Source organism: Streptomyces echinatus, from assembly GCF_014203595.1.
Classification (GTDB): Bacteria; Actinomycetota; Actinomycetes; order Streptomycetales; family Streptomycetaceae; genus Streptomyces; species Streptomyces echinatus.
Genome location: NZ_JACHJK010000003.1, coordinates 694,853 through 808,419 on the forward strand (window position 1 = coordinate 694,853; position 113,567 = coordinate 808,419).

Below are 113,567 nucleotides of genomic sequence, written 5' to 3' on the forward strand. Positions count from 1 at the left end.
CGCGGACAGCTCGGCGACGACCGTGAAGATCTGCTCCGACCAGCCCAGCACGACCGCGTGTCCGCGCTCCAGCACCGTCGAGCGGCCCCGCCGCAGCTCCGCCAGCCGGTCGCCGAGGCCCGTGGTGATCACCCCCACCAGGGTCGACACGCACAGCAGGGCGATCAGGCCGAGCAGTACGGAGAGCAGCATCCGCGGCGGGGCACCGGTCGCGACCCCGAGCCGCAGGGTCTCCGCGCTGGTGCGCCACACGGCCGTGAGCCGCCCGGAGAGCGAGCGCGGCGCGTCCGGGTCCATCCACACCAGCAGGGCGCTGACCGGTACGACGACCACGAGACAGCCCAGGGCCAGCCAGCCCAGCAGCGTCCCCGTACTGCGCGCCAGCCGGGTGTCGAACAGATAGCGCGCCCGGTCCCATAACGAAGTCCGCCGCCGTCCCGTCACATCAGCCCCCTGACACCCGCTCACGGTCTCCCGTGTCACAGCGTGTTGGCCGGACGCTCGCGACACGCCGTGCGACCGGGCTATTCATCCGTTCGGGAGGCCGGCCCCGCGGGCTCGACCGACGGAGGAACCGCGTCCGCGCGGCGAGGGTGCCCCTCCGTGGGCCGGCCACCGTGGGGCGGCCCCGATCCGTCCTCGCCACGCTCCTCACCGCCGTCGCCCTGCTGACGGTGTGCACCGGGACGCCTCGGCAGGCGGTCGGCCGGCTGCCGTCACCGGCGGTGAGGTTGCACCAGACGTACGCCTCCCGTACCGGCCCGACGCGGTGCTCACCGTGGTCCTCGTCGGCCGGGGCGTCCACCGCGGCAGTCTCCGGCACCGGCGCCAGTGCGCTGTGGAGCTCACGCTGAAGGGCGGGAGCCCGTGGTGGCGGTCCGGTGGTGGCGACGCCGGGCCCCGACCCGGTGTGCGCGCCTCCGGTTCCGGGGGCCGCGCCGGGCGCCGTCACGGCCGTGTCGTCCGTCCGCCGGGCGGCCCGAACGCCGCGCGACTGTGGCCGGATTAGCCGTCTGACAGGTCGTCGAACGCCGCGATACTCGGGCCTGGGCAATTTCGCCCCCACTCACGACCTCGGAGGCAACCGATGTCTCAGTCCAGTGTGCACACCGCCGCAGTGCTCGAAGCCTGGCTGTCGGGCGCGGAGAGCGCGTACGGCCAGCTGAACCCCGCCGGGCCGCTGTACGTCGGCGGAGCCGCCGCCGAGGCCGCCCTCACCGACCCGAGCGACTCCCTGTACGGCTTCTGTTCCAGCCCGAGCGGGTCCCGCGGCAGCTGGTGCTGCTGACCGCTCGCTCGTCCGCCCGTGCCGCCGAGCGTCGACGGCACCGGCAGGTCCTACCGCGGGGAACCGCGCGCGCTGCCCTGCCCCGGCCGGCTCCGCACACCGGATGCGGCCGCGCCCGGCCGTTCGCGCCGTTCGCGCCGTTGCCTGCGTTTTCCCCGCACGCGCCCGATCGGGTGCGTGTCGCGCCTGGGAGCAGGGAGGGTGGAAGGTGAGCGATTCGGCACCGGACGGAGCGGAGCAGGCGGAGTGGTTCGCCGGGCCCGTACGCGGCATCGCACGGCCGTGGCGGGAGGGCCTGGCCCGGCGTCTGGCGGCCGTGCACGCCCTGGACCGTGAGGAACGGGACGTACTGCTGGAGGCCGGCCACACCGCGCTGCTCACCTCGCTGCACGCCAAACTCACCCGGCTGTTCCTCGTGGAGCTGCACGCGCTGCGCATGGCGCAGGGCGTCGATCCCGCCGGGCCGGGCACGACGGACGCGGACACGGGAGTATGGGCCGCGTTCATCGAACAGGCCGGCGCGGAGGGCTATCTCGACAAGCTGGCCGGCCGCTACCCCGCTGTCGGTCCGCGGGTCGCGACGGTGGCCCGGATGTCGGTCGCGGCCACGGCCGCCTTCGCGGAGCGGTTCGCCGCCGACCGCGAGCTGCTGGCACCGCTGCTCGGCGGGGCCCCGGGCCGGATCCGTGCCGTGACGTTCGGGGCGGGTGACAGCCATGGGGGTGGGCTGACCGTCAGCCGGGTCGACCTCACCGGCGGCATAGTCATGTACAAGCCACGCTCGTCCGAGGCGGACGTCGCGCTCGGCGGGCTGCTGGACGAGCTGTTCGCGGACTTCACCGGGGCCCCGGCGCCGGAGAAGCGGATCCGGGTACCGCGCACCCTCCCGCGCGACGGCTACGGCTGGGCCGAGTTCGTCCGCCACCGCTACTGCGCCGACGAGGCGGAACTCGCCTCCTTCTACCGGAACATGGGGCACTGGCTGGCCGTCCTCCGGTTCACCGGCGGCACCGACATGCACGCCGAGAACATGATCGCGGACGGACCGGTTCCGGTGATCGTGGACGCCGAGACACTCTTCGACGCCCCCGCCCCCTTCCCGACCAGCGGCCGGGGCGACGCGGTGGACGTGGCGGCAGCGGCCATCCGCCGGACGGTACTGCGCACCGGTCTGCTGCCGGTGCGCGGCACCGGGTTCGCGCTGGGCGGCGTGGACATCTCCGGGGCGGGGGCGCTTCCCGGCCAGCAGCCGCTGATCCCCAACCCGGTGATCGCGGACGGCGGCACCGCGGCGGCCCGCTTCGAAGTGGGCATGACGGCGATGCCGACCGCGGGCAACCACCCCAGCCCGACCCCCGTGCTGAGCGCGTACTGGGACCGGATCCTGGCCGGCTTCCGCGAGATGACGGCGCATCTGCGCCGGCCCGGCGTGGACCCCGTCCGGCTGCTCCGTCGCTTCGAGGGGACCCGGGCGCGGCGCATTCTGCGGCCGACCCAGGCGTACGTCGACATCGGCCGGATGCTGTGGCACCCGGCGTCGCTGCACGACGAGGGCGCCGCCGTGGAGCGGGCCCGGGACATCCTGCGGCGCAACGCGGCGGTGCTGCCGGGCGCGCCGACGGACCCGGAGACCATCGACGGCGAGATCGCCGACCTGCTCGCCGGTGACGTGCCGATGTTCGGCTTCACCGTGGACGCGAGCGCCGTACGGACGACGGCCGAGGACTGGCGCACCGCCGACTTCGTGCTGGAGGAGTCGGTGATCCAGGACGCGTTGGTGGGCGCGTACCTGAACGAGCGCTCGCTGCCCGCGCGGGTGCGGACGGCGGCCGAACAGCCGCACGCCCGCGACCGGGAGCGGCGCCGGCGGCGGCTGGCCGCGCGGATGGTGCGCCGGCTGTGCGACGGGGCGGTGCGGGGCGCGGACGGCACGGTCACCTGGATCAGTCCCGTCTTCACCCCGGCGGGCTGGTCCATCAGGGTGCTGCCCGCCGACCTCTACACCGGGCAGGGCGGAGTCGCCCTGGTGCTCGCGGAGTACGTGCGCGAGGTCCGGGCCGGCCGGGCGGACGAGGTGCCGGGTGTCGCCGAGACCCTCGACGGCGCGCTGCGCGTGCTGATCGACACCGAGGAGCGGACGCCCACCCCCTCCGCCGGGGCGTTCAGCGGCGCCGCGTCACAGGTGTGGACGTGGCTGGCGCTGCACCGGGTGCTCGGGGAGGAATGGCCGCTGGTCCGGGCCGCCGAACGGGCCGCGCTGCTCGACGGGCCCCTCGTCGACGGCGACGTCGAGGTGGACCTGCTCAACGGAGCGGCCGGCGGCATCGTGCCCCTCCTCGCCCTCGCCGCCTCGACCGGACAGGACCGCTGGCTGGCCACCGCCGCGCACATCGGCCGCCGGCTGGAAGGACTGGCCACCGTCGACTCCCGTGGGGCGTGCTGGACGACCCGTCTCAACCCCGAGGGCATCGGCGGCTTCGCGCACGGTGCGACCGGCATCGGCTGGGCGCTGGCCCGGCTGGCGCTGACCGAGGCGGGTTCGGCGGCCGAGCGGCGTGCCTGGCACGGCCTGGCCGAGCGGGCGTTCGCCTTCCAGGAGTCGCTGTGGCAGCCCGGCCAGGGCAACTGGCTCGACGTCCGCATCGGTGCCGAGGAGGACTTCTTCACCAGTTGGTGTCACGGGAGCGCCGGGATCGGTGTCGGCATGCTCGACCTCCACCGGCGCGCGGGGGATCCCGCCCACCTGGACATGGCCCGGCGGGCCGCTCGCGCCTGCGCCGCGGAGGGGTTCGGCTGGAGCCACACCCTGTGCCACGGCGACCTCGGTCTCTGGCAGTTCCTCAGCACGCTCGGGTCCGGTGACCCGGACGCTCTCGACGGGGAGATCCTCACCGGTCTGGAACAGCGCGGGCCGGTCGGCGGCCTGGCCCGCGAGGCGTTCTCCCCCAGCCTCATGTCCGGGCTCTCCGGTGTCGTGCACAGCCTGCTGTGCATGCACCGGGAGGCCTCCCTGCCCGATCCCCTGCTCCTCGACTGACCGCGCGCCGGGGGCCGCCCGTGGGCGGTGCAGGTCAGTCGTCCACGGGCACGGCCCTGATCACCTTGCCGGTGCGGTCCGCCTGGAGGTATCCGGTCTGGTTGTAGGCGTTCCCGAGATACACGGACATTCCGGCGGGGGTGCCGAAGGCGTCGTCCTGCAGTCTCAGGAGGAGATAGCGCGTGGTCACCGTGCCGACGTTCAGCTTCTTCCGGGCCTCGCGCAGCAGTCCCGGCACGGCGTCCCAGTCGAACCGGTCGAGGGTGACGGGCTTCGAGCCGCTCGGCAGCGCGCCGCTGATGATGCCCTTCTCCACGCCCTGCCCCGCCCGGTAGGTGTAGGAGTCGTACTTGGTGTCACTGCCCTTCACCATCAGCTCGGCGCTCACGAATTCCGGGTACACGACCAGCTGGCCGAAACGGTCGCGGCCGGTCTCCTTCTCCAGTGCCGCCACGGCGGTGCGGATGCCGGCCGGGGTCAGCAGGTCCGTCCCCTCCTTCACCTCCCCGGCCGGTGAGGCGGAGACGGGGGCCGGTTCACTGGATGGTGCCGCCCCGGTGGTGGCGTCGGTGGAGTGCGAAGGACCGGACGCGCCGTCGGCCGGGCCGCCCCCGTCCGGGCGCAGGGTCCACACGAGGACGCCGGCGACCGCCACGGCGGCGACCGGCACGCTCACCAGCGCCAGGCGGCGCCGGGAACCCTGGCGCACGGGCCGGGTCGTGGACGAGGGACGCGCGTCCTCGGGTCCCGGTGGCGGCGTGTGCGGGGGCCGGGCGTCGTAGGGCCCCGAGGGCATCGCGGGTGCCGGACCGAAGCCCGGCGCCGTCGGTCCGGGGCCCGTGGCCGGACCGGCGGGTGACGCGGTCCGGTCGCCGCCGGCCGGTACGGGGGGCGGTGGTGGCAGCGGGTAGGAGGTGGGCGTCTGCGCCGCACGGGCCGCGGCCTCCAGCATCCGCTCCAGTTCCGGCGCGTCGGGCCGTGCCGCGGGGTCGCGGACGAGGACGCGGAGCAGCACGTCCCGCAGCGCGCCGGCCCGGACCGGCGGCGGGACGTCCTCGCTCAGGACCGCGGCGAGCGTCGCGAGGGTCGTGCCCCGGCGCAGCGGGTGATGGCCCTCCACGGCCGTGTACAGCATCATGCCGAGGGACCACAGGTCCGAGGCGGGACCGCCGTCGTGGCCCGCGGCGCGTTCCGGAGCCATGTAGTCGGGCGTGCCGATCACCGAGCCCGTGGCGGTGAGGGCGGTCGACTCGCGGATCGCAGCGATGCCGAAGTCGGTGAGCACCGGCCGTCCGTCGGGACGCAGCAGGACGTTGGCCGGTTTCACGTCGCGGTGCTGGATGCCGGCCTCGTGCGCCGCGCGCAGGGCGGCCAGCACCTCGCGCCCCATCAGAGCCGCCTCCCGGGGGTCCATCGTTCCGCGGGCCAGCCGGTCGGCCAGGGAGCCGCCGGTGACGAGTTCCATGACGAGCCAGGGGAAGGTTCCCGGGCCGCCGTCCACGATGTGATGGATCGTCACCACATTGGGGTGGTCGACCCGGGCGAGGGCGCGCGCCTCCCGCAGCACCCGCTCCCGGAGCATGCGCGCGGCCTCCGGGTCGTACTCCGCGAGGTCCGGGGCGGGCGGCCGGACCTCCTTGACGGCCACACTCCGGTGCAGCACGAGATCCCGGGCCAGCCAGACCATGCCCATTCCCCCGCCGCCGAGCCGTCTCTCCAGCTCGAACCGCCCGTCGACAATCCGTCTGCCGCTGCCGTCGCTGCCCGCATCGTTCATGCGCCGGAGCTTAGTGGCCCCCGCCGGCAGCCGGCGCACGGGCCTCTTCGCCGGACAATTCCGGCTGCCGCGGACCGGCCGGAAAGGTGCACCGCAGTCTCTTGACGCCCTCGGGCAACTCTCGTACGTTGCGACCGCACCACGCGTTTGAAACGTTTCAAACCATGCTTCGCCCGTCGCCCGACCGAGCCGCCCCGCCTCGCCCGACCCGAGTGAAGGAGTACTCCGTTGGCCCGTCAGACCACTCCCCCCGCCCCCGGCTCCCCCACCCCCGGCGGCCGCTCCGCGATCAGCCGGCGCCACTTCCTCGGCACCGGCTCCGCGCTGACCGCGGGCGCCCTCGCCGCGGGTGTCGGCGCGCTCTCCGGCCGTGCCCAGGCGGCCGACGGCACCCTCCGGGCGGATCCCGCCGACCTCTCCCCGGCCCACTGGATCTGGTACCCGGAGGGGGACCCCGCCGCCGACGCACCGGCGGAACACCGGTACTTCCGCACGGCCTTCACCGTCGCCGAAGGGGAGGTGACCGACGCGGCGCTGGTCGTCACGGGCGACGACACGGTCGACGTGTGGCTCAACGGTGAGTACCTGACGGGCTCCCCCAGAGTGGCGCACTCCTGGCGCGAGGCCCTGTACGTGGACCTGCGGACCGCGGTCCGGCCGGGCGCCAACACCCTCGCGCTGGCGAGCCGCAACCAGGGCGGACCGGCCGGCGTCATCGGCCGGGTGCGCGTCCTGACCTCCGGCGGCACCACCGATGTCGTCACGGACGCCCGCTGGTCGGCGGGCAAGGAGGCACCCGAGGGGTGGGAGCGGCCCGGCTTCGGCGACGCCGGCTGGCCCGCCGCCCGCGACCTCGGCGCCTATGGAACCGCCCCCTGGTACACCTCGGTCGCGGGCCCCGACCTCACGGCGGCGTCCCCGCTGGTGGTGGCCGCCGGCACCGTGGAACACCGTGCCGGTCCGCTGGGCATCGACACCGCGCGCCCCCGGTTCGGCTGGAAACTGGACTCCTCGGCACCGCAGCAGCGGCAGGCCGGGTACCGGATCCAGGTCTCATCCACGGCCGACGGCACCGGCGACCTGTGGGACAGCGGCCGTGTCTCCTCCCACCGGCAGATCGACATCCCCTACGACGGTGCGCACCTCGTCGGCCTGACCCGCTACTTCTGGCGCGTACGGGTCTGGGACACCCAGGGCCGGGCCGGTTCCTGGAGCGCGCCCCGGTGGTTCGAGACCGGACTGCTGCCGGGATCGGACGAGTGGCCGGCCGCGTTCATCGGCCGGCCCCCGGGACCGGATCTGTCGGGGGCCGGATGGATCTGGTACCCCGAGGGCGATCCCGCGGGCGGCCGCCCCGCCGAGACCCGCTGCTTCCGGCGCACGTTCACGCTGACCGGTGCGCCGGCCGCCGCGACCCTGCTCGTCACCGGCGACGACACCGCGGACGTCTGGGTCAACGGAGCCCTGGTGAGCGCCTCGCCGCGGGTCACCGACTCCTGGAAGAGCGCCGCCGTCGTCGATGTCACCGCCCGCCTCACCATCGGCGCCAACACGATCGCCGTCGCGAGCCGGAACACGAGCCAGTCCCCCGCCGGGCTCATCGCCAAGCTCACGGTGACCGGCGGCCCCACCGTGGTCACCGACGCGACGTGGAAGGCGTCCCGGGACGCGCCGGCCGGCTGGCAGACGCCCGGATACGACGACGGGTCCTGGCCGGCGGCGCGCGTGGTCGCGTCCTACGGCGGTGGACCGTGGGGTTCCGGCGTGCGGGTCGTCGGGCCCGCGCCGATGCTGCGCAAGAGCTTCACCGTGCGCGGACCGGTGGTCTCCGCCAGGCTCCTGACCACCGCGCTCGGCCTCCACGAGACCCGGCTCAACGGAGCGAGGGTCGGCGACCAGGTGCTGGCTCCCGGCTGGACGGACTACGCCAAGCGCCTGCAGTACCAGGTCTTCGACGTCACCGCACGGATCCGGCAGGGCGCCAACGCGCTCGGCGCCTGGCTGGGCAACGGCTGGTACTCGGGCAGCCTGGGCTTCGCCGGCAGCCGGCGGTACGGCACCCAGCCGTGGTACTCCGCGCAGTTGGTCATCACCTTCGCCGACGGCACCACCCAGCGGGTGACGACGGACGGCGGCTGGCGAACCAGCACCGGCGCGATCACGGCGGACGACCTGTACGACGGCGAGACCTACGACGCGCGTCTGCACATCACCGGCTGGGACGGTGCCGACTTCGACGACGGCGACTGGACGCCCGTCACCGTCCGCGACGGGGCCGCACCCCGTACGGTCGCCCAGGTCGACAACGGGGTGAGCGTGCGGCAGGAGTTCCGCCCGGTGCGGATCACCCAGCCGACGCCGGGGGTGTGGATCCTCGACCTCGGGCAGAACCTCACCGGCTGGAACCGGATCGCGCTGCGCGGCGAGGAGGGCACGACGGTCACCGTCCGCCACGGCGAGGTGCTCAACCCCGACGGCACGCTCTACACCGCCAATCTGCGTGCCGCCCGGGCCACGGACCGCTTCACCCTCGCCGGCACCGGGGACGTCGAGACGTACGAGCCCCGCTTCACGGTCCACGGCTACCGGTACGTCGAACTCACGGGCCTGCCGGCCGGCTTCACCCCCGACGAGGACACCGTCACCGGTCGCGCGGTATGGACCGACGCCGCGCAGCCGGGCACCTTCCGGTCCTCCGACCCGCTGCTCGACCGGCTCCAGCACAACATCGTGTGGGGCGAACGCGGCAACATGCTCTCCATCCCGACCGACTGCCCCCAGCGGGACGAGCGCCTGGGCTGGACCGGCGACATCGCCGCCTTCTGCGCGACGTCCACGTTCAACCTGGACACCCACGCCTTCCTCGCCAAGTTCACCGACGACCTGACGGACGCCCAGCAGGCCGACGGCGCCTTCACCGACGTCGCCCCCGCGGTCATCGGCGGTTCCGGCACGGCGGGCTGGGGCGACGCGGGCACCATCATCCCCTACACGCTGTGGCAGCGCTACGGCGACCTGACCGTCGTCGACCGGCACTTCGCGGCGATGGCGAAGTGGGTGGACTATCTGCGCGCCACCGCCGGCGGCGACCTCATACGCGACCGGCAGACCTACGGCGACTGGCTCAACGTCAACGACGACACCGCGCAGGACCTCGTCTGCACGGCCTACTTCGCCTGGTCGGCGCGCCTGGTCTCCCGCATGGCCGCGGCCACGGACCGGCCGGCCGAGGCCGCGTCGTACGGACGGCTCGCCGACCAGGTCGCGGCGGCCTTCACCGCGCGCTTCGTCGCCGGCGACGGAACCGTCCGCGGCAACACCCAGACCGGCTACGTACTGGCCCTGGCCTTCGGGCTGCTCCCCGCGTCGCTGGTGCAGCCGGCCGCGGACAAGCTGGCCGCCCGGGTCGCCGCCGCCGGCGGCCACCTCAGCGTGGGCTTCCTCGGCGTGGAGAACCTGCTGCCCGTCCTGGCCGACCACGGCCATGCCGACACCGCCTACCGCGCCCTGCTGCAACGCGGCTTCCCCGGCTGGGGGTACATGATCGATCACGGTGCCACCACGATCTGGGAGCGCTGGGACGGCATACGCGCCGACGGCTCGTTCAACGACCCGGGCATGAACTCGTTCAACCACTACGGGCTCGGCTCGGTCGGCGACTTCCTCTACCGCCAGGTCGGCGGACTGGGCCCCGCCCGCCCCGGCTACGCCGCACTGCGCGTCGCCCCGCGGCCCGGTGGCGGGCTGACCTCCGCCGAGAGCACCTATGAGACGCCGTACGGCGAGGCGGCGAGCGCCTGGTCTGTCTCCGGGAACCGGCTGACCCTGCGCGTGACGGTACCGGTCAACACCTTCGCCACCGTCACGGTCCCCACCTCGCGCCCGCAGTCGGCCGTCGCACCCGCGCAGGCCGTGCCGGCGGGTCCGGCGAGCTACCACCTGCCGGCCGGGACCTACACCTTCACCGCGGCGGTCTGACCGCCGGCGAGGGTGCACCTGCGGACCCCACTACCGGAGGTGCGACGCCGGCCCGGCCACCGCGGGTCGTCCGCTCGGGGCCGGCGAACGGCCCCGGACCCCCGCGGCACCCACCCGGTCCGCGGGACGGTCCGCGGGACGGTCGGGCCGGACGGTCCGCGGGACGGCGTCCGCCGGACGTCAGGGCGCCGGAAGGAGCACTCCCGGGTTGAGGACACCGGCCGGGTCCAGGGCCGTCTTGGCGGCCGACAGCGCCGCCGCGAAGGGGCCCGGGCGCTGCCGGTCGTACCACGGGCGGTGGTCGCGCCCGACCGCGTGGTGGTGGGTGATCGTGCCGCCCGACGTCTCGATCGCCTCGGACACCGCGGCCTTGATGTGGTCCCACTGGGCCACGGCGCTGCCCCAGCGGCCGGGGGCGTACACGCCGAAGTACGGCGCGGGCCCGTCCGGGTAGACGTGGGTGAACCGGCAGGTGACCACGCCTGTTCCGGTGACCTCGCGCATGGCCTGCCGCGCCGCCTCGGTGACCGCCCGGTGGAGCGTCTCGAAGGTGTCCCAGGTGCACGCCGTCTCGAACGTCTCGGCGATCACCGAGTGCCGGGCCAGCGCGTCACGCTGGTAGGGCATCCGCAGGAACGACGAGCGCCATGTGTCCACGGCGGAGCCACCGCCCGCGTCCTCGCCGGGCTCTCCGGCGCGGGCGTCCCCGCCGGTGGCGGCGGACGGCTCCCCGCCGTGGTCCCGGCACAGCTCCAGGGCCCGTTCCAGGCTGTGGTGCACCGGGTGGTCCGCGGACTCGAAACCGAGCACGAGTACGCCGCCGCCGACGCTGACGCCCGCGTTGATCAGTGCCTCGGCCGCGTCCAGCAGCCGGCAGTTCGCCGGGTTCAGGCCGCTCTGCGCGATGGCCCGGGTGGCGGCCACCGCCGCCGCGTAGTCGCCGAACCGCACCGACGCCCGGGCACGCCGGCGGGGGCGTTCCTGAAGGCGCATCCACGCCTCGGTGATGACGCCCAGCGTGCCCTCGCTGCCCAGGAAGAGCCGGTCCGGTGACGGCCCCGCGCCGGAACCCGGCAACCGCCGCGACGCGCTGACCCCGGCCGGCGTGACCACCCGCATCGATTCGACCAGGTCGTCGATGTGGGTGTACAGCGTGGCGTAGTGCCCGCCCGCACGCGTGGCGAGCCAGCCGCCGAGCGTGGAGAACTCGAACGACTGCGGGAAGTGGCGCAGCGTCAGCCCGTGCGGCCGGAGCTGGTTCTCCAGGTGCGGCCCGAACACACCGGCCTGGATGCGCGCGGCCCGGCTCGTCCCGTCGACCTCCAGGACCCGGTCCATGCGCTCCAGGTCCATGGTGACCACGCCGGGGTGGCCCTCGCAGCGCGGCTCCACGCCGCCGACCACCGAACTGCCGCCCCCGAACGGGATCACGGCGATGCCCTCACGGCCGCACCAGTCGAGGAGGTCGGTCACGTCGCGCTCGTCGCGGGGCCGCGCCACCAGGTCCGGCACATGGCGCAGGTCCCCCTGCAGGTTGCGCACGATGTCCCGGAACGCCTTGCCGTGCGCGTGGGCGGCCCGGTCGGCCGGGTCGGCGGAGCACAGGGCGGCGAGTGAGCCGGGTGGGGTGACGCGGGGGGCGGACAGGCCGAGCGAGGCGATGCCGGGCGGCTCGTGATCGGTCAGCTCGCCCGGCATCAACGCCGTCACACGGTCCAGCAGCGCCCGCAGTTCGGCTCCGCCGACCGCGTCCTCGACGTTCCCCCAGCCCCACCACGACCGTGTCATGACGCAGCACTCCCTGAATTGACCCTCGGGTAAATTACTTGCGGGTCACATGGTGGGGTACGCTGGCCCGCATGAGCAAGGCCGGAACCAAAGGCGTCTCCCGGGCGGACCGGGAGCGGCAGATCGTCGACGTGGCCGTGGAGGAGTTCGGGACGCACGGTTACGCGGGGGTGTCGGTCGCCGCCGTCGCAGGGCGCGCGGGCATCTCCAAGCCCCTGGTCTACAGCTACTTCGACTCCAAGGACGGCCTGTACCTCGCCTGCGTCCACCGGGTGGGCGGCCTGCTCGTCGACGCCGTGGCGGCCGCCCGGTCCCGCAGCGGCTCGACCGGCCATGCGCTGGACACCCTCGGCGCCGTCTTCGGCACGGTCGAACAGCAGCCGCACGCCTGGTCCGTCCTCTACGACCCGGCCCTGCCGCCGCTCGGTGAACTGCGCGACGCCGTGGGCCGCTACCGCGGGCAACTCGCGGCCATGGGCGCCGCGGGCGCCGCCCAGCTGCTCGGCCGCGCCGGACACGACGATCCGCTCGACCACCAACTCCTCAACGACGTCTGGCAGTACGCCGTGACCGCCGTCATGCGCTGGTGGTCGGACCACCCGGACCAGAGCGCGGCCGAGATGACGGCCCGCTGCGCACGTCTCCTCGCCGCGCTGGGTGCCGACTGATACGTTTTGCACCCTTGTGCACGGATTGCGGCCTCGCACACCGCCGCGGCAGGAGGTCCGGTCATGACGAGTCCGCCGCCCTCGGGCGGGACGGCCCCGGGAGACGGCCGCTCAGGCGCGCCGGCCCCGGGAGACGGCCACTACGGCGAGGACCTGTTCGCGCCGGAGCACCCCCGGGAGACCGAGCGGATCGACGCGGCCGCGCTGGTCTTCGACCCGGTGACCACCCGCCGCCTGCGGGCGCTGGGCGTCGGTCCCGGCAGCCGGTGCCTGGACGTGGGCGCCGGGACCGGAACGGTGACGCGTTGGCTGCTCGAAGAGGCGGGCGTCGACGAGGTGGTCGCGCTGGACCGGGACACCGCCCAACTGGGCGCCCCGGCGAGCCCGCGGCTGCGGGTGATCACCGCCGATCTCACCGACGAGAGCCTGCGGCCCGGCGGCTTCGACCTCATCCACGCCAGGTTCGTCCTCATGCACCTCCCCCAGCGCCGCCGGCTCATCACCCGGCTCGCCGGATGGCTCGACCCGGGCGGCCTGCTCGTACTGGGAGACGCCCTGGAGGTGCCCGACACCCTGGACTCCTCCTCCGCCTACCGGCGCACCATGGACGCCATGTGGCGGGCGCTGCGGTCGACGATCGGCACCGACATCTCCACCGTCCCGGCGTACCCGCACTTCCTGAGGGAGGAGGGGCTGCGCGACGTCGCCGCGGAACTCTGCTGCCCGCCCCTGGTGGCCGGCGGCCCGCTGGCCCGCTTCTGGTCCGAGACCTGGACCCGGATGCGCCCCGCGCTGGAGGAGACCGGACTGGTGGACGCGGCGGCCGTCGACGAGGCCCTCGCCTACCTGGACTCGCCCCGGCTCGCCGAACTCGGCCCCGGCATGCTGCTGAGCTGGGGGCGACGGGACTGACGCGGCCGGGCGACCGCCCGGAGAACGGCCGGGCCGACGCGCCTCGCGGGCTCTTAGAAGTCTCTTATCCCGCGTGACGACAGTGGCCGGCCATGAGGACGAGGAAGATCAGGAAGACCAGGAAGAAGATCATCGCGCTGAGCGGCGCGCTCACGGTGGTCGCCGTCGTCGGCACGGCCACCGCGTTCGGCACCGGCACCGGCACCGGCACCGGCACCGGCAGCCATGTCGAGGCGCACGGGGGCCGGGTCACCGTGCCCCTCGCCGGCGGGAGCGCGGTGGTCGACACCGCGACGCTGGCCGTACGGGCCCGGGCGGACGACGGCCGCACCTGGCAGCTCTCCGCACCCGCCGCCGGTGGACTCGGCCCCGCCGGAAAGGTCTCGGTGCACGGCGCGCGGGCGACCTGGCGGTACGCGGCGAAGGGGCTCACCGTCACCGCGTCCGCGCGCGACGGACGGCTGGCGGTGTCCGTGCGCTCGGCCCGGCAGGCCACCCTGACCTGGCCGGTGACCGGCACCGACCCGGCCACGAACGACCTGCAGATACCGCGCGGTGAGGGGCTGTCGGTGCCGGTCGCCGACCGGTGGTGGAACTCGGCGCGGGCGGGGCTCGCGGGTTCGGAGGCGGGCATGGCCGACGGTCTGACCATGCCGTTCTGGGGAGCCGGTGTGACGGGACGGCACGGCGCGAGCTACATCGCCGAGTCGGACATCGGGACCACGCTGAAGTTCGTCTCCGCGGGCGGCCGGCTGCACACCGAGGCCGAACACGCCTTCTCGCCGCAGGAGGACACGACGGACTACCGGATCACGTTCGCGCTCACCGACGGCTCACCGGTGGCCGCGGCCCGCGACTACCGCGCCTGGCTGGCCGGCCACGGCGGCATCACCACCCTGCGCGAGAAGATCGCCCGCAACCCCGGGGTCGGCGAGCTGATCGGCGCCTTCCACGCCTACACCTGGGGCCAGGCGCGCACCGCCGAGGGCGTAGGCCGGCTGCGACGGCTCGGCATCGACCGGATGTGGCTCGGCTACGACGCCGACGGCTCCCCCATGGACGCCGGGGCGACGCGGGCGGCCGAGCGGTCCGGCTATCTCGTCGGGCCGTACGACTCCTGGGCCAACGCCCAGGACCCGGACGCCGCCGACACCTCCGTGTCGAAGTGGCCGGCCCCGGTGTGGCAGGACGCCTGCGTGCACACGGCCGACGGCAGGCCCGTCACCGGTTTCGGCGGGCGCGGCTGTTACGTCAGCTCCGAGGCCCTCCGGCGGGCCGAGTCCGCCCGGCACCACCTCGCCGACCGCACCCGGGACATGACCGCGAACGGCGCCGACAGCTACTTCCTCGACGTGGACGCCGCCGGTGAGCTGTTCACCGACCACTCCCCCGCGCACCCGATGACCAAGGCCGGGGACCGCCGCAACCGGCTGGAGCGCATGGCACGGCTGTCCGGCGACCGCCGGCTGGTGCTCGGTTCGGAGAGCGCCGGTTCCTGGGCGAACAGCGTGCTGTCCTTCAGCCACGGATCCGGCACCCCGGTCAGCGACCGGCTGTGGAAACTGGAGAAGGACCGCGCCACGTGGGGCGGCTACGCGCCCGCCGGCGCACCGGCGATCTTCTTCAAGCCGGTCCGCCTCCCGGACGACGTCGCCAAGGCGATGTACGACCCGAGGTACCGGGTGCCGCTCTACCAGACGGTGCTGCACGACTCGGTGATCAGCACCGAGCGCTGGGAGCTGCCGTGGTCGAAGCTGCCGGACCAGAGCCGCACCCGGGCGCTGCTGGCGATGCTCTACAACGTGCCGCTCAATCTCGTGCTCGACGCGGGCGAACTCGACCGTCACGGGAAGCAGATCGCCCGGCTCCAGAAGTACTTCGCGCCCCTGCACAAGGGGGCGGCGACCGAGCCGATGACCGGCTTCCGGCTGCTGACGCCGGACCGCCTCGTGCAGCGGACGACGTTCGGCGACGGCGCGCTGACAGTGACCGCCAACTTCTCCACCGCCGCCCATGACGGCCTGCCCGGCGGGTGCGTCTCCGCGGTGGTCAGGGGCGGCACGGCCCGGCGGCTGTGTCCGGCAGGCCTCTGACGATCCGGCGCCCCGCACCGCGTCCGCCGGGCGGCCCGGACTCATCGGGGGTTCGCACGCGCTCCAGCCACTGCCGGTAGGCCGGGGCGTCACGGGCCACCGACCAGTAGGCCTCCTCCAACCCGGCGTAGGCCTCGTCCAGTTCGGCATCGGTCCGGGCCGCCAGCAACAGCCGTACTCCTATCGGGTCGCCCTCCAAGGGGCGGATCGCGCAGTCGGGCCGGGGATGGGCGGTCGGCTGGCTGATCGTGACCACCTCGCCGATGGCGGCCAGCGAGTACGCGGTGAGGTAGTCGCCGTGCAGGATCTCGGGGTTCAGGCCCGCCGCGCGCAGCACCCGGCACAGGGCGTCCCACTCGCCGTCGACCGTGGAGTCCACCATCCAGCGGTCACCGGCGAGCTCCGCCAGGCTCACCACCTGACGCGACGCCGCCGGATGGTCCGCGGCGAGCGTGACGAACTGCGGTTCACGCTCCACGAGCACACGCCGGCTGAGGCCCGGCGGGAAGCGCAGCGGGCTGCCCTCGACCTCGTGCACGAAGGCCATGTCGAGCCGGCCCGCGGCGACCATGCCCAGCAGGGCGTTGGCGGACACGCTCATGTGCAGCGTCGGTTCGATCCGCGGGACGCGCGCCCTCAGCAGCCTCAGCCAGCCCGGGATGGCCCGGCTCGCCGTGGCGCCGATGCGCAGCCGGAACCCGCCCGCGGCGCGGGCCGCCGCCGCCCTGGTCTCGGTCACGATCGCCGCGAACTCCGCCACCAGCGGCCTGGCCCGGCTGAGCACGGCGAGCCCCAGCGGGGTGGGCCGGCAGCCGGTCCGGGCGCGTACGAAGAGCTGGGCGCCCAGCGCGCGCTCGATGCGCCGCAGCTGGGTGCTCAACGAGGGCTGTGCCAGGCCGAGTTCGCGTGCCGCTTTGTGCAGACTGCCGGTGTCGGCAATGGCACACAGGACGCGCAGGTGCCTCACCTCCAACTCCATGGGGGGAGCGTAGGACGGTGCGGAACACGACACCAGATGTTCAAGTTCCAACGAAAGTGGACGAGTCGGCCGCTGCCGCGCGGCGACCGGCCCCGCGGAGGGCTCCGGTCCGGCCGCAAACGGGCATACGTCGTGTCAGATACGGCCCTGAGTCAGGCGGGTGAGCGGACCGTACGTCCGGCGCTCGGCCCGGCGGCCCCACGCGTACGACGCCGCGCTCAGCGCGGTGAGTCCCGCGCCCATCCCGGCGGCGAGCAGCTTGCGGTGGGCGACCACCGCCCAGGCCGTCTTGGCCGTGGCCGCGACCTGGCCCGAGGCCGTGACGAGCGCCTGGCGGCCCGATTCCACACCCCGGGCCGCCGTGCGGGTGGCCGCGCCCGCCGCCTCGGCCGCACGTCCGGTGCCCGACTTCACGGCCAGTACCACCTCGTCGGAGGTCTCCACCGCCTTCTTCGCCGCGCGACCGGCCGGTGCCGTCGCCTTCTCCGCCGTCCGCCGGGCCTTGGCAGCGGTGTCCCGCTCCGGCGCCGCCTGCCGGCTCGTCTTGCTGTTCGGTTCAGTCATGGGCTTCGCGTTGCCCGTGCCTCCCGGGGCAAACCTGCCGTCCTTCCGTGTCCCGCCGGTATCCGTTCCAGGACGCCGCCCGCGAACACGTCGTACAGCGGGAGGGTTTCGAGATGGACGTAGCCGATGTGGCAGTCGCACACGGCGAGCGGGCAGGGGCGCGGGCGGAGCGCCGCGCGGTAGGAGCCGTCGTAGAGGTTGCCCAGTTCCGTGCGCACGAAGTGGCAGCGGCGGACGGTTCCGTCGCCGTCGACCGAGACGACCGACTCGCCGGTACGGCACGGCAGTCCGGCGCTGGCATGCGGATGCCGGCTGTACGGGAACAGCGGGTCCAGCTCCGTCCAGGCACCGGCTTCCGAGTCGTCGTAGGTGTGGCCCTCGGCGGCGTTCACCCAGAGGTAGACGTGGCCGGGCAGGTCGCCGCGGAGCCGGCGGGCTTCGTCCAGGTGGCCGGGCAGGCCCACGATGCCGACGCTGTGGCGGATGCCACGCTCGGCGAGGTCACGGCACTTGGCCAGGAAGCGGTCGTAGGGGGTCTGCCCGGGGTGGTACGTGCACCACAGGGCCACGGTGTCGGGGTCGGCGTCGGCCAGCCAGTCCGTGCGGCAGCTGAGGTTGGTCTGGATGGCGACCCGCCGTACGTGGGGCAGGCGGGAGAGGTCGACCAGCGCCCGCCGGTACCAGGAGCGGACCAGGCCCTCGCCCCAGGGGGTGAACAGGACCGACAGGCGGTCGCCGGTCCGGGCCGTGGCCCAGGCGGTGAAACGGTCGAGCGCCGCCCGGTCGGCGAGAGCGGGGGTCGCCTGGACGTTCGGGCTGGACGCGTCCGGGTACGCGCCGCTGCGGGAGACCTGATCCGGACCGTGCCCGAGCGGACGGACCGCACCCGGCCACCGGGATGCGCGCCCGGCACCGGCCTGCCGCCCGTGGTGCGCCCCGTCAGTCCCGGTCGACGTGCTCCCGGATGATCTTGCGGTTGGTCGCGTCGATGTCGAAGGTCGTCTTGTTCCAGTCGTCGGTCGTGACGACGTCGACGGACCAGATCGGCGTGCCCCCGTCGGAGTCCTCGAGTTCGACGGCGGTGACGGTGCCCTTGGTCTTGTCCGTCGCGGTCTGCGCGGCCTGCTGCGCGGTCACGGTCGCCTTCTTCAGCCAGTCCGCCAGCTCGCGCTTGTCGTCGGAGTCCTGGTCCGTCTCCGCCCGCGCCTTGCCGGCCTTTCCGCTGACCGCGTCGACGCGGACGGTGTGGGCGGCGCCGTCGGCCGTGGCCACCTCGGCCTTCCAGCGGGGGCGGTCGACCCGGCCCTTGAGCTTGATCGAGACCGGCTCGGACTTCGGCACCGCCCCCACCGCGGCCTGCAGCGCCTTCTCGTAGTCGGTCTTGGCCTTGGGGATGAACACCTTGCGCTCGGCCTGGTCCTCCGAGAGCCTGGGCACGTTCACCGAGCGTGAGGGGGACGCCGCGGCTATCCGGGCGGCCTCCGCCGCACCGGTCTTCGCCGCGGCGCCGTCGGTGTCGGTGCCGCATCCCGTGAGCAGGGCTCCGGCCGTGGCTGCCGCGGAGAGGAGAGCGGCGCCTCGCGAGATGAGCAGACCGCTACGCTTCGAAGCAGTGGTGTTACTTTCAGTTACCATGCGGACAGCTTAAGTGAGATGTCCGTCCGGTGCCTGCGGAAGGACCGGCCGGACGACTCGGCTCCGTGACGCGATGGCGGTCCGCGCCGCCGACAGGCGCGTCCGCGCACCTTGGGCACCCGCCCCGGCGGCTTCGTCGCAGGCTGGGGTATGTGTGCCCGTCCCGGACGGGGGAACTTGTCCGCCCGGGCACGGGCCGGGCAACACCCGGTGCGGGCCGGCAAGACCCTGGCGGGGCCTGGTGGGACCCGGCGGGGCCCGAGTGCGGCCCGGGCGAGAGGAGGCGAGGTGACAGCGTCGACGTCCGCCGCGGGCGGTCGGGAACCGGCCGGACGGGAGGACGGGTTCGATCCGGATCCGAACCGGTGGCGTGCCCTGTGGGTCACCCTGGTGGCCGGGTTCATGAGCCTGCTCGACGTCACGATCGTGGCCGTCGCCCTGCCCACCATCCAGCGCGATCTGCACGCCTCCCCCGCGCAGGTGCAGTGGGTGGTCTCCGGCTACGCCCTCACCTTCGCCCTCGCGCTCGTCACCGCCGGCCGTCTCGGCGACGCCTTGGACCGGCGCCGCATCTTCCTGCTGGCCCTCAGCGGCTTCGTGGTCTTCAGCGCGGCCTGCGGGGCGGCCCCGGACATCACGCTGCTGGTGGTGGCCCGTCTCGCCCAGGGCCTGGCGGCCGGTTTCATGGCTCCGCAGAACTCCGCGCTCATCCAGCAGATGTTCCGTGGCGCCGAGCGCGGACGCGCCTTCGGCTTCTTCGGCGCCACCGTCGGCATCTCCTCCGCCGTCGGCCCCATCACCGGCGGCGCCATCCTCGCCCTCGCCTCCGGCGCCCAGGGCTGGCGCTGGATCTTCTACGTCAACGTCCCCATCGGCATCCTCGCCGTCCTGCTGGGCCGCCGCCTGCTCCCCCGCGTCCGGCGCTCCGGGCGAGGGCGCGTGGACGTGCCCGGCGTGCTGCTGCTCGGGGCCGGCGTCCTCGCGCTCATGTATCCGCTCGTGCAGGCCGAGTCCGGCGGCCTCGGCGGCCTGTGGTGGCTGTTCCTCGCCGGTGCCGCGGTCCTCGCCGCCTTCACCGGGTGGCAGCACCGCCTCGTCGCCCGGGGCGCCGCACCGCTGCTCGACCCCCGGCTGTTCACCACCGTGCGCGGCTATGCCGTCGGCGCCGGCATCGGCACGCTGTACTTCATCGGGTTCAGCGGCGTCTGGCTGCTCTTCGCCCTGTTCTACCAGCGCGGCCTCGGCTTCTCCCCGCTCCGTTCCGGCCTCGCCGTCACTCCCTTCGCCCTCGGCTCGGCGATCGCGGCCGTACTGTCCGGCCGGCTGGTGGAGCGGTACGGCCGCCTGCTCACCGTGTGCGGTCTCACGGGCGTGATCGCCGGCCTGGGCGGTACGGCGCTGCTGCTGCGCTTCGTGCCGCTGCACATCGCTCCCTGGGTCGCCGCCCCGGTGCTCTTCCTAGGAGGCATCGGCAGCGGCTTCGTGGTCGCCCCCAACATCACCATGACCCTCCGGGACGTGCCCGTGCGCATGGCGGGCGCGGCGGGCGGCGCCCTGCAGACCGGGCAGCGGCTGGGCTCGGCGCTGGGGACCGCCGCCCTGCCCGGCCTCTTCTACCTGGTGCTGGACAGGAGCCACGACTACCGAGGCGCCCTCGTGACGGCGCTGACCGCCGGCCTTGTCGGCATGGTGGCGTCCCTGGCTCTCGCGACGTTCGACTGGCAGCGCGACCGGCGGACGAGGAAACCACACCGGAAGTGCCCGGAGGAGGTCGCCAACGACCCCGTACACGCCCGGCAGACCTGAAGCGGGCCGGCGCGGCCAGTGGCTCAGGACGTCGCGTACAGCCGGTCCAGCTCGTCGCTGATCGCCTGCCGCACAGCGTCATGGCGCGGCCCGAGCCTGAACCGCTCCTCGCTCCACCGGCCGGGCGGATACAGCCACACGGGCTTGCCCGCCAGTTCCGCGGGCTCCCATGCGTAGCGCGGCCAGACATGCGCGTGCAGGAACGGATCGGTGTTCCCCAGGATCTCCAGGTTGACCCGGCGGAATTCCGGGTCCAGGCGCCGGCAGGCCCGCTCGACCGCCTCGCCGAGCCTGTCCATGTCGGACAGGAACGCCAGCCGCCCGGCTCTCGGCAGGTCGGACAGCCGTCGGACGGCGGGGTCGTCCACGAGGAGGACCGAGTAGCCGGGCAGGAACTGAACATCCCCGATCACCGCGAATCCCGCCTCGAGCCGTCGCAGCACGGTCGGGTTCTCGCCGCGCAGAGCGGCCCCGATCCGGTCCGTCCGCCAGTCACCGGTCATGGCCCTAACCTAGCCGCAGGTGGCCGGCCCCTGGTTCCCCGCCCCCGGGTAACGGCGGCGGCCCGGGCTCAGCATGGGGGCCGGGGCGGCAGGGCCATCAGGGTGGACCCGGGTCGTGTCGGGCGGTCGGCGCGTGCGCTGTTGGCCATGCTGGGCCGGGACCGGCACCCTTCGCGGCGACAAGGAGCACGGCATGCCGACGGACCCCGTGGAACGATTCCTGGCGGCGCTGGACCCCGATCACCGGGAGGCCGTGGCCGCGAAGTCGCACGAGGAGCAGCGGCAGCTGGCGGCGGCCTGGGAGCGGGAGCTGGAGTCGGACGACGAGCTGGACACCCTCGACGAGCTGTCACCGCCGGCGGCGGAGGCCGAGGCCGCCCGCCGCGTTATGGAACGCGGAACCGACTAGAGCCGAACGAGAGGGCGCTGGGGTGCGCCCGGTGTGCGAGGCACGGGCCGTGGCCGGAGCCGCGCCCTGGGGCCCCTCCCCGGCGACGCGTTAGGGTCGGTCGCGTGACACTCTCCACACGAGAACGAGAGCAATTTCTGGCGGAGCCTCACATCGGCGCGCTGTCGGTGGTCGAACGGCCGGACCGCGCACCGCTGACCGTGCCCATCTGGTACCAGTACACGCCCGGTGGCGAGTTGTGGGTGCGTACGGGGCCCGATTCCCGCAAGGCGCGGGCGATCCGCTCCGCGGGCCGCTTCAGCCTGATGGTGCAGCGCACCGAACCGACCGTGCGCTACGTGTCGGTGGAGGGACCGGTGACCAGAACCGCCCCCGACAGCCACGAGCTGTCCTGGGAGATGGCCGCCCGGTACCTCCCGGAGGACCAGGTCGCCGCCTTCGTGGAATACGACCGGACGCGGCTCGGCGAGCACTTCGTCCTCTACATGCGCCCCGAACACTGGGTCGCCGCCGACCTGGGCTCCTTCTGAGATGTGCGGTATCCCGGGCCCGGGAACACGCCGCTGCCCCACGGCTGCCTCACCAAGCGCGACGGCGGGACGAGCGACTTCCGCTGCCGCCTGACCAGGAAGGCCGGGACGCAAGCGCTCCCCGCTCCCGGGTCCGGCCCCGTCCCCCGCCTTTGGCAGGCTGGGTCCATGAACACCGCAGCCCAGGACCCCGCCCCCACCGCACAGGTGCTCGTCGTGGACGACGACCCGGAGGTACGCGCCGCCCTGGAGGACGGACTGGCCCTGGAGGGCTTCACCGTCCGGGGCGCGGCCGACGGACACACCGCCCTGGCCGCGATGGCGGAGTGGGAGCCGGACGCCCTGGTGCTGGACGTGATGATGCCGGTGATGGACGGGCTGGCCGTGTGCCGGCGGCTGCGGGCGCTGGGCGACCGTACGCCGATCCTGGTGCTGACCGCGCTCGACGCGGTCAGCGACCGGGTGGACGGTCTGGATGCGGGAGCCGACGACTACCTGGTGAAGCCGTTCTCGCTGGACGAGCTGGCGGCGCGGCTGCGCGCCCTGCTGCGCCGCACCGGTCCCGGCGAGCAGCTCCGGCCGGGCGGGCTGCGCTTCGCCGACCTGGTCGCCGCCCCCGAGAGCCGTACGGCGGTGCGGGCGGGACGGCGGCTGGAGTTCACCCGCACCGAGTGGGCGCTGCTGGACCTGTTGCTGCGACACCCCGGGCAGGTCCTGGAACGGGAGACGATCATGCGCTGGGTGTGGGGCCGGGACCTCGGCCCCGACTCCAACTCACTGGCCGTCTACGTCGGATACCTGCGCCGCAAGCTGGAGGCGGGCGGCGCCTCCCGGCTCGTCCACACGGTGCACGGCATCGGCTACAGGCTGGACGAGCGGTGACCCGTCCGCGCCGGTACCGCCGTCCGCCGCTGCGCCGCCGGCTGGCCGTCACCGCGTCGGCCGCGGTGGCGGCCGTGGCGCTGGCCGTGTGCGCGGGCGCCTACGCCGTCACCGTCTACACCCTGCACCGGCAGTTCGACCTCCAGCTGACCCAGGCGGCGACGCTGGCGATCCAGCGTGACCGGGCGGGCGGCCCGGGCGTCCAGGCCGGCGAGTGCCGGTACCTGGCCGCGCCCGCCTGCGCCCAGCTGGTGCCCGAGTCGGCCGCGGACGACCCGCGCGAGGGCTATCTGCTGCCCGTCGGCGACGCGGTGCGGCAGGTGGCCGGCCGCCATCGGGCGCCTTACTACGGCACGGCCTCGGTCGCCGGCCGTCCGGTGCGGGTGCTCACCACTCCCGCCCGTGAGGGGCTGGCCATGCAGGTGGCGCTCCGCTCCGACGGGGTGCGCCGCGCGGAGCGCCAGGCGGCGTGGCTGCTGGGCGTGATCGGCGGGGCCGGGGTGCCGGTGGCCGCGCTGCTGGGCTACTGGGTGTCCCGTTCGGGGCTGGCCCCCGTGACCCGGCTGACCTCGACGGCGGAACGGATCACCGCCACCCGTGACGCCGGGCTGCGCATCGAACTGCCGGCCGTCGAGCGCGGCCGGGAGGACGAGATCACCCGGCTCGCGGTCAGCTTCAACTCCATGCTCGACGCTCTGGAGGAGTCCCTCGCCGCGCAGCGGCGTCTGGTCGCCGACGCCTCGCACGAACTGCGCACCCCGCTGACGGCGCTGCGCACCAACGCGGAGATCCTGCTCCGGGCGGAGCGGCTGACCGCGGGCCAGCGGGAGCGGGCGACGGGCGCCCTGGCCCGCCAGCTGCGGGAGGTGACCACGCTGGTCAACGATCTGATCGACCTGGCCCGCGACGAGGAGCCCCGGCAGGCCCTGGAGCCGGTACGGCCGGCCGCCCTCCTGGAGCACAGCGTGGCCGCCGCCCGCGACCACTGGCCGCACGTCGTCTTCGTGCTGGACACCGCTCCCTCGGCCGCGTCCGCCCTGGCCGCGGCCGTGCCGAGCCGCCTGACGAGGCTGTTCTCCAACCTCCTGGACAACGCGGCCAAGTTCTCCCCGGCCGGCCGGCGGGTCGAGGCCGCCGTGCTCCGGCAGGCCGGGGATGGGCGGCTTGAGATCACCGTCCGCGATCACGGCCCCGGGATCGACCCCGCCGACCTGCCCCATGTCTTCGACCGCTTCTACCGGGCCAGGACCGCTCGTGCCCTGCCGGGCTCCGGCCTGGGCCTGGCCATGGCCCGCCAGATCGCGCACTCCCACGGCGGCGAACTGACGGCTCATCCAGCCCGCGGAGGAGGCGCCCTGTTCCGCCTGGTGCTCCCGGTCGAGGCGGACGCGGACCCGCACGGCTGAGGACCACCGGCGTCCACGCCCTTCTTGGTTCGGGTCTTCGCTCCAGGGTCGGTGCGGCGCCGGGGACGGGGTTCCGCGCGGGTGCGCGGAACCCCTGGTGCGACCGTGTGGGGTCGGTGCGTGCGCGGTCAGCCGGTGTACGTGTGCAGGGTCAGGCCGTAGCGGTTGAGGATCTCGTTGACCGGCTGGAACCAGGTCTCGCCGCCGCCGGCGCAGTTGCCCCAGCCGCCGGAGGTGACGCCCTGCGCCTGGTCGCCGGTGATGAACGAGCCGCCGGAGTCGCCGGGTTCGGCGCAGACGCTGGTCTTGGTCAGCTGGTGCACCGCGCCCTGGCTGTAGTTGACGGTCTCGTTCGTCGCCAGCACCGTTCCGCAGTGCCAGTGCGACGTCGATCCCGAGCGGCAGACGGAGGACCCGACCGGCGCCACCGCCGAGCCGCGTACGAGCTGGTCGGACACCGTGCCCCAGCCGAGTACGACCGGCACGGTCCACCAGCCGCTGCCCACGCCGACCCACGCGTAGTCGTTGTCCGGGAAGGAGGAGCCCTGGAACGTGCCGATGTAGGAGCCGTCCCAGCCGCTGACCCCGGCGCCCGGCCGTCCGCAGTGCCCGGCGGTGACGAAGCCGCCGTACACCGAGAAGCCGATGGAGCAGCGGACGTTGCCTGTGTAGTAGGGATCGCCGCCGACGGTTCCCGCGGCGAAGGTCCGCGGGGCGGAGGCGACGGACCTGACGGTGACGGGGCCCGTCGTGCGGGCCTGGGACACGAAGTGCCGGACACCGTTGTCAGAGCGTTCGCCGCGCACCACGTCGACGACGATCGTGCCGGCCTTCGGGTCGACGTGCCAGCCGCTCACTCCCGTGGGGGCGGAGAGCCGGTCGATGCGCGCCTTGACGGCGTCCAGTCGCCGGGCCGAGTACCTGGCCGTGCGGACCTCGGCTCCCGACGCCTCGATCGCGCGGCGCGTGTGCGTCGAGGCCTCCGGGGTGAGCGCCACCGTCAGGCGTCCTTTCTCGGCGTCGAACCAGGAGCCGCCATAGGCGTTTCCGGCCGTCCGGCGGACCCTCGGGGCGAGGGCGGCGGCGGTGCGCTCGGCCGCGATGCGCGTCTCGGCCTGTTCGCGGGTGAGGCCGAGGTCGCGCCGCATGGCGGTCACGAGTCCGTCGGAGGCGGGCTCGGGGGATTCGGCGGGAAGGCCGGTCGCCGCCGCGGGGAGCGTTCCCGCCGTGCTCGATCCGCCGAGGATCAGGAGTGCGGACAGGACGGCAAGCGCAAGTCTTCTGCGTCGCATGGGAGTTGCCCTTCGTCGTTCCAGGGGTGGGGGTGGAACAGCCGAGATCTGAGAGCGCTCTCATGTATGGCGGAGCAGAGCCTAGACCTCCTGGCACGTCAGGTCCATGCCAATGCGAGAATCGCCGCCCGGGGTGACCGTCTCGCGTCCCGCCGGACGGTCCTCAGGGGTGGTAGAGGGCGTGGGCGCGCTCCAGGTCGGCGGGCCCGTGCCGGCCGAGGTCGAGGAAGTGGCCGACCTGCCATGCCTGGGTGCCGCGGGCCTGCCGGCTGGTCGTGGGCACCCACGGCGGATAGACCCGGAACCCGCGCTTCCCGCCCGAGCCGCCGCGGGAGACGATGTCGCGCTCGCACAACACCTCGCGGGGGAACACGAACTGTCCGAAGCCGTCGTCGGCACGGCTGCTGATGACGAAGAGGTCCACCCCGTCGCGGACGTCGAAGGGCCGGATCGGCCCCTCCTCGGACCGCTGCCACACGGTGACGAACTGGCCCGCCTTCGTCGGGGTGGTCCTGGCCGCGCGGAACCGGACCGAGCGGCCGTCCAGCGTGAACGCGCAGGCCGCGTACTCGGCGCCCTCCGGTTCCGGCACCGGCGGCGAGCAGGTGAAACCGCTCGGATCGTACACCGACGCCTTCGCCGCCAGCAGGTCACCGGGAAGCCCCGTCCACGGCTGATTCAGCACCATGCCGTCATCCTGCCATCGCGCCGGTGCGCACTGCTTCGGCCCCGCATACCGCCCGGCCCGACCGGACGCCGCCGCGAACGGTCGCTCCCCGGGGGCGGTGTCCCCCGGGGAGGCCGTCGGCGTCCCCGGGCCGGTTACAGCGCGCGCTCCAGGCGGTCCGCCATCAGCTTGACGAACCGGGCCGGTTCCTTGGGCTGGCCGCCCTCCGCGAGCACCGCCAGGCCGTGCAGGAGCTCGGCGGTCTCCGCCAGCTCCGTGCGGTCCTCGCGCTCCCGGTACGCCTGGTTCAGGCCCTTCACCAGCTGGTGGTCCGGGTTCAGCTCCAGGATCCGCTTGGCGCGGGGCACCTCCTGGCCCATCGCGCGGTACATGTTCTCCAGCGCCGGGGTCAGGTCGTTCGCGTCGGAGACGACGCAGGCCGGGGAGACGGTGAGACGGGAGGACAGACGGACGTCCTTGATGTCCTCGTCCAACTGCTCCTTCATCCAGCCGAGCAGCCCGGAGTACTCCTCGGTCTGCTTCTCCCGCTCATCGTCGGAGGCGTCCTCCCGCTCGGTGTCGAGGTCGATCTGCCCCTTGGCGACGGACCTCAGCCGCTTGCCCTCGAACTCGCCGACGGCGTCGGTCCACACCTCGTCGACGGGGTCGGTGAGGAGCAGCACCTCGATACCCCGCGCCCGGAACGCCTCCATGTGCGGGGAGTTCTCGATGCTCTGCCGCGACTCGCCGGTGAGGTAGTAGATGTCCTCCTGGCCGTCCTTCATCCGTTCCACGTACTGCTTGAGCGTGGTCGGTTCGGAGTCGTCGTGCGTGCCGGCGAACGACGCCACGGCGAGGATGGCGTCGCGGTTCTCCGAGTCGGTGATCAGCCCCTCCTTCAGGACCGTGCCGAACTCCCGCCAGAACGTGGCGTACCGGTCCTGGTCCTTGGTCATCATGTCCTTGACCGTGGACAGCACCTTCTTCGTCAGCCGGCGCCGCATCAGCTCGATGTGCCGGTCCTGCTGGAGGATCTCGCGGGACACGTTCAGCGAGAGGTCCGCCGCGTCGACGACGCCCTTGACGAAGCGGAGGTACGGCGGCAGCAGCGCCTCGCAGTCGTCCATGATGAACACCCGCTTGACGTACAGCTGCACGCCGCGCTTGAAGTCACGCGTGAACAGGTCGTGGGGTGCGTGCTCGGGGAGGAAGAGCAGGGCCTGGTACTCGAAGGTGCCCTCCGCCTGGAGCCGGATCGTCTCCAGCGGGTCCCGCCAGTCGTGGCCGATGTGCTTGTACAGCTCGTGGTACTCGTCGTCGGACACCTCGTCGCGGGGCCGGGCCCACAGTGCCTTCATCGAGTTGAGCGTCTCGGGCTCGGGCGTCGCGCCGCTGTCGTCGGCCGTGGCGGGGCTCTCCGGCACCATCCGGATGGGCCAGGTGATGAAGTCGGAGTACCGCTTGATGATCTCCCTGATCTTCCAGGGAGAGGTGTAGTCGTGGAGCTGGTTCTCCGGGTCGGCGGGCTTGAGGTGGAGCACCACCGAGGTGCCCTGCGGCGCGTCGTCGACGGTCTCCAGCGTGTACGTGCCCTCGCCGCGTGACGTCCATCGGGTGCCGTGGCTCTCGCCGGCGCGCCGGGTCAGCAGGGTGACCTCGTCCGCCACCATGAAGCCGGAGTAGAAACCGACGCCGAACTGGCCGATGAGTCCCTCCTCCCCGGCCGCGTCCTTGGCTTCCCGCAGCTCCTGGAGGAACTTGGCGGTGCCCGAGTTGGCGATGGTGCCGATCAGCCGCCCGACCTCGTCGTACGACATCCCGATGCCGTTGTCCCGCACGGTGAGCGTGCGGGCGTCCTTGTCGATGTCGATCTCGATGTGCGGGTCCGACACGTCGGCGTCGAGCGAGTCGTCCCAGAGCTTCTCCAGACGCAGCTTGTCCAGCGCGTCGGAGGCGTTGGAGACGAGCTCCCGCAGGAAGACATCCTTGTTCGAGTAGACCGAGTGGATCATCAGCTGGAGCAGCTGACGGGCCTCTACCTGAAACTCAAACGTCTCGGTCGGCATGGTCGCGAGTACCTCACACGTCTGTCGCCGGAACTGGTGGCACACACTGTAAAACACCATGTCAGGGCGGTGGCCGGATTGCGGGGGCCGTGGCTGGATCCGCACCGTCGCGGCCGGATCCCGAGGCCGCCCAGGAACTCTCACCGGACACACTCGTGGTCATGACACCGGGCTCCACGGGTACCCGGCAGGTCCCGACCGGGTCGGTTGCGCAGACCCGCGGGGCTTCGGAAAGCAAGCAGTGAGAACGGAGGCACAGAGATGAGCACGGTCAAGGAAGCGGTGGAAGTCGACGTCCCCCTCCACACCGCCTACAACCAGTGGACGCAGTTCGAGGACTTCCCGAACTTCATGGAAGGGGTCGAGGAGGTCACACAGCTGGACGACCGGCACAATCACTGGACCACGAAGATCGGCGGGATTCGGCGGGAGTTCGACACCGAGATCGTCGACCAGCTGGCCGACGAGCGCATCACGTGGCGCAGCACCAGCGGCGACACCAGCCAGCGGGGTTCGGTCCGCTTCGAGCGCCTGGACGACACCCACACCAAGGTCGAGCTGGTCATGGACATCGAGCCCAGCGGAGCCGCCGAGAAGGTCGGCGACCTGATCGGCTCGATCGACCGGCGGGTCAAGGGGGACATGAAGCGGTTCAAGCGCTACATCGAGGAACGCGGCGCGGAGTCCGGCGCCTGGCGTGGCCGGATCCGGCCCGGAGGCGCGGGCCCGGCGCTCTGACCACCGGTTCCCGGGCCGGTGATCACCGGTTGCCCAGCCGCTGATCACCGGTTCCGGGGGGCCGGGGGCGCGACGGGACCGGCCAGTTCGGCCTCGGACGGGCGCGGGTCGGTCACGGCCGCCGACGCGCGCTCTGGAGGTTCAGGAGTCAACCAGCAGCAGCGGCCGGTGCGAGTCGCCGGTCCGGTTGACGGAGCAACGACCCTTTCGGCTCGCACACTTCCTCCTCGAGGCGCACGATGAACACAGGGGGCGCTCGGCACCGCGGACCCCATCCCGGGCCGCGGGCGGCACGAGGAGGGCACCATGACCCGCGCCGGAACCGTGGCCACCGCCCGGATGCCCGACACCGTCAAACCGGGCGGCATCGAGTCGGAGAACCATCCCTGGAGGATCCGGCTGGTCGAGCATCCGAAGCGCTTCGAGTCGCCGTTCTTCAAGGCCGCCAAACGGACGGCGCGCAAGATCCTCGACTCGCTGGACGACGCGGACCTGCCCTACGGGCCGCGCCCCACCGGATCCGAGCACTGGGAGATGCACCACGGCGGAAGCCTGTGGGTGATGACGCGCAGTGGCTGGCGGATGTACCGGGCCCGTGTGGGCATCGAGTGGAGCATGCAGTTCTGCGCCGACCCGGCGAGGGTCGACCGGCTGCGCCAGGACGCGGCCGAACTGGTGGCGGGCTTCCCCGAGACCCTGGACGCCCTGGCCGACCTGGGCTACGAGGAGGCCGGGGAGCTGCTGCGGACGCCGATCGAGGACGCCGACGGCGTCGAGGCGTGGACCGACTCGCTCTTCAACGCGTGTGTGCCGATGAGCCGCGGCAACCATCAGGGGATCCTGCCGAAGGTGCCCGGTGAGCACCACTACCCGTGGCCGGTGAAGGGCGCGGACTTCGTCCGGTACGACGACTTCCAGCTGTGGGTGACCCTGCCCGACGGCACGCACGGGGCCGTGACACCGGTGGACCGGCGCGGATCCGGCGACGGGCATGTGCGGCTGGTGCTCGCTCCCGAGGGCAGCCAGGCGGCGGGCACGCTGGCCAAGGCGCAGGAGCACGGGCTGATGGCCGTTCTGCCACCCAACAGCTCGGCCGCGCTGCAAGCGTTCGCCGGGCAGATCGAGCCGGGACAGCGCACCGCGTCGGGGCCGCTCCCCACGGCCGGCCCGGGCGGTAACGGCGAAGCGTCCCAGGCCCGTTGAGAGAGGTTCCCATGCCACGCAGGATCGTCCTCTGTCTGGACGGATCGAGCAACCAGGTGGGGGCCCGCTATCCGACCAACGTCGTCCGGCTGTTCGAGATGCTGGAGGCGGACGACCCCGCGCGCCAGCTCCTGTACTACGACCCCGGTGTCGGCACCATGGCCTCGGCCGGCGCGCGCAGCCCGGTCGGCCGCAGGATGTCCCGGCTCGCCGGTCTCGCCCTGGGCACCGGGATGAAGGCCAACCTCGCCGAGGCGTACACCTATCTGATGCAGCACTGGGAGCCGGGCGACCAGGTGTACGTCTTCGGCTTCAGCCGTGGCGCCTACACCGCCCGCGCGCTGGTCGGGATGCTGAACAAGCCCGGACTCATGCGCCCCGGCTCGGAGAATCTCGTCCCCTACGCCGTGGCCAAGTACGCCTTCAATCACGACATCGACAAAAGCGAACAGGAAGTGGCGCGCTTCTCGCACGCGTTCTGCCGGCGGACCGAGCACGAGCCGCTGTGGGCTGAGGTCAAACGGAACTCTCCGCGGCAGGTCTCCCATTACGCGCTGCCCGTCACCTACCTCGGCCTGTGGGACACGGTGAAGGCGGCGGGCATCCTCCGGCTGGGCACGCTGCACTGGCCGTACACGCACCAGCTGCCCAACGCGGCCCGCATCCGGCACGCCGTCTCCCTCGACGAGCGGCGTCGCCCGTATCCCGAGTTCCTGGTGACCCGCCGTCCGGAGCCGCTGCGCGACACGGCACAGGAGGTGTGGTTCGCCGGGGTGCACTCGGACGTCGGCGGCACCTTCCCGCACGCCCGGGGCGCGCCGCTGCTCTCCACGATCACGCTCAAGTGGGTCACGGACGGTGTGGTCCAGGACCTGGACTTCCGCCCCGGCGCGTACGCGGAGGCCTGCGCGGTGACCGAGGACTTCGCCGACGCCGCCCTCCATCCCAACGGCCCGCTGTGGGTGCTGGCCGGCCGGCGCTCGCGCCAGATGCCCCAGGACGCCATGCTGCACGCGAGCGTGCGGCTGCGCCGGGAACGCGACCCGGCCTACCGCCCGGATCTTCCCGGTCCGGCGGAGTCGGCCCGCTGGGCCGACCCGGACTGGACCAAGCCGGCGCACCCCCAGGTCGGTTGACCGGCCTGCGCGTCCGGGGCCTCGGCTGAACCCCGGAGCCCGGATTCCCGGCTCCCTCGCGGACCCGGCCGATAGGGTGCTGGTCATGTCCACAGCACCTCGCAGGACCGTCCTCGGCGCCGCCGCCCTCGGCGTCGTCTGTCTGTCCGGCCTCCTCGGCTGTTCCTCCGGATCCGGCGACGCGGACGGCGACAGCGGCTCCCCCGTGCTGACGGGGCTGGCCACCTTGGCCGAGGACAACGACAAGGGCGTGGTCACGTACCTGGACGCCGCCGCGGCGCGCGGGCTGGGCAGGAGCGGGGACAAGCGGTTCGCCGTCGTCGGACGGCCGGCCGGCAGTCTGCTCAACGCCTACGAGCCCGGCCCTTGGGCCCAGCACCTCAAGGCGGACCAGATCGACACCGCGATCGACGCGCAGGGCGCGGGCCACTGGGAGGGTTCGTTCGACGCGGCCGCCGTCACCAGGTCCCTGAAGGCGAACGGCTACGTCTCCGGCGACGAGGACGGCAGGGAGACCTGGGCACGCCCCGACGGCAAGGGGGTGGCCCTGCAGGTCTCCGGGGACACGGTCTCCTACTCCGCCCCGGGCACCACCCGCATGTCGGCCGTTCACCCCGAGGACGGCGCCTCGCTGGCCGACGTCGAGGAGTACCGGCGCGCGACCGGATGCCTGGGCGCCGTCTACCGGGCCGACTTCAACCGGTTCACCTCCACCGAGCCGGTGCGCCTGTCCGCCCTCGGCCAGCGGGCCGGCTCCACGGGCCGGAACACCGAGGTGCTGTGCGCCGTGGTGAAGGACGAGGCGACCGCCCGGCGCGTGGCGGCCAGGCTGCGCTCGGTCGTCCAGGACAAGGCACCCCGGTACGACGGCACGCGGGTGACCGTGGAGGAGGGTGAACAGCCCGTGGTGCGGACGACCGTTCCGGACACCGCCGCTCAGCGTCCGGGCCGGCTGCTGGTCCTGGACCTCGACCTGTGGATGGCCGTCGTCAAGGTGTGAGCGGGGCCGGCCGCGGGCGGCCGCGGCACGGCATCCCGCGTCGAACCCGTGATGCGGCGGCCGGCCGGTGCCGGTCAGTTCGGGTTGTCCCCGTGCGTCAGGGTCTCCCAGGCGACGAAGAGATTGTTGCTGCCCGCCGGGCGGTTCTGTCCGGTCAGGGTCTGGGTGTTGGTCATGGCGATGCCCAGGCGGTTGTGCAGGGCGTTGTAACCGACCTCGGTGACCGGGCCGAGCCCCCGCTTCACGGTGCCACCGCACAGCCAGCCCGGGACGGCCGCGCCCAGCTCGTACTTGGACTGGAAGCCGAGCGCCTGCCGCAGCCGCTCGCCGACGTCGGTGCCGTACAGGTCCTGTCCCTGGATCCGGCTGGTCTCGGCGACGTGCGAGACGGCGGAGATGCCGTATCCGGTGTGGGTGAGGTCGCGGCAGGTCTCCTGGGTGAGGCCGGTGACGAAGGTGGACTGGCCCTGCCAGTAGGACACGATCTTGTCGCGGGTGTTCAGGTTCTGGCTCGGTACAGTCCTGGGCAGATCGCCGTCCGAGGCGAGGTACACATAGGCGGCCGCGCGGGTGCGGAACTTCGCCATGGCCTTGTCGTACGACGGCTTGTCCTCCAGGAAGACGGAGATGCCGACCGCCGCCTCCGTCATCGACAGCTCCCAGTTGCCGTTGGAGTTGGAGCCGTTGATGACCTCGGGCAGGTAGACGTCGCGGAGCATGGCGGCGAACCGGCCCGAGTTGTTCCATGCGCCCGTGTACGTGTACTTGATGATCTCGGCGGCCTTCGGCCAGGAGGAGCCCGCCCAGCCCGTCTGCAGCGGGGCGTTGCTGTTGGTGTGGTCCCTGAGCACGGCGGACCAGGCGTCCATCAGCTCGATCGCCTTCTTGGCGTACCGCTCGTCACGGGTGACGTACCAGGCGAGCGCGTCCGTGTAGGCCGCGATGGCGTCCTCGCGTTCGTCCGTGCAACCGTAGTCGGGGTTGGAGTACGAGCCGCACTCGACGACGGCGCGGGGCTTGGCTGTACGGCTGAGGCTCGCGTACTTGCTCGCCATCATCTGGTCGTAGGCGCCCTTCCAGGGCTGGGCGCCGGAGAGCACCTCGCCGCGGGCGAAGTCGAGTTGAGCGCGTGAGACGGTCACGCCGGGGTGTGCGAAGGCGGCGGGGGCGGCCTGGGCCCGTGGGGTGCCGGGCCAGGAGAGGAGTCCGCCGGCCAGCAGGGTGGCCGCCGCGGTGAGGGCGAGAGCGGACCGCGGGAAGGCGCGGCGGTGCCGAGCGGGTATGTCCTTGTCCTGCATCTGATCCGTCCTCGTATGTGAACGCCGTGCGGCTTCCTGAACGGCCGAGTTGACGAGACCATAGGTACGGACCAAGCGGCCGTCAAGGGAGAGTGAGGGGACTCGTCGACAACTCCCCCGATGGACAAGGGTGTTGCTCTTCCACAAGCACTGTGCGGTGGTGAAGACTCCGCCCAGCCGGGTGGCGCCGCCGACCGGCCGACCCGCTCCCCCACCGACCCTCAAGGGCTGCCCCCATGCCGATCTCACCAGCCGCGCCACGGCTCGCCTTCGCCGCCGCGGGTTTCCTGCTCGCGGTCACCACGGCCACCACGGCCCTCGCCGCCCCACCGCCGCACCCGGCCCCGGCCCCGGCCCGGATCGCCGCCGCGCCGCCGCACTCCGGCCCCGCCCCCGCCCGGTCCGCCGCCGGCGCCGGCGCCGGCGCCACGGACCAGGCCACCTGGTACGCGCCCCTGTCCACCCGGGGCCGCTACATCGTCGACGCTCACGGCGACCGTTTCCGCCTGAAGGGCGCCAACTGGGACGGGGCCCAGGGCTCGTGGACCGGAAGCGGCAGTGCCGACGACCCGGCGAACCACCACGCCGGGCAGGACTCCCACGGCATACCGCTCGGCCTGGACCGAGCGCCGCTGTCCCGGCTGCTCGCCGACTTCCACGCGCTGGGCGTCAACACCATCCGGCTGCCGTTCTCCAACGAGATGATCCACAGCGCTGCGCCCGTGCCGGACGGCGCCGTGGCGGCCAACCCCCAGCTCCGCGGCCGCACACCGCTGGAGATCTACGACGCCGTGGTCGACGCGCTCAGCGGGAGCGGCTTCGCCGTCGTGCTCAACAACCACACCAACACGTCCCGGTGGTGCTGCGGCATCGACGGCAACGAGCGGTGGAACAGCGGGCAGACCACCGGACGATGGGCGGACGACTGGGTGTTCATGGCCCGCCGCTACGCCTCCGTCCCGGGCGTGGTCGGCGCCGACCTGTACAACGAGGTCCGGCGGGACGTGCTGGACGACCCCAACTGGGGCCTGGGAGACGGCCACGACTGGTACGACGCGGCCCGGCTGGCCGCCGACCGCATCCTCACCGAGGCGAACCCGCGCCTCCTCGTCGTGATCGAGGGGATCAACTGGACCGGGGTGCCCGTGGACGGCCTGCCGCACGGCCGGCCCGTGCTCACCCCCGCCCGCACCCTCTCGCACACCCTCGTGGACTCGCACAAGCTGGTCTACTCCGCCCACTTCTACGGCTACACCGGTCCGCACCACAGCGGCGCCACCGGCATCGGCGAGACCCACGACGCCCGCTACCAGGACCTGTCCCGCACGGATCTGGCCGCCGCCCTCGACGACGAGGCGTTCTTCGTGGAGGAGACCGGCCGGCACTACACCGCCCCCGTCTGGGTGAGCGAGTTCGGCATCGGTTCGAACGAGACGAACGCGGCCGCCCGCACCTGGTTCGGCAACGTCACCGACTACTTCGCCGATCACGACGCCGACTTCGCGTTCTGGCCGCTGGTCGGCTTCGAGGGCCACGACGACTGGGCGCTGCTGCGCTACGACACGGCGGGGCACCGCTTCGGCATCCTGGACGCCGGCGACTGGCGCGCCACCGCCTGGCAGCACCTGACGACCGCGCCCGGCAGCACCGGCGCCGTGGCTTCCGTTCCCGTCTGGCGGATGCTCGCCACCGACCACGGCGACGCGGTGGCCTCACTTCGGGTGCGCGCCACGGGGGACTGGGACCCCGGAGCCCACAAGGCCGCCTGCCCCGACGGTTCCCGGCTGGCCGGGCTGAGCCACACCGGCGGGCGCGGCCTGTGCACCGACACCGGCGCGGGGGACCTCCGGGCCGCCGACGCCCGGCAGACCGTCGTCACCGACGAACGCCACGTACCGGCCGGCGGGGACTGGGCGTCCGGTTACACCAAGTACCAGTGCCCGGCGGACGAGTTCCTCATCGGCTACAGCCTGCGCGGCGCACGGGTGTCGGCCGCCCTGTGCGTCCCGGCACGGACCGCGCTGCCGGGCACCGGGCGTACGGTGTGGTTCGACCGGTCCGACAACCGCCCCGCCGACGCGGCCGGCGGGGACTTCGCGTACGGACAGTACAAGGGCCAGTGCGCGGCCGGCGAGTACGCCGCCGGGATCGCCTTCACCACCCGGGTGGGCGCCCGCCCCGGCCCCGCGGCCCTCCTGTGCCGCACCCTGCCCTGACGCGGCGGCCCTGACGAGCGCGGCGCGCTCGAACCGGCGGGACAGCGGGGAGAGTGGTCCGGCCGGGCTCGCGGACGCGAGATCAGAAGCCCGGCCGGGTCGCTCCTCGCCCGTCGGCGAGGAGCGTGTCGGGGTACCGCCGTCAGGCGGCGCGGCCGGTCAGTCGGTACCCGGCCTCGTCGACGGCCTCGGCGATCAGGGCGTCGTCGGGGCCCTGCGCGGCGACCACGGTGACCCGGCCGGCGTCCACGTCCACGTCGACCGACAGCACACCGTCGACGCCGCTCACGGCTTCCGTGACCGCGGCCTTGCAGTGGCCGCAGGTCATGCCCGACACGGCGTAGACGGTCCTGGTGCCGTCGGTCGCGGTCTCGCCGGCCGCGCCGGAGTGGCAGCTGCCGTCAGAGGTGCAGCAGGACGACATGGGCTTCCTCCTTGGATGGGGACAGGGACTGGGCACCCACGGATACCCCTGGTGGGTTGGGGTATGGGAGGCGCCGACAAGGCACAGGTATACCCCCCTCCCCTATCTGGCGGCAAGTCATCCGGGCACCGGAACGGACCTCGCCCCCAGGCGTCCGGCCCGGTGCAGCCCCGCGACCAGGCCGGCGCAGCCGAGCCCGGTCGCGGCCAGCGCCGCCCACGGCAGCCAGGCGATCCCGGTGTCGAACAGCGCCCCGACGGCCAGGTTGCCCAGCGAGACCGCGATCCCGGAGGCGGTGCTGTAGGCGCCGTAGTACGTCGCGACGAGCCGGTCGCCGGAGAGCCGTACCACGGTGTCCATCTCGAACGGGTAGAGCAGCGCCCCGCCCCAGGCCAGCAGGACCGCGCAGCCCGTCAGGGCGGCCGCGCCGGCCAGGGCGCCGTGCGCCCGCGGCAGCAGGGGCAGGAAGGCGGCGCCCATGACCGCCAGTCCGCAGGCGACGGTCTGCGGCCCGGACAGGACCCGCTGGGCCCACCCGGTCAGCCTCAGCTGTCCCGCCAGCGCGGCCAGCGCCGAGGCGGCGAAGACCGCGCCGGTGGCCGCGCCGGCGTGGCGGCCGAAGAGTGCGCGGGCGTGCAGCGGCAGGGCGAGATACACCTGGAACGCAAGGACGTAGGAGCCGCTCATGGCGGCCGCGAAGAGGAGGAAGGGGCGGTTGGCGGCGACGGCGCGCCAGTCGGCGGCGACCGCCCGCCAGGCGGGTTCGGCACCACGGCCGGCCGGGGGCCGGGCGGGCAGGGCACGGGACTGCAGTACGGCCAAGGCACCGAAGATGGCCGCCGCGACGGTGCACACCGCGCTGAAGTCCCAGTTCAGCAGGGCCAGTCCGGCGAGCGGGCCGATCAGGATGCCCGCCTGGTAGAAGACGTTGAAGGCGGCGAACGCGGCCACCCGCCGCTCCTCCCCCGCATCCGCCGCGAGATACGCCCGTACGGCCGGATTGAACAGCGCGCCCGCCAGACCGGTCAGCGCCGAAGCCGCCACCAGGGCGGGCAGCGAACCCGCCACCGCCAGCAGGCCGAACGCGATGGACCGCAGGGCGCATCCGGTGAGGATCATCGGCTTGCAGCCGTAGCGGTCGGCGAGGGTGCCGCCGACCAGGAACATGCCCTGCTGCGAGAAGTTGCGCACCCCCAGCACCAGGCCGACCGCCCAGGCGGCGAGCCCGAGGCCGTGGGCCAGATGGTCGGCCAGGTAGGGCATCAGCATGTAGAAGCCCAGGTTGATGGCGAACTGGTTCACCATCAACAGCCGGGCCGGACGGTCGAAGGAGGCCGACTGGGCCCACAGACGCCTCACCGGGCCCCCGCCTTCGCCAGATCGCGGGCGAGCGGGTCGCGGACCCGGGCGCACCGGGTCCACCGCGTCACCACGCGCGCGTCCGGCTCGGCGATCTCGTCGGGCCCGGAGGGCGCCGGCTGCCCGAGGAGTCCGTGCTCGCGGCACCAGGCGTCGTCGTAGACCGTCTGGAGATAGCGGTGCGGGCCGTCGGGGAAGACCGCGGCGATCCGGGTTCCGGCGGGATACGTCCGGGCCGCCCACCCGGCCACCAGCGCCACCGCCCCGACGCTCCAGCCGCCGGAGGCGTAGTGGCGTCGGGCGAGTTGCCGGCAGGCCCAGACGGCCTCGGCCGGCCCCACCCAGTGGACCTCGGTGAAGGCCGCGTAGTCGACGTTGTCGGGATGGATGCTGGAACCGAGGCCGCGCATCAGCCGCGGCCCGGCCGGCTGGCCGAAGACGGCCGAGCGGACCGAGTCCACGCCGATGAGTGCCAGCCGCGGGAAGACCTCGCGCAGCGCGGCGGACACTCCGGCGGAGTGTCCGCCGGTGCCGACCGCCGCCACCAGCACGTCGACCCGTCCGAGCTGGGTGATCAGCTCGGCCGCGAGGGGCCGGTAGGCGGTGGCGTTGTCGGGGTTGCGGTACTGGTCGGGGCAGTACGCGTCCGGGGTGCGCGCCAGCAGGCCGGCGACGCGCTCGCGGCGCGCCTCCTGCCAGCCGCCCTCGGGGTGCGGCGCGCCGACCTGGAGGACGCGCGCGCCCAGGGCGGTGAGCAGGCGGAGCACGGGAGGTTCCATGCCGGGGTCGGTCACGACGGTGACCGGGTGGCCATAGGTCAGTCCGGCCAGGGCGAGGCCGAGCCCCAGGGTGCCGCTGGACGACTCGACGATCGGCGCCCCCGGCGCGAGGTCGCCACGCCGACGGGCCTCGCCGATCATGTGCAGGGCCGGCCGGTCCTTGAGGCCCCCCGGGTTGGCGCCTTCCAGCTTGGCGTGGAATCCCCGGCCGGGCGGGGCGAACGGCTCGTCCACCCACAGGACCGGGGTGTTGCCGACGAGTTGGGCGGGGCGCCGGGCGATCGGCGGACGCGGCGTACGCGTCCCGGACGGTTCGGGCAGGGAGGGGTGCATGAGGGAACGGCTCCTTCGCGTCCGGCGGCGGTGCGGCGGACGCCGTGCGAGGGGGGCGGGGCGCTCGGCATGTCCCGGTCCGCGGCGGGCCCGGGGCGTGCGGGCGCCGGCCTACTGCCGCAGCACGCGGACGAGCGCGCGTGCGGAGCGGTGCGCGCGGTGACGCCGGACGCCGGGCCGCCCGCTCCTCCCGGTGTGCGCCTGGCGTCCGCGCGAGACCGCGGGAAGTACCGGCTGGGGTGCCTCGTCCCCGAGTCCGGTGTCGTCCAGGGCGGCGCGCGGCCGGTCCGCCGTGTGATCGAGGTGGCCGTCCGCCGCGTGCCGGTGGCCGGGGTGCGGGCCCTGCGGGCCCGGTTCGCCGGCTGCGTCCGCCGTGTGCGCAACGTCCTGCGCCACCACGGGACTCGGGTCCGCCCCGGCGAGGGAGCAGGCGTGCACCGCGCCGGTGAGATGGGCGGCGATCACCAGGACCAGCCCGACCAACAGGGCGGCACGGCGGGAGCGTCCCGCGCGGCCGCCGCAGCCGACCCATGACCCGATCACATGCGCAGCGTAATCATCAAGTGACGCGGTGTCATATCGACGGCGGCGCGGCGCGCCCTGACTTCGAGGGACCCCCCGCCCGAGCGGGCCCGGCCCAGAGGGATACCCCCGACCCGTATACGCAGGGAGGCTCGGGACCGAGGAATCGCACGCTTGACTCCGTACCCCCCTGGGGTATGTTGAAGGCCTTCGAGCCGCTTGCGGACGGCCAACAGACGAGGAGTCACCATGAACACCGGGCTGCGGATCACCACCTTCGCCGCCGTGCTCGCCGCCGCGTTCGGCATCGCTTACGGTGTCGGCGGCGGTGTCGGCGAGATCTCCCTCCAGGCCGGGAGCACGGCGCACGACGGACACGCGGACGCCGTGCGGGGCGTGGGCCGAGGGCCGGGCCCCGCCGCGGCGCCCGGTGGACTTCAGACGTCCCAGGGCGGCTACACCCTCGACCTGAAGACCCCGGCCGTCACGGCGGGCCGGAGCACCGACCTGCGGTTCGCGGTCGTACGGGACGCCACCGGGCGGGCGCTCACCGCCTACCAGGAGGAGCACACGAAGGAACTCCACCTGATCATCGCCTCACGCGACCTGTCCCTCTTCCGCCACCTGCATCCGACCCGCGCAGCCGACGGGACCTGGTCCACGCCCCTGGAGCTGCCCGAGGCCGGTGCCTACCGGGTCTTCGCCGACTTCACTCCCCGGGGCGGCGAAGGGCTCACTCTCGGCGCCGACCTCACCGCGTCGGGCACCTACCGGCCGGCGCCCCTGCCGGCCCCCGGCACCACGACCGTGGTCGACGGGTACGAGGTGAGTCTCCGCGGCCGTCTCGCCGCCGGCGGGGACAGCGAACTGACCCTGAGCGTGGCCAGGAACGGCGAGCCGGTGCGTGACCTCCAGCCCTATCTCGGCGCCTACGGCCACCTGGTGGCACTGCGCTCCGGGGATCTCGGCTACCTGCACGTGCACCCCCACGGCGAACCCGGGGACGGTACGACCAGGCCCGGGCCGGCCATATCCTTCACCACCTCGGCCCCCAGCCCCGGCAGCTACCGGCTGTTCCTGGACTTCAAGCACGCCGGCGAAGTCCACACCGCCGCGTTCACCGTCCGGGTGGACCGGCCGGCCCAGCAGCCGGACACCTCGGCGACGCCCTCCTCGGCACACCACACCGAGCACGGCCACTGAACAACGCCCGGCGCCAACCGGTGAACACCGCACGTGAGTTGCCGCTGCCCATGGGTCCCTGCAAGGAACCGGCGGTACGGCCCGGCCGAAGCGGCGCCGGTGAGGCTCGTCGGCCGGACCCGTGGCATGGCAGGGTGCGAGGGACCGATGGCAGACGGGAGAGGCATGACCGGCATCCGATCCGACAGCGGCACCGGCACGACGGGCCCCCTATCCGACCCGGACCGGGCACAGCGCCGCGTCCTGCGGGTCCTGGTCGCGTCCCAGCTCCTCAGCGGCTCGGGGCTGGCCGCCGGCATCACCGTCGGCGCCCTCCTCGCCGAGGAGATGCTCGGCTCCACCGGGTTCGCCGGCGTGCCCAGCGCCCTGTTCACCGCCGGGTCCGCGCTGGCGGCCGTCGTCGTCGGCCGGATCTCCCAGACCCACGGCCGTCGCCGCGGCCTGGCCGCCGGCTACCTCACCGGGGCCATCGGCTCGGCGGGCGTCATCACGGCCGCCGCCCTCGACAGTCCCGCCCTGCTCTTCGTCGCCCTGTTCGTCTACGGTGCCGGCAGCGCCACCAACCTCCAGGCCCGGTACGCCGGAGCCGACCTCGCCCGCCCCGGCCACCGCGCCCGGGCCGTGTCCACGGTCCTGGTCGCCACCACCCTCGGCGGGGTGGCGGGACCCAACCTGACGGCCCCCACCGGCACCCTCGCCGAGGCTCTCGCCATCCCCCGGCTGGCCGGGCCCTTCCTCCTCGCCGGTCTCGCCTACGCCCTGGCCGCCCTCGTCCTCGCCCTGCGACTGCGGCCCGATCCGCTGCTCCTCGCCCGCACCCTCGCGAGTCCGGCGCCGGCCGACGCCACCGCCCGCCCCACCGCCGCGGAGAGTCCCGAGGCACCCTCGGGCGGTGGCGGCGTGGTCCTCGGCGCGCTCGTGATGGTCCTCACCCAGCTCGTCATGGTCGCGATCATGACGATGACACCGGTCCACCTGCACGACCACGGTCATGGCACCGCCGCCTCCGGCCTCGTCATCGCCGTCCACATCGGTGCCATGTACCTGCCCTCACCGCTGACGGGCCGGCTGGTCGACCGCTACGGCCACCTGAAGGTGGCCGCCGCCTCCGGTTGCACGCTGCCGGCCGCCGGGGTCGTCGCCGCCACCGCCCCGGGCGACTCCGTCGCTCTGCCGGCCCTGGCGCTCGCCCTGCTCGGCCTCGGCTGGAACTTCGGCCTGGTCGCCGGCACGGCGATCATCACCGAGACCGTGCCGCTCGCCACCCGCGCCAGGACCCAGGGCATGGTCGACGTCTCCATCTCCATCGCGGGCACCACCGGCGGCATGGCGTCCGGCCTCATGGTCGCGGCCACCGGCTACCCCGTCCTCGCCCTCACCGGCGGCGTCCTCGCCCTCTCGCTCCTGCCCGCCATCGCTGTCACCGCCCACCGCCGATGAGCCCTCGGCGCGGCACCGCCCGGCACGCAACCGCCGTTACGGGAGGCGGGTTTCAGCCGGGGACTCACGGAGCATCACATACGACTTCGACGACGCCCCCGTGGTCGTGGCGGGCGGCGGAGACGTCAGCGGTTTCACCACGGCCGCTCTGCCACCGCACTCCCGGGCCGTGGGCGAGCTGGGGGTCCGGCGCGAAGAGGGTTCCCCGCCCTGTTCGCCGTCGTGACCCGCGGCGGGGCAGGACCGTGGGATTGCCGAACTCACTTTGTGGTGTCGGACAGTTGGTCACGCCGGTCGCGCGGAGGATTTCCGCGCGGCCTGATGGTGGCATGGGGCAGGACGGGGGCCGGAAGACGGTCCCCCGGATAGCCTTCGACGGCACCGAAGCGGTCGGAGGAGTTCTGCCAGTCCTCGCGGGCCTTGACGATGTCCTCGTGGCTGCGGCCGATGAAGTTCCACCAGATGACGATCTCCTCTTCGAAGGGGGTTCCGCCGAGGAGGACCGTCCGTGCGGCGGTGTCCGACTCGTTGATCAGGGTCAGCGTGCCGGGGCCCGGCTGGACGTAGCCCAACTCCGCGGGCTTGAGGGGTACTTCGTTCAGGCGGACGGTTCCCTCGTCGACGAGGAGACCGTGCTCGAAGCCGGGGTCCACGGCGAGCGTGACGGACGCCCGCGGACGCAGCACGATCTCGGCGCCGAGCAGAGGCGTGAACGTGGGCACCGGTGACACGGCCCCGGCGAGTGAACCCAGGAAGACCCGGATCTCGGCGCCGTCGGCCGTCACGGGCTCGGGAACGTGGTGCCGGAACTCGCGTGCGGTACGGCGGTGTGCCTCCGGCAGCGCCACCCACAACTGCACGCCGTGCAGGACCGTGGTCCGCGGGGTCGAGACCTCCGAGTGGGCGATGCCGTGTCCGCCGGTCATGAGGTTCAGCTCGCCGGGCCGTACGAAGGCATGGCTGCCCAGGCTGTCCCGGTGTTCGATCTCCCCGCTGAACAGCCAGCTCACCGTCTGCAGACCGGTGTGCGGGTGCGGGGCGACATCCATGCCGCCGGTGTCGCCGACGTCGTCCGGGCCGTAGTGGTCGGCGAAGCACCAGGCGCCGATCAGGGTGCGGGTGCGCTGCGGCAGGGTGCGCCGTACGGTCATGGCGCGCGGGCCGCCCAGGGGAACGTCACGCGGGGTCAGGACATCGACGCGGGCCGTCCCGGCCGGCGCCTCGCCGCCCGCCGTCGTACCGCATCGCACCTCCACGGGTGCCGCCTCGGCATTGCTCATCGTGGATCACCTCTCAGCCCGATAGTTGTTTCACATTCAACCACCATCGGGTCGAGGACGCGCTCGAACCCCGCACCCCGTACGGCCGCCCGGGTCAGGGACGGGCCGACGCCTCCGCCCGGTCGGCACGGGCCAGCAGGCGGGCCCGTCCGCGCGGCCACCACACCAGGTCGGCCACGAGGAGCGCGACCATCAGCCACGAGACGATGATCTCGCCCATGGAGCCCGTCAGCGTGTCATGGACGGCGAGGGCGAGCGCGAGCACGGTGACGAGCAGGACCACTCGGAGGTGCGGCCGGTCCTCCTCCGCGGCCCGCCGCAGGGCACCGGCGTACTCGACGACCGAAGGCGCCAGCCGGGGATCACCGATGGCCTCGCCCCGCCGGGTGGCACGCACCACGGCCGCGCGGTCGGCGCCGCCCATGGTTTCGGCCGCGGGCCAGATCCGGCCCATCCGGCGCGTCACCCGGGCGCCCTGGAACAGGCTCAGCACCACGAAGACGACCACGGCGCCCGCCCAGGACCCCGACTCGAATCAATGACCGCACCGGCACGCCGACCCCGTCACACGCGCCACGGCGCCCCCCGCTGACCGGATCGCCGCGCACCCCGCGTGCCCGGCCCAGCGGACGGAGAGGAGATGTCCCCTCACTTCCGGCGCAGGCCGCTGGTCGTGCGGGTCCAGCGGGTGCGGGTGGCGCCGAAACCCGTCTCGTGGTCCCAGATGTGGGTGCACGAGGGGCACTGCAGATGAAGGAGGCTTCCGGTGTTCGTGAGCAGGTAGCGCCAGTGGTCCGCGCACCTGCGGCCCTGTGCGCACGTGGCGCATCCCCGGTGATCCTCGCAGTTCGGGCAGGTCACCCAGGCCCGGCGGCCGATGTCCGCCTGCGGATCAAGCGGTAGCACGGCCGTCCCCGCGCCGCGGGAGGACACCGGCACGGACGAGGGTGTCGTACACACGCTGCTGTTCCTCGTCGAGGCCCGAGTACAGCATGTCGTACGCCTCCTCCTCCCGGCGCATCATCTCGACGGGGTCCCAGTCGGCACCGAGTGCGGCCATGACGTGAGCTCGCCGGGTCATCTCGTGGTCGGTGAGGTCGACGGCGAAGTCGACCGGCTCGTCGGGGAGGGGGGCGTTCTGGGCGGACATATCACCGAACTTAGGTAGCCCTTCCCGCCACGACAAGAGCACGTGGGAGACATCACAGCAGGCCGGCGCCGTGTCACCGGTCGGCTCCAGACTCCTTCACCAGCGGACGGCCGTGAAGTCGACGGGCCGCGGACGCAGCAGCCGTGTGCGTTCCGTCAGGCCGTGCAGTCGCCGGGACATCTCGTCGGCCGGCAGGCGGCGCCGGTCCCCGTGACCCGGCAGGACCCACTCGAACCGCAGCCTCCCCGCCGTCCTCGCCAGGGAGCCGGCCAGTTCCTCGATGGAGTACCAGGTCACGCTCTCGGCGACCTCCAGATCACCGGTCGTACGCGACCAGTAGAAGCTGTCGCCACTGAAGCAGTAGCGGTCGTCGGCCAGATAGAGGACGCTGCCCCGGGTGTGCCCGGGAAGGGGGTGGACCGTGACGCCCTCGGCGATCTCCAGCGGGTCGAGTCCGCGGATCACCCGGTCCGCGTCCGGAGCGGCGTCGAGGTCGCCTTCGTGGATCCACAGCCGGGCACCGAAGTGGTCGGCGTAGCGGCGGCCGTGCGCGGCGTGGTCGCGATGGGTGAGCAGCACATCGGTGACGGGGCCCGACGCCGTGCAGCGCTCGGCCAGTTCACGGCTCCAGCGGGGCGTGTCGATCATCATCCGGGTGCCGGAGGGCCGCAGCAGGAGGTAGGAGTTGGCGCCCGCGGTGTGCGTCGAGTTGTGCCCGCAGATCAGCACCCCGTCGTCCAGGGCCAGCGGGAACGGGTCGAGCGCCTGGTCCGGGCGGCCGGTCAGCGGCCGGATCGAGCGGGTGGGGCAGGCGAAGACCGCGGCGTGTAAGCGCCGGTTCTCCGCCTCGTCGGCCGGCGGGCGCAGGATCCGCGACCTCCCGTCGACCTCACCGATCAGCCCGGGCGCGAACTGCCGGGCCACGTCGCAGTTCGTGCAGCGGTCGTCCACGTACCATCCGTCCACGGTGGGCTCCTTCCAAGGGAAACGGCCTCGGCGAAGGCCGCGCTTCCAGGCGTATCCCGCGCGGCGTCGAATCGGTAGACCGCGCCGGCCTTGTGTTCGCGGTGCCGGGGCGCTCTCGGCGGGGCCGCCCGGCGGTCATCGAGTCGGCCGGGTCCGGGCAGGACGGGGCGCCGGCGTCCTGGGACGCCCATGGCTCACGTCCGTATCTCGAAGCCGCCCCGCCCGTCGAACCGCACCTCGTGCACCGCGTCGAACCCGTCCGCCGGCGACGGCCTGCGCAGCCGCTTCAGGGTGGCGAGGACGCCGACGTCGGGGACCCGGTGGCGGCCCTCCCGCGCGGCGTTGCGCCGCAGGCAGCCCGCGACGTCCGGCGGGAACCAGTAGGCCGTCGCGGTCGACCCGTGCGCGTGGGCCGCCTCCAGCAGCGGGGCCCACTCCTCGGCCGACGGGTTGGTGTTGTCCACGGCCACGGCCCGTCCGGCCGCCAGGTGTCCTACCACCAGCCGCATCTGCCTGCCCTGCTTGTTCCGGGCACCGCGCGGGAACAGGTCCTTGCCGACCAGCTCGTACCGGTCGGACAGGACTTGCGCGTAGAAGGTGGACTTCCCGGAGGCCTGCAGCCCGACCAGCACCGCCAGGTCCACCGCTGTCGCCATACCCGCCACGATGCCACGCCCCCGGCGGCGCGTAAGCCCACAAGGTGCTCAGCGTGCCCGCGCCACCTCGGCCGTGCCCTGCACCTCGTTCCGCACCCCCGCCTTCGGCCGCGCGGCCCAGGCCACCAGCAGGACGACGACTCCGCAGGCGGCGACCAGGAACCAGCCCGGACGGGAGGCACGGGCGAGTCCCGCCGGGCCGGTGCCGGCGACGAGACCGCCGGCGAGGGCGATGCCGAGGGCGGCGCCGGCCTGGCGTGCGGTGGACGTGATCGCGCCCGCCACGCCGGCCCGGTCGGGCGGCAGCCCGCCGACCGCGGTGTTGGTGATCGGCGCGTTGGCGAAACCGAAACCGACGCCGATGAGCAGGTAGGCGAACAGGAGCAGGAAGAGGCTCGTGTGCGGTCCGAGCCCGGCCAGGCACAGCCCGCCGGCGGTGAGGAAGCCGCCCGCCAGCCACAGTGGCGGCCTCGGGCCCACCCGGCCGACCAGACGGCCCGACCACGGTGCGCAGAGCATCGCCCCGGCCGCCATGGGGAGGGTCGCCGTGCCGGCGGCCAGCGGGCTGAATCCCCGGGTGTGCTGCAGGTAGAACGTGTTGAGCAGGAGTGCCGCGTTCAGCGCGACGAAGACCGCCACGGCGCCCAGCACCGCGCCGCTGAACGCGGGCCCCCGGAAGAGCCGGGGGTCGATCAGCGGCTCCGGGCGGCGGAGCTCCACCCGGACGAATCCCGCTGTCGCCGCGACGGCGACGGCGCAGGCGGTCAGCGCGGCCGGCGACGACCAGCCGACGCGGGGGCCCTCGATCAGGACGCCGACCCAGACGCCGATGGTCACGATCAGCAGCAGCTGCCCGGGGACGTCCGGCCGCCGCGCCTTCGGCGCCCTGGACTCGGGCACGAACACCGCGCTGAGCACGAGGGCGGCCACGACGACCGGAGCGTTGATCCAGAACAGCGACCGCCAGCCGAGGCCCGCGACGAGGGCGCCACCGGTGACCGGGCCCGCCGCCATGCTGAGGCCGAACACCGAGGCCCAGACACCGATCGCCTGGGCCCGTTCCCGCGGATCGGGCATCGCGTTCACCACGATCGCCAGGGCCACCGGGCTCAGCATGGAGGCGCCGGCCCCCTGCACCGCGCGGGCCGCGACCAGCGCGCCCACCGACGGGGCCAGCGCGCAGGCCAGCGAGGCCAGGCCGAACACCGTCAGCCCCCACTGGAACACCCGGCGGCGCCCGAACCGGTCCGCCAGCGCGCCGGAGGAGATCAGCAGGCCGGCCAGGACCACGGTGTACGCGTCCACGGTCCACTCCAGGCTGCGGGTCCCGACATCCAGGCCGCGCCCGATGGCGGGCAGACCGACGTTGACCACGGTGGTGTCCAGGCCGACCAGGAACATGCTCAGACAGCAGACGGCCAGCACCGTCCAGCGTCTGCGTCTGCTCAACACAGTGGGTCGCACAGGGGAATTCGCCGTCACGGTCATCGTCCGCCTCTCCGGTACACGGGTCGTACCGGCTCAGGCTCGGCCAGGAGTACATCCACCGGCCAGCCTCTTTGCGGAGACCGCAAAAAAGCGGGGACCGGATTCGCCCGGACCGCAAAGGCGGAGCCCTTGACGCAGGGAACGCAAGGTCTCCGTCGCGGAGGCCGTTGCGCCGGGAGCGGGGGCGGCGGTTGCTCAGTGGACCGTTCAGGCCGGGGTGCCGTGCTCCAGCAGGCCGAGGACCTGTGGGCGGGCGACGTCCCAGGCGGCGGCCGGCAGGTCGCCGAGGGCCGTGCCGCGCAGGGCGTCGAGGGTGTCCTCGGCGTCGGCGCCGACGGGGACGGTGCCGCTGAGCACGTCGTAGCCGTCCCGTACGGCGACCCGCAGCCGCTGCCGCGTCCCGTCGCCGGCGTGCAGGGCGGAGGCCACGACGAGGGGTGGCGCCCCGCCGGCCTCACCGGGCAGCTTGCGGTACGCCGAGGCGATCGGTGTGTGCCAGCGCAGACCGAGCAACAGGGGACGCTTGGCGATCACCTCGGCCAGGTCCGCCTCGCGGACGCCGTCGGACTCCAGGACGGTGGCGCGGGCGTCCAGCACGAGCGCGGGCGGGAGCAGACAACGCAGCGTGCTGCCGACGAGGTTGCCGCCGACCGTCGCCGTCCGCCGCACGGCGCCGGTGCCGACCGTGGCGGCGGCCAGCCGCAGGGTGTCCGGCACCCGGTCGTCGATGCGGTGCAGGACCACGGCGCTGCCGACGGTCCCCGCGCCTATCGCGTTGGCCTCGGGCAACTCCCGCAGGGATATGGCGAGTTCGGGAAATCCGTCGCGCTGCCAGGTCGCCCAGACGAGCGTGGCCCCGCCGATGGGCACGGCTCCCTCGGCGAGGCACTCCTGGGCTTCCGGCACGGACGTGGGCAGACGCAACAGCACAGCGGCCGACCTGCCTTCCTGGGGCTCGGGACGACGTGCGGGCGGCCCGAGCGCCTGCCCGCCGACAGCGCAGTCTGGTCGCGCGGAAGGGGGCGCGTCCAGGGCTCACACGAGCATGTCACGCGCGCCCGTCGGCCACGGTGCCGGCAACGCGTCGGAGCGCCGGCCGGCACCGGACTCCCGCTCCCGGCACGCCGTACGCTCCCCGCACGCCGGACACCGCGCTCGCCGGCACACCCACGGCCGCGCCGGTGCGCGGATCACTCCCCGCCGCTCACCGCCGTGGGCCCCCGACCGCTGTCGTCGTCCCCCGTCCCGGACGGCGCGAGGACCGCGGCCGCCAGATGGTCGCGGAACCAACGGTGGCCCGGATCGGTGGAGTTGCGCGGGTGCCAGGCCATGCCGAAGTCGAGCGGGGCCAGGTCGAGAGGGATGGGGAAGGTGCGCAGGCCCAGTGCCGCGATGGTGCCGGGGAGCCAGTCGGCCAGGGTGAGCGCGACGAGGTCGGTGTCGCGGGCGAGCAGCATCGCGCTCGTGTGGCTGGGCACGACGACCGCGACACGGCGCCGCAGCCCGCGTTCCGCGAGAGCGCTGTCGATGGGCCCGAGGCGCCTGCCGAGCCGGGAGATGCCGATGTGGTCGGCCGCCGCGAACCGGCGTACGTCGACGCGCCCGTGGAACAGCGGATGACCGACGCGGGCGACGCCGACCAGCGTCGCCCGGGTCAGCTGCCGGGTCCGGACCTCAGGGTCCAGGTGGCCGAGGACGCCCAGTTCGACGTCCACCCAGCCCTGCCTCAGCCCCGGCCCGCCCTCGATCGCCTCCGGCAGGAAGACGACGTCCACCCGCGGGGCCTCCGCGTGGATCCGGTCGGTCAGCGTGCCGGCCAGTCCCGTCAGGAGCAGGTCGGTGGCCTGCACGGTGAAGGTGCGCTGCAGATGCGCGGCGTCGAAACCGGCGCCGGGCCGCAGGACGTCGTCACAGTTGCGCAGCAACGCGGCGACCTCGTCCCGGAGTTCCAGGGCCCGCGGGGTCGGGACCATTCCCTGCCCGGCGCGGACGAGCAGCGGGTCACCGACGGCGCGGCGGAGCCGGGCCAGCGTGCGGCTGACCGCCGCGGCGGACGTGCCCAGGCGCTCCGCGGCGCGGGTCACGCTGTTCTCCTGGAGCAGGGCGTCCAGAACTCGCAGCAGATTGAGGTCCATTCGAGCTCCTGAGCTGCAATTTTGCGTCTGTGTCAATGATTTGATGCCGATCATTGCATTGATACGGCGTTCCCGGGTGCGGAGAGTGGAAGTGGCCGCCGAGGACGCGCGGCCCGCCGACGACTCGTCCGAGGAGCCCTCCTTTCATGCAACAGCCCTCCCGTCTCCCCACGCACCAGTCCGCCCGCGCCGGCCGAGAAGGCGATGTGCTGGCGGTCGTCAGCCAGGGCGGAGCGACGGTCTCGTTCTTCGACGCCGCCTCCGACCGGCTGCTCGGTACGACCGACGTCCTCGCCGAGCCCCATGAGCTGTGCTTCGACCCGACGGAGCGGCTGCTGTGGTGCACCTCGGCGTACCGCTCGGGCTACTACCACGCGAACGGCGGCCGGCGCACCGAGGTGACCGTCATCGACCCCGGCACCCGCCGCGTGGTGGAGGTCGTCGACCTCGCGCCGGAACACGGGCCGCACGGGCTGGCACTGGATCCGGCCCGCCGTCGCCTCTACGTCAGTGTGGAGGGCTCGGCGGACCGGCCGGGCGGTGTGGTCGTGATCGACACGGCGACCCGTCGGCCGGTGGGCCGGATCGACACGGGCGCGCCGGGCCCGCACTGGTTCGCCGTCGATCCGGCGGGCAGGACGGGGTACGCCACCAACAAGGAGGCGCCGTTCGTGTCGGTGGTGGACCTCGAACGGGGCGTCATGACCGCGGAGATCGAGGTGCCGGGCAGCGAGGGACTCGCCGTCTCGGCCGACGGCGGACTGGTGTTCGTCGCCGCGCCCTACGCCGGTGCCTTCTCCGGCCACGGCGAGGAGCGGCCCGCCGAGGGCATCCGGGTCATCGACACCAGGACGGCCTCGGTGGTCGACACGCTGCCCGCGGAGAACGTCGTCATGCCGGTGCATGTGACGTCGACGGGGAAGCTGCTCGCCGGTGAGATGCGGATGGAGCCGGACCCGGTGTACCTGCTCGGCCGGCAGGCGCCGGGGCGTCTGTCGGTGTTCTGCGCGGACAGCCGTCGGCGGCTCGGCGAGCTGGAGACCGGGCTGGGCCCGCTGACCATCACCTCGTCCCCCGACGGCCGGATCGGCTACGTCGCGTGCGTCGTCTCGTCCGTCGTCGACGTCGTCGACCTGGAGACGCTGGAGCGTCTGGCCCGGCTCGACATCGCCAAGTCCGGCGAGCCCGGCGCCCACGGGCTGGCGTATCTCCCGCGCCCGTCCTGACCCCGGCTCAGCCGCTGTCGCGAAACCCGCCGGCCGGCCCCAGGACGCCGGCCGGCCCCCCTTCGGCCCCAAGGAAGAGGAAACACCTCATATGCTCGTGATCACCGCGCCCACCAGCGCCATCGGCCGTCCGCTCGTGGACGACCTGCTCGACCGCGGGGAGCACCTGCGCCTCGTCGCCCGGGACGCCTCGCGGCTCGCTCCCGAGGTCCGCGAGCGCGTCGAACTCGTCGTGGGCTCGCACGGCGACACCGATGTGATCGACCGGGCGTGTGCCGGCGCCGAGGCCGTCTTCTGGCTCGCGCCCGCCGACCCGGCCGCGCCGGACGCCGAGGCCGCCTACACCGGCTTCACCCGCCCGGCGTGCGCGGCCTTCGCCCGCCACGGCGTCGGCAGGGTCGTCGGCATCTCCGCGCTCGGCCGTGGGACGCCGATGGCGGAGCACGCCGGTCCGGTGACCGCTTCGCTGGCGATGGACGACCTGATCGCCGCCTCGGGGGTCGCCTACCGCGCGGTCGTCTGCCCGTCCTTCATGCACAACCTGCTGCACCAGGCCGGTGCGATCAGGGACCAGGGCGTGTTCTCCATGATGACCGACCCGGACCTGAAGAGCCCCCTCGTGGCCACGCGTGACATCGCCGCCACCGCCGCGCGGCTGTTGGCGGACGAATCCTGGCAGGGGGCGGGCGAGGTGGCGTGTCTCGGCCCCGAGGACCTGTCACCGCGCGAGATGGCGGGGATCCTCTCCGAGGTCCTCGGCACCCGGATCGACTACCGTCAGGTTCCGGGGGCGGCCTTCAAGGACCGCCTCACCGGCTTCGGGACGAGCGAGGCGATGGCGCAGGCGATGGCCGACATGTTCGACGCCAAGAACCGGGGCCTCGACAACGCCGAGCCGCGCACGGCGGAGTCGACGACGCCGACGACGTTCCGGCAGTGGTGCGAGGAGGTGCTGAAGCCCGCCGTCAGGGCGTGAGGCCGGCCGGGCCTGCCGCCGGAGCCGTCCGGGCCGGCTGGGCACCGCGCTCGCCGCCCGGCGACCGTCCCGTCCGGAGGGGGCTCAGCTCCCCGCGGCGACGGCCCTGAGCTCGGTCAGCGCTTCCCGTACCAGCTGGGCCAGGTCCCGGTCCTCGGCCGCCGCGATCCAGCGTTCGAAGCCGACCTTGAAGACCGACACCCCGGCCTCGGCGGCCAGGCTCGCGGCCGGCTCGGCGACTCCGCGCAGGCGCAGGGTGTCGGCGAGAGCGGCCGACAGCGAGGCGAGTTTGATGAGTTCGCGTTCCCGGAGTTCCGCGTTGGCCGTGATCACGGCGTGGCGCGCGCGTGCGAAGGGCCGCCGGTCGGCGAAGACCGCGCAGACCGCGTGGAGCCCGAGTGCCAGCGCGTCGATGGGTGCCGCGTTCTCCGGGGCGTCGGCGACCGCCCGTACGAACAGTTCCTGCAGGTCGCGGGAGCCGGCGAACAGCACCTCGCGCTTGTCGGCGTAGTGCCGGAAGAAGGTCCGTTCGGTCAGCCCGGCCCGCTTGGCGATCTCCGCCACGGTGGTCTGTTCGTACCCGCGCTCGCCGTAGAGCCCCAACGCCGCTTCCGCCAGGCGCTCGCGCGCGTTCGGCTCCCATCTGCCCATGCGCAGATCCTACGTGACGGCAGTGACTGACATCGGGTGCTAGGGTCGATGACAGTCACTGACATCGAGAGTCTGGGGTTCCACCCATGCGTATCTTCGTGACCGGGGCGTCCGGCTGGATCGGTTCCGCCCTCGTGCCCGATCTCGTCGAGGCGGGACATCACGTCGTCGGTCTGGCCCGGTCCGACACCGCCGCCGAAGCGCTCGCCACGGCCGGGGCCGAGGCGGTCCGCGGCTCCCTCGACGACCTCGACGTCCTGCGGGACGCGGCCGCCGCCTCGGACGGCGTGATCCACCTCGCCTTCAAGCACGACCTGGCCTTCGGCGGGGACTTCCAGGGCGCCGCCGAGGCCGATCGCCGCGCCGCAGACGCCCTCGGCGACGCCCTCGCCGGCACCGGCCGGCCCTTCGTCCTCGCCTCCGGGCTGCTCGGTGTCGCGCCCGGGCGGGTGGCGACCGAGCGGGACAGGCCCGCGACCGAGGGCTCGGCCGTCTCGGTGCGGGCGGCCACCGCCGAGGCGGTGCTCGCGCTCGCCTCGCGCGGAGTTCGCTCGTCCGTGGTGCGGCTCTCCCCGACCTGCCACGGCGACGGGGACAACGGCTTCATGGCGAGCCTGGTCGCCACCGCCCGGGCCAAGGGCGTCTCCGGCTATCTCGGCGACGGCGCCAACCGCTGGCCGGCCGTGCACCGGCTCGACGCCGCCCGTCTGTTCCGGCTGGCGGCCGAGAAGGCACCCGCGGGATCGGTGCTGCACGGCGCCGTGGAGGAGGGCGTCACGCTCCGGGACATCGCGGAGGTGATCGGCCGTCACCTCGACGTGCCGGTGGCATCCGTGGCGCCCGAGGACGCGGCCGGACACTTCGCCTGGCTGGGTGGCGTCCTAGGTCTCGACGCCGCCGCGTCGAGCACCCTCACCCGCGAACTCCTCGACTGGGAACCGGTCCGGCCCGGCCTGCTCGCGGACCTCGACAAGGGCCACTACTTCCAGGGCGCCGCCACCGGCTGACCGGTACACCGGAGGTCCCGGAACGCGAAGGAGTCCTGCCGGGCCACAAGGCCCGGCAGGACTCCTCCGGTCACACCGGCTGCCGCTAGCCGCGGCGCCCGGCGGGATCGTGGGCGGTGTCCCGGTCCTCATCCACCCGCGGCGCGGAGTCCGCGGTCGCGGCGACCGCGCCGGCGGCCGGGGCCTCCGCCCGGTCCCCGTGGCCCGGCCACCAGGCGGCGTGGCCGATCAGGGCCGTGAGGCTCGGAGTGAAGAACATCGCCATGACGAACGCGGCGACCGCGATACCGAAGGAGACCGCGAAACCCATCTCCGAGAGCAGCGAGTTGCCCGCCAGCATCATGGTGGCGAAGGTCGCCGCCAGGATGAAGCCCGCCGCGGCCACGGTCGGCCCGGCGTGCCGCAGCGCCATACCGGCCGCCTCGCGCGGATCGCGGCCCTCTCGGGCCTCCTCGCGCAGCCGGGCGATCATGAGGATGTTGTAGTCGGTGCCGATGGCGACCACGAAGAGATACATGATCACCGGCAGCATGAACATCAGGCCCGAGTGCCCCTGGCCCTCCTGGAAGATCCACACGGTGGCACCGAGGGTCGCGCCGAAGCCGAGACCCACGGAGGCCATCAGGTACCAGGGCGCGACCACGCTGCGCAGCAGCAGGCCCAGGATCACCATGATCAGGATGGCGGCGACCGGGAAGACCGTCTTGTAGTCGTGGTTGACCGCCGCGTGGATGTCCTTGAAGATCGAGGACATGCCGCCGACGAGCGCCTCGGTGCCCGGGGGCGCCGTCGAGTGCGCGACGTCGCGGACCCGGCCCACGGCGTCGATCGCCTTGTCCGTCGACGCCTCGTACTTGAGCGTGACGGTGAAGTCCGCGGTGGTGCCCTCCTTGTTCACCTCGGCCATGCGGGCGCTCGCGACGCCGTCCACCGCGCCGAGCCGCCGCGCGTACGCGTCGAAGGCGGACTTGTCCAGCGGCTTGCCGTCGGTGCTGGACAGGTAGACGTCGGTGGGTGCCGCGGCGCCCGCCGAGTACGCCTTCTGCATCTCGTCCTGGACGACCATGGACTCCTTGGTCTTGGGCATGGAGCCCGACGCCAGGTCGAAGGTCGCCTTGTAGCCGAACGTGCCGACCGACAGGGCGAGCAGGATGAGGCCGGAGAGCAGCGCGGTGAGCGCCGGGCGGCGCTGGACGCCTCGGCCGAGTGCGGCGAAGCGGGCGTTCTCCGGTTCCTTCTGCCAGGACTTCGAGGGCCAGAAGACCTTCGGGCCGATGAGCGAGACCACGGCGGGGATCAGGGTCAGGCCCGCGACCAGCGTGGCGGCGACCGCGATGGCGAGCGCCGGGCCCATCTGCTTCAGGAAGCCCAGCGTGGAGAGCACCAGGGCGAGGAACGCGATGATGACGGCACCCGCCGCCGAGGCGATGGCCTCGCCGACCCGGCCGACCGCGTTGACCATGGCCTCCTTGGGCTCCTCACCCGCGCGCAGGCTTTCGCGATATCGGAATATCAGGAACAGGAAGTAGTCCGTGCCGACGCCGAAGAGAACGACGATCAGGATGGACGAGATCGAGCTGTTGGCCTGGAGGTCGAACAGCTTGGTGGCGTAGGCGATCAGTCCGTTGGCGACGGCGGACACCAGGCCGATCAGCACCAATGGCAGGATGGCGAGAATCGGCGCACGGAAGATGATCAACAGCGTTACCAGAATGATGACAAAGGTACCGATACCGATCAACGCCTGGCCACGCTTGGACGAATCCTGCTGGTCGAGGGCCTGCGCGGCGGAGCCGCCCAGCTTGACGTCGAGATCCGTGCCCTTGGCCAGATTCTTGGCCTCTTCGCGCAACTCCTTCGCCGCGTCGGCCTGTTTGGGCTGACCGGCGTTCTTGCTGTCCATCTGGACCAGGGTCATGGCATACCTGCCGTCCTCGGACGGCTGGCCGGGGACGACCTTCTGCACCTGGTCGATGTGCTTCTTGCCCAGCTCGGACGTGATCCGGGCGACATCCTTCTGGTCGGCGGCGGTGAGCTTGCCGCCGTCGGTGCGCTGGTAGAGCGCGATCGCGGACGGAGTGAAGGCGCTGGGGAACGCCCTCTCCTGGAGGTCCGCCGCTTTGATCGATTCGTAACTCTTGGGTAGAAAACTGCTTTCGTCACTGTTCGAGGGCAGGCTCGGAGCGGTGGCGACGATCGCCACCGCCGCGATGAGCCACGCCACGATCGTCCACACGGGATGACGGACGACGGCGCTGCCTATTCGTCGGAACATGCGGAGGGTCCTCCTGGGAAGGAAGATCACCGCAGCCCGGGGAGCGGTCCCTGGCATCGGCGACCCCGACCGGCGCACGTCGAACGGGCCGGTCGCATGGTTGTCTTGGTTTCACATCCTAGTAACCAGGACCACACGGTCTCACATGAGATTCTCCCGAGCCCCGGCATGGCGGACAAATCCGGCCGAATTACGGGACGTTGCCGATGAGGCGAGTGAACGGCCCACGGCCGGGCGGGCGTTCGGCCGACCGCGCCGCGAACCCGCCGTGTGCCCGCACCGGGCCGGCGTCGGCCGGCGGCCCCGCCCCGGCCCCGTCGCCCCGACCCGCGTACGGCAGGATCGGACACGGCAACGACGGTACGGGAGTGGGCATGGCGTGGTCCGAGCGGGTGGTCGTCCGGGACGGTGTCCGGCTGGTCTGTCGTGACTGGGCGGGGCCGCGCGGCCGTGCGGAAGGGGACGCGGGCGTCCTCACCGGCGGGCTGCTCAGCGCCGGGGCGTGCGCGGTACTGAGCGGCGGGCGGCTGCCGCGTCACCCGCCGCGGCCCGCCGCTCGGGGACGATCCGCCGGTCGTTTCCGCGCGGGGGCGCGCTGACCGGGATCGCCGGTTCGGCGCGCCGGGCCGCACCGGCCGCGGCGGGCAGGTGTCGGACCCGGTCGCGGGGGCATCGGCGCTATATGGATGCACGGTCATGGGTGTGGCGCGGACGAGGCCGGGCGCGCCGGGCGGCGGACAGCACGGCGATGTCCGTGGCGGCCCGGTCGGGTTTCGTGGCGCGCGGGCTGATCTACGTACTCGTGGGAGTCATCGCGCTGCAGATCGCCTTCGGCGGTGACGGCGGCGGCCAGCAGGCCGACCGCGGCGGTGCCCTCGGTGAGCTGGCCGGGCAGCCGCTCGGGTCGGTGATGCTGTGGATCGTGGGCATCGCGCTGGCCGGGATGGCGCTGTGGGGGCTGTCGGAGGCGGTGTTCGGCGGCGCGGGACCCGACGGGTCGAAACCGTCCCGGCGGGCGGCCGCCCTGTTCCGTTTCGTCCTCTACTGCTTCGTGTCGTACTCGGTGCTCTCGTACGCGGCCGGGGACCGGGGCAGCGGCAGCGGGTCGTCGGACCGGCAGAGCGACGACGTCACCGCCCGGGTCCTGGACTGGCCGGCCGGCCAGTGGCTCGTCGGGGCCGTGGGCGCCGCGGTGGTGATCGCCGGGCTGTGGATGTCGGTGCGGGCCGTGCGGAAGAAGTTCCGCGAGGAGCTGCGCGGCGGTGACATGTCCGGCAGGACCGAGCGGGTCGTCGACTTCCTGGGGGTGACGGGCGGTACGGCCCGTGGTGCCGTGTTCGCGGCGGCCGGTGTGTTCGCGCTCGTCGCGGCCGTCCGGCACCGGCCGGGAGAGGCCAGGGGCATGGACGACACACTGCGGGGGTTCCGGGATCTGCCGGCCGGACCCTGGCTGCTCGCCGTGGTCGCGCTCGGCCTGGCGGCGTTCGGTGTCTTCTCCTGGTGCGACGCCCGCTGGCACAAGGTCTGACCCGTCGGCCGGTCAGGCGTCGGAGTCGGGCTTGCTCCGCGCCGCCGCGTACGCCTGGGCCGGTGTCATGGGGACGCCGTCGAGCATGACCGTCTTGTAGGGGCTGACCTTGGCGCAGGTCTTGGCCTGGTCGGCGGTGGAGGCGTGGGCGTCGGAGACGGCGGCCTTGGTGTCGGCCGGTGCCGGGGACGCGGTGGACGCGCCCGGGTATGTGCTTCCGCCGGGCCAGTCACTGCCGACCACCAGGGTCAGGTCCTGTCCGGTGCCCTGCTTCAGCCGGGAGGGGGGCAGGCCGAGTGCCTTGGCCACCGTCTGGGCCGCGGCCTTCCGGCCGGTGCCGTAGGTGAGCGTGGTGCTCGTCGCGGGGCTGGGAGCGTTGGCCGTGGAGGTGGAGCCGAAGCCCTGGCCGGTGAGGGCGCTCGCGATGACGGAGGCCCGGCCGGTGATGCCCGTGCCGTTCTCCACCGTCACGGCGATCCGCGACGCGGGCACGGCGGAGGCGGTGGCCCTGGCCTTGGCGGTCGCCGAGGCCGCCCCGGACTTCTTGCCGGAGCCGGTGGTCAGGGACTGGTCGTCGGCGATGGTGGCGAACAGGCTCCGCGCGCCCGGGCCGACGACCACGCGGTCACTGTCGGCCGGGTCGGGCGCGGTCTGCATGGTCGCGAAGGTGATCCGGTCGGTGGGCACCTTGTTCACGTCGCCGGCGAGCGCGATCAGCTTCTTCACGCTGCCCAGTCCGTCGTCCACGGTCAGCGCCTTGGTGGCGGCGTCGGAGAGCTTGTAGACCGCGGTCGGGTCGGTGAGCGTGCCCGCGCTCTTGAACTTGCGGATCATCGCGCTGAGGAAGATGTGCTGCGAGATCGTACGGCCGAGGTCGCTGCCGTCCCCGAAGCCGTGCCGGGACCGTACGAACTCCAGGGCGGCGACGCCCTTGAGGGTGTGGGCGCCCTGGGACAGCTTCAGGTGGGAGTAGGTGTCGTAGACGTCGTCGTCGACGCAGACGGAGACGCCGCCGACCGCGTCGGACATCTTGACGACACCGGAGAAGTCGAGCTTGACGAAGTGGTCGATGGGGATGCCGGTGAGCCGGTGGACGGTGGCCACCTGGCAGGCGGGGCCGTACTGGAGCGCGCTGTTGATCTGGCCGTAGTAGCCGGGGGTGGACTGGCCGCTCTCGCCGTCCTTGCAGGCCGGGACCTTGCTCATGGTGTCGCGCGGGATGCTCATCACGGTGGCGTTGGAGCGGTCCGCGGATATGTGCAGCACCATCTGCACGTCCGCGTTGCTGCCGGTCTGCACCCCGGTCGTCGAGCAGCCGCCGCCGAGCTTGCAGTCCTTCTCACTGGTGCGGCCGTCCGAGCCCATGACCAGGATGTTGATCGGGGTACGGCCGAAGGCGTCGGCCTTCTCCGTGCCGCCCTTGCCGTCCAGCGAGACGCTGTGGATGTTGCCGTTCAGGTGCTGGTAGAACCACCAGCCCGCGCCGGCGGTGACCACGACGAGGACGGACAGGCCGACCGCGGTGGCCTTCAGCACCTTTCTGCCGCGGCTCAGCCGGCGGGGCCCCCGTTCGCCGGGTGCACCAGCGGGCGCGGGCGAGGTGGAGGGCCGGCCGCCCGGCGGACCCGTCTCGTCCGGCTCGGCCGTGCGCTGCCCGGGCACCTGTGTGCGGCGGCTGCGCGTGGCCTGGCCGGCCGGCCCGTCCCACGGGTCGCTCATCTTCCACTCCCCTGAACGGTCGGGCCTGTGCGAAGTCGATTGCGTAGTTGCGCAATCTAACAAACAGGTGGCCCGAGCAGCCCGGATGCACACCCGATTCACAGGTGAGGCATCTCATCACCGCCCGGGTGAGGCGTCTCGCCGCCTCGGCGGCGGGCCGGGCGGGCAGCGGGAGTCTACGTGCCCTTCCTGAGTACCCGGAGCCGCGCCGGCCGGACCGGTTCGCCCCGGCTCCGCGGTACCGGCCGGCCACGTCGGGCGGGCCGTGATCTACGCGGCCGGCGCCGGGGTGCCGGACTGGTGCGGGGGCAGCCCGTCCGGGGCGGGGGTCCGGCCGGTCAGCCGGGGGAAGGAGCGGGCGGCGGTCAGGAAGCCGAGCGTCGTCAGCACGAACGGCCAGGTGAACGCGTGCCCGCCGGACGGGGCGAGCAGATGGGCGACGGCCGGTGTCACGGCGGTCGCCGTCGCGGCACCCAGCAGCGCGTACAGCAGCGTGGCCGGGGCCGCCGTAAGGAAGACGCCACATAGCGCGAGGGCCACCAGCACCGCGTTGTAGCCCATGGAGCCGTCGGCGATCCTGGCCGTCGGCGCGCCGAGCGCCCAGGCGGTCAGGACACCCGTGGCACTGCCCGCACAGGCCACCAGTCCCGCCGGCCGGCTGGCCAGGAAGAGTCCCGCGAGCAGCAGCGCTCCCACGTACCACTCGTCCAGGAAGAACACCTGGGAGACATTGCGGAAGAACGCCCGCCACAGGTCGCCCGGCTGCGGCACGCTCGGGCCGGACGCCGCGTGGGGCAGCGCGGCGAGGCTGCCTCCGTGCGGCCAGATCCGTCCGAAGGCGGGCGCGGCGACCGTGACCGCGCTCGCCAGCAGGCAGTACGGGAGGGTCAGCGACGGCAGGTGCCACACGCTCAGCAGCCTGACCACGGCCGCCGTGGCGACCGCGGTCACGACGCAGCCCGCGGCGGCGAGCAGCAGGGTGGAGAGCCGGCTCGGGTCCAGGAACACCGCGAGGCAGAGGGCGAACAGGCAGGAGTTGAAGCCCTCCAGCCCCTGTTCGACCCGGTCGCGGGCCACGTGCAGCAGACGTGCGGTGGCGGTGCCGAGGACGGCTCCGCCGAGGGCGTAGCCGCCGTACCGCCAGTCCACCGTGGCGAGGGCGCAGCAGAAGACGGCGCCCGTCCATGCGTCGGCCAGGAACATCACCTGGGACGGGCCGCGCAGCAGCCACGCCCCGAATCCCGCGCCGCGCCCCCGGCGCCACCACCGGACACCGACCGACCGTCGCACGTCCCGCCCCCTCACCCGCCACAAAGCCCCCGCACTATTCCGCAGTGCGACACATATTTTCCGGCATACGATACTTCCTGTCGAGGCCGCCCAACGTCGGCGAGCGACGCGGCCGGAGCCACCGGGATGTCCACGCCCGGCGTGAACGGACGCTCCGGCGGCCGAGCCGGGCGTGAAGCGGCATCACATCGGATGCGGCGCGGTCGGTCCGCATCGTCCGGGGGATCCGGGGCAATCTTCCGGAGAGGGAAGCTCTGGGCAAGGATCGGCGGACGTGGACGAGGGACGCGTGACAGACACGGCAGGCACGAACGAGCAGGCGGAACCGGAAGGCCTGTCGGTCGTCCGGTCCACCGTCGACGGGGTCACCGTGGTCACGGTGACCGGTGAGGTCGACCATCACACCTCGGGCATCCTGCGGGACGCCCTCGCCCCCGAGGACCCCGCCCCCGGCGCGCGCACCGTCGCGGACCTCAGCGGCGTACCGTTCATGGACTCCAGCGGCATCAACGTCCTCATCGCCGGCCATCAGGCCCACGATCCGGCGGGCTGGCTGCGACTGGCGGGCGTCCGCGGGCCGGTCCTGCGGACCCTGGAGATCGTCGGCCTCACACCCCTCATCGCCTGCTACCCCAGCGTCCGCGACGCCCTGGAGGACTGAGGGGCCACCACCGGGTTCAGGACTGCGGGCGTCGCCCGTGGTTCGCCGGGTGATTGCGGCGCGACTTCTTCTTCCTGCGTCGCTTCGAGGACATGGCCACCTCCCTTCGCCGTCACGGACGGAGCACCGGCGGCTTCAGGGAGCCCCGAATGCGGACATATTGCACACTATCCCCGCATCACTCTCTGCTCCACCGCAAGCCGCGAGAGCAACCGACTGTCTGCTTATGATGCGAAATGCCGGATTGTCCACCTCGGTCCGGCACCATCCGCCGCAGAGGAGCAGACACCATGACCGGTGACCCGCAGCCCATCAGCGCGCAGGCTCGTCGTGGGCTGGAGCAGGAGCTGACCGACCTCCGGGACGAGCGCCGGCTCGTCGCCGGAACGCTCCACGACTCCGTTTCGGTGGGCGACCAGGCCGACCAGGCGGACGAGTTGCAGCGCGCCGATCAGCTGGAACGCCTGGACCGGCGGATCGAGGACATCACCGTACGGCTGCGCCAGGCGGCGGAGGCCGGCCCCGCCCCCACCGACGAGGTCGGCGTCGGCAGCACCGTCTCCGTCCGCTTCCCGGACGGCTCGGTGGAGAGCCTGCAGGTCGGAGAGGTCGCCGAGGCACTGGACCAGACCCTGGTCACCGCAGACAGCCCGCTCGGCCGCGCGCTGCTCGGCCACCGGCCCGGGGACACCGTTCGCTACGACACCCCGGACGGGCCGGCGACGGCGGTCGTGGTCTCGATCGGCGGGCCTCCGCCCTCGTCGTGACGGCCCAGGGCCGCTGCCCCGGCGGCTCCGTGACCGCCACCGCGCCGGCTCCGTGATCAGCACCGCGCCGGCTTCGTGTCCGTCGCTGCGCCGGCTTCGTGAACCGCCGCACCGCCCGGCTCCGGGACACCGGAGCCGGGCGGTGCTCAGCAGGCGCCGCTCTTACGTGCCGGAGGCCGCCTGGGTGCCGGAGGGCGTACCGGGGTCGTTCTTCCGCACCCAGCAGTGGAGCGAGTCGTGGACCACATCGGCCACGATGGTGTCGCCGGGCTCGGCCTCGCCGCCGAGCAGGAGGTCGGCGATGCGGTTGTCGAGTTCCGCCTGGATCGTGCGACGCAGCGGACGGGCGCCGAACTCCGGCTTGTGACCGTGGGCGATGAGGAGCTTCTTGGCCGCCTCGCTGACCTCCAGGCCCATGCCCTGGGCGTGCAGTCGGCGCTTGCTGCGGTCCAGCAGATGGTCCACGATCTGCCCCAGGTCGTCCTGGGTCAGGCCGTGGAAGATGATGATGTCGTCGATCCGGTTGAGGAACTCCGGCAGGAATCTCGTGCGCAGGTCGTCCATCAACTCGTCCTTGAGCTCGGACACATCGCCCTTGTGGTCCAGGATGCGGTGCGCGCCGATGTTCGAGGTCATGATGATGACGCAGTGCCGGAAGTCGACGGTGCGGCCCTGGGCGTCGGTCAGCCGCCCGTCGTCCAGGATCTGCAGCAGCGTGTTGAAGACGTCGGGGTGGGCCTTCTCCACCTCGTCGAAGAGCACCACGCTGTAGGGCTGCCGGCGGACCTTCTCGGTGAGCTGGCCCGCCTCCTCGTAACCGACGTACCCGGGAGGCGCGCCGACCAGCCGGGCGACGGTGTGCTTCTCCTGGAACTCGCTCATGTCGAAGCGGATCATGTGGTCCTCGGTGCCGAACAGGATGGCGGCGAGGGTCTTGGCGAGTTCGGTCTTGCCGACACCGGTCGGGCCGAGGAAGAGGAACGACCCCACGGGACGGTTCGGGTCCCCCATACCTGCGCGGTTGCGGCGTACGGCCTGGGAGATCGCGGTGACCGCCTCGTCCTGGCCGACGATCCTCGCGTGCATCTCCTCTTCGAGACGGAGGAGCTTCTCCTTCTCGCTGGCGGTGAGCTGGGAGACCGGGATGCCGGTGCGGCGGGCGATGACGTCGGCGATGTCGGCGGGCGAGACGGAGACGATGCCCTCGCGGCGCTCCTCGATGCCGGCCAGCTCGCCCTCCGCTTCGGCGATCTGCCGCTTCAGCTCCGACGCCTTCTCGAAGTCCTCGGCGGACACGGCCTGCTCGAGTTCCCGGCGCAGCTTGGCGATACGGTCCTCGCGGCTGACGATCTCGGTGGAGCGGCCCGCGCTGCGCAGCCGTACCCGGGCGCCGGCCTGGTCCATCACGTCGATCGCCTTGTCCGGCAGGAAACGGTCGCTGATGTACCGGTCGGACAGTTCGGCCGCGGCCACCAGGGCGGCGTCGTCGAAGCGGACCTGGTGGTGTGCCTCGTAGGAGTCGCGCAGCCCTTCGAGGATCTGCACCGTCTCCTCGACGGTGGGCTCCGGGACCAGCACCGGCTGGAAGCGCCGCTCCAGGGCGGCGTCCTTCTCGATGTACTTGCGGTACTCGTCGATGGTCGTGGCGCCCACGACATGCAGTTCTCCGCGCGCGAGGGCGGGCTTGAGCATGTTGCCCGCGTCCATCGAGCCCTCGCCGGTGGCACCGGCGCCCACGACCGTGTGCAGTTCGTCGATGAAGAGGATGATGTCGCCGCCGGCCGCCTGGACGTCCTCGATGACCTTCTTCAGGCGTTCCTCGAACTGCCCCCGGTACTGGGCCCCCGCCACCATGCCCGACAGATCCAGCGAGACGACCCGCTTGTCCTTCAGGGTGTCGGGGACCTCGCCCGCCACGATGCGCTGGGAGAGCCCCTCCACGATGGCGGTCTTGCCGACTCCGGGTTCCCCGATCAGCACGGGATTGTTCTTGGTGCGCCGCGAGAGGATCTCGACGGTCTGCTCGATCTCCCCGGACCGCCCGACGACCGGGTCGAGCTTGCCCGCCCTGGCCTCGTCGGTCAGGTCGCGGCCGAACTCGTCCAGTGTCGTGGCCGGCTTCTTCCGCTCGGCGGGGGCGCCCTCGGCACGCGCCGCCGTCTGTTCGCTGAGCCCCGCCAGGCGCTGGGTGTCCAGGCCCTCGGCCCGCAGCATCCGGGCCGCACCCGAGTCGCTGTCGCCGATCAGGGCGCCGAGGATGTGCTCGGGACCGATGTAGGACACACCGGCCGCCTGTGACTGGGCGTAGGCGGCGCCGAGCGTGCGCTTGGCCGCCGGGGTGAGGCCGGGTTGCGCCGAGGGCTCGCCGGATTCGCGGGGCAGGATCTTCGCCAGCTCGGCGGCGAGTGTGTCGGGGTCCATGCCGACCTGTGCGAGCAGCCGGCGCGAGGGGTCCACCTGTGTGGCCGCCCAGAGCAGGTGCTCGGTGTCGAGGTCGGAAGTGCCGTCCTCGACGGCCCGCTGCGCGGCCAGATTGAGCAGCTCCTGTGACGATTCGGTCAGCAGCCGCCCGATGGGTACGCGCTGCACGGCGGGTGGCGAGGAGGCCGGCGACATACCGAAGAAACGATTCAGCAGCTCACTGAAGGGGTCCGACGAACCGAAAGGTGCACCGAACGACATCGACATGACAGCTCCTGGCGCGCGTGAGGTCAGCGATCCGCGAGCGATGACCGCGAGGGGGATCCACTCGGATCGACGACATGAAGGGTCGGCAACACGAAAGGTCGGCAAGGCGAAGCACCCGCGAGGGGTCCGTATTCACTGAACCCCTGTGCGGACGGCGCCGCAAGCGGAAGGCGGGGGCGGGAGATCGTCGAGAAAGGTCAGGGTCGGCACGTGGAAGAGACAGCCCGTGACCGGGACCGAGAAATCGAGAATTCTGTCGTGCTGTCCCTGCCGCCGGCCCAGAAACATGTTTCTCAGCATCTCCTCCGTCACGTCCGGAGTGCGGGCATATCCGATGAAATAGGTACCGAACTCACCTTTCCCGATGCTGCCGAACGGCATGTTCTCCCGTACGATCTTGCGCTCGTTCCCGTTCTCGTCGGTGAGGGTGTTCAGCGCGACATGGGAATCCGCGGGCTTCACGTCGTCGGGCAGTTCGATATTGGCCTGCTTCGTGCGCCCGATGACCTTCTCCTGCGCCTCGGACGGCAGTGCGTTCCAGGCCGCCATGTCGTGCAGGTATTTCTGGACGGTCACATAGCTGCCGCCCGCGAACTCCGGATCCTCGTCGCCGACGAACACCGCGTCGGCCGCCGGCTGCCCTTCGGGATTCTCGCTGCCGTCCACGAAACCGAGCAGATCGCGCTCGTCGAAGAACTTGAAGCCATGCACCTCGTCGGCCACCGTGGCCGCTCCGTCCAGCCGTTCGCCCAGCAGCCGCGCCAGCTCGAAACAGAGGTCCATGCGGTGGGAACGGATGTGGAAGAGCAGGTCACCGGCGGTCCCGAGGGCGCGGTGGCGGGGGCCCACCACATCCACGAAGGGGTGCAGATCCCGTGGCCTGGGCCCGCTGAACAGCCGGTCCCAGGCCGCCGATCCGATGCCTGTGACGCAGCTCAGCTCCTCGGCGGGCTCGCGGAAGGCGACCGAGCGGCGCAGGCCGGAGACGTCCTCCAGCAAGTCCCGGACCCGGTCCTCGCCGCCGGGTGCGATCGTGACGACGAGGAACACGGCGGCCCTGGCCGGCGGGACGACGACGGGCTGTGGCTCGGACACGGGCGTCTGCCTCCTGAGTGCCTTCCGCACCAGCATCGCGCGGCCGCGCCCGCTCGGCAGGTCGTACGCGAGGCCGCGCCTCGGAGCCGGGCGGCGCCTCAGCCCTCCGGGCGGCCGGACCGGGCTCTCGCCCGTTCAGACGCGGGTATGTCCCCGCAGGTAGGTGCGCACGGTGTCCGGCAGGGGCGTGTCGGCGGTCTCCTCGATGGGGGCCCAGCGCAGCCGGTCGGGCGTGAGACGGCCGCCGCCGGACGGTGACTCGCTCAGCAGCGGGCAGACGACGGCCGTCTCCTCCGCGTCCTCACCCGGTCCCAGCGGATCGGTGCCGTCGACGAGGTATCCGGTGATCTCGTAGACGATCCGCGCCGCGGCGACCCGGGCCGTCTCGGCCGGCTGCGGGATGCCCGAGGGCAGCCCCCAGCCGTCTCCGTCCGACACCAGCAGCAGGCGCCCGTCGTACACGACGACCGCCCGCACGACTCCCACGGCCTGCTCCAGCGTCATCCCGTCCACCACCCCTTCCGGCACCTCGTGCCTACCCCGGGACGGGCGGGTGATGCGCCGTAACACGGGGGCGGGCGCCGCCGGTTCGGGAGCCGGGCCGTGAAGTCCCGCTTCAGTGCCGTGGAATCACCCGTCAGTACAGCACCGGCAGGTCCCCGGGCCGTACCCGCAGGGTGACCGGGAGGGTGGCCTCCACCTCGCCATCGGCGCCGTAGGGGACGGGCCGGTCGGCCTCGATGCGCAGTTCCTTGCCGCGCAGGACCCGCACTTCGGGGCGGCGGACGTGGGTGCCGGTCTTCAGCTCGTTCATCATGGTGAAGAACAGCCGGCGCGGCGCCTCACGGATCATCACGACGTCCAGCAGGCCGTCGTCGACGCGCGCGTCGGGCGCGATGAGCCGGCCGGAGCCGTAGTAGGGGGAGTTGGCCGCGACGACGGTGTAGCCGCGGTGGGTGTGTTCCTCGCCGTCGACGGTGACGCGGTAGTCGGCCGCCCGCCAGGTGGTGACGGCGCGCAGGCCGCCCGCGTAGTAGGAGGCGGCACCGCGCAGCAGGCGGGCGTTGTTGGCGTGCCGGTTGGCCTCCGCGTCGACTCCGGCGTACACGCTGCCGAGGACGACCGTGCGCGGGTGGACGGCCGACTCCACCTCGATGGTGTCGACGGGCCGGGGCTCGGCGTGCAGCAGGATGTCGGCGAGGGCGCCGGGGTCGGCGGGCAGGTCCAGCGCGCGGGCGAAGTCGTTGCCGCGGCCGGCGGGTACGAGGCCGAGGACGGTGCCGGTGCCGCTGAGCGCGCCGCCGATGCCGCCGGCGATGCCGTCGCCGCCCACGGCCAGGACGATACGGCCGCGCTCCCCGGCCGTGCGGGCGATTTCCTGGGCGTGGGCGAGGCTGTGGCTGTACTCGGTCTCCAGCCCGGCGCCGGCCGCGCGGAGCAGCCGGGCCAGCTGGAGCAGGGTCGCCGCCCCGGTCGAGCCGCCCGCGGTGGGGTTGACGACGGCGGTGAACTGGCGCATCGGTGTGCCTTTCGAGGCGGGCGGTCGGATCGGGTGGGTCAGTCGGTGGGCAGCAGGACGCCGGGGTTGAGAAGACCCTCGGGGTCCAGTCGGCGCTTGACGGCGCGCAAGGCCGAGATGCCGAGCGGACCGGCCTCGCGGACGTACCAGTCGCGGTGGTCGGTGCCGACCCCGTGGTGGTGGGAGATGGTGCCGCCGGCGGCCAGCACGGCCTCGTTGGCGGCGTGCTTGGCGGGCGTCCAGTGGGCCACCGGGTCCTCGCCCTGGGCGCTGACGACGGTGAAGTACAGCGAGGCACCGTTCTCGTAGACGTGGGAGATGTGGCACATCACCAGGGGCGGGGTGCCGGCCTCGGTGAGGGTGTCCGTCAGCGCGGTGCGGACGGCCGTGTACAGGTCCGGGACGCGCGACCAGAAGGCCGCGGTCTCCAGCGTCTCGGCGAAGGCGCCCACGTCGAGCAGGGCGTCGCGCAGGTAGGGCGCGGAGTAGCGGCCGTGCGCCCAGCGTTCGCCGGGTTCCGCGCCGACCAGGGTGCCGCCGCAGGCCGTCAGGACGGCCGCCGCCCGCTCGCGGCGGTGTGCGGTGTCCTCCGGCGTTCCCTCGTACCCGGCGATCGCGAGGCAGCCGGCGCCGCCCTGCGCCAGGTCGGCGCCGATCGCGTCGGGCTGGGCAAGGCCGATCAGCGTCTCGGTCTCGTCGGACAGGCGCAGCACGGTCGGCCGTGGCCCGTCCTGGGCGAGCCGGCGCAGTGCGGCGGCACCCTCCTCGAAGGAGCCGAACCGCCAGCCCTCGTACACCCGGACCTCGGGCAGGGGGCGGATCCGCACGGTGACGGAGGTGATGACGCCGAAGGCGCCCTCGGAGCCCAGGACCAGCTGGCGCAGGTCGGGACCGGCGGCGGAGCGCGGGGCCCGGCCGGTCTCGAGGGTGCCCTCGGGGGTGGCGACGGTCAGGCCGAGGACCATCTCGTCGAAGCGGCCGTATCCGGCGGACGCCTGCCCGCTGGAGCGGGCGGCGGCGAAACCGCCGATGGTGGCCCACTCGAAGGACTGCGGGAAGTGGCCGAGGGTGAAGCCCTGTTCGGCGAGCAGGGCCTCGGCCTCGGGGGCGCGCAGGCCCGGCTGGAGGGTCGCGGTGCGGGAGACGGGGTCCAGGTCGAGCAGGCCGTTCATGCGGCGCAGGTCCAGGGCGACGAACGCGCTGCGCTGCGGGGCGAGTCCGCCGACCACCGAGGTGCCGCCGCCGAAGGGGACGACGGCCAGGCCGTGCGCGGCGCAGGCGCGCAGGACGGCGAGGACCTCGTCGTGACCGGCCGGCAGGACGACGGCCTGGGGTACGTCGGCAAGGTCGCCGGCGCGCATGCGCAGCAGGTCGGGGGTGGACTTGCCGCGGGTGTGCCGGACGCGGCTCTCCGGGTCGGTGCGCACGTGCTCGTCGCCGCCGACGGCGTCGGCGAGCGCCTTCAGGGCGGCGGACTCGGCCGTGGTGGCGGGCGGGCGGACGTCCTCGAGGGCGAGTGCGGGCGTGGTCTGCGGCTTGACGCCGAGCAGGTCGCGCAGCAGCCCGGTCACCGTCTCGGGCAGCGGCGCCGCCTTGGCCGGGTCGCCCCAGCCGTTCCACAGCATGTCCATTGAACGGTCGTCCTCACAGGTCGGTGTGCTCGGCTCGCGCGGCTCGGCTGCCGTCTCCGGGGCCGGACCGCTTCCGTCCCGCCCCCGGGGCGTTACACTGTGACACATGACGCCTATTCGTCACAACGGTTCGGACAGTGATTCCGTGCTCGACGCGGCACGCGACTGTGTGCTCGCCGTCGGGGTACGGCGCACGACGCTCGCCGACGTCGCCCGCCGCGCCGGTGTCTCCCGGATGACGCTGTACCGGCGCTGGCCGGACCTGCAGACCCTCGTGGGCGATCTGATGACCCGGGAGTGGATCGAGGTGGCCACCCGGGCCATACCGGCAGCCACGCCCGGTGTCGGCACACGCTCCCGGATCGTGGACGGGATGGTGGCCGGCGTGGAGGCGTTCCGGGCACATCCCCTCTTCCGCAAGATCCTCGACGTGGATCCGGAACTGCTGCTGCCGTACGTGCTCGACCGGCGCGGCGCGAGTCAGGAGGCGCTGCTGATGCTGCTGGCCGACGCGCTGCGCGAGGGCCACGCGGACGGGTCGGTCCGGCCCGGCCACACCGAACGGCAGGCGCGCGCCCTGCTGTTGACCGTGCAGTCCTTCACGCTGTCCCTGCGCACGATGACCGACGAGAACGATCCGGAGCTGGACTCCGCCGCGTTCCTCGGTGAGCTGCGCACCCTTCTGGAGAGGACCCTGACGCCATGAGCCACACCGAGGCCGCGCCCGGCTCGTCCCTCAGCGCACACCGGCGCGGCCGGGAACTGACCGAGGCCACGGACGGCCGGGTGGCCGACGTCCTGGTCGTCGGACTGGGCGCCACGGGCGCCGGAGCCGCGCTGGACGCGGCGGCCCGCGGGCTGGACGTCGTCGCGGTGGACGCCCACGACCTGGCCTTCGGCACCTCCCGCTGGAGCTCGAAGCTGATCCACGGCGGGCTGCGCTATCTGGCGTCCGCGCAGTTCGACGTCGCCCACGAGAGCGCGGTCGAACGCGGGGTGCTGATGACCCGTACCGCCCCGCACCTGGTCGCCGCCCAGCCGTTCGTGCTGCCGCTGACCCCGCTGGTGTCCCGGGCCCAGGCCTCGCTGGCCTGGGCCGGGTTCCGGGCGGGGGACATGCTGCGGCTGGCCGCGCGCACGCCGCGTCAGGTCCTGCCCGCACCGCGCCGGCTGTCGGCGACGGAGGCCCGGCACCTGGCACCCGCGGTCCGCGCGTCCGGGCTGCGCGGCGGACTGCTGTCCTGGGACGGCAAGGTGACCGACGACGCCCGCCTGGTGACCGCCCTGGCCCGGACGGCCGCCGGTCACGGAGCCCGGGTGCTGACCCGGGTACGGGCCCTGGAGCTGACCGGTTCGGGCGCCCGGATCCGGGACGAACTCACCGGCGAGGAGGGCGAGATCAGGGCGCGCGCCGTGATCAACGCCACCGGGGTGTGGGCGGGCGCCCTCGCCGACGGCATCCGGATCCGCCCGTCGCGCGGCACCCACCTCGTCCTGCGCTCGGAGCGGCTCGGCACCCTGCCGGCCGGCCTGCACATCCCGATCCCCGGGGAGACCAACCGCTTCGTCCTGGTCCTGCCCCAGGGGGACGGCCGGGTCTACGTCGGCCTCACCGACGAGCCCGTCGACGGCGGGATCCCGGACGTGCCCGAGGTCCCCGAGACCGACATCGGCTTCCTGCTGGACGTGCTCGGATCCATCCTGGACGTCCCCGTGTCCCGGGACGAGGTCGTCGGCGCCTTCGCCGGGCTGCGTCCGCTGCTGGACACCTCCGCGCACGACGGCCCGGACGGGGGGCCCGCGCGCACCTCCGACATCTCGCGCCGGCACGCGGTGCTGACCTCGCCCGACGGCGTCACCACCGTGGTCGGCGGCAAGCTCACCACCTACCGGCGCATGGCGCAGGACGCGGTGGACGCCGCGGCCGAGGCGCGTGGCCTGCGGGTGGGCCCCTCCCCCACCTCCACCCTGCCGCTGGTCGGCGCCGCCGCCCCCGGACGGCTGCGCGCCCAGCCCGCACCCCGGCACCTGGTCCGCCGCTACGGCACCGAGGCCGTGGCGGTGCATGCCCTCGCGACCCAGGACCCCGCGCTGGCCGAGCCGGTGCTGCCCGGCCACCCCGTCACGCGGGCCGAACTCCTCTGGGCGGTGCGGCACGAGGGCGCGCTGGACGAGGCGGACCTCCTGGACCGCCGCACCCGAATCGGCCTGGTCCCCGAGGACCGCGCCGAGGTACTCCCCCTCGCCCGGGAGATCCTGAACCGAACGGCGGCCCCCCGCCCCTGAGCAACGGTGCCGCACCACCGGGGCGGCGGGCAGGGTGCCGGTGGGGCGGAGCAGGGGGCTTATTCGATTGCGGCGCTGTCACCGCCCCGGCATCCTCCGACTCATCCCGCTCCGGCCGTCCGCCGAAGGAGGCAGTCCGTGGTGACCGTTCCCGCCCGTCGTGTGGTGCTCCTCGGCGGAGGTTTCTCCATGGACGAGGACGGACTCCTGGACGACTGGCTGCTCACCCACGCCCGCGGCCCCCGCCCCAAGGTGTGCTTCCTGCCCACGGCGAGCGGCGACGCCCCCGGCTATGTCGACCAGTTCCTGACCGCCTTCCGGCCCCGGGACTGCGAGCCCACCGTGCTGTCGTTGTTCCGGCGGGAACTGGACGACGACGCGCTGCGGGACTTCCTGCTCTCCCGCGACGTGGTCTACGTCGGCGGCGGCAACACCGCGAACCTGCTGGCCGTCTGGCGGGTGCACGGGGTGGACCGGCTGCTGCGTGAGGCGTACGACCGCGGGACCGTGCTGTGCGGGATCAGCGCCGGCGCCAACTGCTGGGCAGACGCCTCGCACACCGACTCCTTCGGTCCGCTCGCGGTCCTGCGGGACGGTCTGGGCCTGCTTCCCGGCTCGGTGTGCCCGCACTACGACAGCGAGCCGGGCCGTCGCCCGTCCTACCGGAACGCCGTGAGCACCGGCGCGCTTCCCGCGGGCTGGGCGCTGGAGGACGGCGTGGCTGCGCTGTTCGCGGACGGACACCTCGAAGCGGCGGTGACCCGGCGGCCGGGAGCCCGGCTGTTCCGGGTGGAGCCGGGCGGGCAGGGCGCCGCCGGGGAGCGTTCGGTGCCGTGCCTCCCGCTCGGTGCGGCATCCCGGGGCGGTGCCGGGAGCGGATGAGGTCTCAGAGCAGGCGTCGGATGTCGCCCCGGACCCGGTAGAAGCCGCCCGCGGCCGGGTGGAGGGCGTCGACGACGTACCGGGCGCCGGGCTCGCGTATCGCGCGCGGGAACTGGACGTTCCAGGAGGCGTCGTAACCGTCGGAGACCACGTGCACCCGCAGTCGGCCGCTGTCCTGGACGCACTGGACCACCACCGCCCCGGCGGGCGCCTGGGCGACCGTGGCCACCGCGGCCACGGCCGTGGCCGGAGCGTACGTCGGGAGGGCGGCGGCGAGCTTGACGTCCCGCGCCACCGGTACCGTGCCCTGCTGGGCCGCGGAGATGGCCGCCTCGCTCGCGTCGACGCACACCAGGGAGCCGTCGGTGGTGACCAGGTACAGGCGCTCGTCGTGGTACTGCATCGACAGGGCCGAGCCGCTGCCCGTGCCGAGCTTCCACAGCCGCCTGCCGTCCCGGTCGAAGCAGTAGACGGAGGAGGCCGCGTCGCCGGCGAAGACGAACCGGCCGCCGGGCGAGGTGGCGCACGAGTACACCGAGCTGTCGCACGCGTACGTCGCCTCGATGGCGCCGGTGTCCTTCGACAGCCGCTGGACCACGCGGTGCGCGGTGCCCGCGTACACCGCGTCCCGCTCCTGCCAGCCGAACAGCACGCCGCCCTTGGTGGGGGTGTGCCACAGCTCTCCGCCGCCGTCCGGCGCGTAGGCGGTGACGCCCCGCTGGTGGCCGTGGTAGACCGCACGGTCGTCGGCGCGGACCATCCAGGCGTGCTCACCCTGGCTACGGCGGGACCACTGGTGTTCGTCCTCGTGGTCGATGACGGTGAGGCGGCCGTCGCAGTCCGAGACGTCCAGCACGCCCTCGTGGATGTCGAGCCAGAAGATGTCGACATCGGCGGCGATGTCGTAGGCGGCGAAGGGGAGTTTGGAGGAGAGGTCGTAGACCTTGCCGTCGTCGCAGCCCGCGTAGATCCAGAAGTCGTCGGCGACCAGGCACTTCACGCCGTCCGGCAGGCTGAAGCGGGCCAGGACGGCGCCCTCGTGGTCCAGGGTGTAGACATCACCGGCCTGGTTCCCCACCCAGCAGCGCTCGTCGTCGACATGGATGCCGAACGCGGCGGAGCCGGTGCGGAACCGCCACAGCACCGGTGCCACGGCGCGGGCGGTGGACGGAGCGGAGGCGACCTGACGGCGGGTCACCGCGCGGGGAGCGCGACCGCCCTGGACGGCCGGGGCGTAACCCCTGCGGACCTTCTCCCCCACCTTCTTCGCCGCGGCGGCCCGCGCCTTCTCCACGGTCGCGAACGTCTGCGTCTGCGTCTGCCCGGCGGCGCCGATCCTGCCGTACCGCACCGTCACCGTCAGGCCGTCGACGATCACCTCGTAGAACTTGTGGGCGCCGCCGCCCTCCTGGGACAGCTCCAGATACGTCGTCGACACCGCCGTGGACATGGCAGACCCCTCCCCAGACGGACCCGCGGCCGTTCCCGCGGCTCCTGAACTGCTGCTCACCGTAGGGGCACCCACTGACAATCGCCCCCGGTCACCGCGTCCACCGGAGCGGCCCCCGGGTCTCCGCCCTCTCGCGTCAGGCCCTGCGACGCGGTGCCGGAGCCGTCCCCCTGGTCGGTGCCGGATGCGCTCCGCGCAGCAGCCACGGGCGGGCCTGGCGGGTGAGTCTCGGCTGGATCACCCAGGTGAGCAGGGCGGTGAGCAGAAAGGAGTTGACGGCCAGGGCCGCGGACTGCGGAAGGCCCGGGAACAGCAGCTTCAGAAGTGTGGCGAACGTCAGCAGGCAGGGGTAGGCCGCTGCCCAAGTGGTCAGGAAACTCTTCCACTTGGGCGGGACGCCACGCTCCTGCAGGGTGAACCAGGGGGCCAGGTCGGCGCTGCTGCTGCTCCGTGGGTCCGAGATCCGGTTACCGCGCCGGAGCAGCTCCTGCCGCACGTCCGACCGTTCCCAGGCGTCGAGGTGCTCGGCGGAGTCGAAGCGGTAGACGAGGTGGTGCAGCCCCTGGGCGTCGTGCAGCCGCACGGCACCGAGGTGGCCGGGGAAGCCGGCGGCGGCCCGGTCGACCTCGTCGGCCCAGCGGGCGAAATCGTCCTCCTTGCCCGGGGCGACGACCCTGGTCACGACGACGGTCACCGCCCGGCCGGCACCGGTGTCACCGCTCATACCGCCGCTCGCCGTCAGTGCCGGGGATGCCGGAGAGACCGGAGAGACCAGAGAGGCAGGAGAGACCGGGGACGCCGGGAAGACCCTTGTGGAGCCCCGTCGGCAGGCTGCGGCCGGACCCGGTCATGGCGGCCTCCTCCCACTGTCGCTCCGGCGCTGTCTCCGCGCCGATCACCCGAGTACCCCGGGCCCCGGCCGGGACACGGCCCTCACCGGCCCCGGGCGTCTGATGCAGCGTGACCCGAACAGGAGCCCTACGCCCTGTCGTCCCCCGTCGGCAGCAACGTGTCCATCCCGCCCAGGAGTTGCCGCAGGCACCGCAGCGCGAGCGCGGCCGGGGAGCCCTGGCCGGCGACGCCGGCCTCCGTGCCCGCCCAGGTCTCCAGGGCGATGCGGATCGCGTCCGTGGCCGCCGCCGCGACCAGGCGTGCCTGCAACGGCTCCAGCCCGCCCGCGAGCCGGGCGACGACCGGGACGAGCCGTTCCTCGGACTCCTGGTTCACCCGGTACCACACCGCGCGCAAGGCGGGATCGTCCGCCGCCGCCCGCAGCAGCCCCCGGGTCCGCAGCAGCGCCCCGGCCGCCTCCTCGTCCGGCGCCGCCAGCGACTCCTGCACGGCCGACTCGAGGGCCCCCGACAGACCGGCACCGGGCTCGGCCGCCTCCAGCAGCGCCCGCCACCGGCCGGCTCCGTCCGCCAGCAGGGGGCTCACCGCGTCCTGCTTGGAGCGGAAGTAGCGGTAGAAGGTCCGCAGCGCCACGCCCGCGTGCCGGGCGATCTCCTCGGCGGTGGTCGCGTGCGGCCCCTGCGCGGCGAACAGTTCGGCCGCCGCGTGCGCGATGTCCAGCTGGGTCGCGGCCTTGCGGCGCTCGGTCAGGGAGGAGGGCGGCTTGGTGCTCACCTCAGCAAGGGTACGGCCCGCGAGCCGGTGATGGCACGTAGTGACGTAATGGCAAAACGTGCCACTACGGCGTAACGTGAAGGCATCGGGACGCCGGCCGGCAAGAGATCCGGCGTCGCACCGACCCCGCCGCGCGCCGGCGGGCCGGGCAGGAGAACACATGAACCGCTACGAAGGCCGCCGCGTGCTGATCACCGGAGGCGGGTCCGGTATCGGCCAGGCCACCGTGCTGCGCATCCTCGCCGAGGGCGGCAGCGTGGTGGCCGCGGACGTGAGTGAACAGGGTCTGTGGGACACCGCGGAGAAGGCCGCCGCGTACACGGACCGGCTCACGACCCGCGTCGTGGACATCGCCGACGAGGACTCCGTACGCGCCGGGGTCGCCGCCGCGACCGGCGCGCTCGGCGGCCTGGACGTGCTCGTCAACGCCGCCGGGATCCTGCGCTCCTCGCACACCGACCGGACGAGCCTCGCGGAGTTCACCCGCATCCTGCGGGTGAACCTCGTCGGCACCTTCCTCGTGATCCGCGAGGCGATACCCGCGCTGCTGGCCGGCCAGGACGCGGCGGTCGTCAACTTCAGCTCCACCTCGGCCGTGTTCGCGCATCCCTACATGGCCGCCTACGCGGCGAGCAAGGGCGGCGTCCAGTCGATGACGCACGCGCTCGCCGCCGAGTACGCCGGCCGGGGCATCCGGTTCACCGCCGTCCAGCCCGGCTCCATCTCCAGCGGTATGACCGACGGCAGCGGCGCCAGCGGGCAGAGCAGCGGGCCGGGGCTTCCCGCCGATGCCGACATGAGCCTGTTCGCGAAGCTCTCCCCCGCCCTCGGCCGGGGCTTCGCCGGCCCCGAGACGGTGGCGTCCGTGGTGGCCATGCTCGGCTCCCGGGACGGCGGGTTCATCACCGGGACCGAGATCCGCGTCGACGGCGGCACCCACTTCTGACCGCCCCCCGCCACCCCGGCCCGAGGCCGGGCCCGCGCCCGGACTCGGGCGGGGGTACGGCGTCGGGCGAGGGTACGACGCCGGACCGGGCCCGGCATCGAGGCGGAGTCCCGGCGCCTGGTGAAGGCCCAGCGCCACGCGAAGCCGCGCCACCCCAAGCCGAGGCCCAGCACGCGGCAAGGGGCAGACATCAGCCGTCACGCAGGGCCGTCACGCGAGGGTGATCAGGTCCCGGTAGTCCTCGTTCCACAGGTCCTCGTCCGCGTCCGGCAGGAGCAGGACCCGGTCCGGGCGCAGGGCGTCGACGGCGTCCTCGTCGTGGGTGACCATCACGATCGCGCCGGGATAGGAGCCCACCGCGCCCAGCACCTCGTCGCGCGAGGCCGGGTCGAGGTTGTTGGTGGGTTCGTCCAGCAGCAGCACGTTCGCCCCCGAGTGGACCAGGCCGGCCAGCGCCAGCCGGGTCTTCTCCCCGCCGGACAGCACACCCGCGGGCTTGTCGGCGTCGTCGCCGGTGAACAGGAACGCACCCAGCACACGCCGCGCCTCGCCGGAACTCAGGTGCGGCGCGGCCAGGCCCAGGTTCTCCAGGACCGTGCGCCCGGTGTCGAGCGTGTCGTGCTCCTGGGCGAAGTAGCCCAGCCGCAGTCCGTGCCCGTGCACCACCCGTCCGCCGTCGGGCCGCTCGGCACCGGCGAGGACGCGCAGCAGGGTGGTCTTCCCGGCGCCGTTGAGACCGAGCACGACCAGCCGGCTCCCCCGGTCCACGGCCAGGTCCACCCCGGCGAGGACCCGGCGGCCGCCGTAGGACTTGGCGAGGCCAATCGCGCCGAGCGGGGTCCGCCCGCAGGGGGCGGGTTCGGGCAGCCGGATTCGCGCGGTCTTCTCGGTACGCCGGGACGGTTCCAGTCCGGCCAGCATCCGGTCGGCGCGCCGGGCCATGCTCCGCGCCATGGTGGCGGTGGCGGAGCGGGCCTTCATCCGGTCGGCCTGGGCGTGCAGGGCGGCGGCCTTGCGTTCGGCGCTCGTCCGCTCGCGGGTGCGGCGCCGCTCGTCCGCGTCGCGCCGGCCCAGATACGTGTGCCAGCCCGTGTTGTGGATGTCGATCGTCGCCCGGGGGGCGTCCAGGTGGAAGACACGGTTGACGACGTCGGCGAGCAGGGCCGTGTCATGGCTGATCACCACCAGACCGCCCTGGTGGGCCTGGAGGAAGGTGCGCAGCCAGGCGAGCGAGTCGGCGTCGAGGTGGTTGGTCGGCTCGTCCAGCAGCAGGGTGCGGTCGGTTCCGGCGAACAGGATGCGGGCGAGTTCGACGCGTCGCTTCTGTCCGCCGGAGAGGGTGCCGACCGGCTCGGCCAGCGCGTGTTCGGGCAGGCCGAGTCCGGCCGCGACGCGGGCCGCCTCGGCCTCGGCCGCGTATCCCCCGCCGGCCTGGAAGGCGGCGTCGGCGCGGGCGTAGGCGCGCATCGCGCGTTCCAGTGCCGTCGCGTCGGCGGCGTCGGCCATCGCCGTCTCGGCCTTGCGCAGGGCGCGCAGCGCGCCGTCGAGGCCGCGGGCGGACAGGATGCGGTCGGTGACGGTCGCGGCCGGGTCGGCGGCGCGGGAGTCCTGCGCGAGGAAGCCGACCGGCCCGGTGTGGGTGATGGTGCCGGAGGCGGGCCTGGACCGCCCGGCGAGTGCCGTCATGAGGGTGGTCTTGCCGGCGCCGTTGCGGCCGACGAGGCCGATCCGGTCCCCGGGGGAGACGGTGAAGGAGACGCCGGAGAGCAGGAGGCGGGCGCCGGCGCGCAGCTCGGCATCACGAACGGTGATCATGGGGGAACGCTCCGAAAAAGCAAGAGGACACACTTCTGGCGTGGAAGCGGGTCCTCAGCTAGGAAATTCGGGGCGTAGACATGCGGTCACGTTAACGCGAGCGCCCGCGCCGTCGCATCCCGTTTTTCCGGGAGCGGGGTGCGAGCGCACCGCCCGGCCGTCGCCGCGGGCCGGCCGGGGTCAGACGGCCAGCTGCGGATAGAGCGCCGCCAGGTCTCCGGACAGACCCGCCTTCACCTGCCGGCTGATGTCGTCCGCCAGCACCTCGTACGCCCCGGCCTCCACGCCGTCGAGCGCGAGCGCGGCGACGTCCTGGGGGGTGGACTTGGGCGCGTCCACGTCCGCGGCCATGTCGGTGTCGATGTAGCCGACGTGCAGTCCGGTCACGCCGATGCCCCGCGGGGCCAGTTCCAGGCGCAACGAGTTGGTCTGGGACCACAGGGCCGCCTTGGTGGCGCTGTAGGAGCCGGCGAGGCCGATCCAGGAGAGCACGGAGTGGACGTTGAGGAGATGCCCGCCGCCGTTGCGCTCGACGATCGGCACGAAGGCCCGGGTGACCAGCAGCGGCCCGTAGAAGTTGGCCTCGAACTCCCGGCGCACGTCGTCGAGCGGGGCGTCCAGGAAGGAGCGCGCGCCGAGCGAGATGCCGGCGTTGTTGACCAGGAGGGTGACGTCCTGGGCCTGCTCCGCCGCGGCCTCGACGGACCGGGGGTCGGTGACCTCCAGAGCGAGGGGTACGGCGTCGGGGTGTGTGACGCCGCGCGGGTCACGGGCGGTGGCGTAGACCTTGGCGGCGCCACGCGCGTACAGCTCTTCCACCAGCGCCTTGCCCAGTCCGCGGCTGCCGCCGGTGACCAGCGCGACAGAGTTCTTGATCGACGTCATGTCCGTCTCCCATGTGAAACCGATCGGTTTCCCTCCACCGTAAACCGATCGGTTTCCCGCGGCAAGCGCGCACGGCCCGGGCCGGCGGTGAACCGCGGTCGGCGACCGGGTGCGGCCACGCGGGACGGGTGTTCGGCCGCGGCGCGGCAGGATCTCCGCGAGATGTCGGTACCCGGTGGCATGCTCTGCCGCCATGAACAGACAGCGGTTCTGGCAGCTCGTCGAGGAAGCCCGCGGTCGGGCGTCCGACCCGGACGACGAGGAGGAGGTCGTCCGCCGGGCGGCCTCGCGGCTGGCCACACATCCGGCCCGGGAGATCGTCGCCGCTCAGCAGGTGCTCTGGGACCTGATGGCGGACTCCTACACCAACCCTCTGTGGGCCGCCGCCTACGTGATCAACGGAGGGTGCTCCGACGACGGCTTCGACTACTTCCGTGGCTGGTTGATCGCGCAGGGACGCGAGACCTTCGAGCGCGTCGTCGCCGACCCCGATGCCCTGGCGGAACTGCCCGTCGTGCGGGCCTCAGCGGCCGACGGAGCCGATCTCGACTGCGAGGAGGCGCTGAGCATCGCCTGGAACGCACACATCATGGCGACCGGCGAACCACTCCCCGACCGTGCCTTCACCGTCCGGTACCCGGGCCTGGACCCCGCCTGGAACTTCGATTTCGACGACCACGGGGAGCTGGCTCGCCGGCTGCCGCGCCTGGCGGCTCTCTGTCTGGAGCAACCGGAAACTCACGGTGCCGAGACGAGGAGCGGCGAGGGCGCGTACCCGACCCGCAGCGTGCGCGGGCCCGGTCCCGGCCGGTGAGCGGCCGAGCCCCACAAGCGCCGCTCGGCACGCTGCCGACGAGGCCGGTCGCCGGCGGGAGCGAGACCGCCGGCGTTCGACGGGGCGGGGAACGACCCGAGCGCATGGATTAAGCGTTCCCCGTCCCTGCCGGTCGGCCCGCCGCCGCTCGGGCGGCCGAGGCGGTGGGCCGGTTCGTGGGGGCGGCCGGCGGACGTGCCCGGACCACCGGTCCTCTTCAGACCCTCCGACGCCCGGCGTGCCCGGGCCATCCGAGGGGGTCCGGCCGGGTGAGGCACCAGGGGCGGCCCCGGCCCGCCGGCGGCGGAGATTGGCGGTCCCCCGGCCGGCACAGGCCCGCCGGCGGCCGCCGCAGACGATCCCCTGGCCGCCACAGACGATCGCCGGCACGGACGATCCCTTGGCCGGCACTGGCAGTCCGGCGCTCGGCACCGGCCCGCCGGCGGTCGGCGCCAGCCCTCCGGCGGCCGGCCCGGCCCTCCGGGGGCTGCGGGAACTCCCGGCCAAGGCATACGAGTTGATGTGGGAAGCTGTGCCCGGCCGGTACGGGCCGAGGCCGTGCCGGTCGTGGAGAGGAGCACAGCGTGACACAGGACGGCTTCGAGGCCGTGAGCATCGACACCAGCAGACCGCATCCCGCGCGGATCTACGACTACCTCCTGGGCGGCAAGGACAACTACGAGGTGGACCAGCGGGCGGGCGACGAACTCGCCGCCGCGGCGCCCGAGGCACGGATCGGCGTCCGGGCGAACCGCGCATTCCTGCGGCGTGCCGTCCGGTACGTCGTGGACAGCGGCGTGCGCCAGATCCTGGACATCGGCACCGGGCTGCCCACCTCGCCGAACGTGCACGAGGTCGCCCAGTCGGCGGCGCCGGACGTCCGCGTGGCCTACGTCGACAACGACCCGATCGTCGCCGCGCACGGCAACGCCCTGCTCAGCCGGTCCGGCACGACCCGTATCGTGCTCGGCGACCTGCGCGACCCGCGGTCCCTCCTGGACCATCCGGACGTCCGCCAGCTCATCGACTTCGACCGCCCGGTCGCCCTGCTCCTCGTCGCGATCCTGCACTTCCTGGCCGACGCTGACCGGCCCGCCGAGATCGTCGCCACGCTGCGCGACGCGCTGCCCGCCGGCAGCTTCCTGGTGCTCTCGCACGCCACCGGCGACTTCGCCGACCGCACCGCCGCCCAGGCCGTCTACACCAAGGCGACCGCCTCCCTGAACCTGCGCACCCACGCCGAGGTGGAACGGTTCTTCGACGGCTTCGACCTCATCGAACCGGGACTGGCCCAGGTGCCGTTCTGGCGCCCGGACAGCCCGCCGCCCCCGCGGTCCGAGGAGATCGGCTTCTACGGCGGCGTGGCCCGCAAGACCGTCTGAACCCGACCACTCCTGTCCGGTCCCGACCGGCCGGCCCGCCGCAGCGGCCCTCGATGCGGCGGGCCGACGGCGTTCACCCCCTTGACCAACCCCCTGGCCGCACCCCCATACTGACCGCCAAATCGATTTGGCCAAATCGATTTGGCCGCCGTCCACGGCCGGATCGTCAGGCCTGCACCGAGCGAGCCGAACGGAGCCCGCGCGTGTCCAGTCCCGCACATCCCGTCGTCCCCGATCCCCCGCAGAACGCCGCCACCGGTGCCGTGCACCCCGTGGACGAGTCCCGCCCCCTCGGCCGGATCCTCCTCTTCGGCGTCCAGCACGTCCTCGTCATGGCGGCGACACCGATCTCCGCGATCTTCCTGATGAGCGCCACCCTCCGGCTGAAGCCGGACGTCACCGTCGATCTGCTGTCGGCGGCCCTGCTGCTGTCCGGCGTCGGATCGCTGGTCCAGTCGCTCGGCCCGTGGAAGTTCGGTCCCCGGCTGCCGTTCGTGATGCTGCCCGGCGGCGCACCCCTGATCCTGTTCATGTCCATCGCGCAGCAGCACGGACTGCGCACCGCCACCGGCGCCGTGCTCCTCACCGCCGCGTTCACCTTCGTCGTCCTGCCGCTGTTCGCGCGCCTGCTGAGGTTCTTCCCGCCCCTGGTCATCGGCACGATGATCGTGATCGTCGGGGTCAACCTGGTGAAGGTCGGCGCGCTGCTGGTCACCGGGCAGCCCGGCACACCCGGCTTCGCCGATCCGGCCCGGCTGGGGCTCGCGTTCGCCACGATCGGCCTGATCGTGCTCTTCAGCCGGTTGCTCCGCGGGGTGCTGCGCCAGCTCGCCGTCATGCTCGGCCTGGCCGTGGGGACGGCCCTCGCCTGCGCCGCCGGCCAGGTGCACCCGGGCGCCCTGCTCTCCGGGCCCCTGGTCGGCGTGCCCGGCCCGCTGCCGTTCGGCACGCCCGCCTTCGACCTCGTCGCCGCGCTGCCGCTGATGCTGTACAGCCTGGCCGCCATGGCCGAGGCGACGGGGCAGACCGTCATCAACGCCGAGGCGGTGGGCAAGGACATCGACATCCGGTCGGCCGTGCCGCGCACCGTCCGCGGGGACGCCCTCACCTCGCTGCTCGGCGGCCTCTTCGGGCTGCCGTTGATGGTCACGAGCGGGGAGAACATCGGCATCGTCCGGGTGACCGGGGTGCGCAGCCGGTACGTCACGGCCGCCGCGGGGGTCGTCCTCGTGGTCCTCGGCTTCCTCACGCCCGTCGCCCGGGCCATCAGCGTCATGCCCCCGGCCGTGGTGGGCGGCGCCGCGATGACCGTCTTCGCGGTGATCACCGTACTGGGCGTGCAGATGCTCGGGCGGGCCCGGCTGGAGGACCACACGGCCACCCTCACGTGTGCGGTCGCGCTGGCGCTGGGACTGCTGCCGGTCCTGGTGCCCGGTGTGTACGCCGGTTTCCCGTCCGGCGTACGGATCCTGCTGGAGAGCGGGGTCGCCGTGGGCGCCCTGACCGCCGCCGTCCTCAACGTCGTCTTCCACCACCTGGGCCGCCGGACCGCGACCGCCGCCACCGCCGTACCGGACGGAGTGCCCGGTCCGGCCGCCCGCGCGTGAGCCGCCGCCCGTACGACAGCCCATCCGTCCGTTCGAACCACGGAGAACCATGAGCGACCTGACCCCGGACCGGCTGCGGCACGAGACGCTGCTGCTGGTCCCCGATGTGACGCTGACCGCCGACGGCCCGCTGGACGGGCACGCGGTGCTGGTGCGGGACGGCGTGTTCCGCGATGTCGGTCCCGCCGAGCGGATCGTGCGTACGCACCCCTCGCTGACGCCGCTGCGGCTGCCCGGGCATGTGCTGATGCCCGGCTTCGTCGACGCCCACCATCATCTGACCCAGAGTTTCGGGGGCGCGCTCGCCTTCGGGGAGCCCTCGGAGATCTTCCGCCGGGTATGGGTGCCGCTGGAGCGCGCGCTGGACGAGGAGTCGGCGTACGTGGCCGCGAAACTGGCCGCCCTGGAGTCGCTGCGCGGCGGATTCACCACGGTCGCCGAGGCCGGCACCCGTGCCCGGGTGGACGCGGACGTGGTCGCCTCGGCGGCGCGGGACGCGGGCATCCGCTGTGTGCTCGGCCTGGTCTGCAACGACGCCGCGGACGGCACCGGCGAGGACGCCGATCCGCGTGCCGTGCTCGCCGCCGCCGAACGTCATCTGGCCCGCTACGGCGGCGACGGCCTGGTCCACCCGTCGCTCGCCGTGTCCGTCCCGGAGGCCGCGACCGGGCCGACGCTGGCCGCCACGGCACGTCTGGCCGCCGCCGCGGGGACCGTCGTGCAGATCCATGTGAACGAACACCTCGTCGCCGTCGAACGCTCCCTCGTCCGGCACGGGATGCGGCCCCTGGAGTACCTGCACCACGTGGGCGCGCTCGGTCCGCAGCTGCTCGCCGCCCACGCCACGCTGCTCACCCCGGCCGAGGTCACGCTGCTCGCCGACTCCGGTACGGCGGTGAGCTACAACCCGGTCGCCAGCGCCTGGAAGGGCAACGCGGTCGCGCCTGCCACGGCCTTCGCCGAGCGGGGCGTCAGGTTCGGCCTCGGTACCGACGGCACCCGCGGCGACGGATTCCGGCTCGCGGACGCGGCCGAGTCCGCCCAGCGGCTCACCTACGGTCTGGCCGGCGGCGACTCCTCCTGCGGGGCCGGCTGGACCTGGCTGGAGCGGGCCGGCGCGGGGGGTGCGGACGCGGTCGGGCTCGGCCGGCTCACCGGGCGGGTCGCGGTGGGCCGGGCCGCCGACTTCCTGCTCGTGGACGTCAGCGGACCGGAGATGCGGCTGTCCTGGGACCTGCCCTGGGAGCTGGTCCGACGCGGCAACCGGGACCAGCTCACCGCCGTGTTCGTCGCCGGCCGGATGCGGCTGTGGCGCGGCTGGCCGCCGGACTGGGACGGCCCGGCCCTGGTCCGGCGGGCCGCGGAACTGGCCCGCCGGGTGGTGGCACGGGCCGGGGTGACACGAGCCCACCCGACGTCGGTGGACGCGTGGCGCCAGGCGGGACCGGCACGGCCGACAACGGCGGCACGGCCGACCGGGATGACGGCACCGGCGGCACCGGGCTCGGCCGAGGCGACGACGGCGGGGGCGCGAGCGACGAGGGCGGCCGAACCGGCGACGGCAGCCTCTTCGGCCCGTGCCGCCGGAGGCCGGGCATGACCGGGGCGACGCTCGCCGTGCTGGCACTGACCGTGGCGGCGGCCGCGTTCGTGCAGGGCGCCAGCGGGCTGGGCTTCGCACTGATCGTGGCACCGGTCGCGGGACTGCTCGATCCGGGGCTGCTGCCCGTGTTCGTGCTCACCTCGATGATCCCGCTGAACATGTACGTCGCCTGGCGGGAGCGGCACAGCCTCGATCTGCGGGGCGCCGGCTGGATCACGGCCGCGCGGCTGACGGCGACCCCGGGAGGGCTCGCGCTGCTGTGGGTCGTACCGGAGGGCGACCTGGGGACGGTCGTCGGCGCCGCGACGGTGCTGGCGGCGGTGGTGAGCCTCGCCGTGCCGGGCTTCGTGCCGGGGCGCGGCGCCTATGTGGGCGCGGGCGTCGTCACCGGACTGACCGAGACGGCGACCGGGGTCGGTGGTCCGCCGCTCGCCCTCGTCTACCAGCACCGGCCGCCCGCCGAGCTGCGCGCCACGGTCGCCCTCTGCTTCCTGACCGGCGAAGTCGCCTCCCTCGCCCTGCTGTTCGTCAGCGGCCGGGGCCGCGCGGCGGACCTGGGCTGGGCGACGCTGCTGCTGCCCGCGCTGGCGGCGGGCGCCTGGCTGAGCCGTCTGGTGCACCAGCGTGTCGACGCGAAGCGGATGCGCGCCTTCGTGCTCGCGTTCGCCCTGGTGTCCGGGCTGGTCCTGATGGCGGGCGGCTGAACCACAGCGGCGGGCGCCGGGCCCCCTAGCGCCGCAGGGACGAGGCGCGGACGACGAGCCGTGGCTCGGGGGCCGGCACCCCGCGCCCCGCCCGCTCGCCGTCGTCACCGGAGCGGCCGACGGTGCGACCGACGGAACCGGAACGGCTGTCGCCGACCGGACCGCCACCGGAGTCGCCGCCGGCACCGGTCGCCGGCTCCCCGGCGCCGGCTCCCGGTTGCGCTCCCAGCCGGCCCAGCAGCAGCTCCACCGCGTCCGCCGCGGCCCGGTCCAGGCGCAGGTCGACCGCGGTGAGCGGCGGTTCGCAGGTGCGGGCGCGCAGACCGTCGTACCGGGTGACGACCATGACGTCGTCGGGCACCCGGCGGCCCGCGTCGCGCAGCGCCCGCACCGCCCCGACGGCGAAGGCGTCGACGAGCACGCACAGCGCGTCGACGCCGGGATGCTCGGTGAGCAGTGCGGCGCACCGGTCGTACCCCGCCTGCTCGCCGCCGTCCTCCGGCGCGCAGGCGACGACCGGCGTCCAGCCGTGGGCCGCCGCCGCGCGTTCGTAGGCGGCGCGGGCGTCGACCGAGGAGTGGCGGGTGCCCGCGCCGACGACGAGGGCGGGACGGCGGGCGCCCTGGGCGCGCAGGTGGTCCAGGAGCAGTTCGACGACCCGGCCTCCGTGCAGGTCCACGTAGGGCGCGTCGTCGTCCGGCGCGGTGGGCCGGCCCAGCGTGACGTACGGCAGCCCGCGCTCGCGCAGTTGGGCCACGGCCGCGTCGTCCGCCGCGGGTTCGACCACGATGGCACCGTCGATGTCGACGGTGTACAGCGCGGATCCGGACTGCACGGGCGGGATCAGCACCAGCGCGTACTCGTGGACGAGGGCGCGTTCGGCCGCCGCGGCGGCCACCTCCATGTAGAAACCGAGCCGGGACGGGCCGCCGGCCACCGCGAACGGCATCGAGGAGGCCAGCGCGATGGCCCTGGCCTCGCCACGGCGCAGCCGCTGGGCGCGCAGGTTGGGCCGGTAACCCAGGTCCGCGGCGATCTTCTTGATGCGCTCGCGGGTCCGCGGATCCACCTTGCCGATGCCGTTGAGGGCGTGGGACACCGTCGTCCGGGACACCGACGCGGCCTCGGCCACATCGGCGATGGTGGGCCGGCGGGCGCCGCGGGAGATGGTCATGTGCCCATCTTCCCAACAGCCGTCACCGGCGGACCACCGGGTGACGCCCGGGGCTCGGAGCGAGCGGCGCGGTGGGCGCGAAGGTGCGGTGCGGGGGGGGCGCGAGTGCTCGGGTACTCGGGTGCGGGAGTGCTGCTGCGGGAGCGCATGGGGCGTGGGCCCGCGTGCCCCGGCCCGCCGGGTGGTCGCCACGGGGACGCGGCGGTGCGCGTCTCCCGGCGTCGGCCCGGCCGGGCATCCGCTTGGTGGGCATCGCACGATGATGCGACGCTGGGTGGAGAGGTGTCCGCCGAGGGACCCGGGAGGGCCTATGGGGCGTGACGTCCCGGCGCTCGTCTTCACGCGCGAGGACCGCCGCCGGTACCGGATCAAGATGCAGGAGTGCCTGGACGCGTTCGCGCAGATGCTGCGCGAGGCACATTTCGAGTCGGAGCGGCCCCAGGTGGGTCTGGAGATCGAGCTGAATCTGGTGGACGACGACGCCGAGCCGGCGATGCGCAACACCGATGTGCTGGAGGCGATCTCCGATCCCGCGTGGTCCACCGAGCTGGGCCGGTTCAACCTGGAGATCAACGTTCCGCCCAGGCGGCTGATCGCGGGCGGTCCGGACGCCTGGGAGGGAGAGATCCGGGCCGCGCTGAACCATGCCGACGAGCGTGCCCGGTCGGTCGGCGCCCGTCTGATCACGGTCGGGATCCTGCCCACGCTCCTGCAGGAGCAGATCGGTGAGGGGGCGCTGTCGGAGAATCCCCGCTACCGGCTGCTCAACGACCAGGTCTTCGCGGCCCGCGGCGAGGACCTGCGCATCGAGATCGACGGAGCCGACCGGCTGCGGACCTACGCGGACACGATCACCCCGGAGGCCGCGTGCACCAGCACGCAGTTCCATCTCCAGGTCTCGCCCGAGGAGTTCGCCGGCTACTGGAACGCGGCGCAGGCGATCGCGGGCGTGCAGGTCGCGCTCGCGGCCAACTCCCCCTTTCTGTTCGGCAAGGAGCTGTGGCACGAGACCCGGATCCCGCTGTTCGAGCAGGCCACCGACACCCGTCCGGAGGAGATCAAGGTGCAGGGGGTGCGGCCGCGGGTGTGGTTCGGTGAGCGGTGGATCAACAGCGTCTTCGACCTCTTCGAGGAGAACCTGCGCTACTTCCCGGCCCTCCTCCCGCTGTGCGACGAGCAGGATCCGGTGGAGACGCTGGACCGCGGCGACATCCCCGAACTCTCCGAGCTCACCCTGCACAACGGCACGATCTACCGCTGGAACCGGCCGGTCTACGCCGTCGCCCACGACCGGCCGCACATCCGGGTGGAGAACCGGGTGCTGCCCGCCGGCCCGACCGTCGCCGACACCCTCGCCAACGGCGCGTTCTACTACGGGCTCACCCGGGCCCTGGTGGAGGAGGACCGCCCGGTGTGGTCGCGGATGTCCTTCGCGGCCGCCGAGGACAATCTGCACGCCGCCGCCCGGCACGGTATCGAGGCGCTGCTGTACTGGCCCGGGATGGGCGAGGTCCATGTGCCGGAGCTGGTGCTGCGCCGGCTCCTGCCGCTCGCGCACCGCGGCCTGGAGCAGACCGGCATGGACGCCGCCTGGCGGGAGCCGCTCCTCGGTGTCATCGAACAGCGTTGTGTGACGGCGCGCAACGGCGCGGTGTGGCAGAAGGAGATGTTCCATCACATCGACGCCACCACGCACGCCGGCCGGCACGAGGCCCTGCGCCGGATGACCCAGGTGTACATCGACTACATGCACCTCAACGCCCCGGTGCACACCTGGCCCGTCGACTGATCCGCGCTCCCGCCCGGCCGGGATCAGCCGGGGGCGCGCAGGACGGCGACCGCACGGTCGAAGGCCGAGTCGCGGTTCTTCGCGAACTCCTCCTCGGTGAAGACGGGTTCGGTCAGGTCCGGTGGGATGCCCGTGCCGTCGAAGGTGCGGCCGGTACGGGTCAGGTACTCCTCGTTCGGCAGGGTGAAGAACATGTCTCCGGGGAGGCTGCGCGTCAACGGGTCCGAGAAGACGCCCTGGGTGGGCCGGCCGATGCGCACGGTGCGGCCGGTCCGGTCGAACAGGGCCTGGGTGAAGGTCTCGCCGGCGCTGACCGTCGATCCGCCGGTGAGGACGGCGATCGGGCCGGTGTACCGGGGCGCGTCGGCCGGGACGACGGGCACGGGTTCGGGCCGGGTGTGCCGGGTGTGGTCGGCCGGGTCGTTGCGGACGCGCTTGGCGTAGGCGGTGTAGGGGGTGTCGGTCAGCCGTCCGGCTGTCCGGATGCCGAGGGCGTCGTAACCGCCGTCGTTCACGCGCAGGTCGATGATCAGGCCTTTCAGGCGCCGGGTACGGCTCGGGGTGAGGACGGTGTCGAGCGCCCGGTCGAGTTCCGTGCGGTGCGCGGTGTAGGGCGCGTCGTCGCCGGCGAAGTGGTCGAAGGCGGAGATCCGCAGGTAGCCGAGGTCGTCGCGCAGGTCGGCGTAGGTGATGTGCCCCTCGGCGAAGTCCTGCCGGTGCGTGGCGTCCTTCAGGTCTCGGGCTTCGATGAAACGCTTGGCCCTGTCGTCCAGTTCCTCGCTCGGCGGCTCGGTGCCGGGCCGTACCTCGAAGAAGTCGCGCTCGCCGTCCTCGACCGTGACATGGACGTCGTACAGGGGCTTCAGCATGCGGCTGAAGATGCCGAAGAGTTCGGGGCCCGTGGTGTTCCGGTGCACCTGCGGCCGGTACCGGTCGCGGACGGCGTGCCAGTCGACGCCCTTGCGGCCGAAGAAGGGGTAGTTCTCCTCGAAGGTCTGCCAGAGCGCGTCGAAGCCGGCCCGTGGGTCCTTCGGCGCCGGCCGGCCGCAGTCGTCGGGCAGGGTGCGGATCCGGGTGAGCTCGCGGTGTCCGACCGAGCCGTCCTCGGCGATCCGGGCGTGGTCGTCGTCGCGGCCGGTCCGTACGGTGAGGACGGTGCCGTCGGACGTGGTGTAGGAGCCGGGGCCGGTCTGTCGTGCGGAGTCGCCCTCGATGCAGCTGACGGACGTGGTCTGGTACTGCCGCAGGCCGCCCTGGCCGAGGACGAGCAGGGTGCCGTAGCCGTCCGTCCGCCACACTCCGTCGGTGACCGGCGAGCGCGGTGGTGCGAGGGTCGCGGCCGGTACGGCCATGGCCGCGAAGGCCAGGGCGGCGACAGTGGCCGTGACGATGCGCACGATGGGGTCCTCCCGGTGCGGTCCTCCCGGTGCGGGTCCCTGCATCACCACCGTGTCCGACGCCCGCGCCGACCGCCATCCGGCGGACCGGTACCCCGAGTGACCTGCGATGGCGCCGTCCGGTCCGGCGCCTCGGCCGAGTCTGACCGAACAGGCCGGGATCAGGCCGGATCGCACCGGATCAGGCCGGGATCAGGCCGGATCCGTGGTCCACGGCCACGCGGCCTCGCGGCCGGCCTCGATGAGGCCGACCATCCGGAACGCGGCGTCCGTGAGGCCGCCGAAGGTGTGCCGGTGGGGCCCCGTCGGGCCGTGGGCGGGCCGGTATCCGGCGAGGTTCCACGTGTAGACCGGGATGTCGGCCGGGACCGGATCGGCGGGCCCGTCAGGACTGTCGGGGGCGGCCTGCTCGTCGGTGACGATCAGGACCCGGTCGTGTTCCCGGTAGTGGGTCCGCACCGCTTTCGTGGTGTAGGTGCCTCCCAGACCGTGGAACCGTTTCAGCACATGGAGCACCGGCTCGCCCGGCTCGAACGGCACCTGCCTGCTGTTCCAGCCGAACTCCACCAGATCCGCCTGCTCGGCCCGCATGGCCAGCGCGGTGCCGAAGACGGCCGCCGCGTCCGCCCGGGTCAGCTTGGACCGTTCGGAGACGGTGTCCCAGAACATGGAGTCGGACCGGTCGACCAGGATCAGGGTCCGGCCGGGCAGGGGCGGTACGTCGGCCAGGGAGTGGCCCAGCGCGTGTTCCAGCGCGGCTGCCCAGCGCTCGGGCCGCGCGTGCTGGTGGGCGGCCAGGTAGCGGAAGGGGAACTGCCGGGACCGGGCGACCTCGGAGGGGTCCGAGAGCCGTTCCGCGACCCGGGCCGCGACTTCGTCCGAGACTCCCGCCTCGTCGAAGTTCCGCAGGTTCCGCAGGAGCGCCATCGACCCCATCGTGGGAATCACGGCTTCCCAGACGCCGGCGTCCATCGGTCCCTGGAGCCATCCCGCCAGGGCCTCCCACGTCATGCCCGCCGCGGCCAGCCGCTCGGAGCCGCCCGGCCCGGTGACCACCGCCCGCCGCTCTTCGACGGCCGACTCCGTCAGCGCCCGGTGGGCGGTCAGCAGCCGGTCGGAGGCCGGCGGAACCGCCTGCTCGGGGTGGTGGCGACGGTCCAGCGCGTACCGGAACAGCGCGCCCTGCCAGGGCTTGTCCGGGTCGGGTGAGGCGTGCACCAGGTTGAGCACGTCGCCGAAGCGGAAAGCCCTGGACGCGGTGTCGTACTTGAGCAGGGACCGGGACGTGTACAGCCGGCGGACGCCGTCGGCGATGCCCCGCTTCACGGGCTGCGGCACGTTCCGCCCGTACGCCGAGATCCAGTGGGCGAGCAGTTCGCCGGGCTCGTCGGCGCGCTGGAGCACCGAGTCGATCACGGACCGGTTGGACGGGCCCCCGGACGCCCCGGCGTCGAGCCTGGCCCGCACATAGGCTGCGGCGCCCACCAGGGACGCCGTGCGCATGTTGGCCTCGCCACGAAGCCAGCTCAGCAGGCCCGCCGTCCACACGGGGTCCTCGACGGCGAGTTGACGGACGAGACGCGCGTACCGGCCGTCCCGCTCCTCACCGCTCTCGTAGAAGGTCTCCTGGGAGACGAAGTTGCCGACCGCGAGGAGGAAGAGTTCGTCGCGGGGCTCCCGGAGGAAGGCCGGGCCGACCTGATGGGTGCGCGGGTCCGGCCCCGCGGGCCTGGGGTGGGGCCGTGCTGTGGGCATCGCGCGGGCGGTCGCCGAAATGTGCGGGGCCACGAGCATCTCGGACCACATCTTGGAAACGCGCGGAGCGTGACGAGGCAGTGAATCCCCCTGGATTCAAGGGACGGGACGGCCCCGGCCACATGACCCGACGGGGGCGAAGACGGCCGCGCCCGCCGAGATCGAAGAAGGCTGCGGCATCACTTGGTTGTCAAAGGAAGTAGCCGCAGCCGAGCGCATCGGAGGCGCGGTCGCGACGCCAACCTACAAGGGTCACCGGAGCAGGCACCAGCGATTAACTGTGGACGCCCCTGCCACGAACGAGGTCGGCTGCGGACGCTCGGTTCAGGGCCCTGCCCGCCACGACCCTGGGGAAGTTGGACCGCTGCGGGAGCTCGACGGAGGCCTGGATGTGCCGCCCCGCGGTCACGCCATGCGCCCGTGCGGAGCGATCCGTCGGCTCCACGGCGCCGGCCCGCCCGCACCGGACGGCGCCGGTGCAGGCGGGCGGTCCGCCGTGCGACTGGGAGGTCGCGGGTTCAGACGGTCCAGGCGCGTGAGCACAGGACGAGCAGGTATCCGTCGGGGTCGGCGACGGTCACGCCGTACCGGTCCCAGTAGGGGTTGTGCGCGGGAACCCTGGTACCCCCCTGGGCCTCCAGGCGGTCGACCAGTGCTTGGTCCACCGGGGCGCCGAGGTAGACGACGAACAGGTCGTCCACCGTCGGGGTGGGCTCGAGCGGCCGTTCGGGGTCATGCGTGAGTTCGAAGTGCCAGGCGGCACCCGGCGGGCCGACCATCAGGAGGTCGTGCTCACCCGCGACACGCTCGGTGGATCGCCACAGGACGTCCAGGCCGAGACCGTCCACGTAGAAGCGCTCGGCGGCCGCGAGGTCCCGTGAGGGCCGGGCCACCCGGATCCGGGTCGTGGAGTCGATCATGCGGAACGCTCCAGGGCGGCGCGCCGGACCGGGCTGTCGACGTAGTGGTTGTCGAAGCGTTCCGAGGACTCGGCGATCTCCTGCGGGTCCGCCTCGCCGCGCATCACCCGGCCGAGCAGGCGCAGGTAGTCGAACCGGCCCATACCCGGGGTGAAGACGAACAGGACATCCGCTTCGCGGCCCGGGGCGGCCGCGAAGGCGTGCGGGGTGTGCGGCGGTACGGAGAGGAAGTCGCCCGCCTCGAGCACGGTGACCTCCTCGCCCACCAGGACCTGTAGGGCGCCGCTGATGACGAAGAAGAGTTCCGATGCCCGGGTGTGGAAGTGGGCGGGCGCCCCTGTCGCGCCCTTGGCGAAGGTGGACCGGTAGCTCGTGCAGCCGCCTGCGGTGCCGTCCGAGTCGGCCGGCAGAGTCATCACGCTGCTCGGGTCGGCACAGGTCTCGGCATCCGCGTGGCGGGTCAGCAGTGCCCCGAGCGGGGTCACGGTCGCGGGCATGGGGGGTGTTTTCTCTTTCATGAGTGCTCCTGACTGTGCGGGTGGGACGGGACTGGGGTGAGGCGTGTCAGCCGCCCAGCGTGATCAGGGCCGCGATCGCCGGGCCGAAGGCGCCGCCCAGCTGGTAGCAGAGGTTGAACAGACCGATCGCCGTGGGGCGCTGCGCCGCCGGCGCCGCCTGGGTGGCGTAGACCGCGAGCGTGGCCTGGCCCGCGCTCGTCGTGAAGACGGCCAGCGTCGCGACCAGCAGGAGCAGCGGTGCCCAGGGGGTCAGCACGGCGGTGAGCGGAGCCAGCGCTCCGACCGTGAGCAGGATCGTCAGGACCCGCGGGCGGCCCAGCCCGGCCGAGGCCGCGGCCAGCACCATGGAGAGCGCGGAACCCACGAGGAGGGCGACCAGTTGGCCGGTGCCGATCGTGGAGGTCGACCAGTCGGTACGGTCGCGCAGCAGCTGCGGGATGGTGAAGAGCAGCGTGAAGTACGAGGTCGCGAACGTGCACGCGATCAGGGCGGAGAGGGCGAAGGCCCGGGTGCGCAGCAGTGCCGCGGGGACGAACCCCGTGGGGTGGGACCGGATGTGCAGGGCCAGCAGCGCGGTCGACGTCAGCGCGGCGGCCACCGCCGGGAGCGGGTATCGCGGGACGAGGACCAGGGCCGTCGCCGTCAGGACCAGCAGGGCGGCACCCCGGCCGTCGAAGGGGGTGGTCTGCTCGGGTGCGGAGAGGTCGGCGCGGCGCATGACCGCCGGCAGGGCCAGGAGGGCGACCGCCCCGACGGCGAGGGAAGCCCGCCAGGAGGACGTGCCCGCGATCGCCGAGCCGAGCAGCGGTCCGACCGCGCCCAGCGTCCCGAAGCCCGCCGTGATCACCCCCATGCGGCGGACCGAGCCCGCCAGGCTCATCGCTGCGGTGACCAGGCCCGCCCCGCCGACCGCCTGAGCCGCCCGGCCCGTCATGGCCAGCGGCAGCCAGGGAGCCACGGCGACGACCGCGGTGCCGACCACGATCAGGAGCGCGCTCAGCCGGAGCGTGGCGCCGAGGCCGCGGCGGCGCAGCAGGGCCGCCATCAGCGGGGTGCCGACGGCCATGGCCCAGGCGAAGACCGTGACGAGCCAGGTCGCCGTGGCCGTACGGATACCGAGCGAGCCGGCCATGTCGGGCAGGATCAGGACCGGGCTGTTGGCGCTCGCGGCGACCGGTGCGGCCAGCAACGCCAGCCATGCGCACGGGACATGGGGCGAAGCCGGAGTGGCGGGGGCCGGCGCCTGCGCGGCAGGGCGGGGGCGGGCGAGCAGGGACAAGGCGGGCTCCGGGAGGTGAGGGGGTCGGCGTGGCGGGCTCGGGGAAGACGGGCGGGCGGTTCGGGCGGGCCCAGCGGCTCAGGCGGCTCAGACCGTGGTGACGACCTCGTGGTAGGCGAGCCGCGGCGAGCGCGGGAACCAGGCGTCCGCTCCGGGGCGGCCGATGTTCACGACCATCAGAGGCGTGTGGTCGTCGTCCAGGAACTCCTTCCGGACACCCGGGAAGTCGAAGCCGGTCATCGGCCCCGCGGCCAGTCCTGCCGCCCGCACGCCGAGGATGAAGTACGCCGCCTGGAGCGTCGCGTTGAGCAGCGCGGACTCCTCACGGACCGGGCGGTCGGCGAAGAGGAGGTCCTTGGCCTGCGGGAAGTGCGGGAGCAACGCGGGGAGCTCCTCATGGAACTCGTTGTCGGCGGCGAGGACCGCGATCAGCGGCGCGGCCGCGGTCTTGCGCCGGTTTCCCTCGTCCATGAGGTCCACGAGCCGCTCGCGGGCCTCTTCGGAGCGGACCAGGACCACCCGCAGCGGCGGCTGGTAGTACGAGCTCGGACATCAGGGGTGCTCCTGTCGTTCAGCCTTGATAATCTCAACGTTAAGATAAAACCAGTCCGACTCTCTCAACGTCAAGTGTCTTAACGTTGAGAAGATGTCCATCGAGAGGAGTGACGGCGATGAGCGATGCCGTGGACGCGATCATCGGCCAGTGGGCCGAGGAGCGCCCCGACGTGGTGGAGGATCTCTGGCCGGTACAGCTCTTCGGGCGGATCCAGCGGCTGGCACGGGTGGTCGACAAGTCCGCCAGGGCCGCGGCCGCCGCACACGGCGTGGAGCACGGCGAGTTCGACGTGCTCACTACGCTGCAGCGCTCAGGGCCGCCCTACACGCTCACCGCCGGGGCCTTCGTCAAGGCATCCATGGTGACCTCCGGTGCGATCACCAACCGCATCGACAAGATGGAGGCCAAGGGCCTGGTCGAGCGGGTACGGGATGACGACGACCGGCGCACCATCAAGATCCGCCTCACCGAACACGGGCACGAGATCACCCGGGCCGCCTTCGCCGACCATCTGGCGAACTACGCACAGCTGCTCGCCGACGTGGACCGCGGTGTGGTCGACAAGACCGCAGAGGGGCTCCGCCGAGTGCTGGAGAGCCTCGGCGACACCACCATCAAGTGACGACGGCCCGACAGACCGGGGACGCACGCGGTGAGCCGGATGTGCCGGCCGCCGTACCCCGTTCGCGACGCCTGCGGTGCGCGGCGTCCGACTGGGCCACCACCTCGGAGATCGGTACCTTGAGGTTCGTCATGCCTCAGACCTTCTACGGGAGCGCTCACCGCGGGCTCACGGCGAGCTCACCGCGCTCGCCGGCTCACCGCGGTGGAATGACCCGGCTCACCGGTCCGCGGCCACGGCCTCGAGGACGCACCCCACGGTCTTCTCGGACAACCCCAGCATGCGCAGCACCTCCGGGGCGCGCGCCCCGGCCGTGTCGGCGACCTCGGCGGCCTGCCGGTAGTGCTCGCGCGCCTTCGCGTGGTGGCTCCGGGCCGCGGCCACCCGGCCGAGGCCGATGAGCGTGCGCACCCGGGGGCCCAGGCTCTTGATCCAGTGCGGATCGATCCGCTCCAGCGCCTCGCTGTACAGCCGTTCCGCCTCCGCCAGGTCGCCCTCCTCCAGAGCGATGTCGCCGAGCCCGCGCAGCGCGGCCGCCAGGTAGGTGGAACTGCCGGCGCGGCGGGCGAGCGCGGCGGCGTTCGCATAGGCGGTACGAGCCCCCGCCGCGTCGTCCCCGGCGAGGTGATCGCCTCGGTTGACCAGCAGGTCGGCGCTGTCCTCCAAGGCATCGAGCCGTTCGGTGAGCACCAGGGCCTCGTCGGTGAGCCCGACCGCCCGTGTCCGGTCACCGCGCGCGCCGGCCACGCCGGCCAGCGTGTCCAGGGCCAGCGCCATGCCCCAGCGGTCGCCGAGCGAGCGGAATCCCTCCAGGGCCTGGCCGAAGGCGACTTCGGCCGCCGCGGGATCCCGCCGGCCGAGGTGCCCGAACCCCGAGACGTAATGGGCGGCGGCCCGCGTCCACGGCTCGGGACAGTCGCGCTGGGACGAGACCAGCGCGAATGCGTCCTGCGGGGACGGTCCGCCCGCGTTCCGCATCATCCACAGCAGCACGACGACCGGGTAGCGGCCCGAGCGGTCGCCGGGCCACGCGGCCGCCAGCGCTTTGCCGGCCGTCGCACGGTGCCGCTGCCACATCCGTTCCCCGGCGCCATCCGTCGCCGACGCCGCTCCGGCGAGCAGCACGCATGTCGCGTACTCCTCGCCGAGCCCGTCGGGGACCGCCTCACCCACCGAAGCGAGCAGTGCGATCGCCAGGGGCGCGACCGACGCGGACGCACCCCGGATCCAGAGGTAGTTGAACGCCGCGGCGAGCAGCTCGAAGGCGGTCTGCACGGCCGGCTCCTCGACCGCCCAGCGCAGCGCCGCCAGAAGATCCTCGTGCTCGGCGGCGACCACGGCCAGCCACTCCAACTGCTCGGCCCGCCGCAGATGCGGGTCGGCCGTCCGCACGAGCTCCAGCAGGCGCTGGGCGTGGGCGCGTCGCACGGACTCGCGTTCACCCGCCGCGTCGAGCCGTTCGGCACCGTACGCGCGGATCGTCTCCAGCATCCGGTAGCGGCCGCCCGCGACCTCCAGCAGCGACTTGTCGGCCAGAGCCTCCAGCGTCTCAGCGTCGGTGCCGCAGACCCGAACCGCGGACCGGGCCGTCGCGCCCCCGGCGAAGACCGTGAACCGCCGCGCGGCCCGCTGCTCGGGCTCGGAGAGCAGGTCCCAGCTCCACGCGACCACCGAGCGCAGCGTGCGGTGCCGCTCGTCCGCCGTGCGGTTGCCGCGGGCGCCGACGGCGAGGAGGTCGTCCAGCCTCCCCGCCAGGTCGTCGATGTCCAGGGTGCGCGACCGCGCCGCCGCGAGCTCGATGGCCAGCGGCAGGTCGTCGAGCGCCGCGCAGATGCGCCGTACGACCTCGGGGTCGGCGGTGAAGCCGCGCCGCACGGCACCGGCGCGCTCGGTGAACAGCCGTACGGCCGCGTCCTCGTCGAGCGGCCGCACGGGGTAGAGGTGCTCGCCGATGATGCCGAGCGGCTCCCGGCTCGTCGCCAGCACGCGCAGCCGCGGGCAGGCCGCCAGCAGCCGCGCCGCCAGCCCGGCGACCTCGTCGACAAGGTGCTCGCAGTTGTCCAGGACGAGCAGGAGCACCTGGTCGGACAGCGCCGCGATCAGACGATCGACCGGTGCCGTCGCGCCGCCGCCCATCTGGAGCCCGTTCTCACGCAGGCCGAGCGCGCCCAGCAGGGCATGCGGCAGGCCGGCGCCGTCGCGCAGCGGTGCCAGCTCCACGAAGCACACCTGGCCCGCGACGTCCGCGGCACCCGCGACCTCGACCGACAGCCGGGTCTTGCCGACGCCGCCCGGCCCGAGGAGGGTGACCAGCCGAGCCACCCGCAACGCCTCGGCGACCTCGGTCACCTCATCGGCGCGCCCGACGAAATTCGTCAGCTGCGCGGGCGGCGCTGCCGGCGACGCCGTCGGATCGGTGCTCAGCAGTTCCCGGTGCAGCGCCGTCAGTTCGGCCGAGGGATCGGCGCCGAGCTCGTCGGCCAGGTGCCGCCGGGTCGCCTCGAACACCACCAGCGCCTCGGCCTGCCCGCCTTCGGCGAACAGCGCCCGCATCAGCAGCCCCGCCAGCCGTTCACGCAGTGGATGGCGGCCGACCAGCTCGCGCAGTTCGGGTACGACCGCCCTGTGCTCGCCGAGCCGCAGCTCCGCTTCGATGCGGTCTTCGAGTGCCACGAGCCGACGTTCTTCCAGGCGCACGGCGACGGCCTGAGCCGTCTCGCTCTCGGGCAGGTCGGCCAGCACCGGTCCCCGCCACAGCTCCAGCGCCTCGTGCAGCAGCACGACCGCCCGTCCGGCCTCGCCGTCGGCGAGCGCCGCACGGCCCTCCCCGGCCAGGCGCTCGAAACGGAAGGCGTCCACATCGTCCGGATCGATCACGATCCGGTACCCCGCACCGGCCCGTTCGATCGCGGCTGCGGCGCCCAGTGCGGTACGGAGCCTGGACACCTGGGACTGCAGCGAATGCGCCGAAAGCGCCCCGGTGGGGGCGATCTCGTCAGCCAGCCGGTCCGTCGACACGACCTCTCCGGGGCGCACCAGCAGCAGGGCCAGCAACGCCCGTCGGGCCGGTCCGCCCAACGGGACTTCGTCGTCGTCGTGCCATGCTCGCGTCTCGCCGAGGATTCCGAACCGCATGCCGGAGATTATTCACCGGCACGCAGGATCCACGAAGGATCATGGAGCGATCGGGCCGAGAAAGGTCCCGCCCGACACGTCGATGGTCTGACCGGTCACCCAGCGGCCCTGTGGACCGGCCAGGAACGCGACGACGTCCGAGATGTCCTCCGGCTCGCCCAATCGCCCCAGCGCGGTGATCGACTCCAGCCCGGCCACCACCTCGGGGATGGAGGTGTAGCCCGCGGTCATGTCGGTCCGCACGGCGCCCGGCGCGACCGTGTTCACGGTGATGCCGCGGCGGCCGAGTTCGTTGGCCAGCGACGGTGCCATCGCCTCCAGCGCCGCCTTGCTGATCGTGTAGCCGATCTGCGTGGAGACCGCGAACCGGCTGGCCGTGGAGCCCATGTTGATGATGCGTCCGGCGTCGTTCAGCAGTGCCATCGCGCGCTGGACCACGAAGAACGGGGTAGCTACGTTGATCTCCATCAGCCTGCCGAACTCCTCCTCGGTGACCTGCGAGATCGGGTTGCCCGAGCTGATGCCCGCGTTGTTGACCAGGATGTCAAGGCCGGCTCCCGCCAGCCCCACGGTCAGTTCCTCGAACAGCCGGTCCACCGCGCCGGCCTCGCCGAACCGGGCCCGGATCAGGAACGCCCGGCCGCCCGCTTCCTCGATCCGCCCCACGACCTCCTTGGCCGCCTGCTCGTTGCCGCCGTAGTGGACGGCGACCAGCGCGCCCGCGGCCGCCAGCCGCAGCGCGACGGCCCGGCCGATTCCCCGCGAACCGCCGGTCACCAGTGCCGTCTTGCCGGTCAGAACGTTCATCGTCGCCCCCTGTCGCATGGCCGGTCCGCGGCGGATCCGGCGATGACCCCACAGTCGCGGCGAGGGCTCACCGGGAGCTCACCGCGGGCTCACCGGGCCACGCCGGCGCCAGTCTCCGCCTCCGCTTCTGGCAGGGAAGGGGCGTCACGCGCCCGCCGGTGGCGGCTGCTCGATGTCGGCAGGCTGGGGGGACGCAGAAGGGGCCCGCGTCTGCGGGCCCCTTCTTCTGGTAGCGGGGACAGGATTTGAACCTGCGACCTCTGGGTTATGAGCCCAGCGAGCTACCGAGCTGCTCCACCCCGCGTCGTTGATGCCACTCTACACGCTGGACAGCGGGCCTCCGGCCGGCCGTCAGCCACCGCCGGCGACGAAGGCGTCTGTCAGGTGGTGCCTCGGCCCGCTTCGACGCCGCGGACCCGGGCCGATCCTGACGAAGCCCTCTAGGCCCGTCGCTCCAGGGCCGTCTCGGGGCATGCGGCCGCCTCCGGCAGATGGGCCTTCGCCCACTCCGCGAGTTCACGGAGCGCGGGCTCCAGGGCGGCGCCGGCATCGGTCAGCCGGTAGGAGACGCGCAGCGGGGGGCCTTCGTCGACCTCGCGCACGACGAGGCCGGCGGCGCCGAGTTCGGCGAGCCGGTCGGACAGCATGCGTTCGCTGATCCCGGGGATCGCGCGCCGGAGGTCGGCGAAGTACGCGGACTGCTCCACCAGGACGGCCACGATCGGGCCGCTCCAGCGCTTGCCGAGCAGTTGGAAGACACGGGTGATGCCGTCGTCCACCCTCTTGCACGCCGCACTGTCGTGATTCTGCTCCGCCGCCATGGCATCAGGGTACTACTCCGCCGTAGGGGGCTGAAAAAAAGTAAGTCCGTGTGCTAAAAGTAGTCCAGTACGAAAAGTGAGCCAGGGCGCCTCGGCGTCCGGCCGCGTACACCCCTCATCGCTTCGCACAGCCCCTTACGGAGACCCCCATGGCCACCCTGCTGCACATCGATTCGTCCGTTTTCCCGACCGAGGCCTCGGCCTCCCGCGCCGTGGCGGAGGCCTTCCGCAAGCAGTGGGAGGAGCAGCACCCCGAGGGCACCGTCATCCACCGTGACCTCGCGGCCGAGCCCGTTGCGCATATCACCGCCGACGCGCACCTCGCCGGTTTCGTCCCCGAGTCCGCCCACACGCCCGGGCAGGCCGCCGCCTTCGCCGAGCGCGTCAAGCTGATCGAGGAGCTGGAGCGGGCCGACGCGATCCTGATCGGCGCCCCCATGTACAACTTCACGATCCCGTCGACCCTCAAGGCCTGGCTGGACAACGTGATCCTCATGGGCCGCACGGCGGGCGAGACCCAGTCCGCCAAGGGCACCCCCGTGACCGTCATCGCCAGCCGGGGCGGCTCCTACGCGCCGGGCACTCCCCGTGAGGGCTACGAGTACGTGCAGAACTACCTCAAGGCCGTCCTCGCCGACGCGCTCGGCCTGGACCTGGAGTTCATCGTCCCGGAACTGACCATGGCGTCGAAGAACCCGGCGATGGCCGACCTGGTCCCGCTGGCCGAGGCCTCCCACGACCGCGCCCTCGAAGCCGCGGCCACCAGGGCACGGCGGCTCGCGGAGCACATCGCGGCCTGACCGCCGGCATCGAGCCGGGTGGCGGGCGGTCACCGGGCCGCCCGCCGGTCACGCGGCGGACCGGCTCCCGCGCCCCCGCGCGGCGCGGTCGCCGCCCCGCCCGCCCGCCTGCCCGTCCGTCAGCCGGTGGACCGGTTCCCGTGCCCGGCGCGGGCCGCCGGCCCCCGGCCGCACGCCCGACACGGGGACACGGGCGTGCGACACCCGCGCGGTGCGGGGCGCGCCGGACAGGGTGATGGAAACCTGCGCCCCATGAACAACCCACCCAGCGTCAACAGCTATGTCGACCGTGTCACGGCCGGTCCCGGCGGGGCGATGACCGACGAGGCCGGCGTCGTCACCGGCGACCTCATCGTCGCGACCATCCTGCGTGCGGACGGCATCAGCGTGCGCGTCGCCGTCCAGCACTCCGGCAGCGAGACCTGGTACACCCTCTCCGGCAGCCCCGCCCCGGTGCCGTCGGGCCGGCTCGCGGCCTACCACCGCGATCTGCTCGGCCGCATCCGGCGGGGCGGCGGAACGCGCGCCACCTGAGCCGGGCCCGGCGGGACGGGCCGCCGGCGGGGCTCCCGCCACCACACATCTCGGCGTCGCCGGCGTGCCCTCATGAGGTGGCCCAGCAAGCCCTCACCGCGGGCAGGCCGGCAGCCACCGGGCGCGGGCCCGAAGTGCGAAGCCTCACCCCGGCCATGACGCGACGTCAGGACCGCGCCCTCCGGTCGGACACGGCCGATCCCCACGACGGACACGGCCGATTCCCATGAACGTGCAAAAGCCGTTCCCCACACCTTGACCGTCATTTGGTCCAGACCAATTATGGCCTAGACCAATAGCCCCGGCCGGGCCGCACAGCGCGACAACCCCGTTTCTCTCGCCTGTCGTTCGCTATCCGGGAGTACCCGATGAGACGTCCGAGATCCGCCCGCGCCCTGCTCACCGGCGTGGCCACGCTGGCCGCGGCCGCCGGGCTCACCCTGGGGGCCGGGAGCGCCGCGCACGCCGCGACCCCGCTGCCCGCCCACGTCTTCGCCCCCTACTTCGAGGCCTACAACGGCGACAGCCCCGCCGCACTCGCCCAGGCCTCCGGCGCCAAGTACCTGACCATGGCCTTCCTGCAGACCGACCGGAAGGGCTCGTGCACCCCGTACTGGAACGGGGACACCGGCACCCCGGTCGACGCCTCGGTCTTCGGCTCCGACTTCACCACCATCCGCGCCCGCGGCGGTGACGTGATCCCCTCCCTCGGCGGATACGCGGCCGACAACGGCGGCACCGAGATGGCCGACAGCTGTGCGAACGTGGACTCCATCGCCGCCGCCTACGAGAAGGTCATCACCACCTACGACGTCTCACGCCTCGACATGGACATCGAGGACAACTCCCTCACGAACACGGCCGGCATCAACCGGCGCAACCAGGCCATCAAGAAGGTCCAGGACTGGGCCGCCGCCAACGGGCGCTCCGTGCAGATCTCGTACACCCTCCCGACCACGACCACGGGACTCGCCGACAGCGGACTCGCCGTGCTGCGCAGCGCCAAGAACGCGGGCGCCAAGGTGGACGTCGTCAACCTGATGACGTTCGACTACTACGACGGCGCCACCCACCACATGGCCACCGACACCCAGACGGCCGCGAGCGGGCTGCACGACCAGCTCGCCGGGCTGTACCCGAACCTGTCGGACACCCAGCTGTGGAACATGATCGGCGTCACCGAGATGCCCGGCGTGGACGACTACGGCCCGGCGGAGACCTTCACCACCGCCGACGCCACGGCCGTGTACGACTGGGCGGTCGCCAAGGGCATCAACACCCTGTCCTTCTGGGCGCTCCAGCGCGACAACGGCGGCTGCCCCGGCTCCCCCGCCTCCGACACCTGCTCCGGCATCCCCCAGGACACCTGGTACTTCACGCACACCTTCGCGCCCTTCACCGGTGGTACGACGACACCGCCGGCCGACGACTTCTCCGTCTCCCTCTCCCCCGCCACCGCCTCGGTCGACCCCGGCGGCTCGGCGACGGCGACGGTCCGGACCTCGGTGACCGCGGGGAGCGCCCGGACCGTCGACCTGGCGGTGAGCGGCGCGCCGGGCGGGGTGACCGCGACCCTGAGCCCGGCCTCGGTCACCGCGGGCGGCACCGCCACGCTGACGCTGAAGGCCACCGCCGCCACGGCACCCGGCACCTATCCGCTGACCGTCACCGGCACGGCGGGCGCGACCCGGCACAGCGCCTCGTTCACCCTGACCGTGAACGGACCGGGCGGAACCGCCGCGCTCGCCAACGGTGACTTCGAGACCGGCTCACTGGCTCCGTGGACCTGTGACAACGGCGCGGCGGTGGTGTCCTCGCCGGCGCACGCCGGCAGCCACGCGCTGAAGACCGCGCCGTCCGCCACGCAGACCGGGCAGTGCGCCCAGACCCTCACCCTGAAGCCCCACACGTCGTACACGCTGAGCGGCTGGGTGCAGGGACCGTACGCCTACCTCGGGGTCGGTGGCGGCGCGACGGCGAGCACCTGGGCCTCCCCCTCGTCGTGGTCGAAACTGACGGTGCCGTTCACCACCGGTGACTCGGGCACGGTCACCGTGTACGTCCACGGCTGGTACGGCCAGGGCGCCGTCCTCGCGGACGACCTGTCCGTCTCCTGATCCACTCCCGCCCGCCGGCCTCGCCCCGGCTCACCGGGGCGGCGCCGGCCGCACGGCGCGGCGGCGCCGCCTTCCGTAGGCTGAAGAAGCCCGATCCTCCCTCCGGGAGGCCAGCCGCAGGCGGGAGACGGTCGTGATCGAACTGGCCGCGGTGTTCGCCGTCGCGGGAGCGGCGAGCAACGCCGTGGGCACCGCGTTCCAGCGCAAGGCTGCCTCGGACAGCAAGCGCGGCGGGCTCCGCCTGATCGCGGAGCTGGTGCGCCGGCCCTACTGGATGATCGGCATGGCCGGCGTGATCTGCGCCGCGCTGTTCCAGAGTCTCGCCCTGGTCAACGGCCCGCTCGCGCTGGTCCAGCCGCTGTTCATCCTGGAACTTCCCTTCGCGCTGCTCGTCGCCGCCCCGCTGATGCACCGGCGGCTGCCGCGCTCGGGCTGGTGGGGGGTCGCCGGCTGTGTGGCGGGGCTCGCCGTCCTGCTGATCGCGGCCGCCCCGCACGGCGCGACCGACCAGGCACCGCTCGTCCGGTGGATCCCGGCTGTGTGCCTGTGTGCCGGTGCGATGGCGGTGGCGGTACTGCTGGCCGGCCGGGGGCGCCCGCCGGCCCGGCGCGCGGCCCTGCTGGCGGCCGCCTCCGCGATCGGCAACGCCCTGACCGCCGCGCTGCTGAAGTCGGCCAGTGGGACGTTCGCCGACCACGGCTTCACCGCGTTCCTGCGGTCCTGGCAGACATACGGCTTCGCGCTGGCCGGCACGGCCGCCGTGCTCCTGCTGGAGAACGCGCTGCAGGCCGGTCCCCTGGCAGCGGCCCAGCCCGCGCTGACCATCGGTGACGCGGTGGTGAGCCTCACCCTCGGCATCACCCTCTTCGACGAGCGGATCCGCACCGGGTGGTGGCTCGTACCCGAGACGTGCGGTGCCCTGCTGATCGTGGCGGGGGTGCTGGTCCTCAGCCGGGCCGTCCAGCACATCGTCGTGCTCCCCGTCCCGGCCGAGGGGCAGAATGTGGCCTCGTGAGGCCGCTCGGGGGCGGCGACCAGCGGCGCGCGAGGTGGCCGGCGGCACGGGCCCCCGGGCCGGCGCCGTCAGCGCGACCGGGTCAGCCGCACCTCCTCCACGCCCAGCAGCCCGAGCAGCGGGACCCGGCCGGCCCGCTGACCGGGGTCGACCACCAGGCCGGAGCCGCGGACGAGGTCGAGCAGCAGCTCGGCCAGCGGCATGACCATGTGCCGGCCCCAGCAGCGCTCCGACGAGTGGCCGAAGGGCAGATAGCCCGGGGCGGTGTCCGGGTCGAGGCTGTCCCAGCGCTCCGGGCGGAAGGTGTCCGGGGCGTCCCAGAGCGCGGGGTCCCGGTGGGACAGCAGCGGCAGCACCAGGACGTCGTCCCGCTCGCCGATCCGGCCGTCGACGGCCGGGTACTCGGGCGACGCGTTGCGCAGCACGTTCCACGAGGGCGGCAGCAGCCGCAGGGACTCCAGGACGATGTTCCGGTTGGATGTGCCGGCGTCGAACGGGGCGCCCAGCCAGAGGGCGTTGGCCACCAGGGTGGACACGGTGAAGCACACGGGGGCCGCGGCTCTGCGGTACATGCCCATGGCGTAGCGCCGTTCCTGGTACCCGCGTGCCCGCGCCGCGCGGTCCGCGAGTCCGGTGAGCCGGGCGCCGGGCCGGGGCCAGCCGGGCAGCGCGGCACCGACGGCGATCACGGACCAGGTCAGCTTGGGTGTGAGTTCCAGGGCGCGGCTCATCAGCATGCGCAGCCGGTAGGGGTCCTGGCCGAGGATGAGATCGCGCAGGAAGAGGTGCCCGGTCAGCGGCCAGGGCCCGGCGAGGTCCACGTTCCGGGGCAGGGGCCCGGACAGGGCCTCGCGCACGTCGTTGCCGATGGTGCGGGTGACCGTAGAGGCCTCGGTACGGCTGATGGACCGCCCGTGCAGCGGCTTGAAGGTGGGGCGCTCGGTCTCGGTCGCCCGGCGCGCGGCCAGGATGCGGTCGGCGACCTCGTGTCCCGCGACCCCGATGGTGTCGGGTTCGAGCCGGAAGACGTCCTGGCCCAGGTGGTCGCCGATGAGCGCGGCGAGCCGCGGGGCGAACACGGTGGTACGCGCGGGCGCGGCGGAAGACGGCGGCATGGCTCCTCCGGTACGGGGACGGGGCGGGGAGGGCGACCGCGGCACGGCGGGACACCGCTGCCCGTCCGGACCGCGGCGCGGACGGACAACGATGTCACCGTGGGTGCGCGCGGCGGCGCCGGATCAGTACCAGAGGTACCAGGCGTTGGCCTTGAGGCTCTTGTTGGCGGCAACCCTGTTACGGATGGCGAAAAGAAGCTTCATCACTGCACCTCCCCTCGGGGACGGACGGGTGACACGCGTCGGCTCCGGCGGAGGACCGGTGAAGATCGCGTGTCGGCGACCCCCGGAACCTTCCCGCGATGGTTCACCGCTTAATCGCCGAGGCGGTCAAAGACGTTGCCACGCAGTCGATTTCGGACTTTCGGCGATCATCGGCGATCCGGTTTGACCCGTCGGCCCGGCATGCGCCCACCGCACCGCCGCCGGGACCCGAGCCACAGGTGGCAGCCGTGCCGACCGCCCGGATACCGGACGGCCGGTCGTCCGGAGCGGACGCGCCCCGCACCGCACCCGGCCGTTCCCCGGCCGGGGAACGGCCGGAGATTGGCCGGATGCTCACGCGCGGGCAGCGCCCGGGCGTCTACGGCATCGCGCCCCCGGAGACACCCGGCACTGTGTCACCGCTCGGCCCGCACCGGATGCCGGCTCATGATCGAGACCCGGTTGAACGCGTTGATGGTGACGGCGACCCAGATCACCGCGGCCACCTGATCGTCGGTGAGCACCTCCCGCGCCGCGGCGTGGGCGACGTCCTGTGCGGCGCCGTCGGCCGCGGCGGTCGTCGCCTCGGCCAGGGCCAGGGCGGCCCGTTCGGCGGGGGTGAACAGCTCGGTGTCGCGCCAGGCGGCCAGCACCCCGAGGCGCCGCGGAGTGTCGCCCGCCCGCAGCGCGGCCCGGGTGTGCACGTCCAGGCAGGAGGCGCAGCCGTTGATCTGCGAGACGCGGAGGTTGACCAGCTCGACCAGGACGCGGTCCAGCCCGGCGTCGGCGGCGACCGCGCGGACCGCCTCGGACGTCTGCACCAGGGCGTGGTACGCCTTCGGGCTCTGCTTGTCGATGAAGATCCGCCGGGTGGCGCCGGCCGGGACGGGACTGGTCAGCTCGGACTCGCTGGTCAAGACGGACTCCTCCGGACTCATCTTTGTTGAAGATGAAACTATCACGGAGCGGGGCAGCTGACGTCCGCCGAGGGCAGCCGGCCAGTGGCGAGATAGGCGTTGACCGTGGAGTCCACGCACGGGCTGCCGAAGACGCCGTAGACCCCGTGCTGGTCCGCTCCCCGCAGCGTCACCAGACGGGAACTCGGCCAGTCGTGGTGTACCGTCCGGGCACTGCGGTAGGTGGTGCGCGGGTCGCCGGTGGCGTTCACGAGCAGGGCCGGCAGATCGTCCCGGATCGTGGTCGTGCGTTCGCGCGGCGGGCCCCAGAACGCGCAGGGGTTGATGTCTTTCGTGACCGGGGCGAACAACCGGTCCCGGGTGCCGGCGCGCCGCAGATCCCGCCAGTACGTCTCCGGGTCGTGCGACGCGGGAACGTCCCCGCACAGGATGGACGTCTGCGCGCTGCCGTAGACGGACTCGTCGCCGGTCAGCACGAACTTCAGGGTCGAGGCCAGCCACGGGGACGGCGAGACCGTCCGGCCCCCGGCGGCGCGCCGCAGGTCGCGCACGGCCTCGGCGAAGTCGCCGTAGGCCTTGGGGTTGTCCTGCGAGAGCCCGTTGAAGACGATGACAGGCAGGACGTGTTCGTCCACGCGGTAGCCGCCGACACGCAGCGGGGTGCGGGCGGCGGCCGACCGGGCGGCTTCGACGGCCGCCAGCACGGCGCTCCGGGTGCCGCCGAGCCCGTAGGCCACGGCGTGCGCGGCGGTCCAGTCGGCCCAGTCGCGCAGGGCGTGCCGGTTGGCCTCCTCGGTGCCCCGCAGCAGCCGGGGACCGTAGCCGGCGGGTGCCACCACGCCGTCCAGGACGACCCGGTCGGTGCGCCCGGGGAACATCGTCGCGTACACCTGGCCGAGATAACTGCCGTAGGAGTAGCCCAGGTAGGAGATCCGGCGTTCGCCCAGCGCCGCACGGACCACGTCCATGTCGCGCGCGGTGTCGCGGGTGGTCGCGTACGGCAGCAGGTCACCGGCGTGGGTACGGCAGCGGCGGGCGAGGTCCGCGGAGAAGGCGACCATGCGGCCGAAGGCGGCGCGGCCGGTGCCGGCCCCGCGGATCATGCTTCCGGTGGGCCAGTGGCAGTCCAGCGGGGTGCTCCGGCCGACGAACCGGGGGTCCACGCCCACCACGTCGTAGCGGGCGGCGACGTCCTTCATGGCGCTGCGCACCCAGGGCGGATCGCCGATCGTCTGCCCGCCGGGGCCACCGCTGTTGAGCAGCAGCGCGCCTGCCCGGTGGGTGGTGTCGGTGCCCCGGATCCGCGAGATCGCCACGCTGATCGTGCGGCCGTCGGGACGGGCGTAGTCCAACGGGACGGTGACGTCCGCGCATTGGGCCCCGGCCTGTTCGAGCTCCTTGCCGGTGGTGTCGTCGGGGCCGAGCAGACAGCTCTTCCAGTGCAGCCGCTGGTCGTGGTAGCGGGCGAGGGGGTCGGTGGCCGGGCGGGCCGCGGCGGGCGGGGCGGGGGCGGTGCCCAGAGCCAGTGCGCCCGCCAGGGACAGGACGACGGCCGCCGCGGCCCGCCCGGTGAAGCGGCGCGGACGGCCGGGGCGCGGACGGCACCCGTTGTCCCGGGAGGTGGTACTGGTCATGCGGATGTCCTTTCGGCGGACGTGCCCTCGCAGAGGGCCTTGTCGACGACGTCGAGGAAGTCCAGTTCGGCCTGGAGCGTGGCGGGCACCTCGTTCAGGACGAAGGCCACGCGGCGGCCGCCCGGACCGACGGCGGCCAGCGCCCGGTGCCCGCCGGGCACGGTCCCGGCGTGGCCCTCCCAGCTGCCGCCGCACGACAGTGGTGAGGAGATCAGGCCGAGCCCGTAGCGGGCGCCGGGCCAGAGCCGGTCGGGGTCCGCGGCCACCGTCCGCCGCATCTCGGCGAGTTGCGGTGCGGGCAGCAGCCGCCCGGAGAAGAGGGCGGCGGTGAACCGGTTCAGGTCGGCCGGAGTGGAGATCAGGGCGCCGCCGACACCGCCGAAGGTCGTGTTCCAGGCGGTGCCGTCCGCACGGCGGCCGTCGGCCGCGGTGAAGTAGCTGTGCGAATGCGGGCCCCGGATGCGGGCGTCGTCACCGGGCCAGTACGTGTCGCGCAGGCCCAGCGGCGCGATGATGCGACGGGTGATCTCCGACTCGGGGCTGTGGCCGGTGACCTCGCGGACGATCAGCCCGGCGACGAGGTAGTTGGTGGTCGCGTAGTGCCAGGCGCGCTCCGGGCGCGGCAGCCGCAGGGCGCGGGCGACGAGCCGGCGCGGCTCGAAGTGGCGGTACCGCACCCGTTCGGGGTGCTCCCACTCCGGGGCTTCGAGGTAGTCCGGGAGCCCGCTGGTGTGCTGGAGGAGCTGTCGTACGGTGATCCGGCGGCCGTCGTGTCCGCCGGCGCGGATCAGGCCCGGCAGGTAACGCTCGACGGGCGCGTCCAGGGACAGCCGCCGCTCGGCGGCGAGTTGCAGGACGACCGTCGCGGTGAAGGTCTTGGTGACGCTGCCGACGCGCAGCCGGTCGGTGGCGTTCATGGCCCGGCCGGTGCCGAGATCGGCCACGCCGTCGGTCACCGTCCAGCGGGCGCAGGGGGCGGCCGGGTCGGGGCCGGTGACCAGGACCGCGGCGCCGGCGAACCGGTCGTGCGCCACGAGGTGGTGCACGGACCGGCTCAGCTCCGGATGCGGGCCGCACGGGCGGGACGCGTCCCGGTGCGACTGCGCGACGGCGGCCGGGGCGGCGCCGAGCAGACAGGCCATGGCCACGGCGGCGAGGCCGGTGCGTCGTCGAAGTGTCGTACTGCGTAAGGGGATTGCCATGTGACAGCACGCTAGGGATCTTTCGGGGCGTACTCATTCCGGCTGGCAGGCGATTCGGTACGGGGGTCAGCACCAGCGCGCGGGGGGAGGCAGGCCCCCGGGCCCGCCGGGCCGGACGGCCCGGGAACGGTCGGACGGCCCCGGCAAGACCGGCCTCGGACGACCACCAACGGGTGCTCCGATGCGCGGGTTTGCCGTGCGGCCCGGCGGCTGATCGCCCCCTCACACAGCAGTGCCAAGGGTGAACCGCGGGCGTTACGGCGTCTCCCGGTCCGGGGACTGACACGCTGCTGGAGACGATCCGGCCCCTCACCCGGGAGAGGGCCGTGAGGCGGCGGACGGTCCGCCCGTCGCCGCTGGGGGGCAGTGTGACGGCCGAGGAAGTCATCGACGGTTCCGCCGTGTTCCCCGATCCGGCCCGGGGCCGGCCGCGGGGCGAGGCACGCCGGAGGGTCCCCCGGCACGTCGCCTGCGTGATGGACGGCAACGGCCGCTGGGCGGCACGCCGGTCGCTGCCCCGTACGTCGGGTCACCGCGCGGCGGAGACGACGGTGATCGACGTCATCGAGGCGGCGCGGACGGCCGGCGTGGAATGGCTGAGCCTGTACGCGTTCTCCACGGAGAACTGGCAACGGCCGGGCAGCGAGGTCGACTTCCTCATGCGACTGGTCCGCCGCGTGGTGCGCAAACACGCACCCGTGCTGCACCTGCGCGGAATCCGCTGCCGCTTCCTCGGAGTGACGGATCCACGCATCCCTCCGGCGCTGGCCCGGGACTTCGCCGACCTGATGACGCTGACCGGTGAGAACCGGGGCATGACGCTGACCGTGGCGTTCGATCACGGCGGACGCGGCGACATCGTGGCGGCGGCACGGTCGCTGATCCGCAGCGGAGTGCCGGCCGAGGCCGTGGACGAGCGGAGCTTCGCCGCCCATCTGCCCTTTCCCGACACACCCGATGTGGACCTCGTCATCCGCACCTCCGGGGAACAGCGCATCTCCAACTTCATGCTGTGGCAGGTCGCCTACGCGGAATGGATCTTCCCGCCGGTCCTCTGGCCCGACTTCCGCGCGGCTCACTTCCTGGAGTGCCTGGACACCTATCGACAGCGCGATCGCCGCTTCGGCGGCGTGACCCCGAACGCGAACGGAGAACGACGACCGTGACCGACACAGGCAGCGACGGACCCGCCGGCACCGGTGCCGACCACAGCGACCGGCGCCCCGGGCAGCCGGCACACGACGAGGCACCCCTGTTCGGTCCGGACAGCCGGTTCCACGCGTTCTTCCACGATCCGCGCTGGGCCCTGTCCATCGTCCGGGCGACCGTGCTGGAGGCCGCGCACCCGCAGGTCGGCGCGGCGCTGACCGACAACTCGACGTTCGTGGCCCATCCGTGGCGCCGGCTGCGCAACACGGTCGTGAGCCTGCAGCGCATGTTCGGCGCGGACGACGAGGTCCGGCGCAGGGAGGCCGCCCGGCTCAACCGGCTGCACGCACGGCTGAAGGGTGCCGACGCGCACGACCGGCCGTACGACGCGATGGATCCCGCGGTGCGGGGCTGGGTGGTGGCGACCCTCTTCGAGAGCAGCGTCACGATGTGCCGGCTCAGTGGGCAGCCGCTGGAGCGGGGTGACATGGATCGGCTGTACGCGGAGTTCCGGGCCTATCTGGCGGCTCTGGAGGGGGACGCCGGTCATCTGCCGCCCACAGTGCAGGAGTTCTGGCCCTACTACGACCGGGTGGTCGAGGAGGAGCTGGAGAACACCGAGGCGATGCGCGTCATCCTGTACCGGCTCTTCGACCATCTCCCGGCGCCGCCGCTGCTGCACGGCCTGCCCGCCATGTGGGCGGCCGGCCGCGCGGTCGCCGGTCCCCTCATCGGTGTGATCACCGTGGCGTCGCTTCCGGAGCCCTTCCGCCGCCGGGCGGGTCTGCCCGAGATGCCCGGCGCCCAGACCCTGATGCAGGGCGCCTATCTGGCCGCGGGCCTCGCCCGCTTCCTCCCGGACGGCTGGATCCAGCCCGAGGGCATCGCGAAGCTCCTCGCCCTCGATCCCGGCGGCGACGACCCCCGGGCCCGGTCGATCGGCGCGCTGACCGACCGTATGAAGCGGGCGGGGGCCCTGGTCCGGCTGCTCGCACCCCTTCCGCCGGAGCCGGACCCCGCCGGGGGAACCGATGTGCGGCGCGAAGCCGAGGCGTTCTTCACGGCGGTGCTGGACCAGACCGGGGACGGCTATCTGGACTGGCCCGACCTCGCCGCCATGGCCCGGGAGGTCGCCGGCCGTCTCGACCTGGACGAGCCGGACGAGACGCGGCTCTACGACGCCTTCGCCGGCTGGTGGCGGGAGCTCCAGGCGGCTCTCGACACCGACGGCGACGGCCGCGTCAGCGTCCGGGAGTACGCCGAGGCCGTGCCGTCGCTCGCCGGCCCCGCCCTGATCCGGGTCGCCGAGGTGCTCTTCGACGTCACCGACACGGACGGCGACCGGCGCGTCGACGCGGACGAGTACCGGGCGCTGTTCCGCCGGGGTTTCCGCAGGGACATGGCCGGCGCCGACGGCACGTACTCGCGTGCCGCGTTCGTGCGGGACTTCCTGTCGTTCATGGCGGGCCGTGAGCGCTCCACCGCCTACGACCCGCTGTTCTCCGACGCGTGACCCGCGGTCCGGACGGGGCGGGGCCCGGTCAGCCGAGGCCGAGGACGCTCAGGGTGTGTTCGGCCATGCTCCGCTCGCCGAGGGCGTTCGGGTGGACCGGGACGATGTTCTGCCCGAACAGGAGCGGCTCGATCCACCGGGTGCCGACGGGCTGACACGCGTCGTGTCCGGCGGAGACCGCGGAGAAGTCGACGTACGTCGTGCCCGTCTCCTCGGCGGCGCGCCGCACCACGGTGTTGAGGTGTGCCTGGAGGGAGTGCAGGTACGGCACGTCACCGGTGGCGACGGGCAGGGTGACGAAGCAGGACGGCTCGGCCGTGGCGGGCGTGATCCACGGGTAGCCGAGCACCGCCACCCGGGCCCGGGGGGCCTTGGCGCGGACGCTGCGGAGCGCGGCCTTCAGCGCCGGGTAGGTGTCGGCGTCGATCTGGTCGTCGAAGGCCGTTCCGTACTTGTCCTTGCAGGGGCTGCCCTTGCCGCCGCTGAAGACGCCCGCGGTGCCGCAGGCGGTCACGGCGTTGATGAAGGTGCCGTTGTCGTTGCCGCCGATCGTCAGGGTCACCAGGTCGGTGTCCGCGGTGACCGCGTCGGCCTGGGGGGCGACGCCGGGGTACTGGGCCTCGGTGAAGTGCTTGGTCTGGGCGGCACCGCAGGTGACGTCCGTCAGCCGTGCCGCCGTGCGGGAGGCGATGACGTGGGGGTAGTTCGCCGTGGAACGCAGACACAGGGGACTGCTGAGGTCGACGGGGAGGACACCGGAGGCGGCGCTGTAACTGTCCCCCAGCGCGGCGTAGTTCAGGGGGGTGCCGGCCTGGGCGGGGGCGGTGGTGAGGCCGAGGATCAGCGCGCCGACGGCCGCGGACGTCGCGGTGAGGACACGGCGCAGGGCAGGCTTGGGCATGGCTCTCCCTTCTCGGGACGGGGCAGGGGACGGAAAACGGGCATGGCGGTGCCACGGGAGTGCTGGATCACGAGAGCGGGGCGGCTCGACCGCGCGAGGACGTGCGAGGACGTGCGAGGACGTGCGAGGACGGTCCGGGGTGCGAGAACGGTGCGCGAGGGGCGTGCGAGCCGGCGGGGCGTGGCAGTGAGCGCACGTACGACGGCGACGAGAGACCGGCCGCGGGATTACCGGGCGGTTCTACCGATAAGTAATGTGAGGCCGCCGACATAGCGCGTCAACATTGTGGACCGAACTTCTTGAAACACGGACCGTCATGATCCGCGAAGTTTTTCCCCTTCCGGATGCAATTCCGGCCACGTTTGGGGCACCCGAAGGACAGGAGCACCACTACCCGCTGGAGGCACGCCATGATCGCCCTCGGCATCATCCTGCTCATCATCGGCTTCGTCACAGGCATCTCGATCCTGTGGACCATCGGCGTGATCCTGCTGGTGGTGGGAGCCGTCCTGTGGATCATGGGGTCCATGGGGCACGCGGTCGCCGGCCGACGCCACTATTGGTGAGGCGGCAGCCGCGACGACCGGTCCCCTCCCGGCACACCCGCCCGCGGGCCGCCGGGAGGGGCCGTTTCAGCCTTCGCCGGCCAGCGGGTTCGCCGCGACGAAGCGCCGGATCTCCCCCGTCAGGGCGGCCGGATTGTCCCACTGGACCAGCGTCCTGGCGTCGGGGATCTCCACATAGCGCGCGTTCGGCAGCAGCCGGGCCAGGCGGCGGCCGGTCTCGGGCGGCATCATGCGGTCCTCGGCACCCCAGGCGACCAGCGCCGGGCGGGTGAACAACGGCAGGTTCCGCGCCGCTCGCAGATAGCAGTCCTTCCGCGTGGCACGGCAGAACTTGGCCAGGTCCCGGCGAATGTGCCGGTTCGTCAGCACAGGGCCGTACCAGCGGGCGATCAGTTCCTTCGGCAGCCGCTTCTTCGCCATGCCCCCGAGCGAGGTCTCCATGCGGGCGAGGAAGGGGAAGCGGAAGGACTGCAGGAGGAGGAAGAGTC

Annotated in this window: 97 protein-coding genes, 1 tRNA gene and 2 pseudogenes (2 of these 100 running past the window's edge); 42 read left to right on the top strand and 58 right to left on the bottom strand. The window is 73.2% G+C overall.

The features are described 5' to 3' along the window. Positions 1-444 carry the 5' end (the start) of a CASTOR/POLLUX-related putative ion channel gene (locus tag FHS34_RS11890; RefSeq protein ID WP_225817358.1) on the bottom strand. Its footprint begins 1,548 nt before the window's first position, so the window shows 444 of its 1,992 coding nt (coding positions 1-444); its start codon is at positions 442-444; its stop codon lies beyond the left edge, outside the window. A 643-nt stretch (positions 445-1,087) separates the two neighbouring features. Here FHS34_RS11890 and FHS34_RS11895 point away from each other — a divergent pair. Beyond that, positions 1,088-1,288 carry a DUF6229 family protein gene (locus FHS34_RS11895; RefSeq protein ID WP_201814736.1) on the top strand — a complete coding sequence of 67 codons (201 nt, stop codon included), beginning with the start codon at positions 1,088-1,090 and terminating at the stop codon, positions 1,286-1,288. 208 nt (positions 1,289-1,496) lie between these two features. Beyond that, the gene (locus tag FHS34_RS11900) at positions 1,497-4,325 is read left to right on the top strand and encodes a type 2 lanthipeptide synthetase LanM family protein (RefSeq protein ID WP_221508783.1); all 2,829 of its coding nucleotides are present in this window, start codon (positions 1,497-1,499) and stop codon (positions 4,323-4,325) included. Between the two features lie 34 nt (positions 4,326-4,359). On the opposite strand, the gene FHS34_RS11905 is transcribed toward FHS34_RS11900, so the two are convergent. Then, a complete protein-coding gene (locus FHS34_RS11905; protein WP_184963994.1) occupies positions 4,360-6,102 on the bottom strand; it encodes a serine/threonine-protein kinase in 1,743 nt (580 codons plus the stop codon). 228 nt (positions 6,103-6,330) lie between these two features. Here FHS34_RS11905 and FHS34_RS11910 point away from each other — a divergent pair, with 228 nt between their 5' ends. Further along, positions 6,331-10,080, top strand: coding sequence for a family 78 glycoside hydrolase catalytic domain (locus FHS34_RS11910; protein WP_184963996.1), 3,750 nt, complete (start codon positions 6,331-6,333; stop codon positions 10,078-10,080). A gap of 180 nt (positions 10,081-10,260) precedes the next feature. On the opposite strand, the gene FHS34_RS11915 is transcribed toward FHS34_RS11910, so the two are convergent. Next, positions 10,261-11,868 carry an FAD-binding oxidoreductase gene (locus FHS34_RS11915; protein ID WP_184963998.1) on the bottom strand — a complete coding sequence of 536 codons (1,608 nt, stop codon included), beginning with the start codon at positions 11,866-11,868 and terminating at the stop codon, positions 10,261-10,263. A gap of 71 nt (positions 11,869-11,939) precedes the next feature. Between FHS34_RS11915 and FHS34_RS11920 the strand changes: the two genes are divergently transcribed. From FHS34_RS11920 to FHS34_RS11930, 3 genes are all read left to right on the top strand, one after another. Continuing rightward, on the top strand, positions 11,940-12,536 hold the full coding sequence (locus FHS34_RS11920; RefSeq protein WP_184964000.1) for a TetR/AcrR family transcriptional regulator: 597 nt from the start codon (positions 11,940-11,942) through the stop codon (positions 12,534-12,536). A gap of 63 nt (positions 12,537-12,599) precedes the next feature. Further along, positions 12,600-13,448 carry a class I SAM-dependent methyltransferase gene (locus FHS34_RS11925; protein WP_184964002.1) on the top strand — a complete coding sequence of 283 codons (849 nt, stop codon included), beginning with the start codon at positions 12,600-12,602 and terminating at the stop codon, positions 13,446-13,448. Between the two features lie 92 nt (positions 13,449-13,540). Continuing rightward, on the top strand, positions 13,541-15,541 hold the full coding sequence (locus tag FHS34_RS11930; RefSeq protein ID WP_184964004.1) for a glycoside hydrolase: 2,001 nt from the start codon (positions 13,541-13,543) through the stop codon (positions 15,539-15,541). Here FHS34_RS11930 and FHS34_RS11935 read toward each other — a convergent pair. From FHS34_RS11935 to FHS34_RS11950, 4 genes and pseudogenes are all read right to left on the bottom strand, one after another. Then, on the bottom strand, positions 15,498-16,520 hold the full coding sequence (locus FHS34_RS11935) for a LysR family transcriptional regulator (RefSeq protein WP_184964006.1): 1,023 nt from the start codon (positions 16,518-16,520) through the stop codon (positions 15,498-15,500). The two genes, FHS34_RS11930 and FHS34_RS11935, sit on opposite strands and share 44 nt — an antisense overlap. Before the next feature lie 135 nt (positions 16,521-16,655). Continuing rightward, positions 16,656-17,084 (bottom strand): hypothetical protein, encoded by a 429-nt coding sequence (locus tag FHS34_RS11940; protein WP_184964008.1) that lies wholly within the window; start codon positions 17,082-17,084, stop codon positions 16,656-16,658. After that, positions 17,081-17,872, bottom strand: a pseudogene (locus FHS34_RS11945) (STM4011 family radical SAM protein); the annotation flags it as partial. The gene FHS34_RS11940 and the pseudogene FHS34_RS11945, both read right to left, overlap by 4 nt. Positions 17,873-18,023: 151 nt before the next feature. Next, positions 18,024-18,719, bottom strand: a complete 696-nt coding sequence (locus FHS34_RS11950; protein WP_184964010.1) for a PepSY domain-containing protein — start codon at positions 18,717-18,719, stop codon at positions 18,024-18,026. Positions 18,720-19,007: 288 nt separating this feature from the next. Here FHS34_RS11950 and FHS34_RS11955 point away from each other — a divergent pair, with 288 nt between their 5' ends. Then, on the top strand, positions 19,008-20,525 hold the full coding sequence (locus FHS34_RS11955; RefSeq protein WP_184964012.1) for an MFS transporter: 1,518 nt from the start codon (positions 19,008-19,010) through the stop codon (positions 20,523-20,525). Positions 20,526-20,548: 23 nt separating this feature from the next. On the opposite strand, the gene FHS34_RS11960 is transcribed toward FHS34_RS11955, so the two are convergent. Next, the gene (locus FHS34_RS11960) at positions 20,549-21,028 is read right to left on the bottom strand and encodes an HIT family protein (RefSeq protein ID WP_184964014.1); all 480 of its coding nucleotides are present in this window, start codon (positions 21,026-21,028) and stop codon (positions 20,549-20,551) included. A gap of 193 nt (positions 21,029-21,221) precedes the next feature. On the opposite strand from FHS34_RS11960, the gene FHS34_RS11965 reads away from it, so the two are divergent. The 4 genes from FHS34_RS11965 to FHS34_RS11980 all read left to right on the top strand — a co-directional run bounded on the left by FHS34_RS11965 (position 21,222) and on the right by FHS34_RS11980 (position 24,255). Further along, positions 21,222-21,437, top strand: a complete 216-nt coding sequence (locus tag FHS34_RS11965; RefSeq protein WP_184964016.1) for a hypothetical protein — start codon at positions 21,222-21,224, stop codon at positions 21,435-21,437. Between the two features lie 104 nt (positions 21,438-21,541). Then, positions 21,542-21,967 carry a pyridoxamine 5'-phosphate oxidase family protein gene (locus FHS34_RS11970; RefSeq protein WP_184964018.1) on the top strand — a complete coding sequence of 142 codons (426 nt, stop codon included), beginning with the start codon at positions 21,542-21,544 and terminating at the stop codon, positions 21,965-21,967. Positions 21,968-22,135: 168 nt separating this feature from the next. Then, on the top strand, positions 22,136-22,849 hold the full coding sequence (locus FHS34_RS11975; RefSeq protein WP_184964020.1) for a response regulator transcription factor: 714 nt from the start codon (positions 22,136-22,138) through the stop codon (positions 22,847-22,849). Further along, the gene (locus FHS34_RS11980; protein ID WP_225817359.1) at positions 22,846-24,255 is read left to right on the top strand and encodes a HAMP domain-containing sensor histidine kinase; all 1,410 of its coding nucleotides are present in this window, start codon (positions 22,846-22,848) and stop codon (positions 24,253-24,255) included. Before FHS34_RS11975 ends, FHS34_RS11980 begins: the two co-directional genes overlap by 4 nt. A 128-nt stretch (positions 24,256-24,383) precedes the next feature. On the opposite strand, the gene FHS34_RS11985 is transcribed toward FHS34_RS11980, so the two are convergent. The 3 genes from FHS34_RS11985 to htpG form a co-directional block, all read right to left on the bottom strand. Beyond that, positions 24,384-25,547 (bottom strand): S1 family peptidase, encoded by a 1,164-nt coding sequence (locus FHS34_RS11985; protein WP_184964022.1) that lies wholly within the window; start codon positions 25,545-25,547, stop codon positions 24,384-24,386. A gap of 163 nt (positions 25,548-25,710) precedes the next feature. Next, a complete protein-coding gene (locus tag FHS34_RS11990) occupies positions 25,711-26,235 on the bottom strand; it encodes a MepB family protein (protein WP_184964024.1) in 525 nt (174 codons plus the stop codon). Between the two features lie 134 nt (positions 26,236-26,369). Next, a complete protein-coding gene (gene htpG / locus FHS34_RS11995; RefSeq protein ID WP_184964025.1) occupies positions 26,370-28,280 on the bottom strand; it encodes a molecular chaperone HtpG in 1,911 nt (636 codons plus the stop codon). A gap of 261 nt (positions 28,281-28,541) precedes the next feature. On the opposite strand from htpG, the gene FHS34_RS12000 reads away from it, so the two are divergent. The 4 genes from FHS34_RS12000 (at position 28,542) to FHS34_RS12015 (ending at position 32,357) form a co-directional block, all read left to right on the top strand. Beyond that, positions 28,542-29,018, top strand: coding sequence for an SRPBCC family protein (locus tag FHS34_RS12000; protein ID WP_184964027.1), 477 nt, complete (start codon positions 28,542-28,544; stop codon positions 29,016-29,018). A gap of 306 nt (positions 29,019-29,324) precedes the next feature. Then, complete coding sequence (locus FHS34_RS12005; RefSeq protein ID WP_184964029.1) at positions 29,325-30,221, top strand: DUF6424 family protein; 897 nt, start codon at positions 29,325-29,327, stop codon at positions 30,219-30,221. An 11-nt stretch (positions 30,222-30,232) separates the two neighbouring features. Further along, positions 30,233-31,357 carry a T6SS phospholipase effector Tle1-like catalytic domain-containing protein gene (locus FHS34_RS12010; protein WP_184964031.1) on the top strand — a complete coding sequence of 375 codons (1,125 nt, stop codon included), beginning with the start codon at positions 30,233-30,235 and terminating at the stop codon, positions 31,355-31,357. 85 nt (positions 31,358-31,442) lie between these two features. Then, on the top strand, positions 31,443-32,357 hold the full coding sequence (locus FHS34_RS12015; RefSeq protein ID WP_225817360.1) for a hypothetical protein: 915 nt from the start codon (positions 31,443-31,445) through the stop codon (positions 32,355-32,357). A 74-nt stretch (positions 32,358-32,431) separates the two neighbouring features. On the opposite strand, the gene FHS34_RS12020 is transcribed toward FHS34_RS12015, so the two are convergent. Beyond that, the gene (locus tag FHS34_RS12020; protein ID WP_184964033.1) at positions 32,432-33,655 is read right to left on the bottom strand and encodes an alginate lyase family protein; all 1,224 of its coding nucleotides are present in this window, start codon (positions 33,653-33,655) and stop codon (positions 32,432-32,434) included. A gap of 236 nt (positions 33,656-33,891) precedes the next feature. Here FHS34_RS12020 and FHS34_RS12025 point away from each other — a divergent pair, with 236 nt between their 5' ends. Further along, entirely contained in the window at positions 33,892-35,871 is a 1,980-nt protein-coding gene (locus tag FHS34_RS12025; protein WP_184964035.1) for a cellulase family glycosylhydrolase, read from the top strand. 142 nt (positions 35,872-36,013) lie between these two features. Here FHS34_RS12025 and FHS34_RS12030 read toward each other — a convergent pair whose 3' ends face one another. The 4 genes from FHS34_RS12030 to FHS34_RS12045 form a co-directional block, all read right to left on the bottom strand. Continuing rightward, a complete protein-coding gene (locus tag FHS34_RS12030) occupies positions 36,014-36,295 on the bottom strand; it encodes a heavy-metal-associated domain-containing protein (protein WP_184964037.1) in 282 nt (93 codons plus the stop codon). A 117-nt stretch (positions 36,296-36,412) separates the two neighbouring features. Beyond that, entirely contained in the window at positions 36,413-37,654 is a 1,242-nt protein-coding gene (locus tag FHS34_RS12035; protein ID WP_184964039.1) for an MFS transporter, read from the bottom strand. Then, complete coding sequence (locus FHS34_RS12040) at positions 37,651-38,766, bottom strand: PLP-dependent cysteine synthase family protein (protein ID WP_184964041.1); 1,116 nt, start codon at positions 38,764-38,766, stop codon at positions 37,651-37,653. Before FHS34_RS12040 ends, FHS34_RS12035 begins: the two co-directional genes overlap by 4 nt. A 111-nt stretch (positions 38,767-38,877) precedes the next feature. Continuing rightward, positions 38,878-39,309, bottom strand: a complete 432-nt coding sequence (locus tag FHS34_RS12045; protein ID WP_184964043.1) for a hypothetical protein — start codon at positions 39,307-39,309, stop codon at positions 38,878-38,880. A gap of 228 nt (positions 39,310-39,537) precedes the next feature. Here FHS34_RS12045 and FHS34_RS12050 point away from each other — a divergent pair, with 228 nt between their 5' ends. Both FHS34_RS12050 and FHS34_RS12055 read left to right on the top strand, forming a co-directional pair. Continuing rightward, positions 39,538-40,491: a DUF8832 domain-containing protein gene (locus FHS34_RS12050; protein WP_184964045.1), complete on the top strand. Its 954-nt coding sequence runs from the start codon at positions 39,538-39,540 to the stop codon at positions 40,489-40,491. 165 nt (positions 40,492-40,656) lie between these two features. Further along, a complete protein-coding gene (locus FHS34_RS12055) occupies positions 40,657-41,931 on the top strand; it encodes an MFS transporter (RefSeq protein ID WP_184964047.1) in 1,275 nt (424 codons plus the stop codon). Positions 41,932-42,191: 260 nt separating this feature from the next. On the opposite strand, the gene FHS34_RS12060 is transcribed toward FHS34_RS12055, so the two are convergent. The 9 genes from FHS34_RS12060 to FHS34_RS12095 form a co-directional block, all read right to left on the bottom strand. Continuing rightward, positions 42,192-43,211, bottom strand: a complete 1,020-nt coding sequence (locus FHS34_RS12060; protein WP_184964049.1) for a pirin family protein — start codon at positions 43,209-43,211, stop codon at positions 42,192-42,194. A gap of 94 nt (positions 43,212-43,305) precedes the next feature. Beyond that, positions 43,306-43,719: a hypothetical protein gene (locus FHS34_RS12065; RefSeq protein ID WP_184964051.1), complete on the bottom strand. Its 414-nt coding sequence runs from the start codon at positions 43,717-43,719 to the stop codon at positions 43,306-43,308. A gap of 140 nt (positions 43,720-43,859) precedes the next feature. Beyond that, the gene (locus tag FHS34_RS42515) at positions 43,860-44,117 is read right to left on the bottom strand and encodes a hypothetical protein (RefSeq protein ID WP_225817361.1); all 258 of its coding nucleotides are present in this window, start codon (positions 44,115-44,117) and stop codon (positions 43,860-43,862) included. Continuing rightward, a complete protein-coding gene (locus FHS34_RS12070; RefSeq protein ID WP_184964053.1) occupies positions 44,104-44,361 on the bottom strand; it encodes a DUF6400 family protein in 258 nt (85 codons plus the stop codon). The genes FHS34_RS42515 and FHS34_RS12070 overlap by 14 nt, the downstream gene beginning before the upstream one ends. Before the next feature lie 96 nt (positions 44,362-44,457). Beyond that, positions 44,458-45,327 (bottom strand): MBL fold metallo-hydrolase, encoded by an 870-nt coding sequence (locus FHS34_RS12075; RefSeq protein WP_184964055.1) that lies wholly within the window; start codon positions 45,325-45,327, stop codon positions 44,458-44,460. 194 nt (positions 45,328-45,521) lie between these two features. After that, positions 45,522-45,983: an ATP-binding protein gene (locus FHS34_RS12080; RefSeq protein WP_184964057.1), complete on the bottom strand. Its 462-nt coding sequence runs from the start codon at positions 45,981-45,983 to the stop codon at positions 45,522-45,524. 48 nt (positions 45,984-46,031) lie between these two features. Further along, on the bottom strand, positions 46,032-47,435 hold the full coding sequence (locus tag FHS34_RS12085) for an MFS transporter (protein ID WP_225817407.1): 1,404 nt from the start codon (positions 47,433-47,435) through the stop codon (positions 46,032-46,034). Between the two features lie 243 nt (positions 47,436-47,678). Continuing rightward, positions 47,679-48,401, bottom strand: a complete 723-nt coding sequence (locus FHS34_RS12090) for an FAD binding domain-containing protein (protein WP_184964060.1) — start codon at positions 48,399-48,401, stop codon at positions 47,679-47,681. Positions 48,402-48,661: 260 nt separating this feature from the next. Then, complete coding sequence (locus FHS34_RS12095) at positions 48,662-49,606, bottom strand: LysR family transcriptional regulator (RefSeq protein ID WP_184964062.1); 945 nt, start codon at positions 49,604-49,606, stop codon at positions 48,662-48,664. Positions 49,607-49,752: 146 nt separating this feature from the next. Between FHS34_RS12095 and FHS34_RS12100 the strand changes: the two genes are divergently transcribed. After that, positions 49,753-50,832, top strand: coding sequence for a YncE family protein (locus FHS34_RS12100; RefSeq protein WP_184964064.1), 1,080 nt, complete (start codon positions 49,753-49,755; stop codon positions 50,830-50,832). Positions 50,833-50,923: 91 nt separating this feature from the next. Then, the gene (locus tag FHS34_RS12105; RefSeq protein WP_184964066.1) at positions 50,924-51,808 is read left to right on the top strand and encodes an NAD(P)H-binding protein; all 885 of its coding nucleotides are present in this window, start codon (positions 50,924-50,926) and stop codon (positions 51,806-51,808) included. A gap of 84 nt (positions 51,809-51,892) precedes the next feature. Here FHS34_RS12105 and FHS34_RS12110 read toward each other — a convergent pair whose 3' ends face one another. After that, complete coding sequence (locus FHS34_RS12110) at positions 51,893-52,459, bottom strand: TetR/AcrR family transcriptional regulator (RefSeq protein WP_184964068.1); 567 nt, start codon at positions 52,457-52,459, stop codon at positions 51,893-51,895. A gap of 86 nt (positions 52,460-52,545) precedes the next feature. On the opposite strand from FHS34_RS12110, the gene FHS34_RS12115 reads away from it, so the two are divergent. Then, positions 52,546-53,466 carry an SDR family oxidoreductase gene (locus tag FHS34_RS12115; RefSeq protein ID WP_184964070.1) on the top strand — a complete coding sequence of 307 codons (921 nt, stop codon included), beginning with the start codon at positions 52,546-52,548 and terminating at the stop codon, positions 53,464-53,466. A gap of 85 nt (positions 53,467-53,551) precedes the next feature. Here the strand turns inward: FHS34_RS12115 and FHS34_RS12120 are convergent, their stop codons facing one another. After that, positions 53,552-55,741, bottom strand: a complete 2,190-nt coding sequence (locus FHS34_RS12120) for an MMPL family transporter (RefSeq protein WP_184964072.1) — start codon at positions 55,739-55,741, stop codon at positions 53,552-53,554. 748 nt (positions 55,742-56,489) lie between these two features. Here FHS34_RS12120 and FHS34_RS12125 point away from each other — a divergent pair. Next, positions 56,490-57,269, top strand: a complete 780-nt coding sequence (locus FHS34_RS12125; protein WP_225817362.1) for a DUF1206 domain-containing protein — start codon at positions 56,490-56,492, stop codon at positions 57,267-57,269. A gap of 12 nt (positions 57,270-57,281) precedes the next feature. Here the strand turns inward: FHS34_RS12125 and FHS34_RS12130 are convergent, their stop codons facing one another. Both FHS34_RS12130 and FHS34_RS12135 read right to left on the bottom strand, forming a co-directional pair. Continuing rightward, positions 57,282-58,988 carry an LCP family protein gene (locus FHS34_RS12130; RefSeq protein ID WP_225817363.1) on the bottom strand — a complete coding sequence of 569 codons (1,707 nt, stop codon included), beginning with the start codon at positions 58,986-58,988 and terminating at the stop codon, positions 57,282-57,284. 270 nt (positions 58,989-59,258) lie between these two features. Further along, entirely contained in the window at positions 59,259-60,278 is a 1,020-nt protein-coding gene (locus tag FHS34_RS12135) for an urea transporter (protein WP_225817364.1), read from the bottom strand. Positions 60,279-60,567: 289 nt separating this feature from the next. Here FHS34_RS12135 and FHS34_RS12140 point away from each other — a divergent pair, with 289 nt between their 5' ends. Next, on the top strand, positions 60,568-60,939 hold the full coding sequence (locus FHS34_RS12140; RefSeq protein WP_225817365.1) for an STAS domain-containing protein: 372 nt from the start codon (positions 60,568-60,570) through the stop codon (positions 60,937-60,939). A 16-nt stretch (positions 60,940-60,955) separates the two neighbouring features. On the opposite strand, the gene FHS34_RS44420 is transcribed toward FHS34_RS12140, so the two are convergent. Beyond that, positions 60,956-61,033, bottom strand: a complete 78-nt coding sequence (locus FHS34_RS44420) for a hypothetical protein (RefSeq protein ID WP_465964370.1) — start codon at positions 61,031-61,033, stop codon at positions 60,956-60,958. Positions 61,034-61,229: 196 nt separating this feature from the next. Between FHS34_RS44420 and FHS34_RS12145 the strand changes: the two genes are divergently transcribed. Next, positions 61,230-61,706 (top strand): GreA/GreB family elongation factor, encoded by a 477-nt coding sequence (locus FHS34_RS12145; protein WP_184964078.1) that lies wholly within the window; start codon positions 61,230-61,232, stop codon positions 61,704-61,706. Between the two features lie 162 nt (positions 61,707-61,868). Here FHS34_RS12145 and FHS34_RS12150 read toward each other — a convergent pair whose 3' ends face one another. From FHS34_RS12150 to FHS34_RS12170, 5 genes are all read right to left on the bottom strand, one after another. Further along, entirely contained in the window at positions 61,869-64,394 is a 2,526-nt protein-coding gene (locus FHS34_RS12150) for an ATP-dependent Clp protease ATP-binding subunit (RefSeq protein WP_184964080.1), read from the bottom strand. A gap of 132 nt (positions 64,395-64,526) precedes the next feature. Next, a complete protein-coding gene (locus tag FHS34_RS12155) occupies positions 64,527-65,489 on the bottom strand; it encodes a Dyp-type peroxidase (RefSeq protein WP_184964082.1) in 963 nt (320 codons plus the stop codon). A gap of 135 nt (positions 65,490-65,624) precedes the next feature. Beyond that, complete coding sequence (locus FHS34_RS12160) at positions 65,625-65,993, bottom strand: NUDIX hydrolase (protein WP_184964084.1); 369 nt, start codon at positions 65,991-65,993, stop codon at positions 65,625-65,627. Positions 65,994-66,126: 133 nt separating this feature from the next. After that, positions 66,127-67,008 carry a diacylglycerol kinase family protein gene (locus tag FHS34_RS12165; RefSeq protein WP_184964086.1) on the bottom strand — a complete coding sequence of 294 codons (882 nt, stop codon included), beginning with the start codon at positions 67,006-67,008 and terminating at the stop codon, positions 66,127-66,129. Positions 67,009-67,046: 38 nt separating this feature from the next. After that, positions 67,047-68,639 (bottom strand): FAD-binding oxidoreductase, encoded by a 1,593-nt coding sequence (locus FHS34_RS12170; protein WP_184964088.1) that lies wholly within the window; start codon positions 68,637-68,639, stop codon positions 67,047-67,049. A gap of 106 nt (positions 68,640-68,745) precedes the next feature. Here FHS34_RS12170 and FHS34_RS12175 point away from each other — a divergent pair, with 106 nt between their 5' ends. From FHS34_RS12175 to FHS34_RS12185, 3 genes are all read left to right on the top strand, one after another. Next, a complete protein-coding gene (locus FHS34_RS12175) occupies positions 68,746-69,345 on the top strand; it encodes a TetR/AcrR family transcriptional regulator (protein ID WP_184964090.1) in 600 nt (199 codons plus the stop codon). Further along, positions 69,342-70,925, top strand: a complete 1,584-nt coding sequence (locus FHS34_RS12180) for a glycerol-3-phosphate dehydrogenase/oxidase (protein WP_184964092.1) — start codon at positions 69,342-69,344, stop codon at positions 70,923-70,925. The genes FHS34_RS12175 and FHS34_RS12180 overlap by 4 nt, the downstream gene beginning before the upstream one ends. A 189-nt stretch (positions 70,926-71,114) precedes the next feature. Next, complete coding sequence (locus FHS34_RS12185; RefSeq protein WP_184964335.1) at positions 71,115-71,807, top strand: Type 1 glutamine amidotransferase-like domain-containing protein; 693 nt, start codon at positions 71,115-71,117, stop codon at positions 71,805-71,807. 4 nt (positions 71,808-71,811) lie between these two features. Here FHS34_RS12185 and FHS34_RS12190 read toward each other — a convergent pair whose 3' ends face one another. From FHS34_RS12190 to FHS34_RS12200, 3 genes are all read right to left on the bottom strand, one after another. Further along, positions 71,812-73,257 carry a WGR domain-containing protein gene (locus FHS34_RS12190; protein ID WP_184964094.1) on the bottom strand — a complete coding sequence of 482 codons (1,446 nt, stop codon included), beginning with the start codon at positions 73,255-73,257 and terminating at the stop codon, positions 71,812-71,814. A 136-nt stretch (positions 73,258-73,393) separates the two neighbouring features. Further along, on the bottom strand, positions 73,394-73,981 hold the full coding sequence (locus FHS34_RS12195) for an antibiotic biosynthesis monooxygenase (RefSeq protein WP_184964095.1): 588 nt from the start codon (positions 73,979-73,981) through the stop codon (positions 73,394-73,396). 254 nt (positions 73,982-74,235) lie between these two features. Continuing rightward, entirely contained in the window at positions 74,236-74,883 is a 648-nt protein-coding gene (locus tag FHS34_RS12200) for a TetR/AcrR family transcriptional regulator (protein ID WP_184964097.1), read from the bottom strand. 160 nt (positions 74,884-75,043) lie between these two features. On the opposite strand from FHS34_RS12200, the gene FHS34_RS12205 reads away from it, so the two are divergent. Continuing rightward, the gene (locus FHS34_RS12205; RefSeq protein ID WP_184964099.1) at positions 75,044-75,829 is read left to right on the top strand and encodes an SDR family NAD(P)-dependent oxidoreductase; all 786 of its coding nucleotides are present in this window, start codon (positions 75,044-75,046) and stop codon (positions 75,827-75,829) included. A gap of 210 nt (positions 75,830-76,039) precedes the next feature. Here the strand turns inward: FHS34_RS12205 and FHS34_RS12210 are convergent, their stop codons facing one another. Next, positions 76,040-77,644, bottom strand: coding sequence for an ABC-F family ATP-binding cassette domain-containing protein (locus FHS34_RS12210; RefSeq protein ID WP_184964102.1), 1,605 nt, complete (start codon positions 77,642-77,644; stop codon positions 76,040-76,042). Positions 77,645-77,824: 180 nt separating this feature from the next. Continuing rightward, on the bottom strand, positions 77,825-78,529 hold the full coding sequence (locus tag FHS34_RS12215) for an SDR family oxidoreductase (protein WP_184964104.1): 705 nt from the start codon (positions 78,527-78,529) through the stop codon (positions 77,825-77,827). Between the two features lie 193 nt (positions 78,530-78,722). On the opposite strand from FHS34_RS12215, the gene FHS34_RS12220 reads away from it, so the two are divergent. From FHS34_RS12220 to FHS34_RS12240, 5 genes are all read left to right on the top strand, one after another. Next, the gene (locus FHS34_RS12220; RefSeq protein ID WP_184964106.1) at positions 78,723-79,343 is read left to right on the top strand and encodes a DUF4240 domain-containing protein; all 621 of its coding nucleotides are present in this window, start codon (positions 78,723-78,725) and stop codon (positions 79,341-79,343) included. Between the two features lie 584 nt (positions 79,344-79,927). Next, a complete protein-coding gene (locus FHS34_RS12225) occupies positions 79,928-80,725 on the top strand; it encodes an SAM-dependent methyltransferase (RefSeq protein WP_184964108.1) in 798 nt (265 codons plus the stop codon). Between the two features lie 203 nt (positions 80,726-80,928). Then, positions 80,929-82,332: a uracil-xanthine permease family protein gene (locus FHS34_RS12230; protein ID WP_225817367.1), complete on the top strand. Its 1,404-nt coding sequence runs from the start codon at positions 80,929-80,931 to the stop codon at positions 82,330-82,332. 49 nt (positions 82,333-82,381) lie between these two features. Beyond that, positions 82,382-83,932, top strand: coding sequence for an amidohydrolase family protein (locus FHS34_RS12235; protein ID WP_184964112.1), 1,551 nt, complete (start codon positions 82,382-82,384; stop codon positions 83,930-83,932). Then, the gene (locus FHS34_RS12240; protein ID WP_184964114.1) at positions 83,929-84,639 is read left to right on the top strand and encodes a sulfite exporter TauE/SafE family protein; all 711 of its coding nucleotides are present in this window, start codon (positions 83,929-83,931) and stop codon (positions 84,637-84,639) included. Before FHS34_RS12235 ends, FHS34_RS12240 begins: the two co-directional genes overlap by 4 nt. 25 nt (positions 84,640-84,664) lie before the next feature. On the opposite strand, the gene FHS34_RS12245 is transcribed toward FHS34_RS12240, so the two are convergent. Continuing rightward, the gene (locus tag FHS34_RS12245; protein ID WP_225817368.1) at positions 84,665-85,813 is read right to left on the bottom strand and encodes a LacI family DNA-binding transcriptional regulator; all 1,149 of its coding nucleotides are present in this window, start codon (positions 85,811-85,813) and stop codon (positions 84,665-84,667) included. A gap of 310 nt (positions 85,814-86,123) precedes the next feature. Between FHS34_RS12245 and FHS34_RS12250 the strand changes: the two genes are divergently transcribed. Continuing rightward, positions 86,124-87,602, top strand: a complete 1,479-nt coding sequence (locus tag FHS34_RS12250; RefSeq protein ID WP_184964116.1) for a glutamate-cysteine ligase family protein — start codon at positions 86,124-86,126, stop codon at positions 87,600-87,602. Positions 87,603-87,625: 23 nt separating this feature from the next. On the opposite strand, the gene FHS34_RS12255 is transcribed toward FHS34_RS12250, so the two are convergent. From FHS34_RS12255 to FHS34_RS12280, 6 genes and pseudogenes are all read right to left on the bottom strand, one after another. Next, positions 87,626-88,999 (bottom strand): S41 family peptidase, encoded by a 1,374-nt coding sequence (locus tag FHS34_RS12255; protein WP_184964118.1) that lies wholly within the window; start codon positions 88,997-88,999, stop codon positions 87,626-87,628. A 192-nt stretch (positions 89,000-89,191) separates the two neighbouring features. After that, positions 89,192-90,793 carry a TROVE domain-containing protein gene (locus FHS34_RS12260; protein WP_184964121.1) on the bottom strand — a complete coding sequence of 534 codons (1,602 nt, stop codon included), beginning with the start codon at positions 90,791-90,793 and terminating at the stop codon, positions 89,192-89,194. Positions 90,794-91,272: 479 nt separating this feature from the next. Continuing rightward, complete coding sequence (locus FHS34_RS12265; protein ID WP_184964123.1) at positions 91,273-91,674, bottom strand: VOC family protein; 402 nt, start codon at positions 91,672-91,674, stop codon at positions 91,273-91,275. Continuing rightward, on the bottom strand, positions 91,671-92,171 hold the full coding sequence (locus FHS34_RS12270) for a cupin domain-containing protein (protein WP_225817370.1): 501 nt from the start codon (positions 92,169-92,171) through the stop codon (positions 91,671-91,673). Before FHS34_RS12270 ends, FHS34_RS12265 begins: the two co-directional genes overlap by 4 nt. A gap of 67 nt (positions 92,172-92,238) precedes the next feature. Then, a complete protein-coding gene (locus FHS34_RS12275; RefSeq protein WP_184964127.1) occupies positions 92,239-93,471 on the bottom strand; it encodes an MFS transporter in 1,233 nt (410 codons plus the stop codon). 87 nt (positions 93,472-93,558) lie between these two features. Further along, positions 93,559-94,020 (bottom strand): annotated as a pseudogene (locus tag FHS34_RS12280) (malonic semialdehyde reductase); the annotation flags it as partial. Positions 94,021-94,142: 122 nt separating this feature from the next. Between FHS34_RS12280 and FHS34_RS12285 the strand changes: the two are divergent. After that, positions 94,143-94,649: a MarR family winged helix-turn-helix transcriptional regulator gene (locus FHS34_RS12285; protein ID WP_184964129.1), complete on the top strand. Its 507-nt coding sequence runs from the start codon at positions 94,143-94,145 to the stop codon at positions 94,647-94,649. Positions 94,650-94,868: 219 nt separating this feature from the next. Here FHS34_RS12285 and FHS34_RS12290 read toward each other — a convergent pair whose 3' ends face one another. From FHS34_RS12290 to FHS34_RS12305, 4 genes are all read right to left on the bottom strand, one after another. Further along, a complete protein-coding gene (locus FHS34_RS12290) occupies positions 94,869-97,784 on the bottom strand; it encodes an ATP-binding protein (protein ID WP_184964131.1) in 2,916 nt (971 codons plus the stop codon). A 39-nt stretch (positions 97,785-97,823) separates the two neighbouring features. After that, positions 97,824-98,591, bottom strand: coding sequence for an SDR family oxidoreductase (locus FHS34_RS12295; protein WP_184964133.1), 768 nt, complete (start codon positions 98,589-98,591; stop codon positions 97,824-97,826). A gap of 227 nt (positions 98,592-98,818) precedes the next feature. After that, positions 98,819-98,895: transfer RNA gene (locus FHS34_RS12300), tRNA-Met, on the bottom strand. 136 nt (positions 98,896-99,031) lie between these two features. Beyond that, positions 99,032-99,412 carry a winged helix-turn-helix transcriptional regulator gene (locus tag FHS34_RS12305; protein ID WP_184964135.1) on the bottom strand — a complete coding sequence of 127 codons (381 nt, stop codon included), beginning with the start codon at positions 99,410-99,412 and terminating at the stop codon, positions 99,032-99,034. Between the two features lie 149 nt (positions 99,413-99,561). Between FHS34_RS12305 and FHS34_RS12310 the strand changes: the two genes are divergently transcribed. The 4 genes from FHS34_RS12310 to FHS34_RS12325 all read left to right on the top strand — a co-directional run bounded on the left by FHS34_RS12310 (position 99,562) and on the right by FHS34_RS12325 (position 103,878). Continuing rightward, the gene (locus FHS34_RS12310) at positions 99,562-100,212 is read left to right on the top strand and encodes an FMN-dependent NADH-azoreductase (protein WP_184964137.1); all 651 of its coding nucleotides are present in this window, start codon (positions 99,562-99,564) and stop codon (positions 100,210-100,212) included. Positions 100,213-100,464: 252 nt separating this feature from the next. Next, positions 100,465-100,746, top strand: a complete 282-nt coding sequence (locus FHS34_RS12315; protein ID WP_184964139.1) for a hypothetical protein — start codon at positions 100,465-100,467, stop codon at positions 100,744-100,746. A 368-nt stretch (positions 100,747-101,114) separates the two neighbouring features. Continuing rightward, the gene (locus tag FHS34_RS12320; RefSeq protein ID WP_184964141.1) at positions 101,115-102,863 is read left to right on the top strand and encodes a carbohydrate binding domain-containing protein; all 1,749 of its coding nucleotides are present in this window, start codon (positions 101,115-101,117) and stop codon (positions 102,861-102,863) included. Between the two features lie 133 nt (positions 102,864-102,996). Next, positions 102,997-103,878 carry a DMT family transporter gene (locus FHS34_RS12325; protein WP_184964143.1) on the top strand — a complete coding sequence of 294 codons (882 nt, stop codon included), beginning with the start codon at positions 102,997-102,999 and terminating at the stop codon, positions 103,876-103,878. 68 nt (positions 103,879-103,946) lie between these two features. On the opposite strand, the gene FHS34_RS12330 is transcribed toward FHS34_RS12325, so the two are convergent. From FHS34_RS12330 to FHS34_RS12345, 5 genes are all read right to left on the bottom strand, one after another. Next, complete coding sequence (locus FHS34_RS12330; RefSeq protein WP_184964145.1) at positions 103,947-104,993, bottom strand: cytochrome P450; 1,047 nt, start codon at positions 104,991-104,993, stop codon at positions 103,947-103,949. Between the two features lie 123 nt (positions 104,994-105,116). After that, the gene (locus tag FHS34_RS44160; RefSeq protein WP_221508864.1) at positions 105,117-105,197 is read right to left on the bottom strand and encodes a tryptorubin family RiPP precursor; all 81 of its coding nucleotides are present in this window, start codon (positions 105,195-105,197) and stop codon (positions 105,117-105,119) included. Between the two features lie 416 nt (positions 105,198-105,613). Beyond that, complete coding sequence (locus FHS34_RS12335) at positions 105,614-106,096, bottom strand: carboxymuconolactone decarboxylase family protein (RefSeq protein WP_225817408.1); 483 nt, start codon at positions 106,094-106,096, stop codon at positions 105,614-105,616. 59 nt (positions 106,097-106,155) lie between these two features. After that, entirely contained in the window at positions 106,156-107,748 is a 1,593-nt protein-coding gene (locus FHS34_RS12340) for an alpha/beta hydrolase (RefSeq protein ID WP_184964149.1), read from the bottom strand. Continuing rightward, positions 107,745-108,950 (bottom strand): serine hydrolase domain-containing protein, encoded by a 1,206-nt coding sequence (locus FHS34_RS12345; protein ID WP_225817371.1) that lies wholly within the window; start codon positions 108,948-108,950, stop codon positions 107,745-107,747. Before FHS34_RS12345 ends, FHS34_RS12340 begins: the two co-directional genes overlap by 4 nt. A 401-nt stretch (positions 108,951-109,351) precedes the next feature. Between FHS34_RS12345 and uppS the strand changes: the two genes are divergently transcribed. Continuing rightward, positions 109,352-110,116, top strand: a complete 765-nt coding sequence (uppS, locus tag FHS34_RS12350) for a polyprenyl diphosphate synthase (protein WP_184964341.1) — start codon at positions 109,352-109,354, stop codon at positions 110,114-110,116. 86 nt (positions 110,117-110,202) lie between these two features. Further along, the gene (locus FHS34_RS12355) at positions 110,203-111,612 is read left to right on the top strand and encodes an oxygenase MpaB family protein (protein ID WP_221508866.1); all 1,410 of its coding nucleotides are present in this window, start codon (positions 110,203-110,205) and stop codon (positions 111,610-111,612) included. Positions 111,613-111,640: 28 nt separating this feature from the next. On the opposite strand, the gene FHS34_RS12360 is transcribed toward FHS34_RS12355, so the two are convergent. Beyond that, on the bottom strand, positions 111,641-112,513 hold the full coding sequence (locus FHS34_RS12360; protein WP_184964153.1) for an SGNH/GDSL hydrolase family protein: 873 nt from the start codon (positions 112,511-112,513) through the stop codon (positions 111,641-111,643). A gap of 410 nt (positions 112,514-112,923) precedes the next feature. Here FHS34_RS12360 and FHS34_RS12365 point away from each other — a divergent pair, with 410 nt between their 5' ends. Next, positions 112,924-113,079 (top strand): DUF6131 family protein, encoded by a 156-nt coding sequence (locus tag FHS34_RS12365; protein ID WP_184964155.1) that lies wholly within the window; start codon positions 112,924-112,926, stop codon positions 113,077-113,079. A 66-nt stretch (positions 113,080-113,145) separates the two neighbouring features. Here FHS34_RS12365 and FHS34_RS12370 read toward each other — a convergent pair whose 3' ends face one another. Further along, on the bottom strand, positions 113,146-113,567 hold the final stretch of the coding sequence (locus FHS34_RS12370) for an alpha/beta fold hydrolase (protein ID WP_184964157.1). The gene runs 427 nt beyond the window's last position; 422 of the gene's 849 nt are visible here — the last part of the coding sequence; its start codon lies off the right edge, out of view; its stop codon occupies positions 113,146-113,148.

What these genes read in the sequence shown, in the direction of transcription:
- FHS34_RS11940 (WP_184964008.1), bottom strand. Translation starts at nt 17,084, where the DNA reads ATGACTGAACCGAACAGCAAGACGAGCCGGCAGGCGGCGCCGGAGCGG.
- FHS34_RS44420 (WP_465964370.1), bottom strand. Translation starts at nt 61,033, where the DNA reads ATGTCCTCGAAGCGACGCAGGAAGAAGAAGTCGCGCCGCAATCACCCG.
- FHS34_RS12125 (WP_225817362.1), top strand. Translation starts at nt 56,490, where the DNA reads ATGTCCGTGGCGGCCCGGTCGGGTTTCGTGGCGCGCGGGCTGATCTAC.
- FHS34_RS12315 (WP_184964139.1), top strand. Translation starts at nt 100,465, where the DNA reads ATGAACAACCCACCCAGCGTCAACAGCTATGTCGACCGTGTCACGGCC.
- FHS34_RS12060 (WP_184964049.1), bottom strand. Translation starts at nt 43,211, where the DNA reads ATGAGCAATGCCGAGGCGGCACCCGTGGAGGTGCGATGCGGTACGACG.
- FHS34_RS12290 (WP_184964131.1), bottom strand. Translation starts at nt 97,784, where the DNA reads ATGCGGTTCGGAATCCTCGGCGAGACGCGAGCATGGCACGACGACGAC.
- FHS34_RS12025 (WP_184964035.1), top strand. Translation starts at nt 33,892, where the DNA reads ATGCCGATCTCACCAGCCGCGCCACGGCTCGCCTTCGCCGCCGCGGGT.
- FHS34_RS12265 (WP_184964123.1), bottom strand. Translation starts at nt 91,674, where the DNA reads ATGATCGACTCCACGACCCGGATCCGGGTGGCCCGGCCCTCACGGGAC.
- FHS34_RS12115 (WP_184964070.1), top strand. Translation starts at nt 52,546, where the DNA reads ATGCGTATCTTCGTGACCGGGGCGTCCGGCTGGATCGGTTCCGCCCTC.
- FHS34_RS12100 (WP_184964064.1), top strand. Translation starts at nt 49,753, where the DNA reads ATGCAACAGCCCTCCCGTCTCCCCACGCACCAGTCCGCCCGCGCCGGC.
- FHS34_RS12195 (WP_184964095.1), bottom strand. Translation starts at nt 73,981, where the DNA reads ATGAGCGGTGACACCGGTGCCGGCCGGGCGGTGACCGTCGTCGTGACC.
- FHS34_RS12055 (WP_184964047.1), top strand. Translation starts at nt 40,657, where the DNA reads ATGACCGGCATCCGATCCGACAGCGGCACCGGCACGACGGGCCCCCTA.
- FHS34_RS11920 (WP_184964000.1), top strand. Translation starts at nt 11,940, where the DNA reads ATGAGCAAGGCCGGAACCAAAGGCGTCTCCCGGGCGGACCGGGAGCGG.
- FHS34_RS12030 (WP_184964037.1), bottom strand. Translation starts at nt 36,295, where the DNA reads ATGTCGTCCTGCTGCACCTCTGACGGCAGCTGCCACTCCGGCGCGGCC.
- FHS34_RS12000 (WP_184964027.1), top strand. Translation starts at nt 28,542, where the DNA reads ATGAGCACGGTCAAGGAAGCGGTGGAAGTCGACGTCCCCCTCCACACC.
- FHS34_RS12110 (WP_184964068.1), bottom strand. Translation starts at nt 52,459, where the DNA reads ATGGGCAGATGGGAGCCGAACGCGCGCGAGCGCCTGGCGGAAGCGGCG.
- FHS34_RS12175 (WP_184964090.1), top strand. Translation starts at nt 68,746, where the DNA reads ATGACGCCTATTCGTCACAACGGTTCGGACAGTGATTCCGTGCTCGAC.
- FHS34_RS12270 (WP_225817370.1), bottom strand. Translation starts at nt 92,171, where the DNA reads ATGCCCGCGACCGTGACCCCGCTCGGGGCACTGCTGACCCGCCACGCG.
- FHS34_RS12050 (WP_184964045.1), top strand. Translation starts at nt 39,538, where the DNA reads ATGAACACCGGGCTGCGGATCACCACCTTCGCCGCCGTGCTCGCCGCC.
- FHS34_RS12040 (WP_184964041.1), bottom strand. Translation starts at nt 38,766, where the DNA reads ATGCACCCCTCCCTGCCCGAACCGTCCGGGACGCGTACGCCGCGTCCG.
- FHS34_RS12320 (WP_184964141.1), top strand. Translation starts at nt 101,115, where the DNA reads ATGAGACGTCCGAGATCCGCCCGCGCCCTGCTCACCGGCGTGGCCACG.
- FHS34_RS12330 (WP_184964145.1), bottom strand. Translation starts at nt 104,993, where the DNA reads ATGCCGCCGTCTTCCGCCGCGCCCGCGCGTACCACCGTGTTCGCCCCG.
- FHS34_RS12120 (WP_184964072.1), bottom strand. Translation starts at nt 55,741, where the DNA reads ATGTTCCGACGAATAGGCAGCGCCGTCGTCCGTCATCCCGTGTGGACG.
- FHS34_RS11950 (WP_184964010.1), bottom strand. Translation starts at nt 18,719, where the DNA reads ATGGTAACTGAAAGTAACACCACTGCTTCGAAGCGTAGCGGTCTGCTC.
- FHS34_RS11905 (WP_184963994.1), bottom strand. Translation starts at nt 6,102, where the DNA reads ATGAACGATGCGGGCAGCGACGGCAGCGGCAGACGGATTGTCGACGGG.
- FHS34_RS12240 (WP_184964114.1), top strand. Translation starts at nt 83,929, where the DNA reads ATGACCGGGGCGACGCTCGCCGTGCTGGCACTGACCGTGGCGGCGGCC.
- FHS34_RS12095 (WP_184964062.1), bottom strand. Translation starts at nt 49,606, where the DNA reads ATGGACCTCAATCTGCTGCGAGTTCTGGACGCCCTGCTCCAGGAGAAC.
- FHS34_RS12345 (WP_225817371.1), bottom strand. Translation starts at nt 108,950, where the DNA reads ATGGCAATCCCCTTACGCAGTACGACACTTCGACGACGCACCGGCCTC.
- FHS34_RS12020 (WP_184964033.1), bottom strand. Translation starts at nt 33,655, where the DNA reads ATGCAGGACAAGGACATACCCGCTCGGCACCGCCGCGCCTTCCCGCGG.
- FHS34_RS12305 (WP_184964135.1), bottom strand. Translation starts at nt 99,412, where the DNA reads ATGGCGGCGGAGCAGAATCACGACAGTGCGGCGTGCAAGAGGGTGGAC.
- FHS34_RS12150 (WP_184964080.1), bottom strand. Translation starts at nt 64,394, where the DNA reads ATGTCGATGTCGTTCGGTGCACCTTTCGGTTCGTCGGACCCCTTCAGT.
- FHS34_RS11985 (WP_184964022.1), bottom strand. Translation starts at nt 25,547, where the DNA reads ATGCGACGCAGAAGACTTGCGCTTGCCGTCCTGTCCGCACTCCTGATC.
- FHS34_RS11925 (WP_184964002.1), top strand. Translation starts at nt 12,600, where the DNA reads ATGACGAGTCCGCCGCCCTCGGGCGGGACGGCCCCGGGAGACGGCCGC.
- FHS34_RS12185 (WP_184964335.1), top strand. Translation starts at nt 71,115, where the DNA reads ATGGACGAGGACGGACTCCTGGACGACTGGCTGCTCACCCACGCCCGC.
- FHS34_RS12295 (WP_184964133.1), bottom strand. Translation starts at nt 98,591, where the DNA reads ATGAACGTTCTGACCGGCAAGACGGCACTGGTGACCGGCGGTTCGCGG.
- FHS34_RS12165 (WP_184964086.1), bottom strand. Translation starts at nt 67,008, where the DNA reads ATGCGCCAGTTCACCGCCGTCGTCAACCCCACCGCGGGCGGCTCGACC.
- FHS34_RS12170 (WP_184964088.1), bottom strand. Translation starts at nt 68,639, where the DNA reads ATGGACATGCTGTGGAACGGCTGGGGCGACCCGGCCAAGGCGGCGCCG.
- FHS34_RS12360 (WP_184964153.1), bottom strand. Translation starts at nt 112,513, where the DNA reads ATGCCCAAGCCTGCCCTGCGCCGTGTCCTCACCGCGACGTCCGCGGCC.
- FHS34_RS11930 (WP_184964004.1), top strand. Translation starts at nt 13,541, where the DNA reads ATGAGGACGAGGAAGATCAGGAAGACCAGGAAGAAGATCATCGCGCTG.
- FHS34_RS11975 (WP_184964020.1), top strand. Translation starts at nt 22,136, where the DNA reads ATGAACACCGCAGCCCAGGACCCCGCCCCCACCGCACAGGTGCTCGTC.
- FHS34_RS12235 (WP_184964112.1), top strand. Translation starts at nt 82,382, where the DNA reads ATGAGCGACCTGACCCCGGACCGGCTGCGGCACGAGACGCTGCTGCTG.
- FHS34_RS12260 (WP_184964121.1), bottom strand. Translation starts at nt 90,793, where the DNA reads ATGCTCGTGGCCCCGCACATTTCGGCGACCGCCCGCGCGATGCCCACA.
- FHS34_RS11965 (WP_184964016.1), top strand. Translation starts at nt 21,222, where the DNA reads ATGCCGACGGACCCCGTGGAACGATTCCTGGCGGCGCTGGACCCCGAT.
- FHS34_RS12145 (WP_184964078.1), top strand. Translation starts at nt 61,230, where the DNA reads ATGACCGGTGACCCGCAGCCCATCAGCGCGCAGGCTCGTCGTGGGCTG.
- FHS34_RS12080 (WP_184964057.1), bottom strand. Translation starts at nt 45,983, where the DNA reads ATGGCGACAGCGGTGGACCTGGCGGTGCTGGTCGGGCTGCAGGCCTCC.
- FHS34_RS12310 (WP_184964137.1), top strand. Translation starts at nt 99,562, where the DNA reads ATGGCCACCCTGCTGCACATCGATTCGTCCGTTTTCCCGACCGAGGCC.
- FHS34_RS12190 (WP_184964094.1), bottom strand. Translation starts at nt 73,257, where the DNA reads ATGTCCACGGCGGTGTCGACGACGTATCTGGAGCTGTCCCAGGAGGGC.
- FHS34_RS11990 (WP_184964024.1), bottom strand. Translation starts at nt 26,235, where the DNA reads ATGGTGCTGAATCAGCCGTGGACGGGGCTTCCCGGTGACCTGCTGGCG.
- FHS34_RS11895 (WP_201814736.1), top strand. Translation starts at nt 1,088, where the DNA reads ATGTCTCAGTCCAGTGTGCACACCGCCGCAGTGCTCGAAGCCTGGCTG.
- FHS34_RS12285 (WP_184964129.1), top strand. Translation starts at nt 94,143, where the DNA reads ATGAGCGATGCCGTGGACGCGATCATCGGCCAGTGGGCCGAGGAGCGC.
- FHS34_RS12205 (WP_184964099.1), top strand. Translation starts at nt 75,044, where the DNA reads ATGAACCGCTACGAAGGCCGCCGCGTGCTGATCACCGGAGGCGGGTCC.
- FHS34_RS12010 (WP_184964031.1), top strand. Translation starts at nt 30,233, where the DNA reads ATGCCACGCAGGATCGTCCTCTGTCTGGACGGATCGAGCAACCAGGTG.
- FHS34_RS12070 (WP_184964053.1), bottom strand. Translation starts at nt 44,361, where the DNA reads ATGTCCGCCCAGAACGCCCCCCTCCCCGACGAGCCGGTCGACTTCGCC.
- htpG (WP_184964025.1), bottom strand. Translation starts at nt 28,280, where the DNA reads ATGCCGACCGAGACGTTTGAGTTTCAGGTAGAGGCCCGTCAGCTGCTC.
- FHS34_RS11915 (WP_184963998.1), bottom strand. Translation starts at nt 11,868, where the DNA reads ATGACACGGTCGTGGTGGGGCTGGGGGAACGTCGAGGACGCGGTCGGC.
- FHS34_RS12005 (WP_184964029.1), top strand. Translation starts at nt 29,325, where the DNA reads ATGACCCGCGCCGGAACCGTGGCCACCGCCCGGATGCCCGACACCGTC.
- FHS34_RS11935 (WP_184964006.1), bottom strand. Translation starts at nt 16,520, where the DNA reads ATGGAGTTGGAGGTGAGGCACCTGCGCGTCCTGTGTGCCATTGCCGAC.
- FHS34_RS12210 (WP_184964102.1), bottom strand. Translation starts at nt 77,644, where the DNA reads ATGATCACCGTTCGTGATGCCGAGCTGCGCGCCGGCGCCCGCCTCCTG.
- FHS34_RS12130 (WP_225817363.1), bottom strand. Translation starts at nt 58,988, where the DNA reads ATGAGCGACCCGTGGGACGGGCCGGCCGGCCAGGCCACGCGCAGCCGC.
- FHS34_RS11960 (WP_184964014.1), bottom strand. Translation starts at nt 21,028, where the DNA reads ATGACCGGTGACTGGCGGACGGACCGGATCGGGGCCGCTCTGCGCGGC.
- FHS34_RS12180 (WP_184964092.1), top strand. Translation starts at nt 69,342, where the DNA reads ATGAGCCACACCGAGGCCGCGCCCGGCTCGTCCCTCAGCGCACACCGG.
- FHS34_RS12220 (WP_184964106.1), top strand. Translation starts at nt 78,723, where the DNA reads ATGAACAGACAGCGGTTCTGGCAGCTCGTCGAGGAAGCCCGCGGTCGG.
- FHS34_RS12015 (WP_225817360.1), top strand. Translation starts at nt 31,443, where the DNA reads ATGTCCACAGCACCTCGCAGGACCGTCCTCGGCGCCGCCGCCCTCGGC.
- FHS34_RS44160 (WP_221508864.1), bottom strand. Translation starts at nt 105,197, where the DNA reads ATGAAGCTTCTTTTCGCCATCCGTAACAGGGTTGCCGCCAACAAGAGC.
- FHS34_RS12340 (WP_184964149.1), bottom strand. Translation starts at nt 107,748, where the DNA reads ATGACCAGTACCACCTCCCGGGACAACGGGTGCCGTCCGCGCCCCGGC.
- FHS34_RS12250 (WP_184964116.1), top strand. Translation starts at nt 86,124, where the DNA reads ATGGGGCGTGACGTCCCGGCGCTCGTCTTCACGCGCGAGGACCGCCGC.
- FHS34_RS12160 (WP_184964084.1), bottom strand. Translation starts at nt 65,993, where the DNA reads ATGACGCTGGAGCAGGCCGTGGGAGTCGTGCGGGCGGTCGTCGTGTAC.
- FHS34_RS12245 (WP_225817368.1), bottom strand. Translation starts at nt 85,813, where the DNA reads ATGACCATCTCCCGCGGCGCCCGCCGGCCCACCATCGCCGATGTGGCC.
- FHS34_RS12215 (WP_184964104.1), bottom strand. Translation starts at nt 78,529, where the DNA reads ATGACGTCGATCAAGAACTCTGTCGCGCTGGTCACCGGCGGCAGCCGC.
- FHS34_RS12365 (WP_184964155.1), top strand. Translation starts at nt 112,924, where the DNA reads ATGATCGCCCTCGGCATCATCCTGCTCATCATCGGCTTCGTCACAGGC.
- FHS34_RS12105 (WP_184964066.1), top strand. Translation starts at nt 50,924, where the DNA reads ATGCTCGTGATCACCGCGCCCACCAGCGCCATCGGCCGTCCGCTCGTG.